The organism is Aquimarina agarivorans (genome assembly GCF_000218485.1).
GTDB lineage: Bacteria > Bacteroidota > Bacteroidia > Flavobacteriales > Flavobacteriaceae > Aquimarina > Aquimarina agarivorans.
The window spans coordinates 1-85,415 of sequence record NZ_AFPB01000036.1 but is presented as its reverse complement, the minus strand read 5'-3'; the positions used below and the strand labels follow the sequence as shown (position 1 = coordinate 85,415).

Sequence of the window (85,415 nt, the reverse complement as noted above, 5' to 3'; positions counted from 1 at the left end):
CCTTTTTAGGTAAACCTTTTTATTTAGAAGTTTCCGAAGGTGGTAGACTGAATAGAGAAACCCTATATTTTAAAGGAAAAATTACTGAAATAAAAGGTAAAAAAGGAAACGAGCATGGTGGAATGGGGGATCTTATAGAGGTGTAAGGAATGAGTAACAGCATTCTTTTAGATGATGGTTCTAATATAGATAGCTTTTTAGAAAAATCAGTTTCCGATATCATTGAAGAAATCACTAAAGACTACAATAGCTCAGAATTCAGTATAAGAGTACAACCAGAAAATGACACATTGCTCTCCTACTCGGTACAACATCACCAAAGTACTTTCCAGTATTTACAATATTTAGCCGCTACACAAGGCGAGTATTTGGTATATAGTAGAGATACGTTACATTTTGGAAAACCTGATTTAGGAGACGAAATACCTTTAAATTACGGAGTCGACTTAAAGGATTTTAGTTTGGGTTTAACAGTTAACCCTTTACATTTTAATTATTATAGCAATGATTATACATCTGAAAGTACTATAGAAACCTCGAGTAACAGTATCGCTTCAAGTGCTAGTGGATATAGTGCATTTGCCAACAATGTGAGCAAGCAATTTTTCCATAAAAAAGACAATAAACAAATTTTTTACGGATTCGAGAGCCAACAATTGCAACAACAATTAGACAGCTCGGTAGCATTACAAAAAAAGTTAGCCGAACAAAAACAAGTAAGCATTGTAGGTAAAAGCACCAATACTGGAGTTTCACTGGGGAAAATTATTGTTATTAAGAGTAATCAAGGAGACTTTGGACGCTACAGGGTAATACAAATTAAACACAGTTATAAGCAAGGAGGAACATATACCAATAACTTTACGGCAATACCCTTAGAAATTGACGTTTATCCTTTAACGGATATCGATTTAATGCACCCTTCTCATCCACAAGTAGCCAAAGTAATAGCTGTTAACGACCCTAATGGGATGAGTCGCATAAAGGCACAATTTCCTTGGCAAAAAATGTACAATAAAACTACCCCTTGGATACGTGTAGCCACTCCCTATGCTGGAGGCGATAGAGGGTTTCATTTATTACCCGAGGAAAATGATGAAGTATTAATAGGTTTTGAAAATGGTGATGTAGAACGCCCTTACATGCAATCGGCACTATATACAGGAGTAAACAAGCACAATGCTTGGCAAAGTGAAAACAACGATTTTAAAGGACTTACCACCAAGGGAGGGCATGTTATTGAACTCAATGACACCAAAGGAGGTGAGATGATTACCATTACCGATAAAAATGGTAACAAAATTTTAATTGATACGGCCAATAATAATATGGAAATTTCTGCTTTAGAGAATATGACACTCAGTGCAAAAAATATAAAAATCAGTGCTTCAGAAAATATAGAAGTATCGGCAGGAAAAGATATGACTAATAGCGTAGGAGAAAACTTGAATATGATGGCGAAAAACAAAAATATTGTTGTCGATAAAAACTTAATGGTAAGTACTGAAAAACAAGAAATGGTATCAGAAGAAATTACGTTGAGTAGTAATTCTAAAAATCTTACCCTAGCTTCTGGTAAAATAGTAGATATTCAGAGTACTGAAAAGGTAAAATTATATTAAAAATAGCATTGCAAACTATATTAATGTGGTAGAAATAGAAGAAAAAGCATTAAAAAATAACACACTATACCTAAATCCAGAAGGTTTATATACCCGATATGGATGCATGATTATTTTTGAAGACAATCATGCAAAAAATGCGCTTCGGTATAAATTGGAAATTAAATATATTGGTAAATCTGAAGAGAATAACAATATATTTAGAATAGATAGAAATCCAGAAATATACATTAATGATACAAGTCCTGAAGCCAATACCGATGAGTTAGCAGCAAAAGTGAGTCAAGTTATTTATCCGTTAGAAATAGAAACTACTGCAAGAGGAACTCTTCATACTATAACAAATTTTAAAGAGGTTCAAACAAGGTGGCAAAAAGTAAAGCGACAAATTAAGAGTTATTATCAAGGAGAATCTGTTGATCAATACATTGCTTTAAACGATAAAACGTTAATATACCCAAGTCTTTTTCAAAAGAAAATGGCACAGGATTGGTTTTTACATCTATTTTTCGCTCCTATTTATGGCAGTTATCCAGATGATGCTTTTAACCCTGAAAAGTCTAGTTTTATAATATCCCCTTCTTATAACACCTCTAAATATTATGTAGCTGGTAATGCAGGACCAGTAAGCTATAAGACCATTAATAAAATAAAAAAGAACCCCTCAGGTCCCATTCATTTTGTAAAAATAAAAGGAGAATTACACGATGAAAGGTGTGCTTTAGATTTAGAGCAAGAATTAGAATTCCCCTATTACAAAATGTTAAACCCAGAAGAAAAAGCATTGAAAGGCACCTGTGATCTTACTTACGGCATCAACAAGAAAACAGGAGTTATAGAGGGTATTGAAGCTTTTTTTGACACTCAATTTGAAAACCCTAAAAAAGTTACTGTAAAAATGTTTGCTTTGGAACAAGTGGAAGAAAAAGAAGAAGTCACAACTGAGAAAAAGGCAACAAATAGCTTTTGGTCTAAATTTTTAAAAAAAGCTAATAAATAAGTTATGAGTGAAAAACACGCTGTAGTACAAGGTGCCCTGTGCACATGCCAATTTGGTGATTTCCCGGACAAGCTCAAGGTATTGTCTCAGACAAGAAATTATGCCAACGACAGTGAGGGGTCACAAAAATTAATAGCTTCTACAATGGAAATTGGCGGTGCTACCTTTGAGAAGAATACTTTTGGACAATGTAAATTACAACCCACAGGCAGTAGTTTTAAACCTTGCCAAATAGTAATAACCAAATGGGACGGTGCCTACGAGAATGTTGAATTGAGCAATAAAGGTAAAATACTATTAGAAGACAGTAAAGCCACCTGTCCCATTGCAGGAAGCCCCTGTATTAGCATTCTAAATCATGGTCAAACTGCCGAAGGTACTGGTGCAGGTTTTGAGAATGCAAATCATGAAATTCAAACTCAATTGAACCCAATGGTAGATACAAAAGAATTACAATATGAATCCTATGATGATGAAGTGATAACCATAATTGCTAAATAAAATAGTATGGCTAAAAAAGGTGTAGAAAAAATAGGTAGAGAATATAGAGAAGCAACAAGTACACCGCGTATAGCTTCAGAAATAGTGACTAAGCACGATTTTAAGCCCAAAATGTTTTTGGAAGCTGGCAAAAAAGAACTTTTTCGAGCATTTTATTATAAAGATACCCCCGACGAACAAAAAGGAAGAGCTAAATGGATTGCAAAACCCTCAGAAAACTTCCCATATACAGCAAACGACAGGACTAATATTGTAGGTGATATGGTTGAAATTTCTATGGATCCTAAATACTGTGGATCAAAAGTAATGGAAGTTGAAGCCTTTATGAGTAAACCAACGAATGAATATCCTGCCAAAATATTAATAGTGGGCACTTGTGAACCAAAATTAATAAGTACTACTTGGAGTAAATCTCGTGGCGGAAAAGCCTTATCTGAAAAATTAGAATTTGGCGACGATGTTTGGCTAAATGCTCAATTAGAAGGTTGTAATGGAACTAAGTTAGAAGTTCTAATTTATCATGATGAGCTAGGTGAAGATGAACAAATACCTAAAACATACATAACAGAATGTAGAAATGGAGAGTTAAATATAAAATTAAGAAACACCTATAATTGGAAAAAATACCACGGATGGTTTAAGAATAGCGTTGAAAAATACTATGCAATAATAAAAGTAAAAGGTTCACGAACACTTGTTTTTAGAGAAAAAACTAAATTATTAAACTTTAAATTTGAAGTATCTTCAAGAGTTGCGAAAAAAGCTGTTACAACACGCCCATTAAAATTAAGAAAAAACGAAATTAATATAGAACGCTACGAAACCTGTAGATTCAAGAAAATAAGTATTGAAGATGATGGTAAACCCATAGAACTTTTTAATGAGGATAAATTAAAATTGGGAGGAGAAGAAAAGATGAAAGAATTTGCCATTTCTCAAGTTATTAATTTTGATTTAGATGATGGAAATTTAAGAGCTGATGCCAAACTAATTTTAGATGAAATAGCAGCCTTTTTAAATGAAAACCCCTATACCCCAGTAGAGCTTGGGGCACATTGTGATAGTAGAGCAGATGATAATTATAATGATAATTTATCTAATGAAAGAGCTAGATCTTCAGTGGATTATTTAGTGGAAAAGGGTATTGAAAAAAGAAGAATATCTGCTACGGGTTATGGAAAAAGAAGGCTTTTGGTAAATGGAAAAAACATGACCGAAGCCCATCACCAATTGAATAGACGTGTAACTATAAAATATAAATTTGACGGAACAGGCGCTATAAAATACCAAACCGTAGTTCCAAATAAAACAGGTTCTGTACCAAGAAAAATTAAACTAACCATTGATGGCTTGAAAAGCACTGAGCATTGTTTTAAAGAAAGTAAAGCGTTAAAGCATACCGATGATGTAATTATTATAGACCCTACAGGAAAAAGGATAGAAAAGAAAGGAACATCAGAAATTTTACAACACATTTATGCACCTACCTCTTCATGGCTTCCACTTGCTCCGCTAAACTATATTTTGCCCCATTTGGTAGATCCTAACCTTTATAAAATTTATATAAATACCTGTAGGTATTACTCCAATAAAAAAAACAATACAATACTTATTTCCGCACATCCCGATATTAGGTGGGATTTTCATTTGTATTTGAATTTAAACAACCCATTAGCTGTAAAATGGCAAAACGTAAGTAAAGCTAGGCAAAAAGAACTCTTTTCTAAAGCTGGAAAAATAGGTGCAGAAAAGCGATGGAAGCAAACAGAAGTTAGCTTTGGCGCACTTTTACAAGCACAATGGAACAAAACTGCAAATGGAGTACCTGAAGTATCCGAAGCCACCTACGATGAAAAAAAAGAGTACACTAAGGAATACGACGCTAAACTAAAACAGTTTTATTCCGTTTTTGAAAAAATAAAGGACGCCTCAAAATTAATTGCTGGAGGCACAAAATCTAAATTAACTAAAACTATAGGCAAAAAATTTCCCGCTGAAATTGAAGTTATGCCTCCTAAATTTCGTTTAGGTGCGCATTGGGAATTGGCACGGGGGTATAAAAATAACAAACCCACTAATGAAGTGGGTACTTTAGTTAAATTTTACCTACAGGCAGACCCACTTGTGGGTATGGAACTTACCTTTGATCTATTGAGAACCGCTTTAGGAGCTGCAGGTCCCGCAGGTATAATTGCAGACGAAATACTAGAATGGTTAGAATTCGAAGATAATGATGATAGTCCTTTTAAATTAAAGATATATGTTAACCTTATTGTATTTGGAATTATAAAAATCCCAGAAATTGCCTTACAGTACAATACTGCATCGGACAGTACAGACAAAAACAATATTATAAAAGCCGATGCAGAAGCTACCATTGGCCTTACCTTGGAGGCTGGGATACTTATAAAAGCGAAAGTAGCCTTAGTAGTAGCTCAATTTTACTTTAATGCCGAAGCAAGTGTAGAGGGTACAGGATCCGTCACCTTTGGGCACGCTTTAAAATACCAAAATGAAACCTTGTATTACCGTCCTGCTCTTAGGTTTGATGGGTTAAATGCAAGAGTAGTGGCAAAAGCAGAAATAGGAATCACTATAAAAAAACATTGGCCAGGATGGCATGCAGACCTTGTAGATTATGATGAAGAATTTAAAAGAATCATTAGACCTTTTGATATTGTAGAAAGTATTGAAAAAACAACAGGATTAAATGCCGATTTTGCTATTTTAGGCGACACAGATAAATAAAATTAAAAAATGAAGAATATAATTAAAATACTATTAATGAGCTTTTTGATAAATAGCTGTTCAGCACAATCCAATTTCGATCTTACAGATATTAAACTCAATAGAGATAAAATAACAGAGATTTACGGACCCGATGCACAAAAAAAAGGACACGACCAATATGTATCGGATGGACAAAAAAAATTAATCACAAAAAAAAGTGAGTTTTTATATTTTAATAAAGTATCCTTTAAAGGACAACAAAATCCCAATAGTAAACATGGAATAAATGGAGTAACCTTTACTTATAACAAAAAAGATGCTGTAATAACGAAGTATAAAATTCACATTTATTCTTTAAATGAAGCTGGAAAAATCATTAAGACAGTACACGAAAAATTAGGAAAACCTAATTATGTATTTAGAGATTGGAATGACAAAAACACCAATAGAAATGATAAGTTAATATGGGAAGACCAAGATAATAAAACCTTATATCTCCTTGATATAAGTCTTGATAGTACAAGTAAAGTTTCACTTACTGCTCTATATAACTTTAATGATATTTCAAAACTAGAACTATTTGGACCTTATTCATATTGGGAAGATTACTTGTATGAAAGAAAGAAAAAAAATACTCAAAATTATAGTTATCAAGACTATTTAAAGGAATTAAAAGAAAAAAGCCTAATGATGAAACTCTTAAAATAACTAAATAAAGAATATTTTAATCTTAAAACCTAAGATGTTAAAAAAAATAATCCAAATAGTAATTATAAACTTATTTATTAATAGCTGTTCAGCACAATCTGATTTCGACCTTACAGATATTAAACTCAATAGAGATAAAATAATTGATATAGTTGGTTCCGATTCTGAAAAAAATGCAGATGATGATCTTTCTTTAGGAAAAAGAAGGTTAATTGTAAAAAATAATGAATTTTTACATTTTAATAACGTAAATTTTAAAGGACAACAAAATCCTAATAATGATGATCATGGAATTAATGGAGTTAGTTTTACATATAATAAAAGTGATTTTGTTATAACCAAATATGACATTCACATTTATTCCCTAGATGAAGCTGAAAAAATTATAAAAACCTTACATGAAAAATTAAGAAACCCTGATTATACGTATTTTGGAAGAGAGAAAAGGGAAAATAAATATAGCCTTATATGGGAAGATCAAGAAAATAAGATTTTGTACTGTCTTAAAGTCTCTCTAAATGAAACAAGTAAAGTATATCTTACCGTATTGCATAATTTTGATGACGTTCTAAAACTAGAATTACATGGACCTTTTAATGGTTGGGAAAAATATTTATATGAGAGAAAAAAGAAGAAGAACCTAAACTATACGTATCAAGATTTTTTAGAAGAATTAAAAGAAAGTGACCCTGATAATTATACGTTAAAGGTTACTAAATAAATATATTATTGCTATTATAATCTAAGGTGTTAAAAAATTATTAGAATATAAATAACAAGTTTTTAAATAAATAATTGCTTAAAAAAATCCGATTTTGATTTTATTAATAGCAATTTAATGAAACCTTTAACTTAATAAAGAATATGGTCGATAAAAAAGTAAAAAAGGCTAAAAAAAATAGATAAATATATAATGAAAGAACCTTATTACATGGTTAATTTTTCAGCAAGCGCGTGCTTATTTGAGATACGAATAAATGACCAACCTGTATTAACTATGAATGTAGAAGGGCAGGTATCCACAAGTATACCTGTCAATTATACTATTTCGAGTTCAGGGAAACAAGAAGTAACTATAAAAATATTACCGCTTTCGGGAACTTCTGAATTATCTAAGAAGGCATCATTAAATTATTCCATAAAATATTATGATACCACTGTTGGTTTTAATTTAATAGATACTTTTGATGGTTTTGAATCAGCACCTGTAAATGATGAAAAACTACCTTTAATAGTAGGAGGGTCTTTTTTTGAAGCAGAAATCCCGTACAGTTTAAGAGATTATTGGAAAAATGGTAAAGATATAGTAGATGTTAAAAACTATATATTAGAAATCAGAAAAGCATATAAAGAAATAGCAAACTTAATTGTTACTAGTAGATATGACATTTTAAAACAAAAAATGGAAAATAGAGAATATAATATGGCAACCTCTATGTATCTATCTGCTAAAGATTCTCAAAATCGTATCAATAGAATGATTAATGATTTTAAAAACGGATATAATCAATTAATTTTTGATGAAAAATCATTACCCGTAATTTCTGCTTATGGAAAAAAAATATCTTTAAAACGTTTAAATGGAGACCCAGTCTTAAGCTTTGGTAGTATTGAAGAACAAGAACAAATTATGCTAGACATTGAGTTTTATTGGTCTAAAGAAACTAAACAATTTGAAATTATTTAAGCTTAGTTATATACCAAAAATGAAGTGCTAAACCACTAAAATATATTTTTCAATAAAATTTCATGTAGAACATTACAATTTACCTTCAGTATTTAAATTGATGATTATGAAATAAATAGTACAAAAAATTATTTCAAAGATAACGTCATTTAACAATTAGCACCCAATAAAATAATGAGAAATAACAATTCTCACATATTAAAAGTATTCAAACAACGAGTATCTCGAATACAAAAAGAATTGGAGGGAAATAAAACATTAGTCGATATAGATAAAACTTGGTTAGGAACTCAAAGACGTTTATATACTCAAAATTCAAAAAAGTATGCTACTGAAAAAAAGAAGTTATTAGACACTTTAATTCCTTTTTTAGGCTACGATTGGAAACAATACCGAACAAGAGAATACAATATTTACGTAAACGAAAGGGTCGTAAGTATAAAAAAAGCACTTTACACAGGTAAGGAAATAGCAAAAACAGATCAATGGACTACCAACAAAATATGGCACAAATATTCTAAGCCACGTTTCTATATTTATTTTGAGTTAATTTCAATTCCATTTCTAAAGGTGTCAAATAAAAGTATGCCTAAAAGAATACACTGTATATTCACTACCTAATTGAATTGATTTACCTTCTTTTTTAAGGTGTTCATTATAGCGTTTTTTACCTTTCGGAATCTTGTGGTAAAATAATCTCTTCTACTGGTTTCTTTAGCTTCCCATTCACCAATACCAGTTGGTGTGAATAAAAAATATTCTTGTGTAGAAAATTCAAAATTCTTGATTTCGTCTATAACAATATTGGGTATTATTTTCGTCTTTCTTCCTTTCTTTTTATTCTTGGTTTGGACCATTAGTAGTTTTTGCGATAGCACTATATCTTTAAGTTTTAAACGACAAACCTCAATTGGACGTAAAAAATTATACGACACAAATTTCACAAACAATAATGGTAGAGGATCATTTTCTTTCATATAGGTAAAAAGCCCTTCTAAAACTTCTAAAGGATAAGTATTATGACTGGCGGATTTAGTATCAAGAACCTTAATGCTTTCTACTACATTCTTTGGAATAATCTCACTATCCGCTAATTCTCCAAATAAAGCACTCAAAACAATACGTGTATTATTTCTATTTCTAGCACTGCTTTTCTTTACAATACTTTCAAGATATGTATTAACTACTTGTCTCGTTACACTTAATATACTTTGATCAGCCAGATGATTTTGCTCTAAATACTTCTTGAATTGATTACACCTACTTTTATAATCAGCTTTCGATGTATCAGAAAGTGTACTATTTTTCAAGTCTAAAGCATAATCCAAAGCATCGTTTGCTGTGTATTGTAAAGATTCGCTAGTAAGCTAAAAATTATTTTTGTAAGGAGAATAATCATCTTTAAGTAACTCTAAAACTACTTCTCTAAGCACACCGAGATGATATAACCTTTCTTCTTTGGTTTTATAATCTCTATTGATACTCATGGTCAAAGGAGGTTGCCGAACCATTACTGGACTACCATCTTTATTTTTAAGTTGTGGATGCGCGTAAGAATAATACACATACCATCTTTTAGAAAGATCAAAAGTCTTTCCTCCATGGTATATTTTGGTGTGTTGTATTTTTTCTTCAAACCGTCTTTGTATGCGGTTTGTAATATATCAAAAAAAAGCTCATTGAAAAAGGTTTTAAAAACCTGCTTGTCAATGAGCTATGCTAGTAGCGGGAACAGGACTCGAACCTGTGACCTTCGGGTTATGAGTCGGAATATTAATTTTTAAAAATACTGTTATTCAATAAGTTACGAATTATAGTGTTTGAAAAACTATGCATTTCTATGTCAATTAGATACTTTTAAAAGATACTTTAAAATTTCATCTGTTTTGTTATAAATAATAATAGCAGTGTTGATATGTTGATAACTCCAAAAAAAGAAAAGGAAGCAATGACATAGCTCCGCTAAAGGAACACCACAAGAACATGACGGGAACAAGGAGGAAAGCCCTATTTCTGTCCTAAAAGATCAACTCAAGGTCAAAGAGAGTGAAATGCGTTAAGATCAGCTGATGTATTTGTTGTGATAATATCATTGAAGGCTTCCCTGTTTTTCATACAGTTTAAAAATCAATTATTTTTAGATTATGAAGAAAAGCAGATTTACCGAGGCACAGATCGTATCTATGCTTCAACAGTACGATTCAGGAATGAAAGTCACCGACATCTGTCGTGATAAGGGAATTACCACAGCCACTTTTTATAGTTGGAAGCGTAAATATGGTGGTATGGACGCTCAACAACTTAAAGAACTAAAGTCACTACAAGAAGAGAACCGTCGTCTCAAACAGATGTTTGCTGATTTGAGTTTGGATCACAGAATCTTAAAGGATATTGTTGAAAAAAAGCTTTAAAGCCCTGTGAGCGGAAAGAACTTGCTCAGGCCGTTGTTACACAAGAAGGTCTGAGTATTCAGAGAGCTTGTGAGATAGTAAGTTTGAGTAGGTCTATGTGGTATTACAAATCTCGCAAAGACGATACTGAAGTTATTGATAAGCTTATTGAGATGAGTGAGATCAAACCTAACCGTGGTTTTGATTATTACTATCACCGCATACGCAAACAGGGCTTTATATGGAACCGTAAACGTGTTTTAAGGATATATAGGTTACTAGGTCTTACAATGCGCAGGAAAAGCCGAAAGAGGCTTCCCGCCAGAATCAAGTCACCTTTAGACCAACCCGTTCAACCTAGAGAAATCTGGAGTATGGATTTTATGTCTGATAGTTTAACTACTGGACGTAGTTTTAGGGTATTGAATATTATTGATGATTACAATCGTCAAGCCCTCTGTACCAGCTCCGACTTCTCGATGCCTAGCATAAGAGTTGTTTCATACTTAAAACAAGCTATTGAGGTTTATGGTAAACCATTAGAAATACGAGTGGACAATGGTCCTGAGTTCTTATCGAGAATATTTGTTCAATTTTGTGAGAGTGAATCTATACATATCAAATACATACAGCCAGGAAAACCCTCGCAGAATGGATATGTAGAACGGTTTAATAAGACCTTTAGAGAAGATGTGCTAGATGCATACTTATTTAGAAGCTTAGAAGAAGTAAGAGTCCAGTCAGAAGTGTTCAGAGAGGATTATAATGAATATCATCCTCATAAATCCCTCGGCAGGAAGAGTCCGAACGAACTTTTAAACGACTTTTTCAAAAGGGCTAGCCCTTTTGAAAAACATTTTGTTAATTTAAACGCTGTGTGAAAAAGGGTAAGTCTTCATCATTTAGATTGCCAACTTTACTTTTAAATATAAAGTAAGATTATGCCTACTTTTTTTTATTTGCATTTATTTCATTAAAATGATATTTTTTTTAATTTATATTTATTTAAACATTTATTTTTTTAAAAAATTATTATAAATTTAGTTAATTTATTGTGTGTAATTACAAACATAAGGTACTTACCAAAAGGTAAGTACCTTATGTTTGTAATAGTCTGATATTCATTACTTTATTTTTTTTAATTAAAAATATTACTTACGTTAAATTTTAGCTATTTGTTTAATTTAATTTTTGTTAGTTAATTTATATCATTGAAAGATGAACCTTTTTGTCCTTGCCCATTTTTTGTTGAAAGTGGTAAATGTGACTCAAGGAAGCGAAGCTATTCACTCAACTCAAACAGCCAATTATTTATGCATTTCAAAAAACCATATTATGGATGGTATGTTTTGTACGTAAAATCGAGATTTGAAAAAAAGGTATATGAAAATTTAAAAAAAATAGGGGTACAAGCATTCTTACCTCAAGTAAAAACAATAAGGCAGTGGAATGATCGAAAAAAAGAAATTTTAATACCGCTATTCTCCTCTTATGTTTTTGTAAATATTACTTCTTCATTTGAATTTCATAAAGCATTATCAGTGAATGGAGCATGTTGTTATATCCAATTTGGAACTGAATACGCTAAGGTTTCAGAAAAAGAAATTAATCAAATGATTTTTTTGACTAATGAAAATATTATTACTAATCTCGAAATTAGTCCTCAATTATTCAAAGTAGGGGAGACTAAACAGATAAAAGATGGTCCACTAAGTGGATTAGAATGTGAGATTATAAAGATAAATAATAGTAAAAAAATAGTAGTAAATATTAAATCTATCCGACAGAATATTATTGCTACACTTTCCCAACAAAGTTTAGTCTCCCTCTGAGAGGATATAGCACAAGTCAATTAATTAAATATTATGGATAAAACTTGATATAGTTTTCTCTCCTTAAGCGTTTGTAAAAATTTGGATATTAGCGCTGTAAGTGTATATAATATTAACTATTTTAAGAATATACAACACCAAATGAAAGGTTGATTGTTTTGGTTATAATATAGATTACTTACCTGCACGAATTTAGTTTAATCTATTCGTAAACTATAATATTAAGATATCAATGCTAGTGCGACAAAATCAACATAATTGTAAAGAATAACTTTTATATTTTTAAATAATCAAAAAAGACAATTGAAGCTTTGTTTTCAATTATATGACTAAAAGTGAGGTTAAATTATCTAATTAATTTAACAATTTCATATTCTCCGAAATCACTTGTCTGATATAATTCAGCATATTAATAAGTTTAAGTGTAATCTCAAAATTAAATAATCATATTAAAATCTTTATGGGTAAAAGCAAAATTGCAGAAAAATCTTTTTTCATTAACTTTTTTAGTATCACACTGCAAAGAGCATTGATGTGCGGTATCTTTTTTACAGATACGTATTTTTTAAGCTTTAGTTCTGATGAAGCGGTTTCAGGTGTGGGAGCAGCCGTTATTTTTTTAGTTTCTCTGTTGTCAATGATTACTGTTATTGCTATGGTCGGAGTTAGTTTTTTATCAATTGCCTCCGGAGAGAAGAACTATGAGAAATTTATTACTATATCAGGAGTATTGATATGGCTTTCTATAGCAATGGCGGTTGTTTTTACTTTATTACAGTATTTTTTATCACTTAAAATAAGTAATTGGGCTGGCTTAACTACCAAAGCCTCAGGAGCTTTTTTTAAGTTATTTATTTTATATGCTTCCTATTTGTATTATAGATGCTCTTTATTCAAATTTTTCGGCAATTCTGTTGGCAAAAAAAAATAGTAATAGCATCATGTATTCTTCCGTAGTTTTATTTGTATGCAACATAGTTTTTAATCTGATGATTTTATTTGGTTTAATTCCCGGGGTAGAACTATCACCCAAAACATTAGCTATGGCAACAATAATAAGCCAGTTTCCGGCAATTTTAATTTTAATATATCATTTAAAAAAGGAAGAATATGCTTTAACAGATTATTTTACAATTAAGAAAGAAGCAAAAAAAGAGTCATTAATGATTCTAAAAAGAGTATTACCACTGTCTTTAGAGCCTATATCTTTTAACCTTAAAGATTTGTTTATAATTGCTTTTATAGGAAACATTAGTTCCATAGCAATAGCATCCTACACCTATTCGAAAAATATTTTAATTTTTCTCACTACTGTACTGGCTGGTGCTCTTGGAGTAACAGTTCAAATTTTTTCAAGTTACAGTATTGGAGGTAAAAACTATCCGCAAGCTGATTTGTATATGAAAAAATCAATAAACTATTATATACCTATTGTGTTTTTCACAATACTGGTGGTTTATATATTTTCGGATTTGGTATTCAGTATATTTACTTTTAATGAAGAAGTGTTGCTTTTTACAGGTATTATCATTCCTTACTTTATTTTTAGTGAAACCTTTCAGTCCGTTTCGTTAATTATTTCTCCAACATTAAGAGGGGTTGGAGATCCTAAATTAATATCTATACTCAGTATTTCTAGTAATTGGATCTTTGGAGTATTAAGTTCATTTGTATTTGCTTTTTATTTTAAAATGGGCTTGTCAGGTATTCTTTTAGGAATACTACTGGACGAAATATTTAGGGCAGGATGTAACTACGTATTGTGGAAAAAATGGATAAATAGCAAATCCGTAAAATAACTTATTTAATCAATGGAAGATTTAAAAAAACAAATAGCAGTTATTGGGTATTCTGGCAAATTTTCGGGTGCAGGAAGCTTAGAAGAATATTCAAATGTAATAATGAAAGGGGAAAGGGCATTTATGAATTTTTCTAGACATACATTAATTAGCGAAGGAGTTCCTGAGGGAATTATAGATCAATCCGATTATATAGGTTTATCAGGATACTTATCTGATGCCGATAAATTCGATGCTAAATTTTTTAAGTTCTCCAATAGGGAAGCGGAAATAATGGATCCTCAGTTTCGCTTGTTTCTTCAAGAGTCATATCATGCACTTGAAAATTCAGGATATATAAATAAAACGAATTCAATAAAATGTGGTGTCTTTGCTTCCTGTGGTATGGCTTTATATTCAGGAAAAAACAGAAATACTTATTTTAAGAATAATGTGGAGCACCATACTGATGTACTCGAATCCTTAGACCCCGTAAAGGTTAAATTACTAAATGATAAAGACTATTTAGCAACTCTTTTATCATATACATTAAACCTAAGAGGCCCCGGTCTCACTATACAAACAGCATGTTCATCATCTCTGGTTGCTTTAAGTACAGCAGTAAAAAGTGTAAGGTATGGGGATTGTGACATAGCATTGGCGGGTGGAGCTTCTATACATGCTCCCCGAAAATGTGGATATCAGTATTATGAAGGAAGTATATATTCTCCATCAGGAAAATGTAATCCTTTTTCATCAGAATCTAATGGAATTGTCGGGGGAAACGGTGTCGGTGCCGTAGTATTGAAAAGATTGGATAAGGCACTCGAAGATAATGATATTATTCATGGGGTGATTAAAGGGGTCTCTGTAAATAACGATGGGGCAAAAAAAGTAAGTTTTACGGCTCCAAGCATTGAAGGACAGCAAGAAAATATAGAAAAAGCAATTGAAGACGCAGGAATTTTTTCAGACGAAATAGGATATGTAGAGGCCCACGGTACAGGAACTAAAATGGGAGACCCTATTGAAATTACTGCTTTAACAAATGCATTTTTTAACAAAAGGAAAGAAAAAAAACCGCCAATTCTGTTCTCTGGGATCTGTAAAGGCTAATATAGGGCATTTAGATGCCTCTGCCGGAATTGCTTCGTTTATTAAATGCCTCTTAATTCTTAAAGAAAAAAAACAGCCATTATTAACCGGATATGAAAAACCTAATCCGTTTATTAATTTTAAAAATACTCCTTTCTACGTTAATAAAACTTCGAAAAGTTGGGATAATTATGAAAATGAGAGAACCTGTCTTGTAGCATCTTTAGGTGCTGGAGGTACTAACGCTCATGTTGTCCTTTCTGAATACAGTAATTCGGTAAAAGAAAAAAAGACCCCGAAAAAAATTATTACCCTCTTTTTATAAGTGCTAAATCCGAGAATTCTCTTAAAGAATATGCTTTGTTGTATAAGTCATTTTTAATGCAAGATTATGATTTTAGGGAAGTTTGCACAAATAGCGTGCTCAGAAAACAGCACTTTGATTTTAGGTTATCTATAACTTCTGAAGACAAAGAGGAGGCTATTAAAAATATAGATTTATTTCTTAATGAAAAACCATCAGTAAATGTTAAATATCATAAGTATACTAAACAAGTAAAAGAACTGGTTTTTGTATTTACAGGACAAGGAAGTCAGTTTGCAGGTATGGGAAAGAAATTTTACGATAATTTCCCAGTATTTAGGGAAGTACTTGACCGTTTAGACAAACTTTTTATTGAAAAAAGAGGAGAAAGCCTTCTTCATTTAATGTTTAACGCGCCGGAGGAAGACTTGACCTTAACAGAGAATGCACAGCCCGCAATTTTTGCTTTTGAGTATGGACTTTACAAACTTTGGCTAACTTTTGGAGTAAAAGTAAAAACATTATTGGGGCATAGTGTAGGAGAATATACAGCTGCCGCAGCCGCAGGTGTATTTTCCGTGGAAGAAGGTTTTAATCTCCTTATCGAACGTGGTAAAGTAATGGGGAGTTTGGACAAAATAGGTGCAATGGCTACTGTTTTTTTACCTCTAGAAATATTAAGTGAAATACTAAAAAAATTAAATGTCGATATAAATATTGCTGCTGAGAACACTAAAAATTCGGTGGTTGTTTCTGGGCATAAAAAAGATATTTTGTCTCTCGAAAAATGGTGTAAAGAGCATGGGGTATCTATTAAAAAACTCAAGGTTTCAAACGCTTTTCATTCGTATCTAATGCAACCGGCAATGGAAGAACTTAGAGTGAAATGGAAAAATAAACAGTTTAAAAAACCGAAACTCAAATTAATTTCCAATCAAACAGGATTGCCTGCTTCAGATAGTATTTCTACACTAGATTACTGGTTGGATCATTTAATGAACAATGTAAAGTTTCACCAAAGTATTAAGTATCTCGTTGATAAAAAGAATGAAGTCTTTTTTGAAATAGGCCCCAAGCCGGTACTTTCAAACTTTATAAACACTTCCTTTGAAGAAGTTCAAACAATTTTTTGTTCAGAGAAAAATAATTGTCTGCAAGATATAAGTAACGCAATAGGGCAGTTTATTTCACTTGGAGTTAATCTCAACCTTAATAACATTTATGATTCAGAAGATTGCGACAGAGTGCTTTTACCCAATTACCCTTTTGAAAAGAAAAGTTTTTGGCTACCATCAAAGAACAGTCAAAATCAAAGTGATATATTTAAAATTAATTGGAAAACTGGTTTCCCTACTATAGAAAGTACCGAAAATAGGTGTAACGAAAATTTATGGGTGCTTTTTGGGGATTATAAAAGTCAAATATCAAAAACAATTAATGAATCATTAAATGGTCAAAAAACTTTTTTTTACAATACCGATGAATGGGAGTGTGAAGAAAATATTGTAACTGCAATCCGAGAGTTAAAGAATAATTTACAAGCTCAGGGGGTTAAAATTATATTCATGCCCAGTGAAACATTACCTTTAACAGGGCAGATCTTTTTTCTGACAACATTACTAAAACAGCTTAATGCAGAATTAGAGAGGGATAATTCCGTAGACCTTCATTATCTATTTAGAAAAAATCATCCCGAAAAAATTGCAGAATCTCAAAAATCGGTAGATTATGCACTTACTGGAATTATAAAAAGCGCACAATACGAAATAGAAAACATTAATTGTTATATCACTGAAATATCTGGTACACATGGGGACGAAGAAGTTTCCTGTTTTCTTTACAGGATTAGTAATTCAAACAATAGAGCATTTTATGAGAGGATAACAAAAAAAGAAGTTTCTGTACCTCAACTGGAAAGCATTACTTTAAACAAGCATTCCTTTTCACTACCAAAAGATGTCAAAAAAGTGTTTGATTTTAGGAGGATTAGGAGAAATAGGTTTGTACCTCTCCGAAAGGCTTTTAAAAGAAAGTACTGTTGAAAAAATTGTGCTGCTGGGAAGATCTGCCCCGGATGAGAAAGTAATACAAAAAATAGAAAGCTGGAATAAGGAGCATCCAAAAATAGAATATTATCTGTGTGATATAACAAACACCCAAGAATTAAAAGATTGTTTCGAAGAAAATAATGATTGTATTAAGTCAACAGATCTTCTTATCCATCTAGCAGGAAAACTATCAGATGGAGTGATTCAGAATATGGATTACGCCAAGATAAATGAAGTCGTTTCTCCGAAAGTAACAGGTTTTTTGAATGTTATGAATATCTGTACTTCCAAAAGAATTGTGTTGTTTTCCTCAATAGCAAGTATTTTCGGAGCTGCTGGGCAAAGCAATTATGCCTCAGCCAATGCCTTTTTGGATAAATTTTCTGAACACTTGAGAGCTTCTGGAATTAAAGCATCAAGTATTAGCTGGGGTGCATGGAAAGATGTAGGCATGGCAACCAAGGGAGCTGCCAGTAAAAACTTAAATGAAGCGTATAAAATTTCGAATGAAGAAGCTTATGAATTAATGCTAGCTGCAGTAAATGAAGAGCATCATCATTTGATTATCAACAAATTTTCACAAGAGATATTAGATGAGGTTTCAGATCAGGAACTGAATGAAACCGGAAAGCAGTTTTGGAGCAGTCACGATACCAGTCATACTGTAATGAACAGTGGCAGTAAAGTTGATTTCAACGGACTTTCCGTTCGAGAAACGGAAGTGGCTGTAAAAAAAGAAGTTATCAATTCTATAAGGAATGTTTTGGGAATAAGTTTAAGAGAAAAGATTAAAGATGAAGAAAGTTTTCATAACCTTGGTCTTGATTCTTTAACCTTAATTCAACTCAAGAATATGATAAACAGGAATCTACCTGTAAAATTAACTATCAGTGATTTTTACAGTTATCCAAATATTTCAATTCTGGAATCTTATATACTTGAAAAAATTACACCTGTGAAGGAAGTAAGCGAAGCAGAGAAGATATTTGAACAAAATGAAATATCTGATAAAGATTACTTACTCGACCTTCTGGAAAAGGAACTGCTTAAATAAAACTGCCTGAAGTAGTTAAAATAATTGAAATATATATTGAAAATGAGCTCAGATATAAAACTTTTTATTAATAAACTAAAGGACAACAATGTTTCCCCTGATCTTTTAAACGGCTTTCTAAATACTATAAAAAAAATAAAATCACAAAAAGAAAAAAGAGAAAGTATCGCCGTCGTAGGAATGTCATGTAAGCTTCCAGCTGGTATAAATTCGACTGACGATTTGTGGAAGGCACTATTAAACGGAGAATCCGAGGTGACTGATTATCCTAAAAATAGAGGATGGAATATGGATGATTTTTATATGCCTGATCAAGGAAGCAAAGGCAAAGTATATGTGAAGGAAGGAGGGTTTATTGACGATATAGATTTGTTTGACCCAGGCTTTTTTGGGATTTCCCCCAATGAGGCGATAGAAATGGATCCACAGCAACGGTTAATTCTTGAAACAGCCTATAAGGCAATTGAAAATGGAGGATTTGCATTACAAAATTTACAAAATAAAAAAACAGGAGTGTTTATAGGAGTCGGAACCAGTGATTACCGATCTTTATCTCTGAAGACAAATCAATTTGAGAACATTAACTTTTACTCAGGAACAGGAAACAGTCGTGGGGTTGCTGCCGGAAGAATTTCTTATCTGATGAGCTTAAATGGACCTAGCTTAACGGTAGATACAGCCTGCTCTTCTTCTATGACAGCTGTGCACCTTGGAATTAATAGTTTGTTGTTGAAAGAGAGTGATTACATACTCGCAGGGGGTGTTAATTTAATATTAACCCCACAAGAAATTATTTCCCGTTGTAAGTTGGGTGCTTTAAGTAATGATGCTACTTGTAAATCTTTTGACGAACACGCAAACGGCTTTGCATTGGGTGAAGGTTGTGGAGTTATTGTCCTCAAAAGACTGGAAGATGCTATTAGAGACAATGATAATATTCAGGCCGTTATAACTAGCTCTTCAATTAATCATAACGGAGGTGGTAACGGTATGACAGCTCCTAACGGAAAAAGTCAGGAAGCTGTCATTAACGACTGTCTGAAAGCAGGGAATATTGACCCAGAAAAATTAGATTATATAGAAGCACACGGACCTGGTACAAGTCTGGGCGACCCTATTGAATACTACTCTGTGGCAAATACTTATTGTAAAAACAATAATCGTAAATCGGTGCTTTACCTGGGAGCATTAAAAGCAAATTTTGGACATGCAGAAGCCGCCTCAGGAATATTGTCTGTAATTAAAGCTGCATTGATAGCTAAAAACAGAGTGATTCCTCCACAGGTAAACTTTCATCATCCAAATTCACAAATAGACTGGAATGAGTATCCGATTGAGGTACCCTTGGAAGTAAAAGATCTAAAAAAGCAGAAGGATGAAGTGTATGTAGGGGTGAGTTCATTCGGAATTGGAGGAAGTAATGCTCATTTAGTGCTAAAAACAAGTAAGGAAGACCAGACAGAGAATGATACTTCGGAAGGTAATGAATTATATGGGTTAGTCTTATCTGCATATAAGAAGAACAATTTAAATGCTCAGGTTAAAAATATGATACAATTTCTGAAGCATACAGAACAGCCTTTGAAAAATATATGTTATACACAAGTAGTGAAAGGTAAAAGACATAAATACAGAACAGGCGTTGTTGGAAAAACCAAAAAAGAGATAATTAAAAGGTTAAACGCTTTTTTAGATGGAAGTAAGAAACTGGGGTTGTTTAATTATATAAATAGCACTAATAAATCTGGAATTGCATTTGTTTTTCTGGACACGGATCTCAGGATAGAGAGATAGGAAAATGGATGTATGAGCATTATGCTGTTTTCCGTTCAGTTATAGATGAATGTCAAGACGCCTTTTACGAAATCAGCGGAAAGGATCTAAAAAAAATATGTTTGAAAGCTCAGAGGAAGTACTGGGGTCTGCAGAAGCTGCGCATCCGGCTATATTTAGTTTCGGAATAGCATTCGCAAAACAGTTGATGCATTGGGGAGTTATTCCTGATACCTTAATTGGTCACAGTATAGGTGAATATACTGGAATTTGTCTGGCAGGTGTTTTAGATATAAAATCTGTTTTACAGCTAATACAAAAAAGAGCTTCACTGATAGAAAGCGTAGGGAATGAAGGCAGAATGCTAGCAATAATTGAAGAAGAAGCCCGTGTAAAGGAAGTTATAGTAGAAACAGGAGCAAATGTTGATATAGCAGCTGTTAATGGAGAAAAAGCTGTGGTGGTTTCTGGTTATCTGGAAGAACTGAAAAAAATAGAAAACTCATTTAAGAAACAGCAGGTTAGTGTTAATTATCTTTCGGTTTCTCATGCAGCACATTCATGTCTTATGGACCCTGTAATAGAAGAGTTAACAGAATATGCTAGAGGCATAGAGATAAATAAGCCAGTATTACATTTGGTGTCAAATGTCAAAGGAGAATTTATCACTGATAAAGAAATTTCTCATAATTACTGGGCAGACCATCTCAGAAAAACAGTAAGATTCCACAAAGGAGTGGAGGCAGTTCTCAGTCGCGGCATAAAATGTTTTATAGAAATAGGCTTTAAACCTACTTTAAACCCATTAATTAAAGAATCATTTTCCGAAGTAACAACCATAAATATAAGTCAGCCCAAATTTGAACGAACAGCTCTGTTAACGGCACTTACAAATATATGTAGTTATGGTATTGATGTTAATTGGGAAGAAATACTGGCGCCTTTCTCCTGTAAAAAAACAGAACTTCCAACTTACGAATTTAACCGAAGCAGGTTTTGGTTTCCTGAAGTACAAAATACAATGTTGGATACTCCTGCTAAAAATAGAAATTATAAACTACTTGGGAATATTTATACTGAGGTTTTTAAGGAATCCTTTGAAGAAAGTAAAGAACTAAATTTTAAGAAAAAAGACCCAATAAATATTGTATGCTTTAGAAACAGAATTAAGGAAGAATTGGGAGTTACTTTAAAACTTGAAGAAATAGAAAACAGCAAATTAAATGACTTAGTCACACAGCTTAGTTAATGCTTTCCTATGGAAACAAAGGGTTTGACACTCGTTTACAACGTGAATTCATCTGAAAAAACACTTTTTTAAAACTGAGGCTTTAAACTATAATTAAGTAATTGAATCATTTTTCACTCTTATAGAAAATACCGATGGTTTTATGAAGTTGTTTTAAATTTAATAAACAACTACTCATTTGATTACTAACAAAAAGATTAAAACTACTTAAATATTAAGAACGATGTCTGTTAACATTACAATTATGGGAGCAGGAGTTATGGGAACTGGTGTTGCCCATAATTTTGCCCAATATGGATTTCCAGTAACACTGATAGATATATCAGCAGATCAATTGGAAAAAAGCGAAAAACAAATTAAGAAAAATCTGCGGTTATATAAGTTCCACAAGAATTACTCCAGCTCTGAGGAAACTAAAGAAGAAATAATAGGAAGAATAAATTTTACCTGCGATTATTTGGAGGCAAAGGATGCTGATTTAATAATTGAAAATGTTACCGAAGATTGGGATATAAAAAAAGAGGTTTATGAAAAGTTGAGATCTATTTGCAGAAAAGATACTAAATGGGCGGTAAACACCTCGGCAGTATCCATTACAAAAGTAGCCAACTTACTTCCAAAGCCTGAAAATGTAATCGGTGTTCATTTTATGAACCCTGTTCCTTTGAAACAAATGGTCGAGTTAATAAGAGGTTATCACACTACAGAAAGTACAATAACTTTTTTACAAGATCAAATGAGTCAGTTAAATAAAAGAACGCTTGTAGTTAACGATTCCCCTGGTTTTGTTACAAACAGAGCTATGATGATTTTTGTAAATGAAGCAGTTTTTATGCTACAGGAAGGAGTGTCAACGGCTAAAGATATCGACACTCTGTTTAAAGAGTGTTTCGGGCATAGAATGGGACCTCTTGAAACGGCTGATCTTATTGGTTTAGATACAATTTTAAAATCACTTTATATGCTTCAGGACGGTTTTAACGACGATAAATTCAGACCTTGTTTTTTACTGAAAAAAATGGTGAATGCCAATCTTTTAGGGATGAAGTCAGGTGAAGGATTTTATAAATATGATTTATAATACAAACAATAATAATTAATTCATGGATAAAATTAAAGAAAAAATTAGAGAACGTATTAAACCTATTCTTCAGGGAAATGAGATAGATGATGACGAAAACTTCTTCGAACTGGGCTTGGTTCATTCTTTATTTGCAATGCAGATAATTCTGTTTATAGAAAAAGAATACAAAATAGAACTGGATCCAGATGAAGTGTCACTTGAAAATCTTAGTTCAATAGATGCTATTGCTGAGATTATTGATGAAAGATTTAAAAAAACACCGTCAGTATAATATGGGGTTCAATTCAGACTTTGAAAAGGAAGTAATTTCTTTTGTTTCAGAATATATTACACCGTATGCTATAGAAATGGATGTAACTCAAAATATCCCCAATGCAGTAATAAAAAATATTGCTGATAAGGGATATTTTGGAGCTTGTGTAAAAAGCAAATACGGGGGGCAGAATATGAATGCATACGATATTATGTCTCTTCATAAAATAATGGCTCAGGGACATGGCTCAGTTGAAAATATGTTAACCGTAACAGGTATGGTTACACAGCCTATTCAACGATTTGGTTCCAGAGAAATCAGAGATAAGTGGCTACCCTTAATTGCCACAGGCGAAAAAATTGGCGGAATTGCTTTAACGGAGCCTAACGCTGGAAGTGATTTAAGGTCTGTGGAAACGTGTTTGACAGACAAAAAAGATCACTTTGTTCTTAACGGTGTAAAACGGTGGATAACACTTGGGCAAATTGCAGATTTCTTTCTGGTACTTTGCAAATTGGAAAATAAAACGATTGCAGTTATTGTTGAAAGAAATAACCCAGGTTTAAAAATCAAATCAATAAAAAATATGCTTGGGTTAAAGGCTAATATGCTTGCAGAACTTGAGTTTACGGATTGTGTGGTTCCGAAGGAAAATACAATCGGAAGCGAGATTGATGGTGTTTCTACAGCTATTAATTTTGGACTCGACGAAGGGCGCTTTACTACAGCATGCGGAAGTCTGGGAATCGCAGAGGCAGCTTTAAGTGAAGCCATAAAGCATGTAAGAGAAAAAGACAGACTTAATAAGCATCAATTGGTTCAAAAACTGTTGACAGAAATGATTGTAGATGTAGAATCTGCAAAAAACTTTTGTACAGCAGCTGCAGAGGCTAGAGAAATATTCGACCTATCGATGGTGCGTAAAACACTTTTAGCAAAATACGTAGCTTCTAAAGCGGCAACCAGCGTAACGTCCAATGCCATTCAAATTTTAGGAGCCAAAGGCTGTCATCTTAACTCGTCATTTACTGAGCGGCTATACAGAGATGCTAAAATTATGGAGATTATTGAAGGGTCAACCCAAATACATGAAGTACTTATTCCCAAAGAGTTCTTATACGTATAATTCTTATTTAATCGTAAATGGAAAACAAAAATATTCTTTCAGATATACAGGAGGCTTTTCATGTGCATGCAAACAAAATAGCCGTTATTGAGGGCGACCATAAAATACTGTATTCAGAACTGGACGAGCGTTCGAGTCAAATGGCAAATATGCTCCTTAACTCGGGTGTGAAAAAAGGTGATATCGTCGGAATTTTGATGGTACGTTCAATTGAAATGATTACTACTATTTATTCATTACTGAAGTTGGGGGCAGCCTATCTGCCGTTAGATCCTTTATACCCAACAGAACGTCTAAATTCTATTTTTGAAGATAGTAAAATTAAGACTTTGATAACAAGTGCTAAAACTGCAGCGTATGATTCTTTTAAAGGAAATCATATTTCTTTAAATAACACAAACATAACTCTGTTTTCTAAGGAAAGACCAGCAGTATCAGTTTCTGGTCATGACTTGGCTTATGTAATCTATACCTCAGGATCTACCGGAAAACCCAAAGGAGTTGCCTTAGAACATTCAGGATTATATAATAGGTTGGTTTGGATGCAGGGTGCATACCCGATAACATCTTCTGATACTCTGTTCTTTAAAACAGTGTATACATTTGATGTTTCTGTATGGGAGATATTTTGGTGGTCGATGTATGGAGCTTCGGTAGTATTGCTTCCAGGAGGAAGAGAACAGGATGTAAGATTAATGTTTAAGATGATTAAAAAACATCAAATCAATGTTATTCATTTCGTACCATCTGTATTTCGTTTATTTCTTGAGTACTTATCAATAAAGGAAGATATAAATCCTGTTGCATCATTAAAATATATATTCACCAGTGGAGAAAAATTATTAGTATCGAGTGTAAATACATTCAATCAGTTTTTTAAGAATTCACAGGGGGTATTAGTTAATTTATATGGGCCTACAGAGGCAAGTATAGATGTATCTCACTATGCTTTCAGGGAAAAGGAACGATTTTATAAAACAGCACCGATAGGAAAAGCTATTAGCAACATAAAATTATTTGTGCTTGATGAAGAGTTGCGGGAGAAAAATAACGGAGAAGAAGGGGAATTGTATATTACAGGAATAGGATTGGCAAGAAACTATGTGAATAATGAAGAACTGACAGATTTAAAATTTGTTAAACTTCCGTACCATCAAAATATTCGTGCCTATAAAACCGGTGATATTGTGTACAAGGACAAGGAGTCTTTGAACATTTGTTTCGTAGGACGAAAAGATTTTCAGGTTAAGTTGAGAGGTTTACGAGTTGAACTGACAGATATTGAAAAGCAGCTTAAAACAATAGGAAACATAAAAGATGTAGTTGTTTTAATGAATGAAAATGACAGTAATCAGTTTTTATACGCTTTTTATAAAGCAAATTCTGAAATTAAAGAAAGCCAGATTAAAGAGCAGTTGAAAGCTAAAATTCCAACCTACATGATTCCTAACAGGTTTATTTTCAAGGAGGAATTCCCTTTATTGTCAAGTGGAAAGTTAAACAGGAAACAACTGATAGCTGAGTTATAAAAATAATGAAGTATAAAAATATTTCACCTTGGTTTTCTATGAGAGAGCAAGGTAATACAGATTACAAATGTAGGTGGATCTTTTTTCCTTTTGCCGGGGCAGCACCTTCAGCATTACATGCTGTAGCCAATAGATTAAGCAGTGATGTACAGGTTTTGATTGTAGATTTACCTGGAAGAGGGAAACGCATGAAAGAACCACTTTTTGATAATGTACATACCATTACAGAACAGCTTTTAAACGAATTTACAGCATTACCTGACCTTCCAACCTACTTTTTTGGGTATAGTTTGGGTACCCTAATCGCTTATGAATTAGCGATTGCTCTAAAAGAAAAAATATAAAACAGTTAATTTTAGCGGCAGGGTCGGCACCGCATAATATAAAAAAAGAAAACCACTATATAATTTAATTAAAGAAGATTTTTGGAAACAAATTAAAAGTTACGGAGGCCTTCCCCAGAAAATTTTAAATGAACCAGATTTACTGGATTTTATTGAACCTATACTTCGAGCCGATTTTAAGGTAATTGACTGTTATGATTATAAACCAAAAAAATACTCGACATTCCCATATTAGTGGCAGCAGGAAGTAATGATTTTGTATGCCCTCCGAAATATGTTGAAAATTGGAAAATGTATACTACAAGCAATTTTAATTATCTAGAGTTTCAGGGAGGTCATTTTTTCATGAATGATAATTTGAACCATTTTTATGAATCAATTCAAAAAAAAGTAATGATTTAAACCCTTTTTTAAATCATGTAAGTTTTTTTTAAATCAGATTATGCCTTAGAATCTGTGATAAAGTTTTGAAAAAAACATCTTTATAAAAACTAAGCTAATGTAATTAACAAAATTAAACCATAAAGCAATGAATTTAGATCATTTAAATGCCAAAGAAATAAAAGCAATTTTTGATAAAGACGGGGTAGTAGGTCCCTTTAGAGCATATGATCCGGATATAGCAAAGACCATGCTTAAGAATATTCGGTCTAAAAGTATGATTCAGAATCATGCAATACACAAGAATAATGTTGGATGGGATCGACATTTCGACGTTCAAGATCTTTCTGATCATATATCGAACGTCAAAATTTTGGAAAAAGTAAAAGTTATATTAGGAGAAGATATTTTATGCTGGCGAACAGAATTCTTTCCGAAATTCCCTAAAAGTGCAGGTACGGACTGGCATCAGGTGGGAACATTTCAATACGTAACAGGAGATCCTATTTTACAGCCAACCATATCGGGTAAAGATGAGTATGTCGAAATTACAGCATGGACAGCATTTACTGATGCAACGATTGAAAATGGATGTATGAAGTTTTTACCTGGAACACATAAAAAGCAGTACTATAATGAAGGATTGCCAGTGACGGGAGGGAGGGATACCGAATACACACCTATAGAGAAAGATAATTTTTACGGGTACGATTTTGAAGAGTTTAAAATAGATCCAAAATGGGATCCTGATGAAATGGAAAGTAAGTCAATAGAAATGAAGGCAGGAGAATTTATCTTATTTACCTCAAAGTGTATTCATGGTTCGCATCCGAACGTAAGTGAAAGATCTACACGGTTTGCATTTTCTTCACGATTTGTTCCTACTCAGGTTAAAGTATATCCTAACCATGATGAATTTCACGGACATGGAGGTTTTTTTCAGTTAAAAAAATCAGGTTATGGATGTGTTTTGGTGAGCGGGGAGGATACCTTTAAGCATAACCAAATAAGAACAGAGAATAGTTTGGGTACTCCTTTTCAAAAAATATAATCAGTTAGCAGAAATTTATTTTGTAAATGAAGAAAATTAATATAGGAAAATCAACTTTTGAGCTTGAAAAAGGAGAGCCCCTCTCTAATCTGTATGATTATGATACCGATATTCCGTTTCAGTGTTTAAGAGGCAGATGCGGTAGATGCCTTGTTAAGAAAAATTATGGAAATTTGGGGGAAATTACCCAAAACGAAACGAAATTGTTAAAACGATTAGGCTTTTCTCCAGGTGAATACCGGCTGCTTTGTCAATGTACGTTAGAAGAAAACTCTAAAGTCAATACAATCTAATTTATGAATTAATGCAAAATTATAGTAAAATATGAAGAACCACAGATTTAACAGGCAGATTCTGAAAGAACTAGATATGTTGTCGGAAACCAATAACTACCGTTCTCTTTTGGGGTTATTGGTAGATTATCTTTTTATAGGAGCAAGTGTATACATTGTGCTCGTAAACTGGTATTTCTATCCTTTGGCAGTTCTGTTAATTGGTACAAGGCAACGTGCATTTGTAACCTTGCTCCATGATGCCGGACACGGAGTGCTTTTTAAAAATACTTGGCTAAATGATTTTGTTGGAAAGTACCTTACAGGTTACCTGATTTTTTTGGGTTTTGATGATTATATTAAATCACATGTAGTACATCATCACAACCATATAGGTAACGAAGATAAAGATCCAGATTTGAGGTTTTACAACCATTTTGGTCTATATGAAGATCTTGATAAAAAAGCATTTATCAAAAAACATCTACTGAAACCTATGCTGTTTGGTAATGCTTTTATTTATGCCAAGGCATTGTTTAACGACCGTTTAGGGTATGTTAAGGAAGGTTCTCGTGAAGCTATAATAATGATAGTATACTGGTTGTTTATCATAGGAGTTTTTGCCTTGAACGGATGGTTGTTATACCTGATTCTTCTGTGGTTTGTTCCATTCTTCATCATATTCCCATGGCAAGGGTGGTTTATAGGTATATCAGAACACTTTTTATTAATTAAAAACCCCGACGAAATAGATAAGTCATGGAACAGGTTTAGCCATCCTTTAGAAGCTTTTTTTTCGAGTATACACAATGAAAATTATCATTTGACACATCACCTACGTCCCGATATACCTTACTGGAATCTAAAAAAAGCACATGAGATAATGATGAAAGATGAGAAATATAGGGATCTAAATATTAATATGGGAGGGATTTTTATTTCGTCAAATAAAAATCCCACTTTTTGGAACAGAATTCACGAATTTCTGGATGATAGAGAATTAAAAAGAACTTCATTAAATTAAAGAAATGAAAGCATTAATAACACAAAGTCCAATAAAAACTGAACACTCAATTCAAAAGGCAATAATTGGTATAAAAGGAATTTATGATTGTTTTGTAAAGCAAAAAACAACTCAAGAAGGGATCACCACTTTAATCATATATTTTTTAAGCACACAAATTGTTAGTGAAGAGGATATTAAAAATCAGATAACTGATGTTGCAAATACTGAATTCAAAATGGTCCAGTTAACCTCATTTCCAATAGATTTTAATGGAGAGATGGACGTTGGTCAACTAAATGAAATTCCTATTTTTAATGAAGAATATTTATTATCGCTGGCAGAGAAGTTAAAAACCCAATACACTTCTTTAAAACTTAAATCAGAACTTAAAACAAATTTTGAATTTGAAGCAAATAACCAGTTTTCCACAGCTAAAGATGCTATTGTTTTAGGAGGTGCTGCCAACACGAAAATCACAGAAGGCACGCTTTCAGAAAGTTTAGCGGCGGCAAGTATCACCAGTAACGGTATAACATTAGTAAGCAGTAAGGGAAATGCTGAGACATTTAGTTATAATGAGTTATTTGAGAAAGCGAAAATGACTGCAGGAGCTCTTCATAAACTCAGAATAAGGAAACAAACCCCTATTATTATGCAGCTGCCTGATATGGCACAGTATATTGAGGTTTTTTGGGGTAGTATATTAAAAGGTATACCTGCTATTCCAATGGCATTTCCGAAAGGATACAGCACAAATATGCCCGGGGCAAACAAGCTGCTTGCTACTGTTAAGCAGTTTTCTGAAAGTGTAGTAATATGTGAAGAGAAAAATAAGGAAGTGATTTCGGCTTTTCTAAAAGCGAATACTAATACAACAGTAACAGTGCTTGCCTATGAAGATTTAGCAGGCACTGCTGAAAAATTAAACACATTTGATGTACAGCCTGATGATATTGCGGTATATTTAATGACCTCCGGAAGTACTGGAGCTCCGAAACTGGTACCACAGACACACCGAAGAATTATTAATCGCTGTGCCGGAACTATCGCTGCAAATACGTTCACAAGAGAAGATATCAGTTTAAACTGGTTACCGCTTGATCACGTAGGAGGTATAATAATGTTTCACGTCAGAGATGTGGTTAGCAGATGTTTCCAAATTCAGGTTGATACCAATTATATATTACAAAAACCGTTGCGTTGGATGGAACTTTGTAGTCAATTCAGGGTAAACCTAACGTGGGCACCTAATTTTGCGTTTAATTTAATCAGTTCTTTTAAAGAAGAAATAACAAATTCTAAACTCGATTTATCAACTATTCGTTTTATAATGAATAGTGGAGAGCAGATTATAGCCTCACAAGTTCATAAGTTTTTAGAGCTTTTCAAGCCATTTAACCTAAGCTCAAAAGCAGTTTTCCCCGCTTGGGGAATGTCTGAAACCTGCTCAGCGGTATTATTCAATAAAAGCTTTGATTTAAGCTCCGTAAACCATAAATATGTCAGTGTTGGAAAACCTATTGCCGGAGTTGATGCTAGAATTGTTAATGAGAGCAATGAGCTTTTAAAAGAGGGACAACATGGAAGATTACAGGTAAAAGGAGCCTGTATTCTGGAGTCCTATTATAACAGGCCCGATGTAAATACAGAATCTTTTACAGATAACAATTGGTTCGATACAGGAGATATCGCTTTTATACAAAATGGGGAAGTTGCTGTTGTAGGAAGGAATAAAGATATATTGATTATTAACGGCTACAACCTGTCGTGTCATGAAATAGAAGAATATATCGATACAATTAAAGGTGTTGAACCTTCATCTACAGCAGTAGTACCTTTTAGAGATGGCGAAAGTTATACAGATAGTGTGGCAGTATTCTATCATACAAAAGAACAAGGTACCGCTTCAGAAAATATTAAAAAGGTCATAAGAAGGGAGGTTTCTATGCTTTTTGGGTTTACCCCAAGCGAAATTATAAGCATACAGCCTAATGAAATACCTAGAACATCTATCGGTAAAATACAGAAAGGGAAATTGACAAAAATGCTAGAGGAGGGAAGCTTTAATTTAAACCCATCCGTGGTAAATAAAATCTCTGGAGACGACACATATAAAACAACCGTCCTTGAACGAATATGGAAACCGAAAAAACTATCGGAAATTGCCATCACTAAGCCCAGAACTGCTTTAGTTTTTCCAGTGGTAAACTCGTCTATTAATTTTGAAATACTGCCAGCTAGTGTAGATTTGTTATATGCAGTTAATTCAGATAATTTCTGTAAAATATCTGATAATGAATATGGAGTTAATCAAGACCGCCAGGAAGACTTTATAAAACTTCTTGAAGATATATTCGCTAATAATATTGAACTTGGTACTGTTATTATAGAATCTGAAGAAGATAAAAAAAGTACTAATTCCAGTGAAACTGCTGAAAAAAATGCACTACGCCTATTGTTTTTGGTAAAAGCACTTAGTACATTCCGTGAAAAGCACATTAGCCTTATTTTGGTAAGTAGACAAAATCAGCAGGTTACTTCTGATGAGAAAACAAGAATAAATGCTAGTGCTCAGATAGGTATGCTGCATGCGATTCATGAAGAAATAAAGTGGATTTCTTGCAAACATATTGATGTAAATACTTTAATTGACAGCTCGGCGTTATTTCAGGAGGCTACAGCAATTAATAAGTTTGACAGAGAAGTTGTTTATCGTGAAAATAAACGATTTGTTTCGCGCTTAAGTGAAACTGTGATTAAAAATTACGAAAAGTCCTTTATTCCTAAAGATAATGAAACCTATCTTATAACCGGAGGATTAGGAGGTATCGCTATAACTTTGGCTATGGATTTACTTGAAAAAGCAGCGGTAAAATTAGTTTTATTGGGAAGAAGTGCGTTTGCAGATTTAAATCAGGAAAAACAAGATAATTATAATAGAATTAAGGAGATAAGTGCTGATGTCACCTATGTTAACGCCGATTTAAATGATTATCAAACACTAAAACAAAGACTTAATGGTACGACGATAGACGGAATTTTTCATTTAGCTGCTGATTTTAAAATGAAGGCCATAAGTAATTTTTCTGCTGAGGAGTTCAGACACCAAATTCAGACTAAAGTAAAGGGAAGTTTTAATTTATATGATTTAGCATGTGAATTAAAAATATCAAATTTCATTAACTTTTCATCAGTTAACGGTTATTTTGGAGGAGTTGGTGTTATTGCTTATTCTGCGGCTAATAGGTTTCAGGAAGCTTTGGTAAAATATGCAACTCAGCAAAATGCTGTGAAGGTATGGAATATGGCCTGGTCTATTTGGGAAAATACAGGGCTTGGTAAAAAGATTGAATTTCCAGAGTTAGCAGCTCGTAAAGGGTTTGATATTTTAAAAGCAAAAGATGCATTAAAATTAATGTATAAAGTTTTGAGCCAGGGAGTTTCAAATTCGTTTATAGGCATTAACAAGAACAATCTTTTTATGCAACCCTACCTATCTTTAAAAACAGCACCTTTAAGAGAAATTGAAGTATCAGGTTCTGAAAATAATATAAATACTGACTTTAAAAATTATTTAAAAGACGAGTTCGAAATTGCAATACCAATATCTAAAATTGTTCTCACTAAAGAGGTTCAGACATTACCAGATGAGGACACCGAAACCAAGACTGTATTTAAGGAGAGTATTGAAGATTACGTGACTTCAGTATTTATGGAAGTTCTAAAAATAGATTCTTTTTCAAGAGACGACAGTTTTTTTGATTTGGGAGGAAATTCATTAATACTACCTCAGGTATACAATAAAATTGAAGAAAAATATCAGTGCGGATTGACAATAGTTGATCTGTTTCAACATAGAACCGTTGATGAAATTTCAAGTTTTATAGGTAATAAAACACAAAACTTACAAGAAAAGCAGTCTTACGAAACTGTAAAGGGACACGTTACCAATACCTGGGTAAAACTGTTAAATCTTGAAGATATTAATGATGATGAAAATCTTTTTGATCTCGGGTTAAATTCATTACTGTTACCACAAGCTCAGAGTGAGATTAATGAAAAATTTAACATAGAACTTTCTGTGGTAGATTTTTTCCAATACAGTTCTATTAATGAACTTATCGGAGTTATTTGTGAAAAACTCCAAATAGAAAATTAATTCAGTATCTACTTAATAATACCATTACATTTTAATGCTATAGTAATGCACAAAATGTAATGGTATCATAAGTAAAAACTTTATCCCTGTCAAAAAATTCAATACATACACACTTAAATTCTGCCAATATTTTTAAAGTTATTGGCTACTACAAATTAAAACAGGGTAAAAAATAAATATAAAATGAAGTTACAAGAAAATATTAGAGATCTTTTTGCTGGAACAATGGGGTACGATGCAGAGGATATAGAAACGGGAGTACCTTTATTGGAAATAGGGGCAGACTCCTTTACAATGATGTCGGTTACTAGAAAGATAAAAGAAACTTATGGGGTATCAATATCCATGAGAGATATCTTTGAAAACATAAATACAATCGGAAAAATTACGTCCTATGTTTTGGAGAATGCTAAGGAATTACCTCAAAGTGAAATGGAACCGGTAATGTTTTCAGAAAGTATAAATGAAACAAAAGAGGTCGCACCTGTAAAAGAAATACATGACGAAGCACCTGTAAAGCAGTTTTCAAATAGCTTTTCATTTAAAAGCAGGGAAAAGGGAGTCCAAAGTTTTTCTGAAGTTTCAAATTTTGAACCCCCCGTATCTTTTAAAGAAACAACCAATGGCAGTTCTAAAACTTTTACACCCCGGAAAATGTTGTTTTCACGATCAGTATCAACCAACGGTAACCATAAGAATGATGATGCTTCAACAGCTTGGGTAGATACTAAGAAAAGTAGAGAGCTTACACCGGAGCAAGAAATCTATTTGGATGGTTTTATCAAAGAATATTGTGACAAAACATTCGGTTCTAAAAGAATTGCTCAGGATTCCAGAGCTTATTTATGCAATAATCGTAAAAGTTCGTCAGGGTTTAGGCTCGAAACGAAAGAGCTTTTATATCCAATAGTTACAAAAGCTTCCAAAGGCTCAAAAATAAGGGATGTTGATGATAATGAATATGTTGATATTGCCATGGGGTTTGGGTCTACTTTATTCGGTCATAATCCTGATTTTTTAAAGAAGCGTTTGACAGAGCAGTTAGAAAAAGGATATCAAATTGGACCGGAGTCAGATTTAACCGCAGAAAATGCACGATTAATTGCTAAAACCATAAATATGGATCGAGTTCTGTTTTCCAATACGGGTACAGAAGCAGTTATGACCGCTATCAGAATAGCCAGAGCGGCTAGTGGTAAAAATAAAATTGTGATATTTCAAAATTCATATCATGGCCATTGCGATAATGTTTTAGTAGTACCTGACATAGAATCAGATACATTTGAATCTAAAGGTATGGTTCCTGGAATCCCCGAATCAGCGATAGAAGATACCCTGATATTACCGTATGGAAATGTAAAAGCACTTTCGTTTATAGAAGAAAATGCCGATGATATAGCGGCAGTAATTGTAGAGCCGGTAAGAAACTATTTAGGAAATAAAAACCCTAAGGAATTTTTGAAAAATATCAGGGAAATAACAAGAAGAAAAGATATTATTCTTGTCTTTGATGAAGTATTGGTCGGATACAGGATTGCATTGGGAGGAGCGCAGGAATGGTTTGATATTGAAGCTGATATAACTACTTACGGTAAAGCCATTGCAGCAGGGATACCAGTGGGTATTGTTGCTGGAAAAAGTTGGTGTATGGACTGGGTTGACGGAGGGTACTGGAGCTATGGAGATAATTCAGTACCTATAGGCAATCAAACATATACTGCCGGTACTTTTTGTAAACATCCTTTGGCAATGACTGCTGTAAATGCAGCACTGACCGAAATGCTTGATAAAGGTCCCGAACTACAGCATGAATTAAATGAAAGGACAGAAGAAATGTGTTCTATTCTCGATGATATTATTACACATTATCAAGTTCCGCTGAAAGTCCACAGGTTTGGTTCTAATTTTCGATTTTCAATGTCAGGTAATTTAAGCTTTGCTTTCCAGCCTTTGGAACTGGATATTTTCTTTTATCATGTAATAAATGAAGGAGTCTATGTATGGGAAGGAAGAACATGTTTTATTTCAACCGCGCATACAGATGAAGATCTAAATACGATTATTAGTGCAGTACACAATTCAATTCAAAAAATGAAAGCTGCTGGATTTTGGATTAGAAAAAAAAAAAGACAAGCCTAAACTAAAAAGAAAAGGACTTATAAATCCTATCGCTTCTGTTTTAAAAGAAGAGGCAATTCATAAACCTACTTTTGAAGCAGAAGTATCTGTAAGTAAAAAACAGGAATTAAAAACACGACAAAAACAAACTGTAAAAAATAAGTTAAGTATTTTTGTACCTCTTACTGTTGCTGGTACTGCAAATCAAAATATAAGGACATTTTTCGGATTTTTAAATAAAAGAAATACCGGATTATCTTCCCTTTATTGTTGTTTTAAGGAAAAAACATCTAAAAATTCACTTCAAAACTGGATATCAGCATATCATAACGATTTGATTGAATTAGCTCTCGATATTAAATTAAAGGTAAATGATGAGTCTTTTTTAAGTAGTACAGGCATCCTATCGTGGGATAATGAGTTTAGCAGGGGGCTGTTTTTTGATAAAACAGAAAACCAATTTGAAAAGATTTCAAAGTTAAAGCAAATAATTTCTTCCCAATTAAGCAGGAATGAAATCTTTCCTTCAATAGAAACCACCTTAGAAAATAACATAATAGCATATGAACTTGCCGGATCCTTGGGGGTTGATGTAGTAGTCGAATACACTAGGGAAATAATTACAGGACTCAGTCAAAAAATTACTGCCTATAAAAATACAGTGGAAACATTGTCTCCAAACAGAAATAGAAAACATGTTGTAATGCAGGTTTTTTGTTTTACCGGAGAAACTGAAACTGAAGCAAAAGACAATGCATACCGGTTTTTGTATGAAAGAGCGCAGGAAAATGACGCGTATTGGTTACAATTTATAGTACAAAACGGCAGTACAGCTGAAATTTTACGAACATTAAGTTTTGATGAAAAAGAATATGTTCTTAAAAAGTATATAAACAAGTGTATACAAGAGCGTGTTTTAACCGGAACAAAAGAGTACTGTAAAGAACAACTGCAATACCTCTTCACTTTGGGAATTGACGAAATTAATTTTAGTACTTCTCTGCACGATAAAAAATTAACACACCTGAATAGTATTATATCACTTTTAGAAAATAATCAGAAAAAAACAAAAGACGATAAGATAAATACAAGGCTTGATTCTCTTTGCCCTATTGTTTCTCCTGAATTCATGGAAGAAGTTAAAACCGAAACAAAAAAAACAATTGAAGAAGATAAAGGCTTAAAAAATGAAAATTTTACACTTCCTTTAACAGGTGATCAAAAAGCACTGCTTGTATTATCGAAAGTGAGCAAAGGAGCCATGATGACAAACTCTCAAACTTGGGCTTTAAGAGTTGAGGGTGCGCTGGATGTTGATAAACTTCAAAGATCATATCAAAAAGTTACCGATCGTCATATTGGAATGAGAATAACCATTGATGAAGAAACACTTGAACAAACATTTCATCAACGGTTTGATGTAGCTATTGAAGTTGTCAATATAAAAGAAGAACAGAACTCCGAACAGTTTGTAAAAAAACACCTTAAAGAGGAAGCGGATAGACAATATGATTTGAGTGAATCCCTGCACCGGCTGACAGTTTTAAAAATTAATGAAAATCACTTTGTAATTGTTCTTAGTTGTAACCATATTACTATAGACGGAGTAGGTGTTAGTGTACTTTATACCGAATTGGCAGCCTATTATAACGATTTCAATGCTAAACTTGAAGAAACAATGGGTTTTGACAAGTTTGTAAAATGGCGTTTGGACCAGTCAAATGAACAACATTTTAAATTACAGGAAGAGTATTGGCTAGATGAGGTAAGCTCTGAAATTCCTGTTTTGGATTTACCACTCGATAATCCACGCCCATTAAGCAATCAATACAACGGTTCATCATACCTTATGAACTTTCAGAAAGATTTTTTTAAAGATCTTAAAGCATTTTCCGTAGACAACAACTGCACATATTTTATGTTAGTATTTGCAGCATTTCAGTTACTCCTCTACCGTTTGTCCTCTCAAAAAAAATTGGTAATTGGAGTTGCCTTTAACGGTCGTACAATACCAAACAGTGACCTGATGATTGGCTTTTGTGCAAATATTTATCCGATTTTATGTGAAATAAAACCAGAAGAAAATATACTGGACTTCTTATCAAGGGTAAAATATAAGCTGTTTAATGCTTATGAAAATCAAGACTATCCTTTTAGCCAGCTAATTCAAAAAGGACTAAAAGATAGAGATATAAGTAGATTTCCTTTTTTCTCTGTAGCTTTTAACTGGGACCGGTTAACACTTCCGAAAATGGACGGAGCTTCTGTCAGTTGGGAGGTATTTAAACAAGAACATGTAAAACTCGACCTTGTGCCAAACCTTATGGAGGTAAATGGCGAGTTAAGTATGACCCTCGAATATAATACCGATCTTTTTACCGTTAAAACAATTGAAAGGTTTTGCATGTATTACGAAGATATTTTATATGAAATTATAAAAGACCCTAAAGCCAGCATTTCATCATTGGCCAATTGTATTGAAAGTGATACTTTACAGATGGAAATGTGGCAGGGCAAGCAAGTTAAAGCATTTGAAAATATAAATGCCTTCCATGAATTATTTGAATACTATGCAAGTGTAAAACCTGATAAATTTGCCTTAATTCAGGGTGATAATAAGCTGAATTTTAATGAAGTAAATGAGAAAGCGAATCAGCTTTCCAGAAAATTTTATAATGAAGGCTATCAAAAAGGAGATTTAGTAGGAATTTGCCTCGATAGGTCTTTTAATCAAATTATAAGTATACTATCTGTTATGAAAGCCGGATTGGCTTATGTACCTATTAATCCTGAATTTCCTGATTCAAGAGTTTCACAACTAACTGCTGATGCAAATATAAGATCGGTTATTACCATAGCGGCATACGCCTCAAAATTTCCTGTTGATGATTTACAAAAAATTATTCTCGACGATCTATCACAATTGAAAGCACTGGAAAAAAACAGTAAAAATAATTTGGAATTGGAGATTAATAGGGAAGATTTAATTTATGTAATGTATACTTCCGGAACAACAGGAAAGCCGAAAGGAGTTAGAATTGCACATAAAGGAATCTTAAATCTTGCACATAATTTTTCAGTATTTTTTGAACAAGAACAGATTGATATAGATCAGAATTGGGGATGGAACTCTACCTTTACCTTCGACGGCTCATTAAATGCAATTACACAATTTTATCAGGGAAGAACATTAGTATTACTTGAAGATGTTAAAGAAAAATCTCCTGAAGAATTCTGGCAGTATTTGAACAGCCTGGATGTAAAAGTTGTTGATGTTACCCCTTCCCAACTACAGTTTCTTTTACCTGGACTTTCTTCGGGTAATATAACTTCAGCTCCTAATTTAGTAATCGGGGGGGAAGCAACAGGGCAAAGCTTACTTGAGGAAATAAAAAATTACTGTAAGCAGTACAATACTGTAGCTTTTAATGTATATGGACCTACAGAATGCTCTGTAGTGAGTCATATAAGCGTAATGAACGATCATGAAAAACCTGTTATAGGAAGAACACTTGATAATGTGGAAGCATATGTGGTAAATAATCTTTTACAGCAGGTGCCTGTAGGGACCAAAGGTGAGCTTGTACTGGGAGGGATAGGAGTATCTGAAGGATATCATAATAACGAAGAATTAACAAAGCAAAAGTTTATTAAAGTACCTGAATTGAGTACTGGTAAATTATACAGAACCGGTGATATTGTCAGATGGTTACCAAACGGAGTACTGGAATATATCGGGAGATCAGATAATCAAGTTCAAATCAGAGGAGTTCGGATTGAATTGGGAGAAGTAAAGGCACTAATTAATAAGATGGATGAGGTGAACGAATGTATTGTGGTTTCAAAAACTGATGCCGATAATATTAGTTCACTTGTAGCATATCTTGTCCTGAATAAAGATGTTACTGTTACCGAAAGTGAACTCTTTCAAAAAATGAAATTATATCTTCCCGTAAATATGCTGCCTTCTTCTGTTATTTATATAGATGAAATTCCCATGAACCTTAACGGGAAAGTTGATTTTAAAAAACTACCCGATACAAATGCAGTTATCAAAAGTGATTATGTGCCTCCTGTAAAAGATATGGAAAAGGTACTTTGCATGATTTGGCAGGATGCATTACAGCTTGAAAAAATAGGAATTTATGATGACTTCTTTTTTATAGGCGGACATTCACTGATTGCCACGAAAATCATAGCAAAAATTCAAACAATTTTAGGGAGAAAATTAAATTTAACAGAAATATTTAAATATTCAAATATAGCCTTGTTGGCTCAGTTTTTAGAAGGCGAGAATAAACAGGAAAATAAATCTGGAATTATTCCAGTATATTCTGAAAACAAACAGGAAAGAACACTTTCTTTTCAACAGGAAAGCTTTTGGTTGCTGGATAAAGTAATAGCAGACAAAAGCGTATATAATGTTACTGAACTTTTTGAATTAACAGGAAAAATTGATGGCAAAGCATTAAACAGAGCCTTATGCAATATTGTCGAAAGGCATCAGATATTGAGAACAGTTATTAAAACCGGTGCAGGTAATACTCCTGTTTCTATTTTGCTTAATAAGCCGGCTGAATTGCTTGAAACTGTAAGCTGCAGTGAAAGTGCATTTTCCGAAAGTTTTTTGAAGGAACATCAGAAAAAAGTATTCAGAACTACTTTCAACTTAAATGAAGGATACATGCTAAGAGCAAGATTGCTTCAAGTATCCGATACCAGATCGTTTCTGTTACTTGCAATACCACATATAGCAATAGATGGATGGTCGATGAATATCTTTATGAATGAACTAAGGGCTGCTTATGAAAGATTTACCTATGGTAGTAAAAACACACTGGAAAAACTACCTGTCCAGTATGCTGACTACGCAGTCTGGCAAAGGAAAAACTTACAGATACCCATCTGGAAGAACAAAAAGAGTTTTGGATTGACAGGCTCAAAGATATTCCGCTGCTGCATAATTTACCATTAGATCATCCAAGGCCAAAGATCAAATCATATGAGGGAATTGCATTTAAACATAACATTGGAAAGGATCTTTATGATAAAATCTTAAGATTTAATAAAAAGTACGGAGTTACAATGTTTATCACTTTGCAGAGTGCTTTCGCAGTATTACTGAGAAGATGGAGCAATAAGAAGGATATTTTAATGGGAACACCAGTTGCCAACCGTTCCTTAAAGGAAGTCCAAGGATTGATAGGAATGTTTGTAAATACGCTGGTTTTAAGAAATAAGGTAAATGATGACGCCTCATTTCTATCATTCATGCAACAAAATAAAGAAGAGATTATGCAGGCATTCGAATATCAGGACTACCCTTTTAATCTTCTTGTAGAAGATATTAATCCTGAAAGAGAACTGGGACATTCACCTGTATTTCAAATCATGTTTGCTCTCGAGAATAGTAAGGAAGCATCTAGAGCTTTTTCCGATGAAGTAGAAATTAAAAAGGTAAAAAAAGCATACTATTCTTCTAAGTTTGATTTAACACTATACATGAGTCAAAAAGAAGAAGATATCTTAGTCGAATGGGAATATGATACAAACCTTTTCGAAAGTAAGACCATTCATAGAATTGCCGAATCGTACGTAAATGTGTTGGAAAGTATTGTTGATAATCCTGATAAACCTGTTAAAAGGCTGGATTTTTCTTCTTCAGGATTAAAAGAAAAGGTATTATCATTAAGCAAAGGGAAGGAACAAGCTGTTGACAATATCTGTGTACATACATCTTTTGAAGAACAAGTAGTAAAGAATCCCGATGCAGTCGCACTGGAATACCTTAACACGAAAATCTCTTATCAGGAGTTAAATAGGAAAGCCAACAAAATAGCACATTATCTTATTGATTTGGGAGTTAAAAAAGGAGATTTTGTTATCATTCGTACACAAAGGTCGGCAGAAACATTTTTATGTATTTTAGCTGTGCTAAAGGTAGGAGGTGTTTATTTGCCAGTTGATTCAGGGATGCCTGAAGGACGAATGAAGCATATTCTGCAAAATTCGAAAGCAGATTTTATTATATCAGATAGCTCTTCTGATGAAGAGGCTTTTAAAGATTATCAATTAATTAATATTAAAAATGAGGAAGTTACTGTAGCAATACAAAAACAACTGGAAACTAATATAAAAGTAGATACGCTTCCGGCTGATTTGGCATACTCAATCTATACCTCGGGCTCTTCAGGGCTACCAAAAGGATGTTTGATAGAGCATAGGAATGTGCAGAACTTATTACTTTCCAACCGTCATGTTCTAAATATCACATCCAATTCCCGGATCCTTCAGTTTGCATCTATAAGTTTTGATGCCTCTGTTTTCGAATGGGTAAATGCACTGACATCGGGAAGTACACTGGTTATTGTCCCTGAAGAGATCAGAACAATTCCCGAAGCATTGTCTTCATTTATTAAAACGAAGAATATAACACATGCATTGATTCCACCTATTTTGATCCCAAATCTAAACCCTGATGATTTTAAAAATATTACCTCACTGGTAATCGGAGGAGAATCCTGGAATATGGAAATGATCAAAGATTGGAAAGGTATCTGTAATATTTATAATGCATACGGGCCGTCCGAAGCTTCTGTAATAACATCAATTGAAAAAGTAGAAATAAAAGAAGGAGAACTGTTAAATATAGGCCGTCCTATTTTTAATACAGAGAGTTTTGTACTTAATGAGCACCTGGACCTCCAGCCACCGGGAGCTGTTGGAGAGCTCTATATTGGTGGGGCATCTGTGGGAAGAGGGTATTTGAATAATGAAGAGCTTACTGGAAAGAGCTTTATTTTAAGCCCGTTTAATAAAACACAGCGACTTTACAAAACTGGTGATTTGGTAAGATGGAATAATCAGGGAAAACTGGAATTCATAGGACGCTCAGACAAACAGGTTAAGGTAAGAGGCTATCGCATCGAATTGGGAGAGATAAAGGAAAACATTGAAAAATGTAACGGAGTTAATCTTGCACATATACTGGTTGTAAGAAATAAATTTCAGGTAAATGAGATTATAGCTTTTATAGAAGCCCGTAAAGAGATAGATGCAACAAGTATCGAAGAAACAGTAAGTGATTTTCTTCCGTCATATATGTTACCATCTCGTTATACATTTATAGAACAACTTCCAATGACTATTAATGGAAAGGTAGATGAGAAGGAACTGAGAAAGACAGATTTATTTACAGTAGCTGAAAATATAGTTTTGCCGAAAAGTGAGACTGAAAAGAAAATAGCTGCAATATGGGCAGTACTGCTCGGTGAAAAGAACAAAATTTCTGTGAAGGAAAATTTCTTCAGGATGGGTGGTCACAGTCTAACCATTGCACGGTTACTCGGTGAATTGAAAAAGAGTTTTAACATACAGATAGAGTTGAAAGATCTGTACATAAATCCTAGTATAGAAAAACAGGCAAAGCTTGTTGAAAATTCTGAAAAATTAGCCTTTAAATCAGTTGAACCGGTGAAGCCGGCAGCAAATTATATACTTTCTTCTTCCCAGAGAAGATTATGGGTATTATGCCGTTTTCCAAATGTAAATAGAGCCTACAATATATCAAATATAAAACAGATAAACGGTAAGTTACATGCCGAAATATTAGATAAAGCCTTTGTTAGCTGTATTTTGCGCCATGAAAGCCTTAGAACCAATTTTTCAGAAGATATCGATGGAACTTTACGCCAGACAATTCAGGCAGAAGATTCAGTTCGGTTTTCCGTTGAATGTCATAACATTGTAAATAAGAAAAATAATACCGCTAAAATTATAGGTGATTTTACGAATAGAATATTCGATTTATCTTCTGATTTAATGATAAGGGCTCAGCTGATACAGGTAAAAGAAGAACAATGGATATTACAATATGTTATACATCATATTGCAGCTGACGGATGGTCTATCGATATTTTGGAAAATGAATTAAAGTTATTTTATAACGCAATACACCAAAATGAAGAACCTAACCTTCCTGCTTTAGAATTGCAGTATAAAGATTACGCGAATTGGCAGCAAAATACCCTAAAGAGCCCTCAGGGAGAAGCAGACCTTGCTTTTTGGAAAGCACAGTTTAACAATACATTTCCGCTACTCGATTTACCTGCCGACTTTTCAAGGCCTAAGATAAAATCATACAAAGGGTATTCTGAGGTATTTAAAATAGAAAATAACTTGTTGGAATGGCTTCACCCTGTTCTGAAAGAAGAAGAAGCTACTCTTTTTATGGGGCTAACAGCCGTACTAAATATTTTTCTGTATAAATATTCTGGTCAAAATGATATAATTCTTGGTGTACCTGTTGCCGGAAGGGATCATGTCGATTTAAATAATCAAGTAGGATTTTATGTAAATACAATTGCTTTAAGAACACAATTCGAAGAGAAGAACAGCTTTATTGATGTACTTAATATTGTGAAACAAAACATGCTGGCAGGCTATGCGCATCAAATGTATCCGATAGATGAGTTGCTCGACCATATAAATATCGAAAGAGATACCAGTAGAAATGCCTTGTTTGATGTAATGATTGCTTTTCAGGATTTAGATGAAGATAAAAAAGAAGTTTTGAACTTTAATGGTACTCAAACTGTTTCGTATACCGAAGAAGAAAGAGATTACAGTCTGCTCGATCTTACATTTAGTTTTGTAAAAAGTAATAGTGGTTTACAGCTTGAAGTAGAATATGATACAGATTTGTTCTCCAGCGAAACAATTGCGCGAATGGCAGACAACTTTTTATTTTTAATAAAATCGATAGGTAGCAATACCAATTTGGAGATTAACAAGCTAGAAACAGTTACTCAAAAAGAAAAAAATATTCTTTTACATGAGTTTAATAAACCCATAGTATCTAAAAAATATAAAGCACTTAAAGACCTATTTGAAACTACGGTAAAAGCGTTTCCCGATCAGAGAGCAGTTGTATATAATACAAAAGAGTTAACATACGCTCAACTGAATAAAAAAGCAAATCAATTTGCAGCTTATTTAAAAAAGAAGCATAAGATAACAGCTAAAGATTTGCTGGTTATTCATATGGAAAAGACAGAAAAACTGTTGATATCCGTTTTGGCATCAGCCAAAATGGGAGCGGCTTATGTAACGGCAGATATAAATGCACCAGAAGACCGGCTGAATTATATTTTAGAAGATACAAATGCCCAACTGTTGATTGACGAAAAACTTTACCGCAGCTTTGTTAAGGGGGAGAATCAATATTCCGGTAAAAATATAAAAATCAGCATAGCAGAAGACAGTCCTTTTACCATTATTTATACCTCCGGGACAACAGGGAAACCGAAAGGAAGTATTATTACTAACAAGAATATAGCTTCCAGAATTCAGACAGAGGTTAAACTATTAAATAAAAGAAGTAAAATAGTAACTGTAAATACTACAAATGCTGCGTTTGATGTATGTTTGCTTGAGTTCTTTTTGCCTTTGCTAAATGGTGGAAGTATTCTTATTCCTACAAAGGCACAGAACGATTCACATTACGATTTAACTACAGCAATCAAAAAATACAAAGTAAATGTTTTGCAAGGAACTCCGGGTTTTATACAACTTATTTTTCAAGATGTCGCTACTGCCAAAATGTTAAAAGGACTGACTCATATATGTATTGGTGGAGAATCTCTTAACAATACATTGGTTCAAAGAATAAAACAAATACTACCAGAAGTTAAGGTGAATAATCATTTTGGCCCTACAGAAACAACAATAGATGCTGTTGTAAATAAAAACCTAAGCAGCTTTGAAAGAAACATCATAGGAAAACCCATACCACAAACACGGGTATTTATTGTAAACTCTGAAAACATATTGGTTCCTTTAGGAGCTGTAGGAGAACTTTGTATCGCAGGAGAAGGTGTCACGAGCGGTTATTTGAATAATGAGGCTTTGACCAGTGAAAAATTTATAGACTTTCCGCTTAGTAAAGAAAAAATATATAAGACAGGTGACTTGTGCAGGTGGCTTCCTGATGGAAATATTGAATTTATAGGGCGTAAGGATTTACAAATAAAAATACGTGGATACCGGGTTGAACTGAAAGAAATAGAACATGTGCTGATTGAAAATGAAAATATTTTAGATGCAGCATTAATTGTCAGGGAAAATGAATTAAAAAATAAAGAAATAATTGCCTTTGTAGTTCTTGATAAAAAAATGAAATCACATGAAATTAAACGCCACTTAAAAAGTAAACTTTCATTTTATATGATTCCTAATCATATCGTTGAGCTTCCCAGCATACCGTTAACTATAAATGGTAAAAAGGATTATAAGTTTTTAGATGTGATGCTATCCAAAGATAAGCCGCGTTTTATTGTTGATGAACTAAGAACACCCAATGAAATTGATCAACAGATTCTGAAAATATGGGGCGAATTGCTGAAAACAGATACTGTTAAAATTGATGATAATTTCTTCAGTTTGGGAGGGAACTCCATCATGATAATTGAAATTAATAATAGGTTAAAGTCCATATTCAGTATGAACTTTGATATTTCAACTTTTTACGAATATACAAGCATTATTGAACTGTCTGATTTTATTGCAGGGAAAATAAACGCTAAGAATACCGAATATGTTGATCGTAAAGAGCATGCAGACGACGAAATGGAAATATTAAACTTTTAGTTTTTTAAAAATGAATAATGATGTTGCCATTATTGGTGCTTCTGTTAATATAGGAGGAATAGAAACCTTACCGGAATTCTTTTCTTTTTTAGAGAAAGATAAAACTACATGTATTGAATTCCCTAAAAATAGATTTTTCGATATATCTAAAAATTTTGATCATCAGGATATTGCGAAAGGCTCTTATCTAAAACAGATAGATTTATTTGATTATGAATTTTTTGCTTTGGATAAGGATGAAGGCGAAAAAATGTATCCGGGAAACCGATTATTACTTGAAGCTGCTGTAAAAACAGTTATGAATGCAGGTTATAGCAATAAAGATATGGAAAATAAACGGGTGGCAACTTTTGTGGTACAGCAGGAATCAGAATATCATTCCTTATTTCGTAAAATTAATAGAAACTCTTCGGAATCTTCTTACCTGCCAATGGCAGGTACCAGAATTGCTAGTTTTTTTAAATGGAAAGGACCTGTTATGTCTATTGATACAGCGTGTTCATCATCATTGTCTGCATTATATTATGCATGTCAGAGTTTAAGGAACAACGATTGTGATGCTGCTTTTATAGGTGGTGAAGTTATAGATTTTGTGTTGAAAAAGACTGTGGAAGAACATCCTATCTATTCTAAAACCTTTAACTGTGCTCCTTATGATAAAAATGCTGATGGTACTGTTTTTGGAGAAGGAGTCATAGGTATTTTGGTTAAGCCCTTTGACCGTGCTGTTGAGGACAATGATCCTATTTACGCCATAATTAAAGGAGGGGCTCTTAATCGTGGAGAAATGGCTGCTAAAAACATATCTGTACCTAAAGCAGACTCTCAAGCAGAAGTAATAAAATTAGCTTGCGAAAATGCATCCATTTCTCCTGGAGATATTGAATTTATAGAAGGACAGGGTACAGGAACAATTGTTGGAGATACTATTGAACTGGAAGGTATAGCTAAAATTAGAAATAATCATTCATGTTATAAAAACCTTAGTATAAGTTCTGCTAAAGCTCAGTTTGGTCATTTGGGAGTACTTTCCGGATTACTGGGGTTACTTCGAACTATATATGCACTTCAGAGTAGGCAATTACTTGGTCAGTACAACTACCAATCGGCTTATTCTAATTTTTCTGAAGAGAAGAATAATAAAATTAGTATTACAAGAGAAAACAAAACATGGGAAGGCGATAGACTTCTTGCAGGGTTAAGTTCATTTGGTATGACAGGAACCAATGCTCATATTATTATAGAAAACTACAGTATGCCAGAGGTAAAGACAAAATCAGAAATGATGTATCTGTTTACGATTACTGGTAAAGATAAACAGAAGGTAGCTGCGGTAAAAAGATATATATTACAGTATGTTGTAAATAATAACGATGTTTGTCTACATAGTTTAAGCTACTCGCTTAATAGATTGTCATCTAATGCTGGATATAGTGAATTATATGCATTTAAAACTCACAAAGAACTTGTGAGACAAATGAAACAGCAAGAAACTTTTGATAAGCGTTATGATGTAGTTTTGATGTTTCTTATCACTGAAATTTACGACTTGAGACACAGCCTTGAATTTATTGAGGGAAGCACTTATTTTAAAGATTATAACTCAGTGGTTGATAAAAACCATTCAATTACTGACAATCAAAAAGCCATAGTTGCACAATACTTTTCATTTAAGTTAATAACCGTAATGAGTTGTTCAAAATTCAAATTTATAGGAGGTAGTTTTGGTAGATATGTAACAAAACTTCTCTCGGGCGAAATACAACCTGAAGATTTAATAACAGCCGAAAAATTAAGCAAAAAAAAAGCATTCGATGAAAAAAGGTTTTTAAAATATTTATTATCCTTGCCGTCTGAAAAAAATTATACAGTTTTAACCAAAAAGGAAGACATTTCAAGCATTTCAGCAGGAATTTATGGTTATAGTAATCTTGAGCTTTATCAATTTGACCCTGAGGATAATCCATATATTAAAGCATTAAAAACACTAATTAATTGTGGTGTACATCTTAATTTAAAAAAATATTTCGGTGAAGCTGTTTTTCTTCAGGATTTGTTTTTACCTGTTTTTGATAAAAAAAGATGCTGGCCAAAATGAAAAAAATACTAAAATTATGATAGAATTAGAAACGGAAAGATTATTGTTAAGGCAATGGAAACCAAGTGACATAGAAGAATATGCAGCAATATGTCAAGACCCAAAAGTAATGCAGTATTTGGGAGGAAAAACTTTTTCAAGACTCGAAGCTTGGCGACATATGGCTTTTTTAGTAGGGCATTGGCAATTAAGAGGTTACGGTCACTGGGCGGTTGAAGAGAAAAAATCAAAGAAATTGATTGGGCGAGTAGGATATTTATATCCCGAAGACTATCCAGGATTTGAGATAGGTTGGACCCTTTCTAGTAAATTTTGGGGAAGAGGTTATGCATATGAAGCAGCTACTATAGCGATGGACTATGCTTTTAAAAATTTAGGAAAGAAAGAGGTATTAAGTTTAATATCCCCAAAAAATTACTCTTCAATAAAATTATCAAAAAAACTTGGGCAGTCATATATTAAAAATCAAAATGTGATGGGCTTTGATGTGGAAGTCTATAGTATTAGTAGAGAACAGTGGGTTGAACAAAAAAGTAAATAAAAAGTAAATAAAAAGTAAATAAAAAGTAAATATATGAAGCTAGTTTTTTTCGTAAGTTTTTCTATTATTTTTTCAATTAATATTTTTTCTCAGAAAATTGAAATTTATGGAAATGTAATAGACAAGGGTAATAATCCAATTGAATATTCAACTGTAGACTTACTATCACTACCCGATTCACTACATATAAGTCGTACTATGACAAATGAGTCAGGAAGGTTTAGTATAAAGATTGTTAATGACAATAAGGCAAACAAATATAAACTTAATATTGCATCTTATGGTTTTGAATCTATAAGTAAAGAGTTTTCTACTAATCAAACTCTAGATATTGGAACATTTATATTAAATGAGATTGAACAGTTAGATGAAGTTTTAGTTGTAGCAGAAAAAAATCAAATTAATATTAATGGTACTGAAAAATCTTTTGACCCCGGCAGTAATATTTTTTCCAAAAACGGAACGGCTTTCGATGCATTGTCTCATATAGCTGGCTTATGGATAAATCGTGAAGGAGAACTTATTCTAAACGGTAAAAAGGGAGTTACTTTAATGATTAACGGCCAAGAGCAAATTTTAGACAAGGATGCATTAAATGCCGTTTTAAAAAGTATTAATGTAACATCTGTTAAAAATATTGTTGTGAATACTTTACCCTCAGCAAAAAATGAAGCTTCAGGAGCTGCAGGAACAATAGATATTAAAATCAAGGATAGAAAAAGCAATGGATTTGATAGTGATATATCACTATCAACACATTTCAGAAATCAAATAAACTTAATTGGTAACTTGAATTTCAGATTGAAAAGTAATAAATGGTATATAGGCGTAGGCATGGGCATCAGTAAAACTTCACGTTTAATGGATGTAAGTAATATTTTTTTGTACAGAGAAAATGCTTTAGAAACAGATGCAGCCATTCTACAAGAAAATGAATATCGGAATAAGAATATTCATAGTACTATTAAATACCAAGTCAATGATAGTAATGTGATTGGCTTAATTTTTAACGGGTTTAATAATAAAACAGATAATCCAGTTATTTCTTCTACTCATGTAAAACCGATTACACCTGAAACTTTGTTTTTCCCTGATTCTTTATCTGTAACAAATTCTATTAATTTAGAAAGACTAAAAAGTGATTCATATGGATTATTTTGGGATTATGTTTCAAACAACGGAAACTCACTTTATTTTTCTACAGACTACTCATCGTATGATAAGGATTTTGATGTTAACGCTCAAACTTTTTTGAGTTTATTTGATACTCCTGATAACATTATAAAGGAGGAAATAATTGATTTTAGTATTCCTTTTGATGTTAATATCTTTTCCGCAAAACTAGATTATTCTATTCCTATAAAAGAAAATTATTTATTAGAATTAGGCACAAAATATAGTAGAACAGAAAATGATAGTGGTAGGACATTCAGTTCTTCCTTAGATTCCAATATCGAAAAAAGTAATTTTAATTATAAAGAGAATATATTTTCTTTGTACACAAATTATTCTGGACATAAGGACTATAATAGAAAGTATAAACAAATTAATTATCAAATAGGCTTAAGGTTGGAACATACCAACCCTCTTTTTAGCTTTTCTGATTCTGATTTAGTTCCAATAAATGATTACACAAGATTATTCCCAAGTTTAAATCTAGGGTTTGTTTTTGAATCGAATAACACCATTAATATTGGATATAATAGGCGTATACAGCGTCCGTTGTATAATGAATTAAGCCCTTTTGTATTTTTTTTAAGTGATTATATTTCTAGGGAAGGAAACCCTTCATTAATTCCTGAGGATATCCATAATTTTTTATTAAGCTATACCTTCAATAAAGGTAAGGGGAATATAGAATTTAATTATTCTCATTCATTAGATAAAATCACTCAAATGCCTTTTCAAAATTCCGAAAATTTTAATGTTATACTTCAAAATGTTAACATCCAAAAAAGGCAGAATTTTTCAGTAACTGGGATATTCCAAAATAAAATAGTCAACTGGTGGAACATATCTAATAATATTTCAGGTATTTATGATAGGTATTACCAAGACAATTTTGAAGGCAGTAAACTTGATATAAATAAAATAAGTTTTAGTTTTGATACTACACATGAATTTTTGCTTTCAAAAAATTGCAATCTACAGCTTTCAGCATTATATCTATCACCTTTTATTGATGGTTTATATGAGACAAGTAATTATTTTATGGCATCGTTAGGAGTTGAAAAATCTTTTTTTAAGAATAGATTGAATTTAAATATGGAACTACAAGATATTTTTAATACTTATAAAGACGATGTTATCGTGAATTTTAACTCTCTTCAAAGTAAATTTGTTCAAAAAATTGATACTCGAATTTTTAAAGTCGCTTTATCATATAATTTTAAATCTGGAGAAAAGGTAAAAAAGGCGTCTAAAGAACAGAGTAATGAAAGTGAAAAAAGCAGGGTCAATTAGATTTTGTAATATTAAATGTCATATAGAGAGAAATTATAGCGAATATGATTATAGTGTATTATTCTTATATTTCTAAACATTTACATCAAAGATTGTTAAATTTTTTACCATTTTTTTCCGAAGCATTTCGGAAAAAAATTAAAAAATATAAAAAATGGGAGGATGCTCAGCTATCATTGATGGGGAGGTTACTTTTGAAAGAAGGATTGGAAAAGAATTTCGATTACGTTTATAACGATAATGAAATTGATCTTACATCTAATTTTAAGCCTTATTTTAAATCAAAAAAAGTTCAGTTTAATATATCTCATTCAGGAAGTATAGTTGTATGTGCTATCTCAAGAGAATATGATATTGGAATCGATATTGAAATCATTAAGGATATAGAGATAGAACACTTCAAAAGTCACATGACTGATTACGAATGGAGTAAAATCATGACTGAAAACAGTTTAAAATTTGAAACATTTTTTAATTATTGGACCCAAAAAGAAGCTGCTGTTAAAGCGAATGGTAAAGGATTATATATTCCATTAAAATCGTTTGAAGTTAAAAATTGCAGGACTATAATTGAAAATAATAAATACATAATTAAAGAACTGAAGATTGATAGTCGATACAAATGTAATATTGGTTTTAGGGAAAAAAATGATTTTCCTAGCGATGAAATATTTATAATAAAACTAGTCCATTTTGAATTTTAAAGGGAGCTATTAATGAACTACCCCAAGACAGAACCGTTGGGGTATCAAAATAATCTTAGTTGATTTCGATGCAACTTTTTATACTCATATTTTCCTTGACTTTGAAGGTGTTTCTTTATAGCTTCCTCATTAGCATATTGACCTAGAAACTTCTAAAGACGTTGATCAAATTAATAAAAAAATTATCGAAAGTGTAAAAATTCAATTTATTGATCATAACTTTATAAAAAACAATAGAGCCTCAGAAAATGAAGAATCTAAAGAAAACCTTTCAAATAAAATAGATTTGTTTTTTAGTTCAGAAGATAGTTTGCAATGGAGAGTAGTCAAAAATATCCTTTATCTGAATTGGTTCATATTGATGAATTTACGGTGGGCGGTAAAGAAGAAGGCAAACAAGGACGAAGCTATAATTCTAAAAAGAAAAAGGCTGTCATTGCTGTAGAGTTAAGTAAAAAACATCAAGTAAAACGAGTGTATGTAAAATCTATCGATGACTATTCATCTAAATCATAGACACCCATATTTGAAGAACATATAAGCACAACAGCAAAAATAGTAACCGATAAATGGAGAGGGTATGAACCTCTAAAAAAGAACTATTCTATTGAACAAAAATTGAATAATCACGGGTGCAAATATATAATTTTTCTGATTTACAAAAGTTAAAATTACTTAGAGTCAAATACTTAGCATTTAATGAAACTTATGATGCTTTTAAATTATCATAATATATACTTGCTAACACGCTGTTTCCACTAAGAATTATTACTATTTATTAATGACATTATTTATAAGATTATGGAACGCTGAGAGCCGTAATAAAAACATCAGGAGTGCTAACTGCATTCCAATATGGAATCAAAATAGGATTGTTAGCGGGATTTCCTTGAATAACATATTCTCCAAGCTTTTCAATATTTGCATCATAATTCCCTTTCTCAACAGAATGAATTAACACTTTAGAATCTACTTTTCCAGACTTTTCAAAAGTCACCTTATAAAAAATATTCTTTTCAAAACGCAAATTAGCCTGAACATCCTGCGCCCAATTACGAACTCCACCACCTCCGAGAAAGCGATTGAATCTGCCATTATCATAAAATAGATGAATCTCTGGAGCAAATAATGCTTGACTGCCTAAATTATTGACATCAATTTCAGGCGTGCCAATTCCGAACAGAAAAGAGGGATTTGTCCCTCTAGCAGTAAACACAAAACTAAATTCACGCTCATCAGCACGATTCCAAGAGTAGGCTGAGAATTTCACTCCTCGACCAAAGAAATCATTAGAAGTTCCTCCCGCCCAAATTCCACGTTCTAAATCCCTAAAAAGTTCCACACCATCAGTAGCTTCATATTCAATTTCACTTAAAGGAATTTTACAGAAATCAATCCATTTAACCGTTTGTTGCTCAATCACAACAGTACCAGCTCCAGTATCTCCAGAACTTAAATCGTTATTACAAACAATGACATCAAAAACACCGTTTATTGGAACTTCAATACAAACCACAATTTGCATCGGATTTACAAAACTCTTTTCAATTATAATAATGGAATCGACACTAAACTTAACTATCGAATTTTCATCAAAGTTAAATCCATTAATGGTGACCAGAAACAAATCGTTGCTTTCATCTTTTGAAGCGACAGTTACTCCTGAGACAAATGGCTTAGGGAAAATACCATCACCATAAGAGTCTGTATTACTATTACCTCCTGAACTAGCTTTTTCATAACATCCCCCTCTAATAATATTGCAATTAAAACTTCTCATAAACCTATCGTATTTCTTGTTGTTGAGCCGTTTTATAATATTGAATTCTAAGAAAGTGTTTCTTGTCAGCTTCAATACCAATACATCTAAACTGATCTAAATTTTGTTTCCCAATAATGGTATAAGCATCATTATCTCCCAATCCAAAGCCTGAGTTTTCAGTTGGTAAAGCACCGTTTTCTTTAAAACGAATTACTCTATGTAGAATTTTGGCTGTGACATCCGCTTCTACAATCAGAAGCGCTGAAACAGCAAACTCAGGAACCGTGAGTTGTACCACTTCCATACCTGAAACTTCTAAATCTTGATACCCACCAGCTTCTTCAGCCATCGGAAATTGCCCCTGTTCTTTAGCATTGATTAGAATAAGCTCTTCTAAATAATTTAGAATCGTGGCTGAATTACCTCTAGGATAAGGTGTCTTTTGATCTCTATACATACTTATACAAATGGATTAATTTCAGGGCGACTCCCTGAAGGATATCCCCAAGCCACATTTTGAGATTTATTAGTGTCGATATCTAAATGCACAAAGGTTTTTCCAACACCAATTCTTTTAAAACCTACTTCACGGGCTATAAATACCAAACGGTTTCGGATAGTTTTGTTGAGGGCTTTAATATCTACTGCCTTACAATTAGGAATTTCATGGGAGGAGTTTCGAACACCACCCACTTTTCGATTCCAATAGGGAGTACGTACTCCAGAACTGATCCAACTAAAAATAGGATAACCTGATTTTTGAGCAAGTAATTGTAACCTGTAAACCAAAAGCGGGTCAATACACTTTCCTGAACCTCGGACATCGGGACTATCAAAAACAGCCGTGTTTATCGGTTTAACAACAAGCTGTTTTTGCTTCTTTTTTACCAGTAATCGATATACAAAAAAAGCACTACCCAATACAAGTACAAGTGTACTTGCTCCAACGTAAATATGGGTATTGCTTTTAAGGTTCATCTTATGCTTTTTTACAGCCACAATCTTTAGGTTGCTTACTTTTCTTATATCTTGAATATAAATCCGCACTTACCCTTACGGCACTGAGCAGTATAAATATGCCAAATACATAATTTAGTGTCTTACTCCCTTTATCAATGTTCATCTCTCGAATTTTTATAGCCTTTAATTTCTTCTTCAAGCTGATCTACATAGCGTTGCAATTCATTGATACGTTCGCGTTGTTTGGTAATGGTTTTATTCATCGCCGTATTTTTATTTTCTAACTGAAGAATTCGTTTTTCCATCTTTTCTGACCATTGCACCCAATTCTCAACTACTAGATTATTCGCCTGAATGTCCAGGTTTCGAATTTCCGCTTTCTTTAAGCGTTTTTGCATGCCGTGTTGCACGAGCAATTCAAAGAATTTCCAAAAGCCACTCGCTCCAAAAACAATCAGTATAATTTTTATAATATCTGTTTTCATCAATTTATTTTAAGGGGTAATCATTCTTCCAAAATCTGTTGCGATATATCGCACAGGAGACGCTGCCACATAAGGCATCATATTAAAAATGATTTCTTCGTTTAGTGAAGTGATATTTCCGCTTATTCTAATATGCCCATCACTATTCATACGATACCTGTAATAATTTCCCTCATTAGAAAACACTTCGCCCACATAATCAGCATTCGTTCTTATAAGCGGTACAGGAAAGACTAGCACAATCTCATTGATAGTCCCCAGACCACCAACACGCTTCAAACGAATATCTTTACACAGAATAATATTATCTTTAGTTTTTACATACTCATTTCTATTTGGAGTATGCTCAATAATTGGATTGATATCCTCTGGACGAATTTCTAATTCTGAAACCTCCCTATCATCCACTGCACTGTTACTAACTTGTACTACATCACTTTGATAGCCAAAAACACTCATATTATGTTACAATTAAAATTCCTAGTACTACTGCGATAATCGTCCCTGTTTTGGTAAAAAAACGTTGCTTTCGAAGTTTACGTTTTTCCTTTTTTAACTCTAGTCGAAGTACCTCAATTTGTGTTTCTTGACTGATGGTAATCGCTCTCAGGTTATAAGCCTTAGCTGATGATTTAAGAATGATTTCATTTTTGGCTTTTACTAAATTTTCTAGGGTTGCATTTTTTTGATGCAGCATCTCAATAAGCGAATCATTGGCTACTTTTTGCTCTAAATAAGTAGCGATGAGTTTAGACTGTTTCATAGAAAAACAAAAATGAGGTTTACCATTAATGGATTGAATCTTTGGTTTTAAACCTTGAGAAAAACTCCAAGAGCTCCACATCAGAAGCATTATAAATACGAGTTGCTTTTTCATGCTGTGTTTCTTTTAATTTGATAATTTTTTGATGGTGATCAGCAATATCCTGTTCCAGACTATCTGCTACTATTTCGATGACTTCAATTTGGTTATCTAGCACTTGAGTCTGATCCTGTAAACTATCCTTTAATTGCTCTGTACGAACCATTTCTTTAGTAGTCATGGAATCATTTGAATGCAATCGATTCATAATCAGAAAAACAATGATCCCAAAGAGCGCTAAAGTCACTACTGTTCCTTTCCAATTTTTCATAAACGCGTTTGTTTTTGTCCTAAAATTTGTTGTAGTATTTTTTCGATAATGAGCTTATGAAACACCATTGCAAAAACAAAGGATTGTAATAAGGGTTCAATCTTATCTGTGGAATAACCACGTAAATACAATAAAAACATCGCATAGACTAAACCAATGAGAAGTACTCGGTAGCGTGTCTGAATTTTTAATCTAGTTACTTTAAAAAGCCAATCGACTACTTTGGTGTAGTTAATCATGTGGGCTAACAACATAAAAGTGATGATGTAGCTCCAATCAAGGTTATTTATATACTGCATTATTTGCTGTAGAATCTGAATCATTTTTCGAGTTGTTTTTGAATTAGTGAAACTTCGTTTGAAATACGGTGTAATTGGCTGTTAGGAAATTGATTTTTCAATAAATGATTGACGAGCATTACGCATACTCCAGAAGCCAAAAGCGCTGCAATAATTTTAAATAATGTGGTATCGGTAACCGTAAGGGTCACTTCCGTTTTAATGCCATCATCATCAATCAAAGAATCAATAATATTATTTAGACTATGTTTTTTTTTCATTGCAGTTGTACTGGTTTTTTAATCAATTTCTTGTAGAGCGATTGAGGTACTTCTTTTACCTTTAAAAACTGTTGTACTCGCTTTTGAGTAGCTGCATCAAAAGTTCCCATTGTTACTTTTTCCCAACCGTGATTTTTCAGTAAATACATTTGAATTTGGGTAACTTCATTTCCTTTACTTCCGAGTTTTAAAGGGAATAAGGGTTCCTTTTTTTGCTTCGGAGCTTTTGATAAATCAGGAGTGGTCACTTTCTTAATCGGGTTTGCTACTGGTTTTGGAGTAGCCTTCTTTTCAGAAGCCTTTGTTGTTGATGTTGTTGTCGGTGCGATCTCCAAATTCGCAAAGGTTTGATCAGAGGCAAAATCATTATTTTTACTTTTCCCCATTTTATATAATCGGTATTGCAATAATCCAACACCAATTATAAGTCCGGCGATTAGTCCTGTTTGTATGGTTTGTTTTCTATTCATCTTACTTGCCCATTGTTTTAAGTGCCCTTTTCATTCCCTCAATATCTTGTTGAGTAAACACCGATTTACCCAATCGCTTTTTTGCCGCTCTAGCCGTTTTTGGTCCAAAAATGCCATCAACGCCATCACCCTTTGCGCCTGTAGTTCCCAAATACTCCTTATAAAATTTCAGGTAGCGTTGTAAAATTTTTACATCTGTATGGCGACTTCCGTATTGCAGAGGATATCCTGATTTACGTGTAACTGCCGAAGGAACATTCTTTATAGAATGAATAGCTGATTTTGGAGTCTCTGTAATGGTTGCTATATCTCTTTGCGAATTAGGTTGCTTTTTCTTTTGTAAATAGTACCAGGTAAATCCGGCACCAGCAAGCACAACAATAGTACCACCAGCAATAAGTAAGTCTTTATGCTCGGTAAAAAAATTTGGTTTTGGTTTTGAAATGTTTTTTTTCATTAGGCTATGGTATAGTTAGGAAGTTGTTTTATAGGTTGGGTCAAGTATCTATGGACTTCGCTTTTGGATAAAAAGCTATTCAGGTACTGCCACATATCCATTTTATATAGCGACCAAAATGCTTTGGAAATACTCGATACATTGGTTTTATCTCTTAAGCGTTTATAAAAGATAAGCGCAATAATTTCCTCATCATCATTAAAAGTACCTTTAGCATTTTTAATTTGCTTAGCGTACTTTTTAGCGGTAGCTTCATCTAATTCTAAAATAGATTTAGGCTGCAACCATTGTTTTACTTGTGCAGTATAATTCATATCAAAAGCATTGTTCCAGTTAGGTACTTTTCTTGTACCCGCTCTGGCACTTAAATCAATTTGCTTTCCTTTACCCAATATTAAAGTTGGGTCATTCGAAGCCTTTTTTTGCTTTTTTAATCGAATACTAATTATCCAAAAAGCACCAATGCCTAACGCAGCTACTCCAGCTCCACCAATCATCCACCAAGTTGTTTTTGAAATATCCATTATGTTTTTATTGTTCTATAATTAGGTAATTGTGCTACAATGCGCAGCACTTCTTTAATTTCTGCATTTGAAAAGCGCTCTTTGAGTGTATCAATGAGATTGGTGGCATACAATTCCTGATACTCTTTAGACACTTGCGCTACTTGCACTTTATCCTGAAGTTTTCTAAAAATGCCGTACACCTGAGCTTCATTATCGCCGCCTTCATACCAACTGCCCCAAGCGCTGTAAATTTGTTTCGCATATCTCGCTGCCACTTTTTTTTGAAGTATCAAAACTTTAGCAGACACTTGTTCCAACACCTTATCCAAATATTTGATATCAAAGGCATTCTCTGCATCTAAAAGCTTTGTTCCTTTGTTTATTTTAGATTGAATGGTATTGAGCAAGATTCCTGTCTTATGATCCCGAATACGTTGGCGTACACTAAAAGCGGTAACTCCTGTAAATAAAACAGCCAGACTAATTCCTGAGATTTTATAAGTGGTTGCTAATTTCATCGCTTTAATAGTTTTACAGCGCTCCCTGCAGGAGTGCCTATGGCTAAATCGGTTAGGGTTGCATTTTTTGTGGTATTTCTAAAAATGATAATCAATCCAATAAGCACCGAACCTAGAACCACAGGTATGCCAATGGATAAGATTTTAGTGATGTCTTTCCCCATCCCTAAAAAATTACCACCAATCTCAGATAAATCTGAAAGGGTTCGCGTAGCCATATTCGTCACATCAATCTTGTTTTTAATGAGCCAATTATTAAAACTGGGATTGGTTAAACAAGAGGTTGCCCCTTTAGCTTTCCAGGTAATGAGCCATAACATTTTAGCATTCTCACTTCCTACTTCTGATTTTAATTTCGAGAAGTACCCCACCCAAATCTCGCACGGGTCGTTGGACTCAGGAATGAGAAATGTTTTGTTATATGCTGTTACAGGTATGGCCATGCTTATCCGATAATCTTATTGGAATATTTTTTTAATTCTGCTTTGGAAAAGCCGTTAGTTTCTAAAAAAGAAGTCAATCGCTTTTTAATTTTAGCTTCTCGCTGAAGCGCTTCTTGCTTATCATAATTGATATAGAGTTGCCGCCCCAACCAAAAACCTACTCCTAATGTGAGAATCGTTTTCATTTATTTGTAATTCTTAAAAATATGTTGCTTTGGAATGCCTATTTCTTCTAACCATTTTGCCGTTTCAAAACCCGGATTTTCCGAAGCTTCTTTACCTTCAATTTCATCAAACCCCAATACAACTAAGTTTGGAAACCGAAGTATATAAAACTTAATGATGGCTTCTAAAGTGGCTTTTTGTTCCTCGGTACGCGAATCCTTACTCCAAGCTTCTTTAAGGGTTCTACCACCCACATAGGCAATATGTTTGGCAATGCCAGTAATACCGTCTTTGCCCTTAGAAATATCCCATAAATCCACAGTAGTGGGATTTTCTTCAGAAATAATGGTTTGTAGCGTACCGTCTTGTAGTACCAAATAGTCAATACCAGGTCTTGAAAAGCCTAAGCCGCCATTACGAACAGGGCTGGTATGTTTATCAATGACGTGTGATTTATCTAGGTTTTGCTGTTCGCCTGTACCTGTACTTTGAATAATTAAATAGTCGATGGGTTTCATAATATTTAAAGAGTGTTAAGTTTTCTAAATCCAAGTAATCGGTAGCTTGGATAGGCTTTAATATTTACTTGATTGTTTTGATTGCCACCAAGGCAGTAGATGTATCTTTTATCTTGAGAATAGCCGATAAAAAAGCCAACATGACCTTTCCAGCTTTGTTTGCTTTCTCGCCAAAAAACAACAATATCGCCAAGACTGGGTTTTTGAGTTTCACTCCCTACTTTTAACCAGGAGCGGGCAGTGAGTTCACCGCTTTTTTCTTTACCTGATTGTAGTGCTACCCAATTAGCAAAGGCAGAACACCAAGCGGTTTCGTCATTGGTTATTCGTTCTTTTCCAATTTCTTGGAAGTAATTGACGATAATTTGATTATGATTTTCGCCAAGGGTTTCTGTAACTCCGTATTGGCTTAAGGCAATGGATATCGTATTCATAGTTTTTAATTCCAATGTTTAGGGATTCCTTTACTCATTTCTACGCCTACTACTTTCCTTGAAGTTTCGGGAAGCAGATCATAGACCTCAAATTGCTTATGGTATAAGAGTAGGGTAATAGTTTGTTTTGGGGGTACGTTCAAGCACCAACTATTTCGACCATCGATCACAGCCTCTTTTACATCATAGAGTTCCGATACGTTGGCAAAGTTTTGCGGACTATCATAATTCCTAAAATAATGGGTAGTACAAATTTCTTTTCCTGTAACTGATTTTTCGATGAGTTGTAAGGCATTGAGTTTTTCTGCTCCAGAATTAATGACTCTCAAGTGTTGTAATACGGCTGGGTTGTGCTGAAAATCTTCTCGGTATTCGTTATATTCTTCATTAAAACTAATGGCTGGAGTACGTATTATTTTTTTGATGTTTATCGCACCTGAGCTTATAGCAGTACTCAAGACAATATCATTTTTAGTGCTTATCGCCAAACCTGTGTCAAAAGAAGTTAAGACTATGGTATCGCTTACACTTCCACTAGCATCAATTAACGAATAAGTTTGGTCGGTTCGATTAGCCACATAAAGCTGCTTAGTAATCGTATGGTACGCCATGGTAAAAGGAGCATTGCCAACTTCAATTGTTTGTTTTATCGAGAATATTTTATTGTCAAAAGCTACAATCTGATTGCTATCCGTAATAGAGAAATAAAGGGTGTTACTTACGGGATGATACCCAAACTTTCCATTGGAAGTCCCCACTTCAATATCCTGAACTAACAATTTATTATCGGAGTCAAAAACAGAAATAGTTTGCGTATCGCTGTTGAATACATAGATATTCCCTGAAGCATTATGAATACCGATAGATTTAGGCGAATCCAAATTTTGGATTACAGTAAGCATTTTTGTATTCGTATCGAATACGGTTACCTCATTGGATACCAAGTTAGCGATATAAACTGCTGCATTACTTTCATTAAACGCAATGGCTATAGGACGTTTGCCAGTTGGGTAACTCGCAATAACTTTAAATTTTAAATCAATTTCATAAAGCTGGTTAGCTACCGAGCCAATCACATAAATAGTTCCATAAGAAGCACTTGAAAAATTGGTATTTACCGTTAAATCCACCGGAGAAATAGCACCGACAACCCCTGTTCCTAAATCAATACTCCGAATAAGCACTCCTAAATCATTCAATACACTTACCGAATCCGATAATTGATTGACTACATAAAACAATCCATTAACAGGATTGTAAATCGCATTTTGTGGATGGATACCGACTGTTGCAGTAAATTCTTCTTCTCCAACAACTATCGGCTCTGATAAATTATCCGTGTTCCCTGCATTCGCTCCCCATAAACTAGCTTTTTGAACCGTATCGGTGTTATTGGTTAGAATAACCTGAGTAACCTCAGAATTCTGAAGTAGTTCTGCATGAGTGTTTGTTTCCGAGCTAACACTATTCTCTTTTCGATTAAGACTATGGGCATTACTTAATTTCCTTCCTTGTTTTTGGATTACGCTTAATTGCTTTAGGCGTTGTTGACGTTTCTTTTTAAAGGAAGCAGCCGAATCATCACGAACTTCGATTAACCCCTGCTTTGTTCCCCATTTGTTAAGTTGTTTCTTATATGCTGGTGTACTTTTTTCGGCTGCCGACCAGCTTGTAGAAACATAGCTATCTTCACTATTATCAATAGGATTAGCAACCACACGATGGAGTGCTTTTTTAGCTTTCATCACTAAAAGCGTTCCAAGCGTTATTCCTGTAAAGGCAGCAAGACTAAGGTTTAGTTTACTAGGCATTTGATCGATAGTTTTCTATAAATTCAATGACATCTTTGGTGCGCTGTACTTGCGCTGCTCCAACGAGTTCAGGGTGTTTCCCAAATACTTTCGTAACGGCATAGACTGCTTCAATCGTTGGAAATCCGTAATCCAAGTAGTTCTTGATACCACACAAATCTGCCGTTTTTTGACTACGGGTGTTTAAAAACCAATGGCAACCTTCGTGAGCGAGTATCGCTACTCTAATTGGAATGGTATAGCCTTGAAATAAGGATTGTGAAATCTGTACACGAGGCATTTTGCGATGCGTTCGTGCAGGAGTGATAAGCTCATTGCCAAAGGCATCGGTAATTTTGCTTAGGTATTGAAATAAGAATTCGTGGTTCGGACTGTCAAAAAAGCCAGCCTTTACATACCCTGCTTTTTGAGAAAAACTGATTGCAAACTCCATAAAACGATGCTGCTCTTCGGTTGCCCAAAGCTTTTGCTCTTCCATTTTTTCAATCTTAAAATCGTGGACTTTAAAAGCATAGTCGGCTGGAGCGTGCTTATCAAATATCTCGAGTTCCAATACTTCAGGCGAAACAGGAAGCGCTATGGAAAACTCTCGGCGTGTTCTTGCTTTTTGAAACCGCGCTTTTCTTTTAAAATAAAACGTATGGGCATAACGGGGGTCATATACCCGAATCCCTAATTCAAAAGGCAGTAATGCTTCAATCACCAGTTTAATCACAAAACGCTGTTTGTTCGAGGGTATCGGAATAATCATAAGCTTGCCTTACTATTAATACGTTCGCTTTTTCATTGCTAGCACACCAATAAGACCAACTACAGCAACTCCGCCAATGGCAAGTGCTACTTTGGGCATCCCTGATGATTTTTCAGGCTGTTTTTCAGCACCTACAGCTATCTTATAGTCTGATGGTGAGGTGTCCGTATTTCCTGAATATTCAGGTGCTAATTGAGGAGTTAAGGCATCAATTTGCTGACCGATGCCTGTCGCTCGCCCCGCATTTCTGTAAATTGTTCCCAAATCCGTAATTACTCGACGACGACGTTCTCTTCTTATTGCTCTTACTGGATTGTTACGTCTTGCGGTTCTACGCTGAATTCTTCGCGCCTTGCGAACAGATCGACGACGCCTTCGATTGGCTATACGCTCAGTTATAGCGCCATTATTTCTTCGTCTTCCCTTTCTGCCTAGACCAAAAAGAAAATCATCGTAAGTTGCTTCATCTCTTAGTAATGCTTCTGTTTCTCCTGCAATCATTTTCTTTTTTTCTTTAACTGATTTCTAATACCCGAAGCGTACTTTGATTGGGATCAAAGTCAATGGCTTCATAGCCTTTTCCTACAAAAGGATAGCCTTTGGCTTCTCCAGGCGATAGCGGCACTCCGTTAACTATTGCTTCGGTAGTGCCTATATTTTTTATAGAACCCATCAAAAAGCCAGTTTGTAATTTCCCTGGCCCCGTGTAATCCTGTTCTTTACTTTTTGCTAGTATGTCCATAATCGTATTTGAATTTTAAATCTACATCATAGGCATATTTGGAGGTCGCATTGGGGGATAGGGCATAGCGGGTCTGCTGTTTCTCATAAATACTACCGCTCCTAAACCAAGTACGGCAATTCCTCCGCCAATCATAAGCATCATTTGGGTTTGCTTTTTAGAGGCAACTTGCCTAGCCGCAGCCGCTTCTTTTCGTCTGCGCTCTTCTTTGGCTTTTTCCTTTCGGGCAGCTTCTTCTCTTCGGCGTTTCTCTTCTCGTATACGTTGCATTCTTATTTCCAAATCGCGTTTAGCTGCTGCTGCTTGTGAACGGGCATACGCCTGATCTTCTCTTGCCGCTGCCGCTGCTGCTCGTCTTGCTCTGCGCTTATTTCTTTTTCGGTTGATTAAGCCTCCAACAATTCCTACAGCTCCTTTAATCAATCCTCCTAGAAACTGATCTTCTTCATTAGCACTCAGGCGAAGAATCAATTGCTCTAAAGCATTTTGAAAATTGCGATCTCCACTCTCAAGTTTATCAATAACCACCTCACTCAAATCATTGGATGCGGGTGTTCCTTTAAAAGTAATTCCGTAGTCAAAGAGTAACTTTTTTAAAGCCTCTGGATAATGGATAATCAGATAAGCGATATTATCGATGACCTGATTGTATTTCAGTTGTGTTATTTTATTTGCCATTGCTGCTATTAAATTTTAGTCCGTGTCCCACCAATGCGCCTGCACAGAAGACCACTCCAATGAGAATGAGATCATCTCTTGAAATTAGTTTTCGCTGGTATTCTTTTGGCGATTGTTCGGGTTTGGATGGTTTCTCTTTTCGCTTTCGTATCTCGTTCCAAATCATCTGAACTTCCTGAGCTAAATTTTTATTCTCAGGGGCATCATTGGATTTGCGAACTATATCTCGATAGTACTTTTCCAGCTCATTGTCTTTATAATCTTCAAATTGTCCTAAGAAACTATCTTCATCTCCAGAACCCATATAGTTTGAATGCCCGCAGCTTTTACAATAGTTTCCTTCAGTATTGTAACTATCATTTTTACAAGCGCCGCAATTGGAGATTGCTTTAGATTGGTTTACGGAAAGAATCGTTTGCTTATCAGGATGTAATTGCACTAAATCCTCAATAAAAGTCCTTCCTTTTTTACGGGAAAGTTCTTTGATTGCTTCAGAAAGTGCTATCGGGTCTTTTGGCGGTTCATAGCCTTGATTATATAGTAATTCAGATACCTTTTTAGGGTTGTGAAAAACAATGTAATCAATCTTATTTTGAGCCAATTGGTATGCTTGTTTCATAGCCTATTGAAAATAAAACAGCCAAAGCAAAACATAAAAAGTTTCTTACGCTTTGGCTGTGATCATTAGATAATTAAAAGCTGTTAGTTAGCTTCTGCGTCGTCTGAGCCTGGAAACTCGTTTACGGATTGGTCTTCTGACTATTCTTCGAGGTGCAGCACGTCTTCGTCTTCTTCGCTTTGGGCGTAAGCCTAAAGCAGTGGGACGTTTTCGTCGTGCTAAATCCAATTGTGGAAGCCCTGTAGTTCGCGGCGCTCTTGAAAGCTCTGCTACATTTTGTCCTTTCAATAAGTTCCCTAGATTTGCTCTTGCCTTAATTGTAAAGGTAAATACCGCAGTTACGCCATCCTCAACTACCACACGTAAAGAATCTTGCCCTGTTACATCCATCTCGAAGTTGTCATCATCGATAAGGGATTGGGTAAAGTTCTGTGGAGAGGTAGCATTCCTAGGTTGGTACACTCTGGTAGTTTTTGAACCTGATGCTGTTCTACGCTCTACACGTAAAACATTATCAAATTGCAAAGGATTACTTACCGAGTATTTCATTCCCGCAATCTTAAACGGATTGGCTTTACTCTCTTCCCGAACTTCTTTATGGCTCGATTCTTCGATATCGACAACCACACCTGTAGGTTGAGCAGCTTCGGCGTTACCCCCAAAAATAACTGCCTCGGCTGCATCTCCAGATTTGTTGGTGACAACCACAGTTAAGGTTCTGTCGTTGGGATCAATTTTACCTATAGATGTTCGGGTGTAATCATCATAAGCATCATCATCATATTCACCTTCATCCTCATAATCGTCGTAGTCATCTTCGTAATCATCATACTCGTCCTCTGCGCCTTCAAAGCCAGAATCAAAATCATCTTCATCCTCATCGTCGTAGCCATCGTAGTCATCATACTGATCTTCGGCAGCTTCTTCATAACGCATTAATTCATCATTATAATCCATTAGTTTTTTCGTTTTAAAGCCTTATTGGAAAGGCGTTACTCTAAATTTTAAACCCAATAGTATCTCTAAATACTATTTTTTATTAGGGCTTGAAATGGCTTTCTTTTTCTGCTCTGCCAATTTCTTAGCTTTCATTTTTTGAACCATTGGAGCGACCAAAAAGGTTCCTAAAGCAAGTCCTGCAACTCCCGCTCCTACGCAGTAGAGAATCGGAGTCCAGGCAATGTCATTTTCTTGTGCCATGCTATTTTTTATTTTTATTGTTGAATAGTAAAAAGGTCTCTAAACCTTGATGGACTGCGAAGGTGGGATAGTAAGATGGATTTTCCGCTGTACGGTTTGGGACTATGGAACCCAAATAATGAAAAAACAAAAGATAGGTTATGTTTTTGTTTAAAAAAGATTGTCTAATTATTACTCAAAGCTTTGTAAAAAAATGCACAACTGAACAATAAAAATGTCCTATTTTCGTATACTGTTCAATTTATGTGTTAAATTAAACAGTAAATTGAACAACTAATATTTTATTTAATCAATGGAAAGTCAAGCGAGCCATTTTTTATTAGATACCCTTATAACTAGATACGGTTTTGAACAAATTGAACTTCAGAAATACTTTCAATTTATATCAAATGAAGAGTATAGTAAGAAATTTATTTCCATACTACTCAATTTAGAAATTATCTATTTTGAGGATTTAGATTTTATTCACATTATGAGGAATAAAATTCTAATCACCCTCGAAACCTTTAAAAGAGAACCGAACATAGATACTCAGATAGTGAAGGATTTTGTGCTCAAAGAAAAGCAAGATTTTGTTTTTGTTTAGTCATTTTTATGGTATCTAAGTTTGTCTGAAATCATTTTAATTATAGCATCATTTTTTGTTTTATAAATTTGATTGCCTTCAAAGTCTTGTTCATTCAGAAGCATTTTTAGTTTACGACTTTCTTCCTGGTCAATAAACTTTTTACAAGCTCTTATAAAAGCAGCACGACTGCAACCTTTAATACGCTGTTCTCGCATATTTACATACACAAAAAAGCTTTTTTGAATCTTGTATTCTTGTTCGGTAATCTTGTCCATTGCAAAAGCATTGGAACATAATTCATATTGCTCGTCAACAATTAACTGAGCAATACGCACCATCTGATATTTTGGAATACGCTCGCGGTAACGGGTTACATCATCTACCTGATGATGTAACCTTAGCCAAGTGCAGTTTTGCCATTCAGAAGTGGTAATTTTGGCTACTGATTGATGGGTTAATACCACATCAATTCCTTTATGACGTACCGTACAAAGTGCACCAATCATTGATTGCCCTTTAGCACCTGTCATGTAATGATCTATATCGTCTAAAACTATGAGTCCATTTTTATAATGCTTCATTATTTTAGTAATCACTTCCTTTTTCTGATCGTTATCCATTGGAGAACCGTCGGGATTAAAAGGGCGAATTCTTCGGGAGGAGACTTTAGTTAAGGCTTTAAGATGGTTCGGACTTACAGTTCTAAATTGTGGATAGTCATCATCATTAGTATCAAAAGCTAATACTTTACGTCCCTTTTTACCAACCGCCAAATGATCCATCGTATAATGCTTGATTTCTAATTTGTTTCGGTAGGTTTTACCAACGCCTGTTTCCCCACAAACCAACATAATCATGGGTTGTCGGTCTAAATCTTCCTTTTGGTATTTAATAGGTTTACGTCCTCGATTTGATTTTGTCTCAGCCATTAGGAATTTATTTTAGGTGCTTCAGCTACTTCCAATACAGAGAAATTATCATCTAGTTTTTCCAAATCTAAATCACTATTATTTTTTTCGAACTCTTGAGCTGTTTGTTCTTCTTTATTTCCTTCCTCGAAAGTTGAAGTGCCGTACTCTTTTTTATCATCTTCTGAAGCTACTTCTGATGACTGAGGGTTCAAAGTATCTGCTCTTTCTTCTCTTACGATATCCAATATGCGAGTTTCTAACAGGCTATTTTCTGCACGAACTTCCAAAACCACTTGTACTTTTTTCATTAGAATGGATACAATAGCACCCAAAAGCTGTTGCTCTGGAGTAAGTTGCTTCGACTTTTTTCGCAGTACCTGAGCTAATAATGGTCGTAAGAGTGCTTGATCCTCTTTATCGAGTTTAATACGCTGAATATTCTTTTCATTCTGCTCCTCAATAACCTGAATAATCTCATCGAACTCATAGAATTCTTGATGCTTGCCAATCTTAACGAAATACCCTCCACCAACAGCAAGGACATTGTTTGTCATTCCAAGAAGTGCATCCGCAGCCTGATTGGCTTGAGCTAAGGGAACTTCAAAATTATTATCGCCATTACCAATACTATCGTCACTATTACCGCTTAGCGCAGTATCATTAATTTCTTGTTCAGGTGCATCGAGTGATTCCTGCGCACGTTCCTGTTCCACACTGGCTTCAACCTGAGTTCTAAAATCTGTAGAGGTAGTAGTTGAATTTGTTGATTGTTGAGTGCTTTTGGACTCAATTCCAGGTTTCCAAACATTCCAGCTTTGCTGTTTTTCTGTTTCATTTACCTGTAACTCGCCACCAATATCTTTTTCTATAACAGGTTGGTTAAGTGGACTACTATCTTCATTTTGAATTTGCTCTAAACGAATTTCTTCAGCACTTGTCGTAAGCGCGTTTTGAACTTCTTGGGCGATGTTTTCTTGCATAGGCTAGTTCAATTTTGCTATGAAATTGATAAAATTGTTTTCCAAGGTTTTGAATTTTTCTATAAATTGTTTGTAGAATTGTGGGATAGATAGAATTTCATCGCACTTATTATAATTATACATTACCGCACGTTTAGACTGTTTAAAATCTTCCCCAATTTTAGCATAACTACTCCCCGTGTATTTTTTCAGTAAATAATAGCATGACATACGGGCTTCACGATATTCCTGAACCGTGCTAGTAAAATAATTAGCTTCTTTAAGGTCGAATACTTGAATACTTTGAGAGATTAAAAAAACAAGAAGTAGTTTCATTTTTTCATTGTCCTTTGTTATAAGTTCAGTATTGTTAGTCAAACTGGTAATCACTTCAATAGTTTTACTCAGTCCGAACGTGCCGATAAGAACATCAATTCGTTCTTGCAAATCAGTATAATTATATGCTGCTGTCTTCATTAGTAACTCGCTAAATTATTTTATAGCCAAATTACCGAAAACTACTTTTCAGAAGTTTTTCAATTCTTTTACAGTCCGTTTCTATTTTTTATAAAAACACCATTAAAATTATAAAATGGTGTTTTTAATGATGTTCATTAATCGCAAGACAAGTAGCTTACTGTCAAATGTTTTTAAAGTTGTTCAATACTATACCGATACCTAAAAACACTAGTCCTAGTCACAATATATTTTCCTATAATTGTTTGCCAACCTAAGTGTGTTTTTATTCCCAAGTCTTTAAAAGTAGAGCGTCCAATATCTTTAACACGCCCCATTTTGACAAGTTCGCTTAGTATGGATTCGTCTTTAGATTTTGGTAAGTGTATTTTTTCCTTTTCCTGAATTGGAGGAGATTCCAATTCCTCAATAATTTCGTTATACTCCAATTTATCGGCATACTCTTCATCAATATCTTCGAGAATTTCAAAATCGAGGGTTTCAAGCTGTTCTAATAAATCCCCCTTTTCACATTCGGAAATGGTATCCAACATTTGATGCATTCTATCAAAGATGATGATCTTCTCCTGAATAGGTTGTAACAATAGCTTTTTATCGAGTTTATTATTCTTTAGAAATATTTGGTGTTCTATTTTTTTCATAGTCTATGCAATTGCTGGTTTAAGTTCAGAAGTATCTGTTATAGCGTTTTCTAAAATATTAGAAAGTGCTGCGGTAGCCAGTGAGGTAGCTACAATAATTCCTGCTGTTTTTAAAAGTTCTGCGCCTTTAGGCATTTGAAGCTTAAACTTTTCATTTTTTGAATTCTTACCAAGATTATAGTAAATAAGTGCTTCAGCAAAACCTATAGCGAGTCCAGCTCCTGTAATTATTAATACTTTTTTATTCATGTTTACTTGAAGTTATTTAGTGGCTCTTTGTTCCATTTTATCATACTTTTCTTTGATGGCTTTCTCGCCTGCTTCAGCTCGAACAAAATTGATTCCGTAGGTATTCATAATACCGCGGTGCGCACGCAAAAGAATCTTTTCAGCTTCCTTTTGCATTTTCACATTATCCTTTTGTGCTGGTGGGATTAAATTGGCTATAGATATGAAGTGATTCTTGATTTTAGTGTGGCGCATCACCTTGGGTTTCTTAGGTTCATTTTTTCGTTTTTCTTCATTGAACTTTCTGATTTTAACCCGACACTTTTTAATGTCTTCATTGAGCATACCCAGCTCTTTTTTTACCGATGCTTTCTTAGGCTTTGAGGTTTTGAGTTCTTTTTTTTCTTTCTTTTTTACTTTTGGTGCAGTATTATCTTTGATCGCTTTAGGAGCAAGCCGCTCTACTAAAAGAAATACTTTCTCGATATTCTCTTTGGCTATTTCCTCAAAATCACTTTTGCTACTTGCCTTGTCATAATCTCCTAGGATATCGGTAACTGCAACTTTTAAAGGTTCAGGTTGCACCTTACTCATATCCAGTGCTTGTAATTGTTTAATGGTCATAGGTTCTGTTTTTATGCAGCGATTAATAATTCTAGTTCTAGTAGCTCTAAGGCTCTGGCACGTTCTTTTTCCTGAAGACGTATCAGTTCGCTATTAGAATTCGGTTTCGTCTTTTTCTTTTTGCCAGGATTTACAATTTCATACAGTAGTGCATCTGCTTCCTGTGCCTTTAAATCTGCTACAGTAAAATTTTTCGAAGTAGATTTAATGAGTCCCCAAGCATTAAAAAGGTCTAGTTTACAACCTGTTAATTCTGTAATCTCCTCTTGATTTTTAATGCTTACTGCTTGCAATTCTTTTTTGGTAATAGCTTTGGTTTTGTACATTTTCTATAGTTTATGGTCAATGGCGTATTTTTGATGATATAAGGGTTGTAAGCTCCATATAAATTCATTGGCTTCTTCTTGATTTGTGTAGTATATAGAACATAGTTGCGGCGTTCCATCGGTTTTAAAACATTCATAGTGGTAGCGTTGAATAGGGTTATCCGCATTAGAAATATCAATACATGTCCACCTTAGAATAAGCGTATTTCGAAATTTTTCTGAAATCATAATTTGAAAATCCCGACAGGTTTTTTCGTTTTCTTTATTAATTATAATTCCACGATTCATAATTTTGTGAATGACGCTTTGCTGAAGTATTATTTTATCCATTTGCCACTAATCGTTTTTTATAGTTAGTGATGATATTTGAAACCTCTTTTACCGCTGCATCCATAGCGTAACTTTGCTCAAAAACAAATCCTTTTGGATTGGTAGCCTGTACAAAAGTATCGCCCATACTGGTAGTTATAGAACCTAAACCCGCAGGAATAGAAAGTTCAAAATAATTACTTAGTGCTATTAAACTTTTAAATCCACGATACCTAAAATACCTGGGATCGCTGCTTAATAGTAGTAGTTGATTTTTATCCAACTTATCCTGAAAGCGTTTTACTCTAATACTCGCCATGCTGACTTGGTTGTCAAAAGAAGTCCCCAGCATTACGTTTACTTCTACAGACACCCCTCGCAATTCTAAAAACTCCACCAGTTCGGCGCAGGCTAAACCGACATACAAAAGCGAATCACCTTTAACGCCTGCATTAGCACCAGCCATAATATAAAGCTGTATGGAAGGATAAGACATTAACTTATTTTCAAAATAGGCATAAGCACTTTTAACAGAAGTTTGAATCTGATGATTTTGAAGTTCAATGTTTAGCTGACTTACAGTAGTATTTACTGGAGTTTGCATGTTTACCTGAAAACTTTTGAAGAGTCCCTTTGCAGCCCTGTCAAATGAAAACACTCCTAAGCCTCTATCGTTATAAGCCATTTTTGGTTTGGGAAGTACATTATTTTCTAAATGCTCTAAATATTTGGCTAGTTTGTCTTTAATTTTAGGTTGAATTTTTTTAACTAAAGGCATTCCTAAATAGGTACGATGTTCATTAAGCTCCTCTATGCTTTTTGGAGTTGGGGTTCCGTACCAATCGGTATTTTGTTTTAATTTACTTTCTGTACCAATTTTTACATTATTCCAACGATTCTCGTTATTATTTGATAGCTGAAGAATTTCTTTATCTGTGAAATCATTAAATGCAAAGACACTATCAAATAACAAATAGTTATAATTGAATGTAGGGGTTTGAACTTTATTTATTTTAGAGCTGCTCACGTATTGCTATAAAAGTAATTCGTTAAGATTTAAATTTTATAGCTTGATTTTGTAGTTCGGTACGCATTTAATAAATTTTAGAATTACGTCTACTGCTTTACATTTATAGTTTATTTTTAGCAAACCTTTTATGAGTTTTAACAATGCTAATTACAAATGAACTAAATCGTAAATGATTATTTAGTTCATTTGTAAAATGGATAATAATTTTTTAAAATTGAAAACAGCAAACTGTCTTCACTCATCGTAGTGGATGGTATTCAGTAAAAAAATAATGACTAAGCATTAGAAGTTATATAGATTGCAAAAAAAGTTAAATTATCGAATAAAGTTTTAGAATGAACCAAACACAACATAACGCTATTGTAAATTTTATCTGGAGTATTGCAGACGATGTATTACGTGATGTATATACAAGAGGTAAATACAGAGATATTATTTTACCTTTTACAGTATTAAGAAGATTGGATGCCATTTTGGAACCTACTAAAGATAAGGTCTTAGAAATGCACGAAAAGTTAAACGAAATGAAGATTGACAACCAATCTCCTCAACTTCGTAAAACCAGCGGTTATGTGTTTTATAATACCTCAAACTACACGTTTAAAAGACTATTAAATGAACCAGGTAACATCCGCCAGAATTTAGAAACGTATTTAGATGGCTTTAGCAGTAATGTACAAGACATCATAAGCAAATTTAAACTCCGCAATCAATTAGAAACATTAGAAGAAGGAAATATTACATTTCCATTAATTGAAAAGTTTTGTTCCAGTACCATAAATGTAAGCCCAAACCCTGTTACTGATAAAGATGGTAGTTTAGTTATGGAAGGCTTAACCAATTTAGGAATGGGCTATGTTTTTGAAGAATTGATACGAAAGTTCAATGAAGAAAACAATGAAGAAGCAGGGGAACACTTTACACCAAGAGAGATTATTAAATTAATGACTCATTTAATTTTTGAACCTTTAAAAGGTAAAATTAAAGACGGAACCTATTTAATATACGACCCTGCTTGTGGTTCTGGTGGTATGCTTACAGAAGCAGAGCATTTCGCTAAAAAATTGAATCCTAAAGCAACTTTTCATTTATATGGTCAAGAGGTAAATCCTGAAACCTATGCTATTTGTAAAGCTGATATGCTCATTAAAGATGAAGACCCCGAGAAAATTGCTTTTGGTTCTACATTAAGTAAAGATGGTTTTCCAAACTTACAGTTTGATTTTATGATAAGTAACCCACCGTATGGGAAAACTTGGAAAGTAGATAAAGATGCTATTCTTGATAAAAAAGAAATCATAGACCCACGTTTTACGATAGGTGTACCAAGAATCAATGATGGACAATTATTGTTTGTAATGAACATTGTTTCTAAACTAAAAAAGAACAGTCCATTAGGTAGTAAAGCTGCAACCATTCACAACGGTTCGGCTTTATTTACAGGAGATGCAGGCCAAGGAGAAACCGAAATACGTAAATACCTTTTAGAAAATGATCTGTTAGAAGCCATAATTGCTTTGCCTAATGACTTATTCTATAACACTGGCATACCCACTTACATTTTTATCTTAAATAATAAGAAGGACGACAACCGTAAAGGCAAACTGCAATTAATAAGCGTTACTACCGAGCAATTTTACAGCAAAATGCGAAAGCCTTTAGGTAAAAAACGTGTAGAGTTTACCAAAGACCATATTAGAGCTATCACTGATTTGTTTTTAAACTTTGAAAACAATGAAAACAGCATCATTCTCGATAATGAAGATTTTGGTTACAGCCAAATAACCGTACACCGCCCACAGCGTGATGAAAATGGAAAAATCATTACCGATAAAAAAGGAAAACCTAAAAGCGACACAGCACTGAAAGACAAAGAAAATATCCCTTTAAAAGAAGATATAGATGCCTTTTTTGAAAAAGAAGTACTCCCATTTGCAGGAGATGCTTGGTACAACCCCAAAGAAACCAAAATAGGTTACGAAATAAACTTTGCTAAATACTTCTACAAACACAAAGCCCCAAGAGCTTTAGAAAAAATATCTGCCGATATTTTTAAGATTGAAGAAGAAACAGAACACCTATTAAAAGAAATTGTAGAAGCATAAATATGGTTGTTGAAAATAATTATATATCAATTTTAACTAAAAATCTTCCAAAGCACTGGGAAAGTTTTAGGATAGGAAGTGTTTTTGTTGAAAGAACTGAAAAAGTAAGCGATAAAGATTTTGCTCCTTTGTCTGTAACTATGAAAGGTATTGTTCCGCAATTGGATACTATTGCTAAAACCAACAATGGTGATAGTAGAAAAAAAGTTTGCTTAAATGATTTTGTTATTAACAGTAGAAGTGACAGAAAAGGAAGTGGAGGTATGTCTAAATACGAAGGCTCTGTTTCTTTAATAAATACTGTTTTAAAGCCTAATGATAAATACGAAAACAGGTATACAAATTATTTGTTTACAAATGTTTTATTTCAAGAAGAGTTTTACAAATTCGGAAAAGGAATTGTAGATGATATGTGGAGTACAAAGTATTTTGATATGAAATACATAAAAGTACCTTGCCCACCTATTGAAGAACAAATTACCATAGCTAACCATTTAGACAGTCAATCCAAAAAAATAAAACACTTCATTAAAAAGAAGCAAACCTTTATTGCTTTGTTAAAAGAACAACGACAGGCGGTTATTAACAAAGCAGTTACAAAAGGTATTAACCCAAATGTAACATTAAAAAATAGTGGTATTGATTGGTTAGGCAATATTCCAGAGCATTGGGAGGTTATTAAATTAGTTGGCTTATGCCATTTTGTTAGGGGTAATTCAACTTTTAAAAAGGATGAACTGTTAAATAATGGAAAATATGTAGCTCTACAATATGGTAAAACTTATAAAGTTGATGAGATTGATGAAAATTATTATTTTTATGTAAATGAAGAATTTTACAAGTCCACTCAAACAATAAAATTTGGAGATGTTATAGTTGTTTCAACATCGGAGACTATCGAAGATTTAGGACATTCTGTTTTTTACAATAGGAATGATATAGGCTTATTAGGAGGTGAACAGATTGCTTTAAAGCCTTATCATCAAAATATTGATAACAAGTATTTGTATTATTCAGCAAAATTATTTACCAAAACCTTACAAATATATGCAACTGGTGTAAAAGTATTTAGATTCAATATTAATCATCTTAAAACAATTTATACGTCTCTTCCCCCAAAAGAAGAACAAGTCCAAATCGTTTCGCACATTAAAACTGAAACCGCCAAAATAGACAAAGCCATTACCCAAGCCCAAAAGGAAATAGAACTCATAAAAGAGTACAAAGAAGCTATGATAGCAGAAGCGGTGTTGGGGAAGTTAAACCATAAAATAATGGGCAACCGTTCGGAAATCCCGAACAGTTCACCTCAAAATAGCAGTAATGTTCTCCATAACGGAGCAAACTAAAAAAAGGTAAAATAGTAGAAATGAGTACGAGTAAGAAAACATACAGCAACAAAGGAAAAACCCAAATCAACGAGCTAAAACAAGGTGTTAAAACACTTGTTTTTAACACGTTACAAACAGTTGCTTTGTTAATAAGTAGCGTAAAATTGTTAAAAAGTTTGGCGTTTAACCCAACTTATTCGTACATTTGCACTAACTGTACACGTTCTACTTCCCTAAGGAACAGTAAACGTGTCTTATTTTCAGAAAGTTACATAACCAAAGATAATACACCCTCCAGGCTTACTAAGGTAGCACACTTGGGGGGTCTTTTCTTTTATAAATCTTTGGTAGGATGAGTAAACGTACTTACAACAAGCCGCCAAAGTCTTTTCAAGACCAATTACAGCAACTTAAAGACCGTAATTTAACGGTAGATGATGATGCTAAAGCATTGGCATACTTAGCCAATATTAGTTATTACCGCCTAAGTGCTTATTTTTTACCCTATCAACAAACCAAAGATTGGTTTGATGACGATACCTCCTTTAAACAAATTATAGACACCTATTCATTTGACCGAGAACTTAGACTGTTGGTTTTCGATTGTATTGAGCGTATAGAAGTTGCCATACGTACACAATTTATTTATTGTATGGCTACCCACTACAATAACAGCCATTGGCAAGACGATAAACAACTTTTTATCAAGCCTTTTTACAATAAAATAGGCAATCTGGTAGACCCTTTTTCAGATTTTCAAAGCATCATTTCAAGAGCTAAAACAGCAAGACGACCAGAGGTTTTCATAAAACATTATACAGACCAGTATAACAAACCTTCAAACCCGCCTTCGTGGATGTGTTTTGAATTATTAACCATTGGCGAATTATCACATATATACAGAGGGCTAAAAGATAAAGACGATAAAAAAAGAATAGCACAACAGTTTGATTTGCATACTACGGTATTCACATCTTGGCTGCATTCCCTTACCTATGTTAGAAACATTTGTGCACACCACTCCCGACTATGGAACAAAGATTTGGCAGTAGAACCTACAAGACTTTTAAAACCTGTTAGAGATTGGGTGGGTACAGATTTTAACAACCATAATAAAAGGATGTTCTATTTTTTATCCTTACTCAAATATTTCCTTACAAGAGTAAATCCAAACAATCGATTGAAAGAAAAATTAAACGATTTGTTTAATAAATATCCCAACGTACCCATTAAGTATATGGGTATTCCCTCAGATGGTAAGGGCAACCTTTTAAATTGGCAAGAAGAGCCTTTATGGAAAAACAATTAAAATAAAAAGACAGCTATATATAACTATGCATACATCCGATACATCAGAAAAAGGCTTAGAAACTATCATAGAAAAACATTTGATAGACCATAATGGATATAAGCCAAGTTATAGTGCAGATTACGATAGAGATCTTTGCATTAATAAAAAATTGTTGTTTCGATTTTTAGCAGACACCCAACCCAATGCCTATGAAACCATCCTAAAAAGAGGGGAACACAAGTTTATAAAGCGATTAACAGACCAAATTCGTCAAAAAGGCATTATAGAAATACTTCGAAATGGTGTTAAAGATTTGGATTTAAGAGTACAACTCTACTATAAAAAACCAACCTCACACTTAAACGAGAAGGCTCAAAAGCTTTACAACGGCAATATCTTTTCTGTAACGAGGCAACTCTATTTCAGTAAAGAAAATATCAACTCTTTAGATATGGTAATATTTATAAACGGTTTGCCAGTAAGTACTTTTGAGTTAAAGAACCAATGGACAGGGCAAAATGTAAAAAATGCCATTCGCCAATACCAAACGGATAGAGACCCTAAAGAACCTTTATTCGCATTTGGTAGATGTATGGTTCACTTTGCAGTAGATGCAGATTTGGTGTATATGACCACGCACCTAAACAGTACCAAAACATTCTTTTTGCCATTCAATAAAGGGAACAATGACGGAGCAGGAAACCCTGTAAACGAGCAAGGTTTAAAAACAGATTACCTCTGGAAAAATATTCTAACAAAAGACAGTTTTAGTAACATCTTAGAAAATTATGCTCAAATCGTAGAAGAAAAAGATGAAGATACAGGAAAGGTAAAACGCAAATTAATTTTCCCAAGATACCACCAGTTAAGAGCAGTTAAAAAATTATTGCATCACGCTAAAGAAAATGGTGTTGGGCAAAAATACCTAATACAACATTCAGCAGGTTCTGGTAAATCCAATTCTATTACTTGGTTAGCCCACCAATTAGTGAGCTTGCACGATACCACGAATACAGAAACGGTATTTGATAGTGTTATTGTGGTTACAGACCGTAGGGTTTTAGATAAACAAATTAGAGACAATATCAAACAATTTGCTCAGGTTAGTAGCGTAGTTGAAGCCATAGACAAAGGAAGCCGTCAATTAAAACAGGCTTTAGAAGATGGTAAAAAAATCATCGTAACAACGGTTCAAAAATTCCCTTTCATTATGGATGAAATAGGAACCCTACAAGCTAAAAAGTTTGCGATTATTATTGATGAAGCTCATAGCAGCCAAAGTGGTGAAACCGCAAGTAAAATGAATTGGGTACTATCAGAAAAAGAAACCCCTTACGGAGAAGAACAAGAACCACCAACTTCTGAAGACCTTATCAACGAATTGATTGAAAACCGCAAAATGCTAAAAAACGGCAGCTATTTTGCGTTTACAGCCACACCCAAAAACAAAACCTTAGAAACCTTTGGTACACAAAACACAGAAGGAAAATTTAAGGCTTTTGATAATTATACAATGAAACAAGCTATTGAGGAAGAGTTTATTCTTGATGTGCTTAAAAACTATACGACATACCAATCTTACTACAAATTAGATAAAGCGGTAGAAGATAATCCAGAGTTTGAAACACGACAGGCCAATAAAAAATTAAGGGCCTATGTAGAAAGCCATCCATTTTCTATAATGGAAAAGTCTAAAATTATGTTAGACCATTTCCACTCCGATATAAGAAGGCAAATAAATGGTCAGGCTAAAGCTATGGTCGTTTGTAAAAGTATAAAAAATGCCATCCTCTACTATCAAGCGTTTAAGGAATATCTAAAAGACATTAATTCACCATACAAAGCAATAGTAGCATTTTCAGGTACTAAAGAAATAGACGGTGTAGAAATGGATGAAGCCAAATTAAATGGATTTCCAAGTAATGATATACCAAACGAGTTCAAGAAAAAAGAATACCGCTTTTTAATAGTGGCCAATAAATTTCAAACAGGTTTTGACCAACCTTTATTACATACGATGTATGTAGATAAAAAATTAGCAGATGTACAAGCGGTTCAAACCTTATCGAGATTAAACAGAGCCTACAAGCCTTATAAGGAAGATACTTTTGTAATGGACTTTTTTAACACTACAGAAGATATTAAAAAGGCTTTTGATCCATTTTATACTACAACAGTACTTAGTGAAGAAACAGATGCCAATAAGCTAAACGATTTGCAAGATGCTTTAGATAATGCACAAGTGTACTCTCAAGATGATGTTGTAAATTTTACAGATTTATACTTTAAAGAAGCCGATAGACAAGAATTAGACCCTATTATTGATAAATGCGTTGCAGAGTTTAAAAATGAATTGGGAGAAGATGCTCAAATTGATTTTTATGTAAAAGCAAAATCCTTTTTTAGAACCTATGCTTTTCTTTCAAAGTTGTTATCATTTAATAATGCTTATTGGGAACGATTATATTGGTTTTTAAAATTTTTGATACCAAAAATAAAACCTGAAGAAATTGAAGATTTAGCTAAGGGAATTTTAGAAGCAATAGATTTAGATAGCTATAGACTTACTCGTACCACACAAGAAGATATTAAATTAAAAGGAGAAGAGGAATTAGACCCTACACCGCCTGTAATGAAAGGTAAAAAGGGGGAACTTGGATTTAATGAATTAGATGCTATCATAAACGATTTTAATACAAAGTTTGGTATTGATAATTGGACAGATGACGATAAGGTGAAAAACTTTTTGTTTGAGCAATTACCAGCCGACTTTGCTCGTGATGAGGATACAGTAAATGCAGTAAAGAATAGCGATAAACAAAATGCAAAAATCACTTCCGATAAAAAAGTAGAAGATTTAATGCAAGATGTGATTTTTCAATACACCGACTTGTATAAAAAATTCACAGACGACCCGGACTTTAAACGTCAATATTTAGACTTTGTTTTTGATAAAATATGGAAGCAACAAAGTAATCAGCAGCAATATAAATGAGAGATAATTTCGTTGAGTCTTCTACCCAATCCGCCTTTTAAACTCAGTAATAAACTCCTGTTTCATCACGCTCCCTTTATACGAATTGAGAAAGCCTTCAAGGTTGACTTCATTTTTAATGTGTTCCGCTTTCTCTTTAGTAATGGCTAAGAAATAGCTATCAATCGCATCTTTGAGTGTTTTACCATTGGGCATCTTACGATACGTTTTTCCAAACTCATCTTTCATTCCTGTTTCTCGCTTCATTTCCAATTCGTAGGCTCTCTCAAAGTTTAGCATGGTACGTAAGGTCATTATATCTTCGGTATCGTCATCCCCAGCTTCTTTACCTTCATATTTTAAAATAGATTTACGAATAGCCAAACAGATATTAACTACGGCGGGATACACAATTTGTCGTTCTAAAGTTTCATTGAAACCAATACGATAAATACAGCCACTAAATCGATCCAATAGCGAAGCATCTTGTTTATTATTCCCCACATAATTGCCACTTGCCCCTTTACCGATGACATTGCCCGTAGCAATACACCCAAAGTTTCGGTGTTTTTTAATCGGTTCATTATTGCCATTAAAAATAATAGCATCCTCTCTGGCACTTTTAGCCAGGGCATCATTAAGCAAACCAGCGGTATTGGCATCTAATTTTGGCATTTCATCCAGAATTAGAATTTTTCCATCACGCCAAGCTTCAATAAGTGCCCCCTCTTTATAGCCAGTAATGGTTTGCCCACCTTTAATATCAATTGGAGAAGTCCATTGATTGCAATTGACGATGCTAAAGGGCAATTCTTTTCCATCATTTTCATTTCTTCCGAAAATGGCATAAGCGACTTTTTCTCCCAGTGTTGTTTTTCCTGTTCCTGCGCTACCTACTAGATATGGATTATTTCCCACACTTAAATCATCCATAATCTTCATAAATTGTGGAATCTGTTGTACTTCGGGAATGTCTAATTTTCTATTATTCATTTTATTTTCGTTTGTTTTGAGCTTGAGCAAATAATTTATCTGCTAGAGCGTTTGCTTCTTTTTTGGTGGAACAAATAGCTTCCACCATATTGGCATCTAATCCACGTTTAAATCTATTTTTCAGTTGTTGTAATGTAAAAGCATTTCTAATTCATCAACTGTACTATCTGGATGTTTAAGTAAGTATCTATACCATTCGTTTTGTCCTTCAAATTTTATATAGTGATATTTATAATTACTAGGCTCAGATGTATGAAATGCATTGAAATGACCATTTCTATCTAGAGTTAAAAGATTTGGGCTCTCCAAAATAGTTGAACCATCTTTCATTCGATACATATTATATACTCCATTGCTACCGAATTTTGTATACTCTTGATCGTCTCTATTATTTAACTTACCAGTTCTCGGAGTTAATTTAATAGTTATCTCTTTTTCAATACCTCCAAGTTCTGCTTGTCCTTTGATATAGTCTTGAATTTCAAGTGGAATAGTGTTATTTACTCTATTTTGATCTGCTAATTCTCTTAATCTATTCGCTTCTTTAGAAAAGTCATACAAATATCTTTTTTGCGAATTATCAGTAATTCCTAACTCTTCAATCATAGCTTGAACTAATCCACCATTTTTGATCTCTGTTGAGGCTAATCCAATTGCATTACCAAATGGTCCTTCAGTACCACCAACGATAATTATATCGCCATCTTGTGTATTTCCATATTCTCCAATAGCTACATTTCTTTTTTGGTCTTCAATGATTGTTTCGTAAAACTTAGCCCTATTAGGATTAGCATTTAACCAATTGAATTCGTCTTTATTGGTAATACCTAACTCATTTACTAAATAGTCTACACTTGTATTAGCTCCTAAAGGTGTGTTTTTAACTAGTCTATCACGCTCTTCCTTTATTAACTTTCTATGAAGGTTTTTAGCTGCATTTTGATTTAATAGCAATCCTCCAAAATGTTTATCTAATAATACTTTCCAGTAATCTGGGTGCATAACATACATATTATCCAAGTATTCTTGTTGCAAGAAATTTTCAATATATGCTCTTGTTGCTACAGCAGTTTTACCATCAAATTTGCCGAATATCTGTAGTTCTTGGTTGCTAAAAACAATCCCTGGAAAGCCTCTGCTTTTTAAAATTTTCTCTGTATGGACTAAAAGTTGAATATAATTTAATCGATCCCAATAATCGTAAGAATTATAATATTGATTTTTAACTCGATTAGTCTCCCTCAAAAGTTCTTCTTGAAAAGGATTATTACGATCCATACTTTTAGCTAAAAAGCTATACTGGTGAGATCCCCATAACTTTCTATCTAAATTATTAGTTAATAATATTTTATTTCGTTCTCTGGTAATTGAGCTTAAATTGTTAATGTTTTTAAGTGGTACTCCATTAACTCTCACATCAGCATACAAAGAATTCGAAATATTTCCATTTTTTATCTCTAACTCACGTTGTTTAAGAGCTCTCAGCCCTTTTAAATCTTGGTTTTTACCTCTACTAACATTAGAATTTAATCTATTATATTCATTTTGAATATCGAAACGATTAATATCTATTGCTCTTTTCTCTGATTCAGTAAAAAGTCTGTTTTTAGCTTGCTCATAATCCCCACTATGGTCAAAGAAATTATTTAGGTGTTTACGTATAACTTCTTTTTGTTTTTCATACCAATCATGTGCGGCTCTTCTTGCAGCTTGTTGTATTAATAATTCGTTAGCTAAAGCAGCATTAAAACTATTGCTAAATGCAAAATTAAAATCTCTTATTTCTGAAGAGCAATTTCGACAACCATCTCCTGGTCCCGCAATGATAGCATTCCCACCACCAATTAAGAATTCGTTTTGATTTGTTGGTTTATCTGGATTTAGAAACTGTGCTTGTATAGTTACTGAACCTAAAACAAATAGTAATAGGGTTAGTTGTTGATATATTTTTTTCATGGCTGTTTACTTTTTTACGATTACTCTAGTCTTTCTTTCCCCATTTACCGTTACGCTTACTACATATGCTCCTTTTTGTAGTTGTGAAGCATTAAAAAAGTAACGATGCTCTCCTTTAGTTTGGGTTTTTCCAGTGGCTAATACAGCCTTACTATTACCTGATAAATCTGTAATTTCTACTTGAACATTTGCTTGTGCTTCTAAGTTGTAAGACACAATTACATCATTAACAAATGGATTTGGATATAACTTAATGAAGCTTTCTTCTTGCTCTGATAATGCTTTTAAAGCGTCATCGCTTAATTCCTTATCACTATTAGCAAAGCCAATTACTTTTTTAAGTACCAATCGTGTAGGAACACCTGATTCATTCCACTCAGGGATATAACTGTCTATGTTTGCAGTTAAATAATGAACAACTTCAAAAGATTTTAGTTGAATATCACCCGATAATAATTGATAGGCTAATGCATTAGGTATTGATTCCTTATACCCTGTATGTGGTAGTGTAATGTTAGTATTGTCAAAATATAGGGTATTATCCAATAACAATACATCATCATTAATCGTCTGGTTATTTGATACTATAGAGGATACCAATGTGCCTGTTTGTTCGTCTTTTTTGATGGTCAGTTCAAAATCAATCTTTTTAGTAATAGTAGTTTTCGACCAATCCAATTGAATTAATTTTCCTTTCCAAGAACCTAACAAGCTTTCTTGGTCTACAGTATTTGTAGTAGCATTTGTAGTTGTTGTGATAGACGATTCTGATACTGCATTAGTACTTTGTTGGCTATCTGTATCAACAGCAGTACTCGAATTAGTAACATCAAAATTAGTTTCTAATAATTCGTTGGCTTTCTGAATGTTTTTAGACACTCCATAACCGTTCAAATAACATACACCTAACCAATACTTAGCCATAGCATACTCGCTTTTTTCAAAATGGCTCACTGCTTTATTGTAGTCTTGATCTATTGATCCGAGACCTTTTAAATACATATAACCAAGGCTATATATTGCCATTTCGTTGCCTTGTTCAGCAGACTTTTCAAACCATTTTCTAGCTTTATTATAATTTAGTTGGCATCCTTTACCGTTTTTGTACAACACCCCTAAATTAAACATAGCAATAGCGTTACCTGCTTTAGCGCCTTCTTTATAGAGTTTAAACGCTTTTCGGTGTTCTTTGTTTGTTGCTGATGCTTCGTAAATAGTACCTAATAGTACTTTAGCATACACATGACCATTAGAAGCACAAGGCTTTAATAAATTAATGGCAAATGTTTGATCCTCAGTAGAGCTTTTATCCTCTTTCAAAAAGGTTAAAGCTTGTTTAAAATTAGAATCACAATTTGATTCTTTCTCTTGAGCCCATAAAGGCTTGGCAATAGCGAGGCATAGCAACACCATTGCAATTGTGGTTACTTTCATTTTCTATGATTTAATGGTTAATGTTTACAATCAATAACACTTCATATAGAAGTGCTACCTTCGAGTGTGTTCTTTTTGCAAAATTGAAATTATTTTTTAAGAGGTTGGTACGGGCGACCCACACTTTTGGTGTGGGTCACCCGTACTTTTTAACCTTCACATACGTTTAAATATTTTCTAGTTATAATTGTCACACATTAAAAAAACAACCCAAGCGTTTTACTTGCTCGGGTTGAAGTCATTCAGGGAATAAAAGAATAACTAAAAAAGGGATTATATGAGATTCCCCCAAAAAACAGCTCACCCCCAGCCTAACTAAAACTAGACCTCCGCTGTTATTCTTAACCTATCAACTAAGTACTATTACTTTACTACTAAATATGATATTTTAATATACTGATCGTTTAATTTTAAATATATTTGTTAAGATCACAACACAAATATACACACATTGTTTGTTTAAAACAAACAAAAATAATACAAAGTGTGTTTTTTATTAATTCTTCATGCGATAATGACTGGTCAAGAAATAAGGCGAATAAGGAGAGAACTCAATAAAACACAGGAAGAATTTGCTAAAATAATAGGGGTTTCTAAAAATTCTGTACAACTATGGGAAACCGAAAAACGTAACCCTAGTTTAACTACAGTTAAATTAATAAAGGAAACTTATAGCAAATACTCTCAAACCTCAAACTCGAATCAAGATGGAATAAACTTGGTTAAAGATGGTGTTGCTGTTAATTTAAGAGAAGTAGCTTTGTTTGTTGCGGATAACATAGAGGAATTAAAAAAGGAAAGGTTTTCTACAATGCTCTTATAATTGAAGCACTAGAGCTTTTAAAGGAAGCACAGGATAGTGATGGTAATATCAATCCTGTTAAATTGTTAGCACAACGTTAGGTGTATATGCCGCCTTAACAATTAGCCTTAATTAGTTGATACTTCTAGATTTTTGTTTATTTTCAAATAAGTGTTTAAATCACTTAAATTTAGATTAACAGAAGATTTAATTAAATCTTTTTTTAGATCATTAATTTTTTTGTGCTGTTCTTTAACTTTAGAATCAATTAAATTTTCAAATTCTTTATTTACATCATCGGGAAATAAATCACCAAAATATTCTTTGATTCTTTCTAATTCTTTTCTTTCTAATTCTTTCATTTTCAGGTAAGGTAATTGTTAGTTTATTTCATCATGTAGACCTGATAGTAATTCTTTTTCATACGCTTCAATATTCTCAGTTTTTATATGCTTTTTAGCGGTTATAAAACTAAATGTTGAAAATGCATTAACCGCTTTTTGAAGCCTAACTCGTGTACTTTCTCTTGTATGTATAAATGAATTAAAAGTAACCGTTGAGACAAAACTTAAAACAATAATAGATATATAATAAAGTGGTTTGGGTAAATCTTGCCTATCCCAAAAAAATCCATATGAACTGAAAAAAAGAACTCCATAAAAACAGAACAGCAATAATTCTAACTTGTATTTTAGGAG

The 85,415-nt window shown here is 33.5% G+C and carries 81 protein-coding genes and 2 pseudogenes; 42 read left to right on the top strand and 41 right to left on the bottom strand.

Translation table 11 applies throughout. From position 1 onward, the window contains the following. The first annotated feature begins 149 nt into the window (after positions 1–149). The 8 genes from GMC_RS0101780 (at position 150) to GMC_RS0101745 (ending at position 8,869) form a co-directional block, all read left to right on the top strand. A complete protein-coding gene (locus GMC_RS0101780; protein WP_010520525.1) occupies positions 150–1,622 on the top strand; it encodes a type VI secretion system Vgr family protein in 1,473 nt (490 codons plus the stop codon). 25 nt (positions 1,623–1,647) lie between these two features. Continuing rightward, positions 1,648–2,622, top strand: coding sequence for a hypothetical protein (locus GMC_RS0101775; RefSeq protein WP_010520524.1), 975 nt, complete (start codon positions 1,648–1,650; stop codon positions 2,620–2,622). Between the two features lie 3 nt (positions 2,623–2,625). Then, positions 2,626–3,123, top strand: a complete 498-nt coding sequence (locus GMC_RS0101770) for a DUF4280 domain-containing protein (protein WP_010520523.1) — start codon at positions 2,626–2,628, stop codon at positions 3,121–3,123. A 6-nt stretch (positions 3,124–3,129) separates the two neighbouring features. Beyond that, positions 3,130–5,871 carry an OmpA family protein gene (locus GMC_RS0101765; RefSeq protein ID WP_010520522.1) on the top strand — a complete coding sequence of 914 codons (2,742 nt, stop codon included), beginning with the start codon at positions 3,130–3,132 and terminating at the stop codon, positions 5,869–5,871. Between the two features lie 36 nt (positions 5,872–5,907). Then, entirely contained in the window at positions 5,908–6,561 is a 654-nt protein-coding gene (locus GMC_RS0101760; protein WP_138940538.1) for a hypothetical protein, read from the top strand. A 34-nt stretch (positions 6,562–6,595) separates the two neighbouring features. Beyond that, positions 6,596–7,282: a hypothetical protein gene (locus GMC_RS0101755; protein WP_010520520.1), complete on the top strand. Its 687-nt coding sequence runs from the start codon at positions 6,596–6,598 to the stop codon at positions 7,280–7,282. Positions 7,283–7,474: 192 nt separating this feature from the next. Beyond that, entirely contained in the window at positions 7,475–8,248 is a 774-nt protein-coding gene (locus GMC_RS0101750) for a hypothetical protein (protein WP_010520519.1), read from the top strand. A gap of 174 nt (positions 8,249–8,422) precedes the next feature. Continuing rightward, positions 8,423–8,869 carry a hypothetical protein gene (locus GMC_RS0101745; protein WP_010520518.1) on the top strand — a complete coding sequence of 149 codons (447 nt, stop codon included), beginning with the start codon at positions 8,423–8,425 and terminating at the stop codon, positions 8,867–8,869. Here the strand turns inward: GMC_RS0101745 and GMC_RS18645 are convergent. Together GMC_RS18645 and GMC_RS20400 are read right to left on the bottom strand one after the other, a co-directional pair. Further along, positions 8,866–9,576 carry a site-specific integrase gene (locus tag GMC_RS18645; protein WP_010520517.1) on the bottom strand — a complete coding sequence of 237 codons (711 nt, stop codon included), beginning with the start codon at positions 9,574–9,576 and terminating at the stop codon, positions 8,866–8,868. The genes GMC_RS0101745 and GMC_RS18645 overlap by 4 nt on opposite strands. Before the next feature lie 39 nt (positions 9,577–9,615). Continuing rightward, positions 9,616–9,813 carry a hypothetical protein gene (locus GMC_RS20400; RefSeq protein ID WP_010520516.1) on the bottom strand — a complete coding sequence of 66 codons (198 nt, stop codon included), beginning with the start codon at positions 9,811–9,813 and terminating at the stop codon, positions 9,616–9,618. A gap of 579 nt (positions 9,814–10,392) precedes the next feature. Between GMC_RS20400 and GMC_RS0101735 the strand changes: the two genes are divergently transcribed. The 28 genes and pseudogenes from GMC_RS0101735 to GMC_RS21015 form a co-directional block, all read left to right on the top strand. Beyond that, entirely contained in the window at positions 10,393–10,659 is a 267-nt protein-coding gene (locus GMC_RS0101735) for a transposase (RefSeq protein WP_010520515.1), read from the top strand. A 50-nt stretch (positions 10,660–10,709) separates the two neighbouring features. After that, positions 10,710–11,519, top strand: a complete 810-nt coding sequence (locus GMC_RS0101730; protein WP_138940537.1) for an IS3 family transposase — start codon at positions 10,710–10,712, stop codon at positions 11,517–11,519. A gap of 330 nt (positions 11,520–11,849) precedes the next feature. After that, on the top strand, positions 11,850–12,470 hold the full coding sequence (locus GMC_RS0101725; RefSeq protein WP_238527895.1) for a UpxY family transcription antiterminator: 621 nt from the start codon (positions 11,850–11,852) through the stop codon (positions 12,468–12,470). A gap of 460 nt (positions 12,471–12,930) precedes the next feature. Continuing rightward, entirely contained in the window at positions 12,931–13,401 is a 471-nt protein-coding gene (locus tag GMC_RS0101720; RefSeq protein WP_010520512.1) for an MATE family efflux transporter, read from the top strand. A gap of 112 nt (positions 13,402–13,513) precedes the next feature. Beyond that, the gene (locus GMC_RS0101715) at positions 13,514–14,269 is read left to right on the top strand and encodes an MATE family efflux transporter (RefSeq protein ID WP_157998128.1); all 756 of its coding nucleotides are present in this window, start codon (positions 13,514–13,516) and stop codon (positions 14,267–14,269) included. Between the two features lie 12 nt (positions 14,270–14,281). After that, a complete protein-coding gene (locus GMC_RS0101710) occupies positions 14,282–15,364 on the top strand; it encodes a beta-ketoacyl synthase N-terminal-like domain-containing protein (RefSeq protein WP_010520510.1) in 1,083 nt (360 codons plus the stop codon). Then, positions 15,297–15,668, top strand: coding sequence for a ketoacyl-synthetase C-terminal extension domain-containing protein (locus tag GMC_RS0101705; RefSeq protein WP_010520509.1), 372 nt, complete (start codon positions 15,297–15,299; stop codon positions 15,666–15,668). The genes GMC_RS0101710 and GMC_RS0101705 overlap by 68 nt, the downstream gene beginning before the upstream one ends. A gap of 35 nt (positions 15,669–15,703) precedes the next feature. Then, positions 15,704–17,689 carry an acyltransferase domain-containing protein gene (locus tag GMC_RS0101700; protein WP_438829872.1) on the top strand — a complete coding sequence of 662 codons (1,986 nt, stop codon included), beginning with the start codon at positions 15,704–15,706 and terminating at the stop codon, positions 17,687–17,689. Next, entirely contained in the window at positions 17,619–18,749 is a 1,131-nt protein-coding gene (locus GMC_RS0101695) for a beta-ketoacyl reductase (RefSeq protein ID WP_010520507.1), read from the top strand. Before GMC_RS0101700 ends, GMC_RS0101695 begins: the two co-directional genes overlap by 71 nt. Before the next feature lie 42 nt (positions 18,750–18,791). Further along, positions 18,792–20,543 carry a type I polyketide synthase gene (locus GMC_RS18640; protein WP_010520506.1) on the top strand — a complete coding sequence of 584 codons (1,752 nt, stop codon included), beginning with the start codon at positions 18,792–18,794 and terminating at the stop codon, positions 20,541–20,543. A 97-nt stretch (positions 20,544–20,640) separates the two neighbouring features. Further along, on the top strand, positions 20,641–21,771 hold the full coding sequence (locus tag GMC_RS0101685; protein ID WP_010520505.1) for an acyltransferase domain-containing protein: 1,131 nt from the start codon (positions 20,641–20,643) through the stop codon (positions 21,769–21,771). 223 nt (positions 21,772–21,994) lie between these two features. After that, positions 21,995–22,852: a 3-hydroxyacyl-CoA dehydrogenase family protein gene (locus tag GMC_RS0101680; RefSeq protein ID WP_010520504.1), complete on the top strand. Its 858-nt coding sequence runs from the start codon at positions 21,995–21,997 to the stop codon at positions 22,850–22,852. A gap of 22 nt (positions 22,853–22,874) precedes the next feature. Next, positions 22,875–23,126 carry an acyl carrier protein gene (locus GMC_RS0101675; protein WP_010520503.1) on the top strand — a complete coding sequence of 84 codons (252 nt, stop codon included), beginning with the start codon at positions 22,875–22,877 and terminating at the stop codon, positions 23,124–23,126. 1 nt (position 23,127) lies between these two features. After that, positions 23,128–24,234: an acyl-CoA dehydrogenase family protein gene (locus GMC_RS0101670; protein ID WP_029489539.1), complete on the top strand. Its 1,107-nt coding sequence runs from the start codon at positions 23,128–23,130 to the stop codon at positions 24,232–24,234. 17 nt (positions 24,235–24,251) lie between these two features. Further along, positions 24,252–25,763, top strand: a complete 1,512-nt coding sequence (locus GMC_RS18635) for an amino acid adenylation domain-containing protein (protein ID WP_010520501.1) — start codon at positions 24,252–24,254, stop codon at positions 25,761–25,763. Between the two features lie 5 nt (positions 25,764–25,768). Then, complete coding sequence (locus GMC_RS0101660; RefSeq protein WP_010520500.1) at positions 25,769–26,107, top strand: thioesterase II family protein; 339 nt, start codon at positions 25,769–25,771, stop codon at positions 26,105–26,107. 529 nt (positions 26,108–26,636) lie between these two features. After that, complete coding sequence (locus GMC_RS0101650) at positions 26,637–27,539, top strand: chlorinating enzyme (protein WP_010520498.1); 903 nt, start codon at positions 26,637–26,639, stop codon at positions 27,537–27,539. A gap of 26 nt (positions 27,540–27,565) precedes the next feature. Continuing rightward, positions 27,566–27,832, top strand: coding sequence for a 2Fe-2S iron-sulfur cluster-binding protein (locus GMC_RS0101645; RefSeq protein WP_010520497.1), 267 nt, complete (start codon positions 27,566–27,568; stop codon positions 27,830–27,832). Positions 27,833–27,863: 31 nt separating this feature from the next. After that, complete coding sequence (locus GMC_RS0101640; protein WP_010520496.1) at positions 27,864–28,835, top strand: fatty acid desaturase family protein; 972 nt, start codon at positions 27,864–27,866, stop codon at positions 28,833–28,835. Positions 28,836–28,839: 4 nt separating this feature from the next. Next, on the top strand, positions 28,840–32,976 hold the full coding sequence (locus tag GMC_RS0101635) for an SDR family NAD(P)-dependent oxidoreductase (RefSeq protein ID WP_010520495.1): 4,137 nt from the start codon (positions 28,840–28,842) through the stop codon (positions 32,974–32,976). Between the two features lie 183 nt (positions 32,977–33,159). Next, positions 33,160–35,115, top strand: a complete 1,956-nt coding sequence (locus GMC_RS18630) for an aminotransferase class III-fold pyridoxal phosphate-dependent enzyme (RefSeq protein WP_010520494.1) — start codon at positions 33,160–33,162, stop codon at positions 35,113–35,115. Between the two features lie 682 nt (positions 35,116–35,797). Further along, positions 35,798–42,544, top strand: a pseudogene (locus GMC_RS22900) (non-ribosomal peptide synthetase); the annotation flags it as partial. A 23-nt stretch (positions 42,545–42,567) separates the two neighbouring features. After that, entirely contained in the window at positions 42,568–45,741 is a 3,174-nt protein-coding gene (locus GMC_RS22895) for a non-ribosomal peptide synthetase (protein ID WP_369073172.1), read from the top strand. 10 nt (positions 45,742–45,751) lie between these two features. Beyond that, on the top strand, positions 45,752–47,839 hold the full coding sequence (locus GMC_RS0101615) for a polyketide synthase (protein ID WP_010520491.1): 2,088 nt from the start codon (positions 45,752–45,754) through the stop codon (positions 47,837–47,839). Positions 47,840–47,855: 16 nt separating this feature from the next. Beyond that, positions 47,856–48,380: a GNAT family N-acetyltransferase gene (locus GMC_RS0101610; RefSeq protein WP_040472294.1), complete on the top strand. Its 525-nt coding sequence runs from the start codon at positions 47,856–47,858 to the stop codon at positions 48,378–48,380. 33 nt (positions 48,381–48,413) lie between these two features. Then, a complete protein-coding gene (locus GMC_RS0101605; protein ID WP_010520489.1) occupies positions 48,414–50,843 on the top strand; it encodes an outer membrane beta-barrel family protein in 2,430 nt (809 codons plus the stop codon). Positions 50,844–50,935: 92 nt separating this feature from the next. Beyond that, complete coding sequence (locus GMC_RS0101600) at positions 50,936–51,547, top strand: 4'-phosphopantetheinyl transferase family protein (protein ID WP_238527894.1); 612 nt, start codon at positions 50,936–50,938, stop codon at positions 51,545–51,547. 312 nt (positions 51,548–51,859) lie between these two features. Beyond that, a pseudogene (locus GMC_RS21015) lies at positions 51,860–52,180 on the top strand (IS1595 family transposase); the annotation flags it as partial. A gap of 166 nt (positions 52,181–52,346) precedes the next feature. On the opposite strand, the gene GMC_RS0101590 reads toward GMC_RS21015, so the two are convergent. The 34 genes from GMC_RS0101590 to GMC_RS0101415 form a co-directional block, all read right to left on the bottom strand. Beyond that, on the bottom strand, positions 52,347–53,327 hold the full coding sequence (locus GMC_RS0101590; RefSeq protein ID WP_010520486.1) for a hypothetical protein: 981 nt from the start codon (positions 53,325–53,327) through the stop codon (positions 52,347–52,349). A 4-nt stretch (positions 53,328–53,331) separates the two neighbouring features. Next, positions 53,332–53,766 (bottom strand): hypothetical protein, encoded by a 435-nt coding sequence (locus GMC_RS0101585; RefSeq protein ID WP_010520485.1) that lies wholly within the window; start codon positions 53,764–53,766, stop codon positions 53,332–53,334. Positions 53,767–53,768: 2 nt separating this feature from the next. After that, positions 53,769–54,287, bottom strand: coding sequence for a D-Ala-D-Ala carboxypeptidase family metallohydrolase (locus GMC_RS0101580; protein ID WP_010520484.1), 519 nt, complete (start codon positions 54,285–54,287; stop codon positions 53,769–53,771). Between the two features lie 134 nt (positions 54,288–54,421). Further along, the gene (locus tag GMC_RS0101570; RefSeq protein ID WP_010520483.1) at positions 54,422–54,754 is read right to left on the bottom strand and encodes a hypothetical protein; all 333 of its coding nucleotides are present in this window, start codon (positions 54,752–54,754) and stop codon (positions 54,422–54,424) included. 9 nt (positions 54,755–54,763) lie between these two features. Beyond that, entirely contained in the window at positions 54,764–55,213 is a 450-nt protein-coding gene (locus tag GMC_RS0101565) for a hypothetical protein (RefSeq protein ID WP_010520482.1), read from the bottom strand. Position 55,214: 1 nt separating this feature from the next. Beyond that, positions 55,215–55,517, bottom strand: a complete 303-nt coding sequence (locus GMC_RS0101560; protein WP_010520481.1) for a hypothetical protein — start codon at positions 55,515–55,517, stop codon at positions 55,215–55,217. Between the two features lie 25 nt (positions 55,518–55,542). Beyond that, a complete protein-coding gene (locus tag GMC_RS0101555; RefSeq protein WP_010520480.1) occupies positions 55,543–55,887 on the bottom strand; it encodes a hypothetical protein in 345 nt (114 codons plus the stop codon). Then, on the bottom strand, positions 55,884–56,210 hold the full coding sequence (locus tag GMC_RS0101550) for a hypothetical protein (RefSeq protein ID WP_010520479.1): 327 nt from the start codon (positions 56,208–56,210) through the stop codon (positions 55,884–55,886). The genes GMC_RS0101555 and GMC_RS0101550 overlap by 4 nt, the downstream gene beginning before the upstream one ends. Then, on the bottom strand, positions 56,207–56,446 hold the full coding sequence (locus GMC_RS0101545; RefSeq protein ID WP_010520478.1) for a hypothetical protein: 240 nt from the start codon (positions 56,444–56,446) through the stop codon (positions 56,207–56,209). Before GMC_RS0101545 ends, GMC_RS0101550 begins: the two co-directional genes overlap by 4 nt. Next, positions 56,443–56,916 carry a hypothetical protein gene (locus GMC_RS0101540; protein WP_010520477.1) on the bottom strand — a complete coding sequence of 158 codons (474 nt, stop codon included), beginning with the start codon at positions 56,914–56,916 and terminating at the stop codon, positions 56,443–56,445. Before GMC_RS0101540 ends, GMC_RS0101545 begins: the two co-directional genes overlap by 4 nt. A gap of 1 nt (position 56,917) precedes the next feature. Next, positions 56,918–57,373: a peptidoglycan-binding domain-containing protein gene (locus GMC_RS0101535; RefSeq protein WP_010520476.1), complete on the bottom strand. Its 456-nt coding sequence runs from the start codon at positions 57,371–57,373 to the stop codon at positions 56,918–56,920. Next, entirely contained in the window at positions 57,373–57,897 is a 525-nt protein-coding gene (locus GMC_RS0101530) for a hypothetical protein (RefSeq protein ID WP_010520475.1), read from the bottom strand. Before GMC_RS0101530 ends, GMC_RS0101535 begins: the two co-directional genes overlap by 1 nt. Beyond that, the gene (locus GMC_RS0101525) at positions 57,897–58,397 is read right to left on the bottom strand and encodes a hypothetical protein (protein WP_010520474.1); all 501 of its coding nucleotides are present in this window, start codon (positions 58,395–58,397) and stop codon (positions 57,897–57,899) included. Before GMC_RS0101525 ends, GMC_RS0101530 begins: the two co-directional genes overlap by 1 nt. After that, positions 58,394–58,840 (bottom strand): hypothetical protein, encoded by a 447-nt coding sequence (locus tag GMC_RS0101520; protein ID WP_010520473.1) that lies wholly within the window; start codon positions 58,838–58,840, stop codon positions 58,394–58,396. Before GMC_RS0101520 ends, GMC_RS0101525 begins: the two co-directional genes overlap by 4 nt. Positions 58,841–58,842: 2 nt before the next feature. Beyond that, on the bottom strand, positions 58,843–59,025 hold the full coding sequence (locus tag GMC_RS0101515) for a hypothetical protein (RefSeq protein WP_010520472.1): 183 nt from the start codon (positions 59,023–59,025) through the stop codon (positions 58,843–58,845). Continuing rightward, positions 59,026–59,523 carry a hypothetical protein gene (locus GMC_RS0101510; protein ID WP_010520471.1) on the bottom strand — a complete coding sequence of 166 codons (498 nt, stop codon included), beginning with the start codon at positions 59,521–59,523 and terminating at the stop codon, positions 59,026–59,028. A gap of 5 nt (positions 59,524–59,528) precedes the next feature. Continuing rightward, a complete protein-coding gene (locus tag GMC_RS0101505) occupies positions 59,529–59,957 on the bottom strand; it encodes a TIGR02594 family protein (RefSeq protein ID WP_010520470.1) in 429 nt (142 codons plus the stop codon). Between the two features lie 5 nt (positions 59,958–59,962). Then, positions 59,963–61,768: a YncE family protein gene (locus GMC_RS0101500; protein WP_010520469.1), complete on the bottom strand. Its 1,806-nt coding sequence runs from the start codon at positions 61,766–61,768 to the stop codon at positions 59,963–59,965. Continuing rightward, positions 61,761–62,483, bottom strand: a complete 723-nt coding sequence (locus GMC_RS0101495) for a hypothetical protein (RefSeq protein WP_010520468.1) — start codon at positions 62,481–62,483, stop codon at positions 61,761–61,763. The genes GMC_RS0101500 and GMC_RS0101495 overlap by 8 nt, the downstream gene beginning before the upstream one ends. Positions 62,484–62,534: 51 nt before the next feature. Next, positions 62,535–63,020 carry a hypothetical protein gene (locus tag GMC_RS0101490; protein WP_010520467.1) on the bottom strand — a complete coding sequence of 162 codons (486 nt, stop codon included), beginning with the start codon at positions 63,018–63,020 and terminating at the stop codon, positions 62,535–62,537. A 13-nt stretch (positions 63,021–63,033) separates the two neighbouring features. Continuing rightward, complete coding sequence (locus GMC_RS0101485; RefSeq protein WP_010520466.1) at positions 63,034–63,261, bottom strand: hypothetical protein; 228 nt, start codon at positions 63,259–63,261, stop codon at positions 63,034–63,036. A gap of 21 nt (positions 63,262–63,282) precedes the next feature. Next, positions 63,283–63,939, bottom strand: a complete 657-nt coding sequence (locus tag GMC_RS0101480) for a hypothetical protein (RefSeq protein ID WP_010520465.1) — start codon at positions 63,937–63,939, stop codon at positions 63,283–63,285. Further along, complete coding sequence (locus GMC_RS0101475; protein WP_010520464.1) at positions 63,929–64,558, bottom strand: hypothetical protein; 630 nt, start codon at positions 64,556–64,558, stop codon at positions 63,929–63,931. Before GMC_RS0101475 ends, GMC_RS0101480 begins: the two co-directional genes overlap by 11 nt. An 87-nt stretch (positions 64,559–64,645) precedes the next feature. Next, on the bottom strand, positions 64,646–65,515 hold the full coding sequence (locus tag GMC_RS0101470) for a hypothetical protein (RefSeq protein WP_010520463.1): 870 nt from the start codon (positions 65,513–65,515) through the stop codon (positions 64,646–64,648). Positions 65,516–65,587: 72 nt separating this feature from the next. Further along, positions 65,588–65,758, bottom strand: coding sequence for a hypothetical protein (locus GMC_RS21785; protein WP_193361468.1), 171 nt, complete (start codon positions 65,756–65,758; stop codon positions 65,588–65,590). 582 nt (positions 65,759–66,340) lie between these two features. Further along, the gene (locus tag GMC_RS0101455; protein WP_010520461.1) at positions 66,341–67,255 is read right to left on the bottom strand and encodes a zonular occludens toxin domain-containing protein; all 915 of its coding nucleotides are present in this window, start codon (positions 67,253–67,255) and stop codon (positions 66,341–66,343) included. Next, a complete protein-coding gene (locus GMC_RS0101450) occupies positions 67,255–68,217 on the bottom strand; it encodes a hypothetical protein (protein WP_010520460.1) in 963 nt (320 codons plus the stop codon). The genes GMC_RS0101455 and GMC_RS0101450 overlap by 1 nt, the downstream gene beginning before the upstream one ends. 3 nt (positions 68,218–68,220) lie before the next feature. Further along, positions 68,221–68,673 (bottom strand): hypothetical protein, encoded by a 453-nt coding sequence (locus GMC_RS0101445; protein ID WP_010520459.1) that lies wholly within the window; start codon positions 68,671–68,673, stop codon positions 68,221–68,223. Between the two features lie 173 nt (positions 68,674–68,846). Continuing rightward, entirely contained in the window at positions 68,847–69,314 is a 468-nt protein-coding gene (locus GMC_RS0101440) for a hypothetical protein (protein WP_010520458.1), read from the bottom strand. Between the two features lie 3 nt (positions 69,315–69,317). Then, a complete protein-coding gene (locus GMC_RS0101435) occupies positions 69,318–69,563 on the bottom strand; it encodes a hypothetical protein (protein WP_010520457.1) in 246 nt (81 codons plus the stop codon). A 12-nt stretch (positions 69,564–69,575) separates the two neighbouring features. Further along, positions 69,576–70,166 carry a hypothetical protein gene (locus tag GMC_RS0101430; RefSeq protein WP_010520456.1) on the bottom strand — a complete coding sequence of 197 codons (591 nt, stop codon included), beginning with the start codon at positions 70,164–70,166 and terminating at the stop codon, positions 69,576–69,578. A gap of 11 nt (positions 70,167–70,177) precedes the next feature. Continuing rightward, complete coding sequence (locus GMC_RS0101425) at positions 70,178–70,492, bottom strand: hypothetical protein (protein ID WP_010520455.1); 315 nt, start codon at positions 70,490–70,492, stop codon at positions 70,178–70,180. A 3-nt stretch (positions 70,493–70,495) separates the two neighbouring features. Then, the gene (locus tag GMC_RS0101420; RefSeq protein ID WP_010520454.1) at positions 70,496–70,822 is read right to left on the bottom strand and encodes a hypothetical protein; all 327 of its coding nucleotides are present in this window, start codon (positions 70,820–70,822) and stop codon (positions 70,496–70,498) included. Next, positions 70,815–71,774, bottom strand: coding sequence for a DUF7192 family protein (locus GMC_RS0101415; protein WP_010520453.1), 960 nt, complete (start codon positions 71,772–71,774; stop codon positions 70,815–70,817). The genes GMC_RS0101420 and GMC_RS0101415 overlap by 8 nt, the downstream gene beginning before the upstream one ends. A 392-nt stretch (positions 71,775–72,166) precedes the next feature. Between GMC_RS0101415 and GMC_RS0101410 the strand changes: the two genes are divergently transcribed. Genes GMC_RS0101410 through GMC_RS0101390 form a run of 5 tightly spaced genes read left to right on the top strand, consistent with a single transcriptional unit; the run spans position 72,167 to position 79,553 of the window. After that, entirely contained in the window at positions 72,167–73,936 is a 1,770-nt protein-coding gene (locus GMC_RS0101410; protein ID WP_010520452.1) for a type I restriction-modification system subunit M, read from the top strand. 2 nt (positions 73,937–73,938) lie between these two features. Then, complete coding sequence (locus GMC_RS18620) at positions 73,939–75,285, top strand: restriction endonuclease subunit S (RefSeq protein ID WP_010520451.1); 1,347 nt, start codon at positions 73,939–73,941, stop codon at positions 75,283–75,285. Positions 75,286–75,305: 20 nt separating this feature from the next. Beyond that, positions 75,306–75,623, top strand: coding sequence for a hypothetical protein (locus GMC_RS0101400; protein WP_010520450.1), 318 nt, complete (start codon positions 75,306–75,308; stop codon positions 75,621–75,623). Further along, a complete protein-coding gene (locus GMC_RS0101395; protein WP_010520449.1) occupies positions 75,620–76,576 on the top strand; it encodes an Abi family protein in 957 nt (318 codons plus the stop codon). The genes GMC_RS0101400 and GMC_RS0101395 overlap by 4 nt, the downstream gene beginning before the upstream one ends. Before the next feature lie 25 nt (positions 76,577–76,601). Further along, positions 76,602–79,553, top strand: a complete 2,952-nt coding sequence (locus tag GMC_RS0101390) for a type I restriction endonuclease subunit R (protein WP_010520448.1) — start codon at positions 76,602–76,604, stop codon at positions 79,551–79,553. A gap of 21 nt (positions 79,554–79,574) precedes the next feature. On the opposite strand, the gene GMC_RS0101385 is transcribed toward GMC_RS0101390, so the two are convergent. The 3 genes from GMC_RS0101385 to GMC_RS20390 all read right to left on the bottom strand — a co-directional run bounded on the left by GMC_RS0101385 (position 79,575) and on the right by GMC_RS20390 (position 83,915). After that, positions 79,575–80,525: an AAA family ATPase gene (locus tag GMC_RS0101385; RefSeq protein ID WP_010520447.1), complete on the bottom strand. Its 951-nt coding sequence runs from the start codon at positions 80,523–80,525 to the stop codon at positions 79,575–79,577. A 120-nt stretch (positions 80,526–80,645) separates the two neighbouring features. Beyond that, positions 80,646–82,481, bottom strand: a complete 1,836-nt coding sequence (locus GMC_RS0101375; RefSeq protein WP_010520446.1) for a hypothetical protein — start codon at positions 82,479–82,481, stop codon at positions 80,646–80,648. A 6-nt stretch (positions 82,482–82,487) separates the two neighbouring features. Continuing rightward, positions 82,488–83,915, bottom strand: a complete 1,428-nt coding sequence (locus GMC_RS20390) for a T9SS type A sorting domain-containing protein (RefSeq protein WP_010520445.1) — start codon at positions 83,913–83,915, stop codon at positions 82,488–82,490. Positions 83,916–84,429: 514 nt separating this feature from the next. On the opposite strand from GMC_RS20390, the gene GMC_RS18610 reads away from it, so the two are divergent. Beyond that, positions 84,430–84,738, top strand: a complete 309-nt coding sequence (locus tag GMC_RS18610) for a helix-turn-helix domain-containing protein (protein WP_040472288.1) — start codon at positions 84,430–84,432, stop codon at positions 84,736–84,738. Positions 84,739–84,845: 107 nt separating this feature from the next. On the opposite strand, the gene GMC_RS0101360 is transcribed toward GMC_RS18610, so the two are convergent. After that, positions 84,846–85,079 carry a hypothetical protein gene (locus GMC_RS0101360; RefSeq protein WP_010520443.1) on the bottom strand — a complete coding sequence of 78 codons (234 nt, stop codon included), beginning with the start codon at positions 85,077–85,079 and terminating at the stop codon, positions 84,846–84,848. 18 nt (positions 85,080–85,097) lie between these two features. Then, the coding region (locus GMC_RS22005; RefSeq protein WP_010520442.1) for a hypothetical protein at positions 85,098–85,415 on the bottom strand (318 nt) is incomplete at its 5' end.

What these genes read in the sequence shown, in the direction of transcription:
- GMC_RS0101420 (WP_010520454.1), bottom strand. Translation starts at nt 70,822, where the DNA reads ATGGATAAAATAATACTTCAGCAAAGCGTCATTCACAAAATTATGAAT.
- GMC_RS0101360 (WP_010520443.1), bottom strand. Translation starts at nt 85,079, where the DNA reads ATGAAAGAATTAGAAAGAAAAGAATTAGAAAGAATCAAAGAATATTTT.
- GMC_RS0101480 (WP_010520465.1), bottom strand. Translation starts at nt 63,939, where the DNA reads ATGGCAAATAAAATAACACAACTGAAATACAATCAGGTCATCGATAAT.
- GMC_RS0101435 (WP_010520457.1), bottom strand. Translation starts at nt 69,563, where the DNA reads ATGAATAAAAAAGTATTAATAATTACAGGAGCTGGACTCGCTATAGGT.
- GMC_RS20390 (WP_010520445.1), bottom strand. Translation starts at nt 83,915, where the DNA reads ATGAAAGTAACCACAATTGCAATGGTGTTGCTATGCCTCGCTATTGCC.
- GMC_RS0101375 (WP_010520446.1), bottom strand. Translation starts at nt 82,481, where the DNA reads ATGAAAAAAATATATCAACAACTAACCCTATTACTATTTGTTTTAGGT.
- GMC_RS0101430 (WP_010520456.1), bottom strand. Translation starts at nt 70,166, where the DNA reads ATGACCATTAAACAATTACAAGCACTGGATATGAGTAAGGTGCAACCT.
- GMC_RS0101750 (WP_010520519.1), top strand. Translation starts at nt 7,475, where the DNA reads ATGAAAGAACCTTATTACATGGTTAATTTTTCAGCAAGCGCGTGCTTA.
- GMC_RS0101555 (WP_010520480.1), bottom strand. Translation starts at nt 55,887, where the DNA reads ATGAAAAATTGGAAAGGAACAGTAGTGACTTTAGCGCTCTTTGGGATC.
- GMC_RS0101505 (WP_010520470.1), bottom strand. Translation starts at nt 59,957, where the DNA reads ATGAATACGATATCCATTGCCTTAAGCCAATACGGAGTTACAGAAACC.
- GMC_RS0101760 (WP_138940538.1), top strand. Translation starts at nt 5,908, where the DNA reads ATGAGCTTTTTGATAAATAGCTGTTCAGCACAATCCAATTTCGATCTT.
- GMC_RS0101425 (WP_010520455.1), bottom strand. Translation starts at nt 70,492, where the DNA reads ATGTACAAAACCAAAGCTATTACCAAAAAAGAATTGCAAGCAGTAAGC.
- GMC_RS0101475 (WP_010520464.1), bottom strand. Translation starts at nt 64,558, where the DNA reads ATGAAACAAGCATACCAATTGGCTCAAAATAAGATTGATTACATTGTT.
- GMC_RS0101675 (WP_010520503.1), top strand. Translation starts at nt 22,875, where the DNA reads ATGGATAAAATTAAAGAAAAAATTAGAGAACGTATTAAACCTATTCTT.
- GMC_RS0101500 (WP_010520469.1), bottom strand. Translation starts at nt 61,768, where the DNA reads ATGCCTAGTAAACTAAACCTTAGTCTTGCTGCCTTTACAGGAATAACG.
- GMC_RS0101590 (WP_010520486.1), bottom strand. Translation starts at nt 53,327, where the DNA reads ATGAGAAGTTTTAATTGCAATATTATTAGAGGGGGATGTTATGAAAAA.
- GMC_RS0101755 (WP_010520520.1), top strand. Translation starts at nt 6,596, where the DNA reads ATGTTAAAAAAAATAATCCAAATAGTAATTATAAACTTATTTATTAAT.
- GMC_RS0101680 (WP_010520504.1), top strand. Translation starts at nt 21,995, where the DNA reads ATGTCTGTTAACATTACAATTATGGGAGCAGGAGTTATGGGAACTGGT.
- GMC_RS0101660 (WP_010520500.1), top strand. Translation starts at nt 25,769, where the DNA reads ATGAAGTATAAAAATATTTCACCTTGGTTTTCTATGAGAGAGCAAGGT.
- GMC_RS0101515 (WP_010520472.1), bottom strand. Translation starts at nt 59,025, where the DNA reads ATGAAAACGATTCTCACATTAGGAGTAGGTTTTTGGTTGGGGCGGCAA.
- GMC_RS0101395 (WP_010520449.1), top strand. Translation starts at nt 75,620, where the DNA reads ATGAGTAAACGTACTTACAACAAGCCGCCAAAGTCTTTTCAAGACCAA.
- GMC_RS0101470 (WP_010520463.1), bottom strand. Translation starts at nt 65,515, where the DNA reads ATGGATTATAATGATGAATTAATGCGTTATGAAGAAGCTGCCGAAGAT.
- GMC_RS0101650 (WP_010520498.1), top strand. Translation starts at nt 26,637, where the DNA reads ATGAATTTAGATCATTTAAATGCCAAAGAAATAAAAGCAATTTTTGAT.
- GMC_RS0101610 (WP_040472294.1), top strand. Translation starts at nt 47,856, where the DNA reads ATGATAGAATTAGAAACGGAAAGATTATTGTTAAGGCAATGGAAACCA.
- GMC_RS0101535 (WP_010520476.1), bottom strand. Translation starts at nt 57,373, where the DNA reads ATGAAAAAAAACATTTCAAAACCAAAACCAAATTTTTTTACCGAGCAT.
- GMC_RS0101410 (WP_010520452.1), top strand. Translation starts at nt 72,167, where the DNA reads ATGAACCAAACACAACATAACGCTATTGTAAATTTTATCTGGAGTATT.
- GMC_RS0101765 (WP_010520522.1), top strand. Translation starts at nt 3,130, where the DNA reads ATGGCTAAAAAAGGTGTAGAAAAAATAGGTAGAGAATATAGAGAAGCA.
- GMC_RS0101715 (WP_157998128.1), top strand. Translation starts at nt 13,514, where the DNA reads ATGGCAACAATAATAAGCCAGTTTCCGGCAATTTTAATTTTAATATAT.
- GMC_RS0101530 (WP_010520475.1), bottom strand. Translation starts at nt 57,897, where the DNA reads ATGGATATTTCAAAAACAACTTGGTGGATGATTGGTGGAGCTGGAGTA.
- GMC_RS0101485 (WP_010520466.1), bottom strand. Translation starts at nt 63,261, where the DNA reads ATGGACATACTAGCAAAAAGTAAAGAACAGGATTACACGGGGCCAGGG.
- GMC_RS0101400 (WP_010520450.1), top strand. Translation starts at nt 75,306, where the DNA reads ATGAGTACGAGTAAGAAAACATACAGCAACAAAGGAAAAACCCAAATC.
- GMC_RS0101780 (WP_010520525.1), top strand. Translation starts at nt 150, where the DNA reads ATGAGTAACAGCATTCTTTTAGATGATGGTTCTAATATAGATAGCTTT.
- GMC_RS0101445 (WP_010520459.1), bottom strand. Translation starts at nt 68,673, where the DNA reads ATGAAGACAGCAGCATATAATTATACTGATTTGCAAGAACGAATTGAT.
- GMC_RS0101635 (WP_010520495.1), top strand. Translation starts at nt 28,840, where the DNA reads ATGAAAGCATTAATAACACAAAGTCCAATAAAAACTGAACACTCAATT.
- GMC_RS0101605 (WP_010520489.1), top strand. Translation starts at nt 48,414, where the DNA reads ATGAAGCTAGTTTTTTTCGTAAGTTTTTCTATTATTTTTTCAATTAAT.
- GMC_RS0101705 (WP_010520509.1), top strand. Translation starts at nt 15,297, where the DNA reads ATGCATTTTTTAACAAAAGGAAAGAAAAAAAACCGCCAATTCTGTTCT.
- GMC_RS0101720 (WP_010520512.1), top strand. Translation starts at nt 12,931, where the DNA reads ATGGGTAAAAGCAAAATTGCAGAAAAATCTTTTTTCATTAACTTTTTT.
- GMC_RS0101615 (WP_010520491.1), top strand. Translation starts at nt 45,752, where the DNA reads ATGAATAATGATGTTGCCATTATTGGTGCTTCTGTTAATATAGGAGGA.
- GMC_RS0101520 (WP_010520473.1), bottom strand. Translation starts at nt 58,840, where the DNA reads ATGGCCATACCTGTAACAGCATATAACAAAACATTTCTCATTCCTGAG.
- GMC_RS0101550 (WP_010520479.1), bottom strand. Translation starts at nt 56,210, where the DNA reads ATGATTCAGATTCTACAGCAAATAATGCAGTATATAAATAACCTTGAT.
- GMC_RS0101585 (WP_010520485.1), bottom strand. Translation starts at nt 53,766, where the DNA reads ATGTATAGAGATCAAAAGACACCTTATCCTAGAGGTAATTCAGCCACG.
- GMC_RS0101455 (WP_010520461.1), bottom strand. Translation starts at nt 67,255, where the DNA reads ATGGCTGAGACAAAATCAAATCGAGGACGTAAACCTATTAAATACCAA.
- GMC_RS0101710 (WP_010520510.1), top strand. Translation starts at nt 14,282, where the DNA reads ATGGAAGATTTAAAAAAACAAATAGCAGTTATTGGGTATTCTGGCAAA.
- GMC_RS0101545 (WP_010520478.1), bottom strand. Translation starts at nt 56,446, where the DNA reads ATGAAAAAAAAACATAGTCTAAATAATATTATTGATTCTTTGATTGAT.
- GMC_RS0101770 (WP_010520523.1), top strand. Translation starts at nt 2,626, where the DNA reads ATGAGTGAAAAACACGCTGTAGTACAAGGTGCCCTGTGCACATGCCAA.
- GMC_RS0101565 (WP_010520482.1), bottom strand. Translation starts at nt 55,213, where the DNA reads ATGAGTGTTTTTGGCTATCAAAGTGATGTAGTACAAGTTAGTAACAGT.
- GMC_RS0101490 (WP_010520467.1), bottom strand. Translation starts at nt 63,020, where the DNA reads ATGATTGCAGGAGAAACAGAAGCATTACTAAGAGATGAAGCAACTTAC.
- GMC_RS21785 (WP_193361468.1), bottom strand. Translation starts at nt 65,758, where the DNA reads ATGGCACAAGAAAATGACATTGCCTGGACTCCGATTCTCTACTGCGTA.
- GMC_RS0101510 (WP_010520471.1), bottom strand. Translation starts at nt 59,523, where the DNA reads ATGAAACCCATCGACTATTTAATTATTCAAAGTACAGGTACAGGCGAA.
- GMC_RS0101560 (WP_010520481.1), bottom strand. Translation starts at nt 55,517, where the DNA reads ATGAAACAGTCTAAACTCATCGCTACTTATTTAGAGCAAAAAGTAGCC.
- GMC_RS0101580 (WP_010520484.1), bottom strand. Translation starts at nt 54,287, where the DNA reads ATGAACCTTAAAAGCAATACCCATATTTACGTTGGAGCAAGTACACTT.
- GMC_RS0101525 (WP_010520474.1), bottom strand. Translation starts at nt 58,397, where the DNA reads ATGAAATTAGCAACCACTTATAAAATCTCAGGAATTAGTCTGGCTGTT.
- GMC_RS0101440 (WP_010520458.1), bottom strand. Translation starts at nt 69,314, where the DNA reads ATGAAAAAAATAGAACACCAAATATTTCTAAAGAATAATAAACTCGAT.
- GMC_RS0101640 (WP_010520496.1), top strand. Translation starts at nt 27,864, where the DNA reads ATGAAGAACCACAGATTTAACAGGCAGATTCTGAAAGAACTAGATATG.
- GMC_RS0101570 (WP_010520483.1), bottom strand. Translation starts at nt 54,754, where the DNA reads ATGAAAACAGATATTATAAAAATTATACTGATTGTTTTTGGAGCGAGT.
- GMC_RS18610 (WP_040472288.1), top strand. Translation starts at nt 84,430, where the DNA reads ATGACTGGTCAAGAAATAAGGCGAATAAGGAGAGAACTCAATAAAACA.
- GMC_RS0101735 (WP_010520515.1), top strand. Translation starts at nt 10,393, where the DNA reads ATGAAGAAAAGCAGATTTACCGAGGCACAGATCGTATCTATGCTTCAA.
- GMC_RS0101745 (WP_010520518.1), top strand. Translation starts at nt 8,423, where the DNA reads ATGAGAAATAACAATTCTCACATATTAAAAGTATTCAAACAACGAGTA.
- GMC_RS0101450 (WP_010520460.1), bottom strand. Translation starts at nt 68,217, where the DNA reads ATGCAAGAAAACATCGCCCAAGAAGTTCAAAACGCGCTTACGACAAGT.
- GMC_RS0101670 (WP_029489539.1), top strand. Translation starts at nt 23,128, where the DNA reads ATGGGGTTCAATTCAGACTTTGAAAAGGAAGTAATTTCTTTTGTTTCA.
- GMC_RS18620 (WP_010520451.1), top strand. Translation starts at nt 73,939, where the DNA reads ATGGTTGTTGAAAATAATTATATATCAATTTTAACTAAAAATCTTCCA.
- GMC_RS0101645 (WP_010520497.1), top strand. Translation starts at nt 27,566, where the DNA reads ATGAAGAAAATTAATATAGGAAAATCAACTTTTGAGCTTGAAAAAGGA.
- GMC_RS0101540 (WP_010520477.1), bottom strand. Translation starts at nt 56,916, where the DNA reads ATGAATAGAAAACAAACCATACAAACAGGACTAATCGCCGGACTTATA.
- GMC_RS18630 (WP_010520494.1), top strand. Translation starts at nt 33,160, where the DNA reads ATGAAGTTACAAGAAAATATTAGAGATCTTTTTGCTGGAACAATGGGG.
- GMC_RS0101385 (WP_010520447.1), bottom strand. Translation starts at nt 80,525, where the DNA reads ATGAATAATAGAAAATTAGACATTCCCGAAGTACAACAGATTCCACAA.
- GMC_RS0101390 (WP_010520448.1), top strand. Translation starts at nt 76,602, where the DNA reads ATGCATACATCCGATACATCAGAAAAAGGCTTAGAAACTATCATAGAA.
- GMC_RS18635 (WP_010520501.1), top strand. Translation starts at nt 24,252, where the DNA reads ATGGAAAACAAAAATATTCTTTCAGATATACAGGAGGCTTTTCATGTG.
- GMC_RS0101685 (WP_010520505.1), top strand. Translation starts at nt 20,641, where the DNA reads ATGTTTGAAAGCTCAGAGGAAGTACTGGGGTCTGCAGAAGCTGCGCAT.
- GMC_RS18640 (WP_010520506.1), top strand. Translation starts at nt 18,792, where the DNA reads ATGAGCTCAGATATAAAACTTTTTATTAATAAACTAAAGGACAACAAT.